The sequence below is a fragment of the Pseudomonas syringae group sp. J309-1 genome (genome assembly GCF_032582135.1).
Classification (GTDB): domain Bacteria; phylum Pseudomonadota; class Gammaproteobacteria; order Pseudomonadales; family Pseudomonadaceae; genus Aquipseudomonas; species Aquipseudomonas quasicaspiana.
The window spans coordinates 1-115,343 of the sequence record NZ_JAWHNU010000004.1; the positions used below are offsets into that span (position 1 = coordinate 1).

A 115,343-nucleotide genomic window follows, 5' to 3' on the forward strand; every position below is an offset into this window, starting at 1 on the left:
GTTGGCTCCTACAGGGTCATCCGTTTGCTTAGCGACAGCGAGGTGTCAGGGATACCGGGACCACTCCCACAGGGATTTCGCGCTATTTCAGAATAAAAAATGGCGCCGGTGAGGGCGCCATTTTTTGTGCTGCGTTCTGCCTGTTACTTGCGTTTCATCGACAGGAAGAACTCGTCGTTGGTCTTGGTCTGCTTCAGCTTGTCGATCAGGAACTCGATAGCAGCGACTTCGTCCATCGGGTGCAGCAGTTTGCGCAGGATCCACATACGTTGCAGCTCGTCATCGGCGGTCAGCAACTCTTCGCGGCGGGTGCCGGAGCGGTTGATGTTGATGGCCGGGAACACACGCTTCTCAGCGATCTTGCGATCCAGAGGCAGCTCCATGTTGCCGGTGCCTTTGAATTCTTCGTAGATCACTTCGTCCATCTTCGAGCCGGTTTCAACCAGCGCGGTGGCGATGATGGTCAGCGAGCCGCCTTCTTCGATGTTCCGTGCTGCGCCGAAGAAACGTTTCGGTTTCTCCAGAGCGTGGGCATCGACACCACCGGTCAGTACCTTGCCGGAGCTAGGAATCACGGTGTTGTAAGCACGAGCCAGACGGGTGATGGAGTCGAGCAGGATCACCACGTCTTTTTTGTGTTCGACAAGGCGCTTGGCCTTCTCGATCACCATTTCAGCAACCTGTACGTGACGGGTTGGTGGTTCGTCGAACGTCGAGGCAACCACTTCGCCGCGCACGGTGCGCTGCATTTCGGTTACTTCTTCCGGACGTTCATCGATCAGCAAAACGATCAGATGCACTTCCGGGTTGTTACGCGTGATGTTCGACGCGATGTTCTGCAGCATGATGGTCTTGCCCGCTTTTGGCGGAGCAACGATCAGGCCGCGCTGGCCTTTACCGATCGGTGCGCACAAATCGATCACACGGCCAGTGAGGTCTTCAGTGGAACCGTTACCGGCTTCCATCTTCATGCGCACGTTCGGGAACAACGGCGTCAGGTTTTCGAAGAGGATTTTGTTCTTCGCGTTTTCCGGACGGTCGTAGTTGATCGTGTCGACCTTGAGCAGTGCGAAGTAACGTTCGCCTTCTTTCGGTGGACGGATCTTGCCAACGATGGTGTCGCCAGTACGCAGGTTGAAGCGGCGGATCTGGCTCGGCGAGACATAGATATCGTCCGGGCCGGCGAGATAGGAAGCGTCTGCAGAGCGCAGGAAACCGAAGCCGTCCTGGAGGATCTCCAGCACGCCATCACCGGAAATTTCCTCGCCGCTTTTGGCGTGCTTTTTCAGCAGGGAGAAAATCACATCCTGCTTGCGCGAACGGGCCATATTTTCTATGCCCATCTGTTCGGCCATTTCGAGCAGATCGGTAATCGGCTTTTGCTTGAGTTCAGTCAGATTCATAGGGGAATGACGTAATCATGTAGGGAGGGGAAAAATTAAGCTTTTTGGGCTTAATGAGGCCGCGCCGCAGAGAAGGCGACAGGATCGCGTACTAAATCGAAAGGAGAGCGTCGGCGACGGCTAGCAGGGGGCAACGGAGAAGCCGTTGCGGGGCCGAATGTACCACTTGATTTTCGAGACGTCTAGTATGACGCCAGAAAAAAAGCCCCGCAATTTGCAGGGCTTTGATACATCAGATGTTAGCGTCGAGGAACGCTGCCAACTGAGACTTCGACAGCGCACCCACTTTGGTGGCTTCGACGTTGCCATTCTTGAACAGCATCAGCGTCGGGATACCACGCACGCCATGCTTGGCCGGGGTTTCCTGATTTTCGTCAATGTTCAGCTTGGCGATAGTCAGCTTGCCTTTGTAGGTTTCGGCGATTTCGTCCAGAACCGGGGCAATCATTTTGCACGGGCCACACCACTCAGCCCAGTAATCAACTAGTACAGCACCGTCAGCCTTGAGGACGTCGGCTTCAAAGCTGGCGTCGCTGACATGCTTGATAAGGTCGCTACTCATGGAGTTCTCCGAGTTAGTAGGCTAAAAATCGTGGCCCATCATAGCGGGCCTTGCCCCGTTCAGGAAGTCGGCTTTGATTGAGTCTGGCTATAGACGTCCATGAATCTGGTTATAGGGGGAGGTTTTTAGTGAGGCCGATCTTCAACCAACGTGAAACTTCAGCCTCAATGCAATTTTTAGGAGCTGCCGAAGGCTGCAATGGCGATGTATCAGAATGAACGCTTCGCAGCCTTCGGCAGCTCCTACAGATACGTGTGTTGGCGGCGGATTAACGCCCTAGCTCGCTGGCGAAACAAACACGATCCCGGTTCGTAGCGCCGCATTACGAATGTGCTCGTGCATGGCCTTTTGCGCGGGGCCTGAGGAGTGGCGGACGAGGGCGCGGAGGATCTTGCGGTGCTCCTGCCAGGTCTCCATGGCTCTTGAGGGGCGGATGAAAGGCATCTTCTGGCTCTCAAGGAAGATATCGGCTCCCGCGGTGATAATGCCGAGCATGGCCTGGTTGCCGCTGGCGATCAGGATGTGTCGATGAAACTCGAAATCCAGTCGCGAGGCGGCTTCGAAATCCCCGGCGCGCAGTTCCAGACGCATCGCTTCGACGTTGTCTTCTAGGACGTCACGCTCATCGGCGGTCAAGGTCACCGCAGCCAGCCCGGCAGCAAAGCCTTCCAGCGCATAACGCAACTGAAACGTATCGGCCGGTGAAACGTGTTTATCGAAAGGCCAGGAAAAACCACCTGTGCGCTTTTCTGGTTCAGAAATAGCCTGAACAAAGACGCCTTTGCCTGGCTGCACGCTGATCACGCCAAGTGCGCTGAGCGACGACAACGCTTCGCGCAAGGATGCACGACTGACGCCCAGCAACGCGGCGAGATCACGCTGCGAGGGCAGGCTGTCACCCGGCATATAGCCTTGCTCGACGATCAATTTGCGGATCGCTCTCAGGGCTGATTCGGGTACGGCAAGTGGGCTATGGGGCATCACTGTTCAGGCCAGTCAGTCCGCGAAAAGTCCCTTTTATAACCATCCGTGCATTCCGGCAAGCGACGCCCAAGCCTAGGGCGGTCGGGCTTATCGGCGCTCCAAAGCGGGGCGTGACAAGGTCTTACTGGTCGGACCAGTCAGGCCGAAAAAAGCCGCGACGCCTTGGTTTATGGCTCCGAATCAACGGATGGCATGGGCTGTGCACTGAGGATCGGACAAACACCTTTCGTCCTTCACGGAGTCTTCCTATGACCAAGCGTTACAGCGCTCTGCTTACTGCCCTGTTTGCCAGCCTCATGCTCAGCCAGGCACCAGCCCACGCCGATGGTCTGGACGACGTCGTGAAACGCGGCACGTTGAAAGTTGCGGTTCCACAGGACTTCCCGCCGTTCGGCTCGGTGGGCCCGGACATGAAGCCTCGTGGCCTCGACATCGACACCGCGAAGCTGATCGCTGACCAGCTCAAGGTCAAATTGGAACTGACGCCGGTCAACAGCACCAACCGTATCCCGTACCTGACCACCGGCAAGGTGGATCTGGTGATCTCCAGTCTCGGCAAGAACCCTGACCGCGAAAAAGTCATCGACTTCTCCAAGGCCTACGCGCCTTTCTACCTGGCGGTATTCGGTCCACCTGAAGCGTCGATCAAAGGTCTGGACGATCTGAAAGGCAAAACCATCAGCGTGACCCGTGGTGCCATCGAAGACATCGAGCTGACTGCTGTTGCACCGAAAGAAGCGACCATTAAGCGCTTCGAAGACAACAACTCCACGATTGCGGCCTATCTGGCTGGTCAGACTGACCTCATCGCCAGCGGCAACGTGGTGATGGTTGCGATCAGCGAGAAGAACCCGAAGCGCATCCCTGAGCTGAAAGTGAAACTCAAGGATTCGCCGGTCTACGTCGGCGTGAACAAAGGTGAGGCGACGTTGCTGGCGAAGGTCAACGAAATCATTGATGCCGCCAAAAAAGACGGCGCACTGGAGAAGAACTCCCAGACCTGGCTCAAGCAGCCTCTGCCCGCTGACCTCTGATAGCTGCTCACTGATTTCGGAGGCTGCCAATGGCTTACAACTTTGACTTTGTACCGGTCATGCAGAACGCCGATCTGCTACTGCGCGGGGCGCTGTTTACCCTGGAGTTGACCGCCATTGGCACTGTGCTCGGGGTTGGTCTGGGTATTGTCGGTGCCATCGTGCGGGCCTGGAAGATTCAGCCGTTCTCGGCGATTTTCGGGGTCTACGTTGAGCTGATACGCAACACGCCGTTCCTGGTTCAATTGTTCTTTATCTTCTTCGGGCTGCCGTCTCTGGGCCTGCAGATTTCCGAATGGCAGGCCGCTATTCTGGCCATGGTGATCAATCTGGGTGCTTACTCGACGGAGATTATCCGCGCAGGCATCCAGGCGATTCCCAAAGGTCAGCTTGAAGCCGCCGCCGCATTAGCGATGACTCGCTTCGAGGCGTTCCGCTACGTCGTATTGATTCCAGCGCTGGGGAAGGTCTGGCCGGCACTGAGCAGCCAGATCATTATCGTGATGCTCGGTTCGGCAGTCTGTTCGCAGATTGCCACCGAGGAGTTGAGCTTCTTCGCCAACTTCATTCAGTCACGTAATTTCCGCGCCTTCGAGACGTACATCGTCACGACGCTGATTTACCTCTTTATGGCGCTGATGGTTCGCCAGCTTCTGGCCTGGATCGGTCGTCGCTACATTTCGAGGAAAGGCTGATGGATTTCACCCTTTGGGATGTTGTGCGCAACCTGCTCACCGGTTTGCAGTGGACGCTGGCCCTTTCGCTGGTGGCATTCATTGGTGGCGGTGCGATTGGGCTGCTGGTCATGTGCATGCGCATTGCCAAACTCAATGCGCCAAGAGTTATTGCCAAGGTCTACATCGAACTGTTCCAAGGCACGCCTCTGCTGATGCAGCTATTCCTGGTTTTTTTCGGTGTGGCTTTAATGGGCTTGGATATTTCGCCTTGGGCCGCTGCTGCGCTGGCTTTGACACTGTTTACCAGCGCGTACCTGGCTGAGATCTGGCGCGGTTGCGTCGAGTCGATCGCCAATGGCCAATGGGAGGCGTCTGCCAGTCTCGCGATGACCCCGCTGGAGCAACTGCGTTACGTGATTCTCCCTCAGGCGCTGCGTATTGCCGTCGCGCCTACGGTCGGGTTCTCGGTGCAAGTCGTCAAAGGCACTGCGGTGACTTCAATCATTGGTTTTACCGAATTGACCAAAACCGGCGGCATGCTCGCCAACGCTACGTTCCAGCCCTTCATGGTGTATGGCTTCGTCGCTCTGGGCTACTTCATGCTCTGCTATCCCCTGTCCCTCAGTGCCCGTTACCTGGAAAGGAGACTGCATGCCTCTGCTTAGAATTTCCGCGCTGCATAAATACTACGGCGACCACCACGTCCTCAAAGGCATCGATCTGACGGTTGAAGAAGGTCAGGTCGTGGCGATCATCGGCCGTAGTGGCTCGGGTAAAAGTACGCTGCTGCGTACGTTGAACGGGTTGGAGTCGATCAACGACGGCGTTATCGAAGTCGATGGCGAGTACCTGGACGCCGCCCGTGCGGACCTGCGCTCGCTGCGGCAGAAAGTCGGCATGGTATTCCAGCAGTTCAACCTGTTTCCGCATTTGAGTGTTGGCGAGAACGTGATGCTGGCACCGCAGGTGGTGAAGAAGGTTTCGAAAGCTGAAGCCAGAAAGATTGCCAAAGAGATGCTGGAACGTGTCGGGCTGGGTGAGAAGTTCGACGCTTTCCCTGATCGTCTGTCAGGTGGCCAGCAGCAGCGCGTTGCGATTGCTCGTGCGCTGGCGATGTCGCCGAAGGTCTTGCTCTGCGATGAAATCACCTCGGCGCTGGACCCGGAATTGGTCAACGAAGTGCTGAGCGTGGTGCGCCAACTGGCGAAGGACGGCATGACGCTGATCATGGTGACCCACGAAATGCGTTTCGCCCGGGAAGTGGGCGACAAGCTGGTGTTCATGCACCAGGGCAAAGTGCATGAAGTGGGCGATCCGAAGATTTTGTTCGCTAACCCGAGAACGCCAGAGCTGGCGAATTTTATCGGGTCGGTGGAGCAGGGGGCTTAAGACGACTGCGCCACATTCCCTGTGGGAGCGAATTTATTCGCGAAGACGGTTGGGCAGGCGATAGATATGTATTGGATGTATGGGCCTCTTCGCGAATGAATTCGCTCCCACAGAGACCGCGCTTCCCCGTAGGACCGGCTAAAGCCAGTCCTAAGGGGCGCTTGCTTAAAGACGCAACAACGTCTTCCACGCACGGCTCTGGAACACGACGATGGTCTGCTGCACACGAGCATCCAGCACTTCATCGCTGATCGGCTGTTCAGCGAGGTGCACCAGCTTGTTCAGCTCACCATACAACCGATCCAGCTCCGGCAGATCCAGTGCGCCACGGGCGTGGTGCAGCCAGGCCTGAATGCGTTCGATACGCGGCAGTTGTTCGGCGAGATCTTCCGGTTGCTGCTGATAGCGACCCAGTTGCAATGCCGTGGCTTCATCGGCCAGAAAGCGCGGCAACCAACTGTCCAGTTGTGCAGCGCCCTGGCGATTGCCACGGTTATTGCGTTCAACCGTCCAGCTACGTGCCAGCAACCAACGCGACGTGGTCAGCGAGAACAGGCCCCAGCGCGGGTCTTGCAGCTCTTCAAGGAACTGCTCGTGAGCTGCGCCACGTACATCCTCATCTTCCTGGCCCGCTTGAACCAGCGGACGCCAGTCTTCCAGCAAGGCATCCAGCGAGGAACGCAGTTCGCTGCTGGTGCTGCGTGGTGCTGCCTGGCCGAGGCTGCCCGTCAGCGCGCGCAACTCCGTGAGCAAGGCAACCCAGTCCTGAAGCAAGCGCCAGTGGCCGTTGAAACGGTACTGCTCGGCCAGACGCTGGCTGCTGCCCAACAGGTGCAAGGCCAGTGCGGCGTAAGCGTCATCCAGCGGCATTTCAGCGTGGAACTGCGGAGCAGGCAGCGTCAGCGAGTAGCTGTTGGCGTCCAGCAGACGATAGCCGCGCTCGGCTTTGCTGATGTCGCACGGCATCAGTGGCAGGGTCACGGCCAGCTCAGCGGCAAGCTCCAGCAGTGCAGACGGATCGCCTTCGCGCAATTCCAGCTCCAGCTCGCAGATTTCTTCCTTCTGCTTGCCTGCCACTACGTGACCAAGATCGAGTGCTGCTTCGATCACCACCTTGGTTTTACCGCGGCCCCAGGCGATTTCTGCACGCTCACGGACGAAATCGGTAGTGAATAGCGGCTTGATGGTTTTCTTGTCCAGATCGGCCAACTGCTCAGGCCAGCATTCACCGTCGAGCTTTTTCAGATCCAGCTTGGCCTTGGGCAGGTCCCAGTTGAATTCGTTACGCTCGGAAAAACCGGCAACGCTTTGGCCGCGAGTCTTCATGGTCTGAATGATCTGATCGCCATCACGACGTACACGCAGCGCAACCTTGGCGTTGGCCAGATCGCGCTCTGGTGTATCGAAATACTGATTGGACAGCTCCACGCTCTCCCAGCCGCTCTTGTTACGCTTCTTCAGCAACGGGTGATCGCGCAGTGCAGCGAGGGTTTCGCGGCTGACGCGGAGTTTGATTTCTGTTTCTTTCTGCATGGCCGGGAATCCAGACGCTTGTACTGATAAACGGGGTGCAGCCGGTTGTTGCGTGGCTACTTAGGGTGAGCAGTGTACAGGACATGGCCTTTAAGCTGCCCGCTAAGCTCTCTTGTCGCGTCCATATTGCTTCGGCGGGCGCATTTAAGTAGAGTTGGGTCTTCGAAGCGACTGACCGGATGAGATTGAGCGCTTCCCAGCGGCGAAAGCCGTACTCGCGCAAGGCGGGTCGAGAGTGGTGTCCGGATCTGCTTTACCGCATACGAAAAGGCGCCCTTAACTGGCGCCTTTTTTCGTTTTACCGCCGTGTTGAAGTCGGCTGGTGCAGATATGTCTTGCCGCACAGCAGGACAAAGGCGATTGGCCCTTTTAGCTTTGGTCCCTCGTTTCGCTTATCACCGTGGTAAGCGCTTTCTACTATCAGGTTCAAATCCTGCCACTGACGTCGTTCACGGCTAGCTCGGCGGATTTCAAAAAATACGTAGTAAGGGCCGGATGGGGAGTCGACCGTAATCGAATAGCACCAATTGCGCTCTGCTGCAGTTTCCCAAACCTTGGCTTTTGGATGCCCAAGACTTTCAATCAATGGACGTAAATGGCGGGATAATTCGTATCTGATGGGGCAAAAGGATCTCGGTCGCTGTGTCTGCGAATCGATGATGGGTTCACCGTTGGCGTGCAACGCGGGATCATAAGCCTTGCTGAAGCAGTGAGTAGAAAACGTTACGTGAACCCGCAGGTCGCGCTTCGCCAGTTTGCTATCGACCACAAAAGTAAAGGGCTCAAGGTGCGAGAGTTCGTAGCGTTCAGCGCCTGTCGGCGTAGATGAAAAATAAGACATTACGCTCGCCAACCTTCAGAGCGCAGATTTTATCCCATGGGGGTGAAACGGCTTTGAGTGAAAACGCGACGTGTCGTTGTTGAATTGCCCTTCATCATTGTGAGGATTCGTCTTTTACCCCTTTCAAACCGCCCTTAACGGTTTATTCCCACCGCCCGATAGCCCTATGATGGTCGGCACGCTCTCCCGTTAAAGGAATCGCACATGCCCTTGCCGTCCATGAAAGATCAATTCGCCGCGTTGATTGCCGCACCTTCGGTGAGCTGCACCCAGCCGTCACTGGATCAGTCCAACCGTGCGGTGATTGATTTGCTGGCCGGTTGGCTGGGCGATCTGGGTTTTGCGTGCGACATCCAGCAGGTTTCGCCGGGCAAGTTCAACTTGCTGGCCAGTTTTGGCAGTGGCCCTGGCGGGTTAGTGCTGGCCGGGCACAGCGATACGGTGCCATTCGATGAGGCCCTGTGGAGAACTGATCCGCTGAAGCTGACCGAAGTTGATAATCGCTGGGTCGGGCTGGGCAGTTGTGACATGAAAGGTTTCTTCGCGCTGATCATCGAAGCCGTGCAGCCATTGCTGGATAAACCGTTCAAGCAGCCGCTGTTGATCCTCGCTACCTGTGATGAAGAAAGCTCCATGGCAGGCGCTCGTGCGTTGGCTGAAGCGGGGCGGCCGCTGGGTCGTGCGGCCGTGATCGGCGAGCCAACGGGCCTCAAGCCGATCCGTCTGCATAAAGGCGTGATGATGGAGCGCATTGATATTCTCGGGCGCAGTGGCCATTCTTCTGACCCAAGCCTGGGGCACAGCGCGCTGGAAGCAATGCATGATGCGATCAGCGAGCTCAAAGGTCTGCGCAAGCAATGGCAGCTTGAGTATCGCAATCCGCAGTTCAGCGTGCCGACGCCCACCCTGAATTTCGGCTGCATCCACGGCGGGGACAACCCGAACCGGATTTGCGGTCAGTGTTCACTGGAGTTCGACCTGCGCCCGCTGCCAGGCATGGACCCCAGCGTGCTGCGCGCCGCGATCCGCCAGAAGCTGGAGCCACTGGCCGAATTGCATCAGGTCAAAATCGACTACGCGCCTTTGTTTCCCGAGGCACCGCCATTCGAGCAGGCCGCCGATGCGGAACTGGTGCGGGTTGCCGAACGTCTTACGGGGCATCGCGCCGAAGCAGTAGCATTCGGTACCGAAGCCGCTTATTTTCAGCGTCTGGGATGCGAAACGCTGGTGTTGGGCCCTGGGGATATTGCCTGTGCGCATCAACCGGGCGAGTATCTTGAAATGTCACGTTTGCAGCCTACAGTGCATCTGTTAAGCCAGTTGATTGAACATTATTGCCTGAACCCGCAATGAGTCGGGTCATGCCAGAGAGAGAATTAAGGAGAGTGCGCGTGCAGCCATGCTTGTTCCGACGATAACCACCACACGGTTGTGAGTGTTTCTGTCTTTCGTCCTTTTATCAGCAGGCTCTTCAGGTTATGCACGAATACGTCAATTGGCTTCGCCACGCTTCTCCTTATATCAATGCCCACCGTGAACGCACCTTCGTCGTGATGTTGCCCGGTGACGGCGTTGAGCACCCGAACTTCGGCAACATCGTCCACGACCTGGTGCTGCTGCACAGTCTCGGCGTGCGTCTGGTGCTGGTTCACGGCTCACGTCCGCAAATCGAAAGCCGCCTGGCCGCTCGGGGGCTTACGCCGCAATATCATCGCAACCTGCGCGTGACGGATGCCGCAACGCTGGACTGTGTCATCGATGCGGTTGGCCACTTGCGCCTCGACATCGAAGCGCGTCTGTCCATGGACATGGCCGCCTCGCCGATGCAGGGCTCGCGCTTGCGCGTGACCAGCGGCAATCTGGTCACCGCACGGCCCATTGGCGTCTGGGAAGGCGTGGATTACCAGCACACCGGCGAAGTGCGTCGGATCGACCGCAAAGGTATCAACCGCCTGCTGGACGAGCGCCATATCGTGCTGCTGTCGCCAATCGGTTATTCGCCAACCGGCGAGATTTTTAACATCGCCTGCGAAGACGTTGCTACCCGCGCCGCTATCGATCTGGGCGCCGACAAGTTGTTGCTGTTCGGTGAAGAGCGCGGCTTGATGGACGAGCAGGGACGGTTGGTGCGTGAGCTGCGTCCGCAGCAAGTACCGGCGCATATCCTGCGTCTTGGCAGCAACTACAACTATCAGGCTGAATTGCTGGATGCTGCTGCTGAAGCCTGTCGCGGTGGCGTAGGTCGTAGCCATATCGTCAGCTATGTCGAGGATGGAGCGCTGCTCACCGAGCTGTTCACCCGCGACGGTGGCGGTACGTTGGTTGCGCAGGAGCAATTCGAACTGGTCCGCGAAGCGGCGATTGAAGATGTCGGCGGATTGATGGATCTGATTACGCCCCTGGAAGAGCAGGGCATTCTGGTGCGTCGTTCCCGTGAAGTGCTGGAGCGCGAGATTGAGCAGTTCAGCGTGGTCGAGCGCGAAGGCTTGATCATCGCCTGTGCGGCGTTGTATCCGATTGCTGACTCCCAAGCAGGTGAGCTGGCCTGCTTGGCGGTTAACCCTGAATACCGCCATGGCGGCCGCGGTGATGAGTTGCTGGAGCGCATCGAAACCCGAGCTCGTGAACAGGGCTTGAAGACACTGTTCGTACTCACCACGCGCACGGCGCACTGGTTCCGCGAGCGCGGTTTCGAGCCAAGCAGCGTAGATCGCCTCCCTGCTGCCCGTGCGTCACTCTATAACTTCCAGCGTAATTCGAAGATTTTCGAGAAGGCGTTGTAAGTCTAATTGAGTGCAGATCAACCCTGTGGGAGCGAATTCATTCGCGAAGGGGTCAGTAAGGCGGGTACAAATCTCTCGCCTGAAAGACCGCCTTCGCGGATGAATCCGCTCCCACCGGGATTGGATTTCAACTCACATCAATCAGTTACTAATCCGCAAAATACTCGCCTGATACGCGCCGACGAAGGTGTCGAAATCCACCGGTTCTTCGGTTTGCTCCAGCTCTGCCTGTTCGGCAATCGAGGTGCTGGCGAGCGCTTCGAAGTGCGCCTGCTCTTCAGCGCTCAGCGGCTTGCTGCGGAAGTATTCGGCGTGCGCACGGCTCTGACGCAGCGAGAACGCCGTAAAGCCTTCATTGTGCTGCTTCATGCTCGCCAGCACTTTCGCCGATGGGGTCAGTGACGCGTCATCGACCTTGGCTTGTTGCGCCGCGATGGATTCAACGTGTTCGTCAGTGCCTTGGGCCTGATCCAGCAATTGCGCGATGGGTTTGATCTTCTCCAACAGCTCGGAGGCCCATGCCTTCAGGTCGATGGTGTCGTCGTTGCGATTGAGTTCCAGGCCTGGGCGGCGTCCTTCCTTGACCACTGTCAGGAAATTCGATGCAGCGTTACGGCATTCGTTATTGGCCAGTTGCGGGCTTTCCTGCAGGGCGCAGTACAGCACGAACGCGTCGACGAAACGGGCTTGCTGCAGATCGATGCCGGTTGGCAGGAACGGGTTGATGTCCAGGCAGCGAACTTCAACATATTGCACGCCGCGGGCGACCAGCGCCTGAATCGGGCGCTCACCCGAATAAGTCACGCGCTTAGGGCGAATGTTGGAGTAGTACTCGTTTTCGATCTGCAACACGTTGGTGTTCAGCTGAACCCATTCGCCTTCAGCGTTATGCGTGCCCACTTCGACATACGGCGCGTACGGCGTAGCGACCGCTTTACGCAGGCTGTCGGTGTAACTGATCAGGTCGTTGTAGCAAGGCGTCAGGTCGGCCTGTGCATTGCTTTGATAGCCAAGGTCGCTCATGCGCAGGCTGGTTGCGTAAGGCAGATACAGCGTGTCGGCGTCGAACTGTTCAAGCTTGTGGGCGCGGCCACGCAGAAAGCCTGCATCCAGCGCCGGAGAGGCCCCAAACAGGTACATCAGCAGCCAGCTGTAGCGACGGAAGTTACGGATCAGGCCGATGTAAGCATGAGATTGATAGTCGCGGGCATCGCCCTCGAAATCCTCGGTTTGCTTGAGCAGAGGCCAGACGCTTTCCGGCAGCGAGAAGTTGTAGTGGATGCCGGCAATGCATTGCATGGTCTTGCCGTAACGCAGGGCCAGGCCTTTGCGATAGACGTACTTGAGCTTGCCGATATTCGAGGTGCCGTAATAGGCAATCGGAATGTCTTTTTCATCCGGCAGCGGACACGGCATCGACGGGCTCCAGAGGAGCTCGTTACCCAGCTTGTTGTAAGCAAAGCGGTGGATCTGATCCAGGCTGGCCAGGGTTTCAACCGGGTTGGCCAGTGCCGGAGTAATGAATTCCAACAGCGATTCGGAATAGTCCGTGGTGATCTGACCGTGAGTCAGCGCTGCGCCCAGGGCTTGCGGGTGCGGTGTCTGCGCGAGCTGTGCATCGCCGGTTACGCGCAGGCATTCGCGCTCAATACCGTGCAGGCACTGCTCCAGCAGGGAGAGGTTAGTGCGCTCGCTAAGCAAAGCCAGGCGGCGGTTGAGAAGTTCGCTCAAGTTGGATTCCTTCACGCGTCAGTCGCCCCAATATGGGGGTGGATGTGACGGTGTACAAGGGTGAGGATTAACTGGCGATGTCGCCTGGTTTGGTTCTGCGACGCCATTACCGATAGCTCATTCTGGCCACAGCGCGCATGGAAAATTCCGACACTTATTCAATAGCGCCGAAATTACCTTAATTTGGCCTGTCTGTACTAGACGACAGCGAACGTGCCTTGTGCTTTGGCGACAAGTTTCTCGCCTTGCAGCACTTCAGCTTCAACCACCAGCGTGCGACGGCCCGCGTGCAGCACCTTGGCGACGCACAGCACTTCGCCCTCCGATACCCCACGCATGTAGTTGATTTTGCATTCGATGGTCACGCTGCGCTGATCGAACCCGTGGGAGCTGGAACAGGCCAGCCCCATGGCGATGTCGACGAGGCTGAAAATCGCCCCGCCGTGCATCACATTGCCTCGATTACGCAGATGATCGTCCAGCGGCAAGGCCACTTCGGCGACGCCCACGTCCAGGCGGCGCAGCTGACAGCCTATCGCCCGGAAGTAAGGGCTTTCGGTGTAGCCCGCCGGAATGTCCATTAGCGCTTCTTCAGCTGTTTGGCGTTGGCGAACAAAGAAGCCATGGCGTTGTTGGCCGGTGCCGCTGTCGCAGTTTCCTTGCGCGGTGCGCTGCTCTGCTGCTGGCGCGGTGCCGAGCCAGGGCGCGAGCCACGAGCGCCATCGACTTTCTCGCCCGGTGTGTCGCTCATGCGCATCGACAGGCCCACGCGTTTGCGCGGGATGTCGACTTCCATGACCTTGACCTTGACGACATCGCCGGCCTTGACCGCTTCACGCGGGTCTTTGATGAATTTCTCGGACAGCGCCGAGATATGCACCAGACCGTCCTGATGCACGCCGATGTCGACGAAAGCACCGAAGTTGGTGACGTTGGTCACAACACCTTCGAGGATCATGCCTGGCTGCAGGTCTTTCAGATCCTCCACGCCGTCCTGGAATTCGGCGGTCTTGAACTCGGGACGCGGGTCGCGGCCAGGCTTCTCAAGCTCTTGCAGAATGTCGGTGACAGTTGGCAAACCGAAGGTTTCGTCGGTGTACTTTTTCGGGTCCAGACGCTTGAGGAAGCTGGCGTCGCCGATCAGCGAACGGATGTCCCGGTCTGTTTCGGACGCGATGCGCTTCACCAGCGGATAGGCTTCCGGGTGAACGGCCGATGAGTCCAGCGGGTTATCGCCATTCATGACGCGAAGGAAGCCAGCAGCCTGTTCGAAGGTTTTTTCGCCCAGACGCGGGACTTTTTTCAGCGCCGCGCGGGATTTGAATGCGCCGTTTTCATCGCGGTGCGCCACGATGTTCTGCGCCAGTGTCGTGTTGAGGCCGGAAATCCGTGCCAACAGGGCTACCGAAGCGGTGTTCACGTCCACGCCGACGGCGTTTACGCAGTCCTCGACGACAGCGTCCAGGCCACGCGCGAGCTTGAGCTGTGACACGTCGTGCTGGTACTGACCGACACCGATGGATTTCGGATCAATTTTCACCAGTTCGGCCAGCGGATCTTGCAGGCGGCGGGCGATAGACACCGCGCCACGGATCGATACGTCCAGATCCGGGAACTCCTTCGCAGCCAGCTCGGACGCGGAATAAACCGATGCGCCTGCTTCGGAGACCATGACCTTGGTCATTTTCAGGCCTGGATACTTTTTGATCAGTTCGGCGGCCAGCTTGTCGGTTTCGCGGCTGGCGGTGCCGTTGCCGATGGCGATCAGGTCTACCGCGTGCTTGGCGCAGAGTGCAGCCAGCACAGCGATGGTCTGGTCCCACTGGTTTTTCGGAACGTGCGGGTAAACCGTGGCGTAATCCAGCAGCTTGCCGGTGGAGTCGACCACTGCGACCTTGCAACCGGTGCGCAGGCCCGGGTCCAGCCCCAGTGTGGCGCGTGGGCCAGCTGGTGCGGCGAGCAGCAGGTCGTGCAGGTTATGGGCGAAAACATTGATCGCTTCGGTTTCCGCGCCATCGCGCAGCTCACCCAGCAAGTCGGTTTCCAGATGACTGTAGAGCTTGACCTTCCAGGTCCAGCGCACCACTTCGGCCAACCACTTGTCAGCCGGACGGTTCTGGTTTTGCAGGCCAAAACGCTCGCCGATCATCAGCTCGCACGGGTGCATGGTGCCGGGCAGTTCTTCACCGACTTTCAGCGCCGAACTGAGGAAGCCTTCGTTGCGGCCACGGAAAATAGCCAGTGCGCGGTGCGACGGCATGCTTTTCAGCGGTTCGTCGTGTTCGAAGTAATCACGGAACTTGGCGCCTTCTTCTTCCTTGCCGGGCACTACACGAGCACTGATCACGGCTTCCTGCTTGAGGAAGCTGCGCAGTTTGTCCAGCAGGCTGGCGTCTTCGGCGAAACGCTCCATGAGGATGTACTTCGCGCCTTCCAGCGCCGCTTTCACGTCGGCAACGCCTTTTTCTGCGTCCACAAAGCGTGCGGCTTCGGCTTCCGGGCTCAACGTCGGGTCGTTGAACAGGCCGTCGGCCAATTCGCCAAGGCCTGCTTCCAGTGCGATCTGGCCCTTGGTGCGGCGCTTTTGCTTGTAAGGCAGATACAAGTCTTCGAGGCGGGTCTTGGTATCGGCGAGTTTGATATCGCGGGCCAGCTCCGGGGTCAGCTTGCCTTGCTCTTCGATGCTGGCAAGGATGCTGATGCGGCGCTCGTCGAGTTCGCGCAGGTAGCGCAGGCGCTCTTCAAGATGACGCAGTTGCGTGTCATCGAGGCTGCCGGTCACTTCTTTGCGGTAACGGGAAATGAAAGGCACGGTAGAGCCTTCATCCAGTAGGGCGACGGCCGCTGCGACCTGTTGTGGGCGTACGCCAAGTTCTTCGGCGATGCGGCTGTTGATGCTGTCCATGAGACCACCTGGAGTTGTGAGCAAAATACCTGATTACAAAGTGGCCGCGAGCTGCGCTGGCCGACTTTCGCAAGAATACTGTCGAGCTGCCATGTTCAGGCGCTGCCTGACTTTGAGGGCGGCGCATTATACCCAGCGGAGTCCGTTTAGGGGATGAGCCGACAAAAGCACTGTTTTTGCTCGGGGAAAGCAAGGCGTGAGTGGCAGCCCCGGTAAAATCTGCTAACAATGCACACGGTGCGTATCACAGCAGCTACGCCATAATGCGGGCCGAGATCAAAGGAGCATCTGAATGAGCAGCACTGCACAAACTGCCGAAGGCGAAAAAATCCTTATTGTTGATGACGATCCGGGTTTGAGCAGCCTGTTAGAGCGTTTTTTCACCAGCAAGGGTTATCGTGCCCGTGCTGTGGCCAACGTTGAGCAAATGGATCGCTTGCTGGCCCGCGAAGTTTTCAATCTTGTCGTGCTTGACCTGATGCTGCCGGGCGAAGACGGGCTGTCAGCCTGCCGTCGTCTGCGTGCCGCAAACAATCAAGTACCGATCATTATGCTGACCGCCAAGGGCGATGAGCTGAGCCGTATCAAAGGCCTCGAACTGGGCGCTGACGATTATCTGGCCAAGCCTTTCAACCCTGACGAACTGATGGCGCGTGTCAAAGCTGTATTGCGTCGTCAGGCCGCCCCTGTACCGGGCGCACCGGGCAGCGAAGACGAGTCTGTCACCTTTGGTGATTACGAGTTGTCCCTGGCGACTCGCGAACTCAAGCGTGGCGATGAGGTACACATGCTCACCACTGGCGAGTTTGCGGTGCTCAAGGCGCTGGTGATGCATGCTCGCGAACCGCTGACCCGCGACAAGCTGATGAATCTGGCCCGTGGCCGTGAATGGGATGCGCTGGAGCGCTCGATCGACGTACAGATTTCCCGTCTGCGTCGTCTGATCGAGCCAGATCCTTCCAAACCGCGCTACATTCAAACGGTCTGGGGTGTTGGTTATGTATTCGTTCCGGACGGTGCGGGTACACGATAATCGAGCGCTTTTAGGAGCACAGCCCCCTGTGGTGATTGCCAGTCACGTCGATAGTCCCGAACAGGGCTATCGACGTTTTGGTTTTCGTTGATCTGGCGTCGGGTTGTCGTTCGCGTTTCGCAAACCTGCGAGCCTGGCTCGCTCCTGCAAAGTGTATAGCTGCAACTATGAAAACCCCGCTCTGGTTCCCGCAAAGCTTCTTCTCCCGCACCCTTTGGCTGGTGCTCATCGTCGTGCTGTTTTCAAAGGCGCTGACCCTGGTTTATCTGTTGATGAACGAGGACGTGCTGGTCGACCGGCAATACAGCCACGGTGTCGCGCTGACCCTGCGTGCCTATTGGGCGGCCAATGAGAATGACCGGGAAGCGATTGCCGATGCGGCAGGCCTGATCCGCGTAGTGGGCGGCGGCGTGCCGGAAGGTGAGCAGCATTGGCCTTACAGCGAAATCTATCAGCGGCAGATGCAAGCAGAGCTGGGCGCCGACACCGAAGTGCGTCTGCGTGTGCATGCGCCGCCTGCGTTGTGGGTCCGGGCACCAAGCCTGGGCGATGGCTGGTTGAAAGTACCGCTGTATCCGCACCCATTACGTGGCCAGAAAATCTGGAGTGTGCTGGGTTGGTTCCTTGCGATTGGTTTGTTATCCACAGCCTCGGCGTGGATCTTCGTCCGGCAACTCAACCAGCCTCTTAAACGCTTGGTGTTTGCCGCGAGGCAGTTAGGGCAGGGGCGCAGCGTGCGGCTGCCGGTCAGCGACACGCCTAGTGAAATGACCGAGGTTTACCGCGCCTTTAACCAGATGGCCGAAGATGTCGAACAGGCCGGGCAGGAACGGGAGTTAATGCTCGCGGGCGTTTCCCATGACCTGCGAACCCCATTGACCCGTTTGCGTCTGTCGCTGGAGTTGATGAAGTACGAAAACGAACTGACTGAAGGGATGGTCCGCGACATTGAAGATATGGATGCCATCCTTGATCAGTTCATGGCGTTCATTCGCGACGGGCGTGATGAAGAGATTGAAGAGGTCGACCTCAGCGAGCTGGTGCGTGACGTCGTGGCGCCGTTCAACAATCCCGAGAACCCTGAAGAGCAGATTCGTCTGTGCCTTGAGCCGATTCCGCCGTTCCCATTGCGACGCGTTTCAATGAAGCGATTGCTCACCAACCTGATTGGCAACGCCATGCACCACGCAGGCAATGGCATTGAGGTTGCGGCTTATGTGTCCGGCGACACCAGTGCGCCTTATGTGGTGCTGAGCGTTCTGGACCGTGGGACCGGGATTGACCCGTCGGAGCTTGAGGTGATTTTCAACCCGTTCATTCGCGGTGATCGTGCCCGAAGTGGCAAAGGGACCGGGCTGGGATTAGCCATCGTCAAACGCATCGCGGCAATGCACGGCGGCAACGTCGAATTGCGTAATCGTTCGGGCGGTGGGCTGGAAGCGCGAGTGCGCTTGCCGTTGGGGCTGATGTTGCCGAGAGGGGCGGTTTAAGCGCAGCTTCAAGCTTCAAGCTTCAAGCTGTAAGTTAAAAGCCTAAAGCTGCAGCAGGCCTGCGAGGCTTGCTTGCAGCTTGCAGCTTGCCGCTGCAGTCAACCCTTCCCTTTGGTCCGCGTCATATGCGGGCCGCTGTTCTTCTCCAGGTACTCGATGATCATCCCGGCCACGTCCTTGCTGGTGGTCACTTCAATACCTTCCAGCCCCGGCGACGAGTTGACCTCCATCACCAGCGGCCCGTGATTGGAGCGCAGGATGTCGACACCGGCGACGCTCAAACCCATGACCTTGGCGGCGCGGATGGCGGTCATGCGTTCTTCTGGCGTGATCTTGATCAGGCTGGCGCTGCCACCACGGTGCAGGTTGGAGCGGAATTCGCCGGGTTTGGCCTGGCGCTTCATCGAAGCAATGACCTTGTCACCGACCACGAAGCAGCGGATATCCGCGCCACCCGCCTCCTTGATGTACTCCTGAACCATGATGTCTTGCTTGAGACCCATGAACGCCTCAATTACCGACTCGGCGGCCGTTGCTGTTTCGCACAGCACCACGCCAATACCCTGGGTGCCTTCCAGCACCTTGATGACCAGCGGTGCGCCGTTGACCATCTGGATCAGGTCAGGGATATCGTCCGGAGAGTGAGCAAAGCCTGTCACCGGCAAACCGATCCCGCGACGCGAGAGCAGTTGCAGAGAACGCAGTTTGTCCCGCGAACGGGCGATGGCTACCGATTCGTTGAGCGGGAAAACGCCCATCATTTCAAACTGACGCAACACAGCGCAGCCATAAAAAGTCACTGAAGCACCGATCCGCGGGATCACCGCATCGAAGCCTTCCAGCGGTTTGCCGCGATAGTGAATCTGCGGCTTGTGGCTGGCGATATTCATGTAGGCACGCAGGGTGTCGATCACCACCATCTCATGGCCACGTTCAATACCAGCTTCGACCAGACGACGGGTTGAATACAGACGCGGGTTACGCGAAAGCACAGCGATCTTCATGCAGCACCTGTGGCAGAGGTAGTCGAGACCGGAAAAACCGGTTTGTCCTGAACGTAGGTAATGCCTGGATTGACGACCAGTTGGCCATCGATCAAGGCGTTGGAGCCGAGTAGCAAGCGATAACGCATTGCTTTGCGGCAGGCCAGCGTGAATTCCACAGGCCAGACGCGATCACCCAAAGCCAGGGTGGTGCGAATGACATAGCGGACTTGTGCATGACCGTTAGAGCTTTTTATGGTTTTCATGGCGACCAGCAGCGCTTCGCAACGGCGATGGCGCAACTGGACCACAGTGCCCAGATGAGCGTTGAAGCGAACCCACTTCTGGCCGTCGCGTTCAAAAGGCTCGATCTCGGTGGCGTGCAGGCTTGACGTACTCGCCCCGGTATCGATTTTCGCCCGCAGGCCTGCCACCCCAAGATCGGGCAACGCCACCCACTCGCGCAGGCCGATGACTGTCAGATGATCAAATGTTTTCAATGAATTTCCGTACTTCTTATGCTTTCTGCCAGACCCCTGAATCGATCTGGGCCAATGCTTTGAACGCAGGTCTGGCGAACCAGTAACCTTGCATCAGGTAAATCCCGCAGTCTGCGAGAAAATCCCGCTCTTCGGCACATTCGATGCCTTCGGCAATGACTGTAACCCCTAACTCCGCACACATTGTGACAACCCCGCGAACGATAGCCTGACGCGCGCGGTCGCGGTGAATATCTCTGCTTAATTGCATGTCGAGTTTTATCAAGTCCGGCTGAAAGTCGGCGAGCAGGGTCAGCCCCGAGTATCCGGCGCCGAAATCGTCGATGGCCGTCATGAAACCGAACTGGCGGTATTCACGCAGAATGTTGGTCAAATGGCGATTGTTATCGACGTGCTCACTTTCGATCGTCTCGAAGATCAGCCGATCCAGCGGGAAATTGTGCTGGCGTGCTGCTTCAAGCGTGCTGCGGATACACAACTCGGGTCGATAAACCGCATTGGGCAGAAAGTTGATCGAGAGCCGCTCTTCCATTCCCAACGCTGCTGCGCCTGCAATGGCGTGCGTGCGGCACAGCTGATCAAACCGATAGCGGTTTTTGTCCGTAACCTGACTCAATATCGAAAATGCGCCTTCGCCGTTGATGCCTCTGACGAGTGCTTCGTGAGCAAAGACTGACTGGCTGCGCAAATCCACAATCGGCTGGTAGGCGAATGCAAATGAAAAATCCAGATCGGGGCTGTTCCGGCAGCCGTCGCATCCGACAGGGCTTGAAGTCAATGACGTTGGAAATTCAGTCATATCGCATTCCATTGATAAAAGTTGCTGGGGGACGACAAGGCAGGTTAATCGTCGCAATCGCTCCCTGCACAGTGCTCCTGACGTAGTAAAGTCAGACTACTACCTGATTGAGGAATTCATATGGCTCAAAAGTCAGACGAAGAAGATAACGTCCGTCTGGACAAGTGGCTCTGGGCTGCGCGCTTTTACAAAACGCGTGCTTTGGCAAAGGCGGCAATTGAAAGCGGTAAGGTGCACTGCAGGGGCGAGCGTTGCAAGCCCGGCAAGGAACCGCGTATCGGTGATCAGTTTCAGATCCGTACTGGCTTTGATGAGCGCACGGTAGTGGTTGAGGCGTTGTCCGTAGTGCGCCGCGGTGCTCCCGAGGCGCAAACCCTGTACAGCGAAACGCCAGACAGTATCACCAAGCGCGAAAATCAAGCCGCGCTACGCAAAGCCGGCAATCTTGGAGTTACCACAGACGGCAAACCGACCAAGAAGCAGCGTCGACAGTTGTTCGATTTTCGTGGAGCGGTGCGCGATTGAGGTGAAGCCAGGCCAAACCCTGTGGGAGCGAATTCATTCGCGAAGGGGCCAACATATGCTGCGCCTGACATGCCGCCTTCCCGAATAAATTCAGTCCCACTGGATCAGGTGTTGTTTCAATACCCGCGCACCACACTCATACGGCTCACCACCGGCAACTTCTCAAACAGCGTGAAAATCGGCGCTGTGACCTTCAGCCAGAGATTGCTCATCACCGCCGCAAACGGCGTGTAATAACCCCAGCCCAACGCGAGCAGAGCGATCAGTACACCGCCAATATAGTCGTCCTGTCCCCAGTGAGCCCCGGCCACCAGGCGAGGCATCATGAACAGCAGCGCCAGCGCCCAGATCACAACACGCTGAACCAGTGTGCGGCTGAACACCGTCATGAACATCGCCCAGATCAACAGCACCGATGCATGATCGCCCGGGAAGCTTTGGCTGGAACGGTCTTTGAGTTCCCAGGCCTTCTCCAGATGAGGGTACATTTCGCTCAAGCGAATGGCGCCCTCCAGCACCATTGAAGGGCTGTCGTGTTGCAGGCTCGAATGATCCAGCCATTTGGAAAAGAGTGTGCGAATGACCAACAGCAAGAGCAGGATCGAAACGAATCCAAACAGCGCTGCACGCACCTGAACGGTTTTGAAGACCCAGTCACCTTTGATCAGCAGGCACAGCAGGATCAAGCCGACCACGGCATCGAAAGGACGCATACTGGCAACTGTCCATATGGACCGCCACACTACGTTCTGCTCAAGAGGCTGATTGAGTAAGTGAAACAGCCCTTCATCAAACTGGTTGAACAGGGCATGGCCGGTTGGCCATATCCAGATCCCCAGTAGCCCTAGGGCGATCAAATTGCACAGCACGAATCGGCTGATGTTCCACTTCGCTTGGAAGAGTGTGGGATAGCCCATAAAATGGCCCTTATTCTCATGGCAAGGCGCGTTACAGACGCACGAAACGGCGCTTTATAGACGCTTGTCATCAATTTGTCATCAATTCAGATACCTTCCCCCATGACTGATATCGAGTACTCCCAGCGCTTCATTTTTGACGAAAGCGATGTTCGCGGTGAACTGGTCGCGCTTGAGCGCAGCTATGCCGAGGTCCTGGCCAAACATCCCTATCCGGAGCCCGTCGCGCAACTGCTTGGTGAGCTTCTGGCCGCTGCCGCGTTGTTGGTGGGCACCTTGAAATTCGAAGGTTTGCTGATTCTTCAGGCACGCTCCAGCGGTGCGGTTCCCCTGCTAATGGTTGAGTGCTCCAGCGAGCGCGAGCTGCGCGGCATTGCTCGGTATGACGAGGCACTGGTGACACCCGGCGCCGGTCTGCAGGACCTGATGCCGGACGGCTCTCTGGCCATGACCATCGACCCGAAAAAGGGCAAGCGCTACCAGGGCATCGTCGCTCTGGATGGCGTTGACCTTTCTGAGAGTCTGTCGAGCTACTTCGTGATGTCCGAGCAGTTGGGCACGCGTTTCTGGCTCAAGGCTGACGGGCACCGCGCACGAGGCTTGCTGCTGCAGCAATTGCCCGTGGCGCATCAGACCGATCCGGAAGAACGCGACGCCACCTGGGAGCATGTCACCACGCTCGCCAGCACCCTGACAGCCGAGGAATTGCTGAGCCTGGACAATGAAACGGTACTGCACAGGCTGTTCCACCAGGATCCGGTAAGGATGTTTGAAGTGCAGCCGCTCTGCTTCCGTTGCAGTTGCTCCCGGGAACGTTCGGCCAATGCGCTGGTCAGTCTTGGACTGGAAGATGCGCAGCAACTGGTTATCGAGCATGGTGGCAGTGTCGAAATCGACTGCCAGTTCTGCAATCAGCGCTATCTTTTCGATGCCACTGATATCGCTCAGCTCTTCGCTGGGGGTGGGGTCGACTCGCCATCTGATACGCGCCACTAATCAAGCACGGATTACGCCTTACTACATGCTGTGGGCAGCGGTGAGGCGGTTCTGACGGGAGGCCTACCATTCTTGGGCTTTTCTGGCATAATCCGGCCCACTTTTCCGCTGTAGTAGTGGTTGTTTTTTTACTACAAAACCGTTTGGAGCACTCGGCCACTGGCCGACGGGGACCCTCATGACTCAAACCAACAACGCTGTGTACACCGATCTGAGCATCGACGACCTGGTCAAGCAAGCGCTTGCCCGCGGCGAAGGCGAACTTTCCGACACTGGCGCTCTGGTTGTGAGAACAGGCCATCGCACTGGCCGTTCGCCGGTCGATCGTTTCATCGTTGAAGAGCCAAGCACTCAGGATGCAATCGCTTGGGGCCCGATCAACCGCAAGTTCCCGGCTGACAAATTCGACGCTTTGTGGGAGCGCGTTCAAGCGTTCAACAATGCACAAGAGCATTTCGTTTCTCACGTGCATGTAGGCGCTGCTGAAGACCACTACCTTGCTGTGAAAATGACCACTCAGACTGCCTGGCAGAACATGTTCGGTCGCTGCCTCTTCATCAACCCGGCTCAGTACAACCCGGCGGGTCGTCAAGAGTGGCAAGTCCTGAACGTTGCCAACTTCGAATGTGTTCCAGAGCGTGACGGCACCAACTCAGACGGTTGCGTGATCATCAACTTCGCGCAGAAGAAAGTATTGATCGCTGGCATGCGTTACGCCGGTGAGATGAAAAAAGCCATGTTCTCGGTGCAGAACTTCCTGCTGCCGGCCTCTGACGTGCTGCCAATGCACTGCGCGGCCAACATCGGCGAAGAGGGTGACGTCACGCTGTTCTTCGGCCTGTCCGGTACCGGCAAAACCACACTGTCTGCTGACGAAAGCCGCTACCTGATCGGTGACGACGAGCACGGCTGGGGTGAAGGCGTGGTGTTCAATATCGAAGGCGGTTGCTATGCCAAGTGCATCGACCTCTCCGAGAAGAACGAGCCTGTTATCTGGAAAGCCATCAAGCATGGCGCAGTGCTGGAAAACGTTGTACTGGACGATACCAAGAAGGCTGATTACGCCGACGGTAGCCTGACCCAGAACAGCCGCGCGGCTTACCCGCTTGAGCACGTTGAAAAGCGCTCCGAGAAAAACCTCGGTGGCGAACCAAACGCTGTGATCTTCCTGACCTGCGACCTGACCGGTGTACTGCCGCCAGTGTCGATCCTCAGCGAAGAACAAGCGGCCTATCACTTCCTGTCGGGTTACACCGCACTGGTGGGTTCCACTGAAATGGGTTCGGGCAGCGGCATCAAGTCGACGTTCTCCACCTGCTTCGGCGCTCCGTTCTTCCCGCGTCCGGCTGGCGAGTACGCGGAGCTGCTGATCAAGCGTATCCGCGGTTTCGGTTCCAAGGTCTACCTGGTTAATACCGGCTGGACTGGCGGTGGCTACGGCGTTGGCAAGCGCTTCAACATTCCGACCACCCGTGGCGTGATTGCAGCGATCCAGAGCGGCGCGTTGATCGGTGCTGCCACCGAGCACCTCGACACCATCAACCTCGACGTGCCACTGGCCGTACCGGGCGTTGAAACCGGCCTGCTCAACCCACGTAATACCTGGGCTGACAAAGCTGCCTACGACGAAGCCGCCAAAGCCTTGGCTGGCCTGTTCGTTGAGAACTTCAAGAAGTTCGAAGTGAGCGACGCGATCAAGGCAGCGGGTCCACAGTTGTAATACGGACTGGCTGAACAAGAACCGCCCTTCGGGGCGGTTTTTTGTGGGTTTGTAAGTGGGCAAGTTCACTTTCATTAACCTGCTCAATGGCGTGGACTGAAACGGGACCTCCCGGTAGGAGCGAATTCATTCGCGAAGGGGGTTAGTCCTGAAAAATACTCGTGTCTGACACACCGCTTTCGCGAATGAATTCGCTCCCACCGGGATTCGGTGTGGTTGGTGACATGGTGGCGTCTGGGATGCCGTTGGGTCTTTGCTTTAGGCGGTCCGACACAACAAATGTGACGATTGCGAAGGATCGCTCTCTATCTCTTGAGTGAAGTTTCCGAGAGAATCCAACCCGCTTGCGCCTGCCAAATCATGGGTCTAGCCTGCCTCCCGTCGCTGCAAAATCAGCGGTCGGGTGTGGAAACCCGCATTGACCAGGCACAAGTATCATCAAGTAACTCGACAAACGAAGAGTGCTCTATGGTAGCTGTGTGCGGGCAGACTTCGGTCTGACCCGGGTGTGCTTGGTGACCGGTTTTCCACCCCGTACATAGCTGCCACCTCTTGCCGTGTGGAAATGGCGAGTGATGGCTCCAGTTGCTCAGATTTGGACCTTCACCATGCTTAAAAACACTTCTGATTTATCCATCAACCTCGAAGAAAACCTTTCACGTGCCAGCGACCTTCTGCGTTGCGCAGCCGCCACGGCTTATGAATCCAGCGATCAACTTTCCGGGCGAAAACGTGATCTGGCATTCTCGGTCATGCATCTGGTCGAGATGGCTCAGGCGTTAGTGGAGCGCTCTTTGGAAGGGGTAGAGGCGAGGTAGAGGCTGGATGAACCAAGCGGTCAAAGCCCTGCGGGCTTGAAAGCGGAGCGGGTTTGCTTTGATCAGCCAACTCACAATGGTCCGGACTGCAACGGGATATCCCGGTGGGAGCGAATTCATTCGCGAAGGGGGTTCGTCCTGAAAAATACTTGTGTCTGACACACCGCTTTCGCGAATGAATTCGCTCCCACGGGGATCTGGTGTTGTCTGCTCAAGTGTGGGCTCATGGACGCAGTCGTAACTGCTGCCTGGAGTAAGCGTTTACTTGAATGTCGAGGCTCACTGACAGTACTAATAAACGGTAAGGTGAGTTCAAAAAAACCGCCCCAAAGGGCGGTTTCAAAATCAAGCCAGCTAACTAAGCTTATTAGTGAATATCTTTATAAGCCTCATTGCCTTTAACCAGCGATGCTGCCAAGCCCGGTTGTGGCGTGAATGCTGTGCCCGTTAATGACGAAAAATGTGCGCCCTTATCGCCATGGCTGACACTACGTTCATCTTTGGTTTGCTCGGTCAGACCGGTGTAGGTGAACTTGCGCATCGCGATAAAGGTCGCTTCGTGCATGACAATACTTTGATGCAGAGCACTGACCTTTGCAGGCGACAGTCCCAGTTTTTTGTTCAGCGGAGCACCCCAGCGTGTCAGGCAGACCTCTGCGAAATGCCTGACCAGCTGGCCCGCTTCTGTTAGCGAACCGGGACCATCGGATCCTTTGAGGGATGCATTACCCACCAGCGTCGCGTGACGCCCAGCCATTGGGAAAATGCTTACCTTGGTCGAGGGATCGGTCTTGGGAATAACGCACGAGAAGCCTTTGGATCGTTCGTCCCGAGCGAAAAAGCCAACGTACTCTTTAACGTTTTTCCCGAGAGCAACTTTCTCAAGCTGGAAGTTCAAAGGGCCCGGAACCGGGTCAACCGCGAAAATATTGACCGGAATATGACGTAGAGCCGGATCACCCGCCATGGCATTCGCCAGCATGTGGCAGCTCACACCGCCTCGGCTCCAGCCGACCAGGTTGACTTGAGTGGGTATCAGCCCGCCTTTGCGAAAGATCTTGATGATCTTTTCCTGCAGATCTTGCGGTGTAACCTTGCGGTCGCCGTATTCATAGTGACGCCACAGCCAGGACGTTGGCTCTTGCCAATCCTGGATCGGCAGCCCGGCGGCTTTCAGCCGGTTGTATTCGACCTCGGTCAGTTTGGTGCGCTTCCAGTCGGCCTTACCTTTGATGAGGTTGATCGCATGCTGCACATTTTCGTACCAGCCCTTACCAAACGCGGTTCCGGTCCAGCCGTAACCTTTGGGCTCAGTGAACAATTCATCTGCTTGTAAATTGCCACTGCCAGGACCATCAATCACGACCCAGTCGGCGAACTCCCTATTGTTCATATTACTGGCCAACGTTGCGATTAACTCACCATTCCAGTAGTTGTTGTTCAACGTGTCATATTTGGTAGAACCTGTGCCGCAAAAGAAAATCGTAAATACACTCATGAGAAACCTCCGTGTTTTGATGAGTCAGGAGGAGACTAGATGAGTATTTTAATTCGAGCCGAGGGTGTTGTTACTCGATGTTGTTGGCTGCCCGGTTTAACTGGATAACGGTTGCTAACACGGCGGGTCTAATCAAAAAGTTTTATTTGAAATGATATTTTTCAGGAGATCACTTGTGCCCTGACACACCGCTATCGCAGCCTTCGGCAGCTCCTACAGGGATCGCTTTCCAGTTTCGCTCTACCCCGCCTCAAACGTCCTGTTGGCTTCGCAATAGCGTTCCTGAGTCTGCTTGCTTTGTTCATCCCGGTCTCTGGCAGCGCGTTTGGTCCATTCCTGACAGGACTCCTTGAAGAACACCACAGCGGCGCGACGGCACTCGCGATTTTCGACGCTGCCTTTGCTGAAGTTCATGCACACACTGCTGTTTTCGATGTGGTTGTTGAACACCCGAAAATCGGCGTGATAGCGGCTGCGACTGTCCACAGCCCTGAAGCTGACGCTGGCAATGCTGAAAGGTTTGGTCGGGCGTTCGGTGTTGGAGCGGGCGATGTCGGATTTGTAGTCCGCCATGTACCTGGATGACACCATGCCTTTGGCCGGTTCTCGCTCAGCCGCCTTTGGAACCTGGCCAAAACGGCAGTTGAGGACCGTTTCGTCGATCACGTTGCCGTTCTTCATGCACTCGTCCAGAGGCTGGACGCCTGGCGCTGGCAATTCCCGTCGGACCACATTGGGTCCGATGTAAGGTTCCGGAGCCTGGGCTGCAAAAGGCTGTGGCGCAGACGGTATCAAGGCCTGCGGCGGTTGTTCTGCGGTGGGTAGAGGTTTTTCAATCAAAGGCTGAGCTTGAGGTTTCGTACGGGGAAACAGCAGGTATCCGGCAAACACCGCAAGCGCCAGCACTATCAGCCATTTTGAATAGCCTGTGCCTTTGGGCCGACGTTCATGCCTGCGTTTGCGCGGATGAGCGCCCAATACAACGTCAACCTTGCCAGGTGTCAGGCGCTGGATGTGGGTAGATCCATCGTCGTTTGGCTGTTTGCTGGATTCCATTCCCTGTTTCCTTCGCCTTTGGCAAAGCTGCGTGTGATGGCGAAGGTTAAACCTTGTAAATAGCCTTTTGCTAGTAGTGCTTGTCTGTATCCTTATTCATTTTTGTAATGCTTTGGTTGTTTTCTGACCAGGCTGACCGCGCTAAGGTCTCGCACCTTGGTCGAGGTCAATGGAGTGGCAGCTTATGTACAAGCGTCTTGAACAGGTTTTCGGGTATTCAGAGTTTCGTCCGGGGCAGGAAGCCGCTATCAGTGCCGTGTTAGCGGGGCGCTCTGCGGCGGCTATTTTCCCGACAGGGTCGGGCAAGTCGTTGTGTTATCAACTGCCTGCGCTGATGCTTCCGCATCTGACACTGGTGGTTTCGCCGTTGCTGGCGCTGATACAGGATCAATTGGCATTTCTGCAGCGCCACGGTATTTCGGCAGCCAGCATTGATTCAGCACAGAGTCGTGATGACGTTTCACAGGTCATGGCCCGGGCGCGCTCAGGTGAGCTGAAGATCCTGATGATTTCCGTTGAGCGATTGAAGAATGAGCGCTTTCGCCACTTTATCTCGCAGGTGCCGATCTCGTTATTAGTGGTCGACGAGGCTCACTGTATCTCTGAATGGGGCCATAACTTTCGGCCCGACTATCTCAAGCTGCCGGACTACCAGCGCGAATTCAATATCCCTCAGGCGCTGCTCCTCACTGCTACCGCCACGCCGCAGGTCATTGACGACATGCAGGCCAAGTTCGCCATCGAGCCGCAGGATGTGGTCATCACAGGGTTCTATCGCTCCAACCTGAATCTGTGGGTCGAACCCGTGACCGGGTGGGACAAACGGCGCCGACTGGTGGAGTGGCTGGGCGCCAAGCCCGATCAGCCGACTATCGTCTACGTCACGCTGCAGAAAACCGCCGAGTACACCGCTGCGCACCTGGCGCAGAACGGCATTGCGGCCAGTGCTTATCACGCAGGGTTGCCCCACGATCAGCGCGAGTCTATCCAGCGGCAGTTCATGGACGGCCAGCTCAATTGCATCGTGGCAACCATTGCGTTCGGCATGGGCATCGACAAGAGCGATATCCGCAACGTGGTGCATTTCGATCTGCCCAAATCCATTGAGAACTACAGCCAGGAAATCGGCCGCGCCGGGCGTGACGGCGCCCCGTCTGATTGCCTTGTGTTAGCCAATCGCGACAGCCTCAATGTGCTGGAAAACTTCGTTTACGGCGATACGCCGGAGTTGTTCGGCATTCGTTATGTCCTTGAAGATTTACTGGATGCCGGTCCGCAAGGGCAGTGGGAATTTCTGCTTGGACCATTGGCGGAGCAGGCCAATATTCGCCAACTGCCGCTGAAAACCTTGTTGGTGCAACTGGAGTTGCGCGGCATTATCGCGCCGCGCTATGCCTATTTCGCGGAATACCGCTTCAAGTTCCTGATCGAGCCGGAGGCGCTGGTGCAGCGTTTCGAAGGGGAGCGTCGGCAGTTTGTCGAGGCTTTGGTTGCGACGTCCACACGGGCGCGAACCTGGGCGACGGTGGATTTCGATGCGATGTATCAGCAGTATCAGGCCGAGCGTGGACGGGTGGTAACAGCGCTGGACTATTTTCAGGAGAAAGGCTGGATCGAGCTGGAAAGCAAGCAGATGACTGAGGTCTACAGCCTGCTGGTTACCGATTTTGATGCTGAGGCGCTTAGTGTCGAGCTGCATGAGTACTTCAGCGAGCATGAAACCTCGGAAGTCAAGCGGATCCACGCGATGCTTGAACTGTTCGCCAGTGAGCAATGCTTAAGCAGTCGGCTGGCGGATTACTTCGGTGATCACAAGGCGCCACGCCGCTGCGGGCACTGCTCAGTCTGTACCGGGCATGTCACGCGGTTGCCGGAGCCTCCTGCGTTGGCACCGCTGGAAGCGCAGAGCTTCGAACAGCTGTGCGGGGCGTTCATCCTCAAGCATCAGGAGTACAGAGACCATCTTCCCAGTGCCGATTGCGTGACTCGATTCCTGTGTGGCATCAGCGTGCCGTTGTTCACCAAACTCAAGGCGCGAGGGATACCAGGCTTTGGTCAGCTGGAGGATTATCCGTATGCGGCGGTGAGGGATTGGGTGCGGGTTAATCTTAAAGAGCGCACGACTGATTGAATTGGAATGCAATTCCTTTGTGGGAGCGAGGCTTGCCCGCGATAAGGTCAACCTAATTTAGAGACATGGACCGAGTTATCGTTTATCGCGGGCTGAGCTCCTATCAAACATCACTCCAATAATGGATTTGAAACGCGGACCTTGTAGGAGCTAACTTGTTGGCGAAGCGGAATTTCTGACGATGCGGGTCCGACGTCTCGCCAACAAGTTGGCTCCTACAGGGTTATCCGTTTGCTTAGCGACAGCGAGGTGTCAGGGATACCGGGACCACTCCCACAAAAAACTCGACCCTTTCGGAAAATGCCTATGACCAACACAACCCCGCAACGCGCCGACTACCGTCACTTCCAGCCCATCACCACGCGTTGGCACGACAACGATATCTACGGCCATGTGAACAACGTGACCTACTACAGCTTTTTCGACAGTGCTGTGAACACCTACCTGATCGAGCGCGGTGGGCTGGATATTCATGACGGTTCGGTGGTGGGCTTTGTGGTCAGTTCGTCGTGCGATTACTTTGCTTCGATTGCCTATCCCGAGCTGATTGAGGTCGGCTTGCGGGTTGCGAAGCTGGGCAATAGCTCCGTGCAGTACGAGTTGGCGGTGTTCAAGGCTGGGGAAGATGAGGCTTGTGCGGCGGGGCGCTTTGTTCACGTGTTTGTAGATCGGGGGTCCAATCTGCCGGTATCCATACCTGAGACGCTGCGCGAGGCGTTGCAGGCTTTAGTGGTCTGAAAACAACACTGGCCGCTTCATGGGCGGCCAGTGTGTTTGTCAGGTCAAACACGTCACTTAACGATGACGGTAGTGGTGTTTGTTTTTACGGTGGCCATGAGCGTGTCCACGTGGACCACGGTCACCACGATAGCGACGGTTATCACGATCATCGGCGCGGCTTTCGTTGCCCATGTAGTTACCCAATGCACCACCAGCACCGCCACCTGCGGCTGCGCCGACCAGGCTGCCAGTGCTGCCGCCCACGCTACGACCGATCACGTTACCGCCCGCAGCGCCCAGACCGCCGCCAATGGCTGCTTCTGTACGGCTGCGACGGTCGGCACCCACGGCCGCGCCACCTGCGCCACCCAGGCCTGCGCCAATCGCTGCACCTGTGTTGCCGCCCAGTTGTTGGCCGACAACGGAACCGAGTACCCCACCCAATGCACCGCCCACACCCGACTCAACCGTACCGCCTGCTGAGGCGAGACCACTGGCCAGAGTGAGTGACAACAACAGAATCGAGGAATACTTCATGCAATGAACCTCAAAGGGATGACGGCGCCGATGCTGAGGTTCTGCCGAGATTGTGGCAACGCAAATCCGACGAGTAACACGACTGCCACACAAATACCTAAGTTACTGTTTTTGCTCAGGAACTTAAGTGGTTTTTGGCAGTCTGAGCTTACTTGATCAAGGCCCGTTTCTCGCGAAACGGGCCTTTTTTGTGCGTATGAAAAGGCTTCTGTAGGAGCTGCCGCAGGCTGCGATTGCATCATCACTGACACAACGGGATTCGCAGCCTGCGGCAGCTCCTACAGAGGTAGTGTGTTTCTCTGGGATCAGGCTAAACCCTGATCAAACGATCCGTGCCGACTCAGCCGCACGCTCCAGCTTGATCGCCACGAACTTCGAGGTTGGCGTGCTGCTGCCATCCCCAACGCTTTCCAGTGGTACCAACGGGTTGACCTCTGGGTAGTACGCGGCAGCTTGACCTGCGGGAATGTCGAAAGCCAGCAAGGTGAAGTTCTTCACACGGCGCTCGCGACCATCACCCCAGATCGAAATCAGATCAACCTTCTGCCCTGGCTGGTAGCCAAGGCGAATGATGTCGGCTTCGTTGACGAACACAACATCACGCTGACCCTTCACGCCGCGATAACGGTCGTCCAGGCCATAAATAGTGGTGTTGTACTGATCGTGGGAGCGCATGGACTGCATGATCAGGTCAGGCTCCTGACCTGTGGAGCGCACGCTGGCGTGTACCAGATCAAGCGGAAGCATGTTGGGCTTGAAGTTGGCGCGCTCGGTTGCGGTGTTCCAGCGACGAGCACCTGCGGCGTTGCCCAGGTAGAAGCCACCTGGATGCTCCAGGCGCTGATTGAAGTCTTTGAAGCCTGGAATAGTGTCGGCAATCAGCTCGCGGATGCGGTTGTAATCTTCCACCAGCCACAGCCAGTCCACCGGCTGCTTGCCCAGTGTCGCGTTGGCAATGCCCGCAAGGATTGCAGGTTCCGAACGCATTTGACGGGACGACGGTTGCAGCTGGCCGTTGGAGGCGTGAACCATGCTGAACGAGTCTTCAACGGTAACGGCTTGCGGACCGTTGGCCTGTATGTCGATGTCGGTACGGCCAAAGCACGGCAGGATCAACGCTTCTTTACCGTGGCTCAAGTGGCTGCGGTTGAGTTTGGTACTGATCTGTACGGTCAGGTCGCAGTTGCTGAGAGCAGCAACGGTGCGGGCGCTGTCCGGCGTCGCCTGGGCGAAGTTGCCGCCCAGTGCGATGAAGACTTTGGCGCGGCCTTCGGCCATGGCGTGGATCGCTTCAACCACGTTGTGGCCGTTTTCACGCGGGACTTTGAACTGGAAACGACGCTCCAGCGCATCAAGGAAAAACGCCGGTGGACGCTCGTTGATGCCCATGGTGCGGTCGCCCTGCACGTTACTGTGACCGCGCACCGGGCACAGACCAGCGCCTGGGCGGCCAATGTTGCCGCGCAGCAGCATCAGGTTGGCGATTTCCTGAATGGTCGCCACCGAGTGGCGGTGCTGGGTGATGCCCATCGCCCAGCACATGATGACGTTCTTGCCCTTGAGGTACATGCGCGCGGACTTTTCGATATCCGCCAGCGTCAGGCCAGACTGCTCGACGATCTTGTCCCATGGGGTGTCGTCGATAGTCGCCAGGTAGTCGAGCACGCCATGGGTGTGTTCGTTGAGGAAGGCGTGGTCGAACACTGACGGCTCATTGGCCGCCTGCGCATCGCGTTCCCATTGCAGCAGGAACTTGGCCATGCCGCGCAACAGCGCCATGTCACCACCCAGTGCCGGACGGAAATAGGCGGTGTTGGTTGGACGATCACCGTTGGTGAGCATTTCGATCGGGTGTTGCGGATGCTGGAAGCGCTCCAGGCCACGCTCTTTGAGCGGGTTGACGCACACCACCTGAGCACCGCGTTGAACGGCTTCACGCAGAGGTTCAAGCATGCGTGGGTGGTTGGTGCCAGGGTTCTGGCCCCAGACGAAAATCGCATCGGCATGTTCAAAGTCGTCGAAGGTCACCGTGCCTTTGCCGACGCCAACGCTTTGCGACAATGCAACGCCGCTGGCTTCGTGGCACATGTTCGAGCAGTCAGGGAAGTTGTTGGTACCGTAGGCACGAACGAACAGCTGATACAGGTAAGCGGCTTCGTTGCTGGCCCGGCCCGAGGTGTAGAACTCGGCCATGTTTGGGTTCGGCAAGGCTTTGAGGTGCTTGGCGATCAGGGCAAAAGAGTCGTCCCAGCTGATCGGCTTGTAGCGATCGGTTTCGGCGTCATAAACCATAGGCTCGGTCAGGCGGCCCTGATATTCGAGCCAGTAGTCGCTTTGCTCGCGCAAGGCGCTGACGCTGTAGCGGGCAAAGAAGGACGGGTCGACACGACGTTTGGTCGCTTCCCAGTTCACCGCTTTAGCGCCGTTTTCGCAGAACTTGACCATGCCGCTTTCTGGCGAATCACCCCACGCGCAACCTGGGCAGTCAAAGCCGCCGTTCTGGTTGGTCTTGAGCATCATGCGCAGGTTTTTCAGTGCGTTGTCGCTGGTCAGCCATGCATGAGTCACACTGATCAGTGCGCCCCAGCCACCGGCGGCACCTTTGTAGGGCTTGTAGCGCGGGACTGGTTTTTGGTCGGCTTCTTTATGCAGGCTCATGCTTGATTCTCCATCACGGGACTATAAACCCGCGGCGCACTGTGTTGCGGCAGGTGAATTAGGTTCAGGTTATGACGACGTGCCCACTGCAAGGCCAGGCCGGTAGGCGAGGACAAGCTGACCAGCGTCTGGATACCGGCGCGCAGCACTTTCTGGATCAACTCCAGGCTGCAACGGCTGGTGACGATGGCGAGGCCGCCGATTATTGGAATTTGCTGGCGCACCAAAGCGCCAATCAACTTATCGAGGGCGTTGTGTCGACCGATATCTTCCCGGCCCAGCAGCAATTGCCCTTGGTTATTCATGAAAACGGCGGCGTGTACCGCACCGCAATGGCGACCCAGCGGCTGGAACTCACCAATACGCTGACGCAAGCCTTCAAGCCATTCGATAGGCGGTAGAGGCGCACCCGGCAACACATTCAGTTCTGGCAGCGCCTGTTCAACAGCTTCCACTCCGCACAGGCCACAGCCGCTGGTCCCCGCCATTTGCCGACGCTGCTGTTTGAGGTCCCAAAAGGCACGGCTGGCGATTTCTACTTCGGCCTGCTGCGCAGAACCGCAGCCGCTGAGCTTGATGTCGTAGATTTCATCGGGCGAAGCGATGATGCCGCTGCCCAGGCTGAAGCCCACCACAAAGTCTTCAAGGTCGGTCGGGGTGACCAGCATGACTGCCTGGCTGATGCCGTTGAAGGCGATGGCGAGTGCTACTTCTTCAGCGAGATCGGCAGGCGCCGACACATCGCGGTCGAGGTTCGAGTAGCTGTATGACTGGCTTGCGGCGGGCGCGGGCGATAGTTCTGCGGGCGCCGTACTGACCGTTCGCTTGGCGTGCATGGGAACGTACCGGCAGAGTGATATCGCACAAGACTAGGCGTCTTGTCGGGTATCGTCTAATCGCTAGTTCCAATGCACTGATAGATGACGTCGATCAATGTTTTTCCATGAGTTTCTGGTAGAGCGCAAAACACGCTTCAGCCAGTACCGAGCGAGGTGCGCTGCGCCGCATGATCATGCCCAGACGGGCCATGGTGCGGGCGTCGTCGATGGGTTGTAGACGCAAGTCTTCAGTCAGGTTAACCAGCTCACCTTCCAGCGGCATGATCGCGCAGCAGAAACCGCCATGCACGGCCTGAAGCAACTGATGAACGGCATCAGTCTGCAGCATCGGAATGAACTGCAGGCCACGACTGTGAAAGTTGTGATCGATGGATTGGCGGAAGTGCATGCCGCTGGTCAACAAGCCCAGTGGCAGCTCAATCAGATCCGCCCAGGTCAACGGCTGCTCGCCAAAACTGAAGTGGCGATGATCGTAAAGCAGGCCCATGCGGGTTTCGGCAAGGGTCAGGGAGTCGAAACGTTCGCCGTCCAGGTGTTCCATGTAGGAAACGCCCAGATCAATGCGATTGCTCGCTAATTGTTCCAGGATCTGTTCGGAGCTGAGTGCTGACAGTTCGAAGCGCAGATTGGGATGGCTTTCATGCAGCAACCGTAATAACGGCAGGGGGTCGAAGCTCGACAATGGCACCACGCCCATCCGCAGCGTGCCGACCAGGTGGCCGCGACACGCAGCCGCTTCGGCCTGCAAGCCGTCATAAGCCGCCAATACTGTACGTGCCCACGCCAGCACGCGTTCGCCCGGGGCGGTAAAACCCTCGAAGCGCTGCCCGCGAACCACCAGTGGCAGCTCAAGCTCTTCTTCCAGATTGCGCAGGCGCATCGACAGGGTCGGCTGGGTAATATTGCAACGTGCGGCAGCCTGGCCAAAGTGCCTCGTCTCATCGAGGGCGATCAGGAATTTGAGTTGTTTGATGTCCATATTCGCTCCATTGGTACTGCAAGCGAGTGATTCTAGCCTGTTGATGTGTCGGATGGGCGGTCGGCTGCCGGTCGGACGGCCGTTCCTGAGTGTCTGTTACGACTAACCTTGTCTGTTGGGCACGACAATAACAATCAAGGAGAACGGCACATGAGCTTGTTCAGTTTTCTAAAAGAGGCCGGGGAAAAGATCCTCGACGCAATTACGCCTGGTGATGCGAATGCCTCGGGTGAGGCGCTGAAGAAACACATTTCAGCAGTCGGGTTAGGCAACCCTAATGTTCAGGCCACCGTGGATGGCGGCAAGGTGACGGTCACCGGTGAGGTTGCCAGTCAGGAAGAGAAGGAAAAAATCCTGCTGACGCTGGGCAATATCGAAGGTGTGGAAACGGTAGACGACCAGATGACTATTGCAGCCGGTGCGGCGCCTGTGACTGCCGCGAAGTTCGTGACTGTGGAGAGGGGCGATACATTAAGTGCCATTTCCCTGCGGGTTTACAAAGACCCGAACAAATACCAGAAAATCTTCGAGGCCAACAAACCGATGCTCAAGGATGTGGACAAGATTTATCCGGGGCAGGTGTTGAGGATTCCCGAGTAGTGCGCCTCGATCCCTGTAGGAGCCAACTTGTTGGCGAGGCGGCCGAACCGACGACATATATGCATCGGTCATTACAGCGTTTCGCCAACAAGTTTGCTCCTACAGGGGTCGCGTTTGGATGGGTTCTACAACCCCTCAATCAACTCCCGATAATCCTTCACCGCCGCAAACTCTTCGGTGTCTTTCGGCCCTTTCTGGCTGTTCGGTTCGCTGACCGCCAGCAAATGACCGATGCCGAAACTACGGGCGCTTCGCAGGATCGGCAGGGTATCGTCGATAAACAGGCTGCGCGCCGGATCGAAGGCAATGTCAGCTTGAAGCGCGTCCCAGAAGTGCGGACTTTCCTTGGGGAAACCGTAGTCGTGGGAACTGATCAGGCGTTCAAAGTACGGCGCCAGCTCAATCCGCTCCATTTTCAATGACAGCGAATCCCGGTGCGCATTGGTGATCATGATCACGCGCTTGCCGGCCTGCTTGATAGCGGCGAGAAATGTTTCGGCGTCTGGACGCAAGGCAATCAGGTCGGCGGTTTCCACCTTGAGGTCGCGTACTGACAACTTTAGCTCGGCGCTCCAGTAGTCCAGGCAATACCAGTTGAGCGTGCCCGCATTCTTTTCGAACAGCGGCTTCATCTCCAGCAACGCCATCGCCAGACTGACTCCGTGCAGTTCGGCATAGCGCTGCGGCAAATGTTGCAACCAGAAGTGCTCGTCGTAATAAAGATCGAGCAGGGTGCCGTCCATATCGAGCAGAACGGTATCGATGTCGCGCCAGGGCATTAAAGGCATTCGGGTCTCGCAAGGTATTGATGGGTGAAGTCAGCATATCCGAGACAGACAATCGGAAAAGCCACGGTATAGTAACCCGTCCACGCAAAGGAGCCTGACATGCGCCAGAAACCCACCGTACTTGCCCGCGAAATCGTCGCCAGTAGCCGTTTGTTCCGTGTTGAGGAGCTGCAATTGCGCTTCGCCAACGGCGTTGAGCGCACCTATGAGCGATTGGTCGGGCGCGGTAATGGTTACGGCGCCGTCATGATTGTGGCAATGCTGGACGCTGATCATGCGGTGCTGATTGAAGAATATTGCGGTGGCACCGATGAATATGAGCTGTCCCTGCCCAAGGGGCTGATTGAGCCAGGCGAAGACGTGCTGGCCGCCGCTAACCGTGAACTCAAGGAAGAAGCAGGCTATGGCGCACGACAACTGGAACACCTGACCGAGCTTTCTCTGTCACCTGGCTACATGAGCCAGAAAATTCAGATAGTGCTGGCTTCCGATCTCTATGAGGAGCGTCTGGAGGGCGACGAGCCTGAGCCAATGCGCGTGGATAAAGTGAATTTGCGCGAGCTGTCGAGTTTGATCGAACATCCCCAGTTCAGTGAGGGCCGAGCGTTGGCCGCGCTGTATCTGGCGCGTGATTTATTGACCCAGCGTGGACTGTTTTTGCCATGACCGATGTTTTCAACGACTTGCCACACCCGCTTCTGGAACCTGTTATCAAGCTTGTCCGCCTCGCCGGGGAAGTAATCCTGCCGCACTGGCGCGCCAATGTGACCGTGACCTCCAAGGCTGATGACTCACCTGTCACGGCGGCGGATCTTGCCGCCCATCAGCTACTCGCCGAAGGCTTGCTGGCGCTGGCGCCGGATATTCATGTGCTGTCCGAAGAAGATGCCGATATCCCGCTGAGCGAACGCGCGAAGTGGGAGCGTTGGTGGCTGGTCGATCCGCTGGACGGCACCAAGGAGTTTATCTCCGGCAGTGAAGAGTTCACCGTAAACGTCGCCCTCATAGAGAATGGTCGTGTCGTGTTTGGTGTGGTTTCGATGCCAACCAATAATCGCTGCTACTTTGGAGGGGCCGGATTAGGCGCGTGGCGCAGCGATGACGATGACCACGTGACGCCGATCACCGTGCGTCAGGAACCGGGCGCCGGCCATGACTTCACCGTAGTTGCCAGTCGCCGTCATACCAGCCCTGAGCAAGAGCGTCTGCTGGCCGGTTTGTCTGCTGCGGTCGGACATTTGCACCTGACTAACATAGGCAGTTCGCTGAAGTTCTGTTTGTTGGCTGAAGGGGCTGCCGATTGCTATCCCCGGCTGGCACCGACGTCGCAGTGGGACACCGCTGCCGCGCAAGGTGTGCTGGAAGGTGCGGGCGGAGAAGTACTCGAACTGTCTGGCGAGCCTTTCAGCTACCCGCCCCGTGAATCCCTGTTGAACCCATTCTTTTTGGCGCTGCCTGCCGGGGCGCATTGGCGAGAGAGTTTGCTGGAGTTGGCTCGCAGCTAAGGCTCGTGCTTATGCGCTTAGCTACGGTTGGAGTGCGGCGTCCTGTGGGAGATTCTATGTTTGCCCACAAGCACTACGGCCAATCACCACACCGTAGTACCGGCTAAATCCAGTCCTACGGGATTGCGTAGATCCTGTGGGAGTCGCCCCGGTGTCCCTGACACCACGCTGTCGCGCAGCAAACACGGACCCTGTAGGAGTGAGCTTGCTCGCGATTCGGTCTGTCAGTCGATGAATATATTGCCTGTGCTGACGCGATCGCGGGCAAGCGCGCTCCTACAGATGAAAAAAGTACTCCAAATCAAATAGTTGTAGTTTGTTTGATAGGAGCGAGGCTTGCCCGCGATAGGGACACCGCAGATATCAGCACATCGAGTGCAGCCTCATCGCGGGCAAGCCTCGCTCCCACAGACCGCGTTGCATCTCACTCACCGATGCAACACAAACTGCCCGATAAAACGTACCGCCTCCTGATCACTTCCCTGCGCACAAATCCGCGTTGGTAACGTCAACCGCGCCCGGCCGCGGCGTTGATAAGTGGTGACAAACTTTTCCCAGACGGCTTCATCCGGCGCGTCGCAAATCGCCACGGCGTCTTCGCGAACCGGCGAGGGATAGCTGATCTGGCCGTCCTGAATCACGATGTGACCACCTTCGATACCGGCCTCTTTAAGGCGCAGGTGCAACCATCCCCAGCCCGCCAGCACGGCCCCGCAGTAAAGACTTCCGCCAAATAAAGTGCTTTTGTGATTGATGTTGGGGGCGAGCGGTAAATGCAGCCGCAGTTGGTGATCCTGCCAACTCAAGACTTTTACGCCCATCGCCAGGGTGAGCGGGATGTCGTGATGCAACACCTGCTCCAGTGCAGCGGCCTCTTGTGACATCTCGTTACCCTCGGGCTTCATTCCTGCTCATCCGCGCCGCCGCCGAAGCTCAGTCCGTGTTTGCGCAGTTTGTCGTGCAGGGTTTTACGCGGCAGGCCGAGTGCCTCCGCGAGGCTGCGCACGGAGCTGTGCGGCCGGGTCAGCTCGGCCGCGATCAAGGCACGTTCGAAGCTTTCGACCTGCTCGCTGAGGCCCCCCGTGATCGTCGGCACCACCGGCACTTCGTTACCTTCCAGAGCAAGCTCCAGGCCCAGAGCAAAACGCTCCGCGGCGTTTTGCAGCTCACGGACATTGCCCGGCCAGGTGTGGCGCAGCAAGAGGGCGCGTTGCGCGGGCTGCAGTTCATGTTTGGGGAGTCCGTGGCGCATGCTTGCCGCATCTGCATAGTGCTGGAACAGCATCAGCGCATCTTCGCCGCGCTCACGTAACGGCGGTATGCGCAGCGGTGCAACATTGAGTCGGTAATACAAGTCGGCACGGAAGCGACCTTGATCCGCCGCCTGACGCAAATCCTCTTTGGTGGCCGCTATTACCCGAATATCCAGCGGGATTTGCTGATTGCCGCCCAGTCGCTCGACCATTCGCTCTTGCAACAGGCGCAGCAGTTTGACCTGCACGTCCATGCTCATGCTTTCGATTTCATCGAGGAACAGCGTGCCGCCATTGGCGAATTCGAACTTGCCGATGCGGCGTTTCTGCGCGCCGGTAAAGGCACCAGGCTCATGCCCGAACAGCTCGCTTTCGACCACGGATTCTGCAAGCGCCCCCGCGTTGATCGCGACAAATGGCCCGGTGCGGCGATTGGACAGATCATGCAGCGCCCGCGCCACGACCTCCTTGCCCGCGCCGGTTTCCCCTAGGATCAGCACGTCGGCTTTGGTTGCGGCCAAGGCACCGATCTGCTGACGCAGGCGCAGCATGGGCGCCGACTGACCGACCAGCCGTGCGCTTAATTGCTGCCGGTCGCTCAACGCCAGGCGCAGGCTTCGGTTATCCAGCACCAGACGTCGCAGTGCCAATGCCCGGCGCACGCTGTCGAGCAGCGCATCGCTGGCAAACGGTTTTTCCAGAAAGTCGTAAGCACCGGCGCGCATCGCCTGCACGGCCAGTGGTACATCGCCGTGGCCTGTAATCAGCAGGACTGGTAATTCCGGGTCTCTGCCATGCAGATCGCTCAACAATTCGAGGCCATCCATGCCCGGCATGCGAATGTCGCTGACCACTACGCCCGGCCAGTCGCGTTCGATGCGAGCCGCAAGGCCGTTGGCTTCCGGCAGCGTCAGGACTTTCAGTCCGGCCAGATCCAGCGTCTGGCTCAAGGCCTGGCGCAAGTGCGGGTCGTCGTCGATCAGCACTACCTGAATCTTGCTGTCGATGGCGGTCATGCAGATAAGTCCTCTGGCGGTTGAAGGTTGACTCCGGATGCGCCGTCTCTCAGACGCAGCGTCAGCAGTGCGCCTCCGGTCGGGTGATTATCGAACAGCAGTTCACCGCCCAGCGCGCGCATCAGGGTATCGCAGATCGCCAAACCGAGCCCAAGCCCCTGAGTCCGGGTCTTGGTGGTAAAGAATGGCTCTCGGGCGCGAGCCAGGGCTTCCTGCGTAAAACCGGGGCCGTTGTCCCGAATGAACAGATTGACGCCATCCGGCGTCTGTTCAGCACTGATCCATATTTTGCGCGGCGGCCCTTTTTCAGTCAGCGCGTCCAACGCATTGGCCAGCAGGTTGCCGAGTACCTGACGCAGCCTCGTTTCGCCGGCCTGGACCCACAGCGTGGCGTCGGGCAGGTCGCGAATCAGTTCGACTTCCATGGCGCGACGCCGCTTCGCCAGCAGCGATAGCGTATCGTCCAGCGCAGGTTGCAAGGCGACGCTTTCCGGCGCGTGGCGGTCGCGACGGGCGAAGGCGCGCAAGTGCGCGATGATCGACGCCATGCGGCCCGTCAGTTCACCGATCTGCTTGAGATTGCCCCGCGCGTCATCAGTACGTGAATGATCCAGCAGAACCTCTGCGTTCTCCGCGTAACTGCGGATCGCTGCCAAAGGCTGGTTGAGTTCGTGGCTGATGCTGGCGGACATGGTGCCCAATGCAGACAGTTTTCCGGCCTGTACTAATTCATCCTGGGCGCGAACCAGCTCCTGTTGCGCCTGCTCGCGCTCAAGGACTTCCTGTCTGAGACGGCTGTTCAAGCCTTCCAGGTCGCTGGTGCGCTCTACCACCCTGACTTCCAGCTCGCGCCGGGCCTTGGCTTCGAAAGCAATACGATCCAGATAATGCCGACGCCGCTGGATCAGGATGCCAAGCAGCAGCATGACCACCAACAACGCTGCGCCGCCGACGGCAACGACCGTGCGTACCGGGCGATCGATCAACGCACGAGGGGCCAAAATGTTCACGCTCCAGCCGGTCTCTTCGATCTCCTGGCTTTGAGTCAGCCAGGCGTTGTCATCGAGCAGCAGCGGACGTGGATCGCGGGTCGGGTAGGGCTGGATCGCCACGATGGCTTGTTTTTCTTCTTCGCTCAGGGCACGGGTCGAGCGGAAGCGCCATTCAGGCCTTGAGGTCAGAACGACGACCCCGTTGTGGTCGGTGAGCAGCAGTTGCTCAGGGGTTTTACCCCACAGGTTTTCGGTGTGGTCCAGATCAATCTTGACCACCAGTACACCAATCACTTTGCCGCTTTCGCGCACCGCGGAGGCGAAGAAGTAACCACGTTTTGCCGAGGTGGTGCCCAGACCGAAGAAGCGCCCCAGATTACCCGCCATAGCGTCGCTGAAATACGGGCGAAAAGCGAAGTTGCGGCCGACAAAACTGTCGCGCTTGTCCCAGTTGGACGCGGCAATTGTCGTACCGTCTGCATTCATCAGGTACATGACTTCAGCGCCAGTCTGGCGAACGATGGTTTGCAGCAAATGGTTGGCAGCCTCCTGCGGGGCGCTACCTTGCGGAGCTTTCAGTGCGGCGGGCAGGTCCGGCAACTGACTGAGAATCTGCGGCAGGGTTTCGTAACGGTGCAGCGTACCCAGCAGGTTGGCAACGTAGAGGTCCAGCGTCTGCCGGTTCTGGCTGACCAGTTCGTTACGGTAATAACGCTCCGCCAGATGCTCCAGCGGCCATAGCAGCGGCGCGAGGCAGAGAGCCAACAGCGCGAGGCTTCGCCAGCGTGGGCGGGGTGGGAGTGTGGAGTTTTTGGTCATTGTTGAACTGCGCTAAGGGTCGGCTTTCTGTAGAAGATGTCGCGGTATCACGAAGCAAACATTGACCCTGTAGGAGCGCACGAGCACCGCGAGGCCGCGATGGCGGTGTATCAGACAAACCGCCATCGCGGCCTCGCGGTGCTCGTGCGCTCCTACAGTTCCGGTAAGGCCCCGAATAATGCAGAACTACTACTGCTCAGCCAGGCACTCCAGTAACGCGCTGTGCCAGTCCGGCTGTTGCACGCCCCATTCGCGTTCGAGAAGGCTGCAGTCGAGCCGTGAGTTGAGCGGGCGAGCGGCGGGTGTCGGGTAGGCGCTGGACGGAATCGCTTCCAGTGCTGCGCACTTTTTGCCTTGCACGCTTAACTGCTCGGCAATGGCCTGAGTAAAACCAAACCATGACGTTTCGCCGCTGGCGGTCAGGTGATACGTGCCCCAGGCGCCTGGTTTCCCGTCACGCCAGTGTTCGATCAGCTGGCGCGTACTCTGCGCGATGGTTCCGGCCCACGTGGGCGCACCTACTTGATCGGCCACGACGTTCAGCGAATCACGCTCCTGTAGCAGACGCTGCATGGTCAGCAGGAAATTACGGCCCGTGTTGGAATAAACCCAACTGGTGCGCAATATCAGATACTGCCCGCCGACGTATTCGATAGCCTGTTCGCCTGCCCACTTGCTGGCGCCATAAACACCCAAAGGTGCGGGCTTGTCCTGCTCGATCCACGGCGTGGTTTTGCTACCGTCGAACACGTAGTCCGTCGAGTAGTGAATCAGCGGGATGCCCAGTTCTTTTGCCTGATCGGCAAGCATGCCAACGGCAATCGCGTTAACGGCAAGCGCTGTTTTCTGGTCAGTTTCAGCCTGATCCACTGCGGTATAGGCTGCGGCGTTGATGATCAGGTCTGGCTTTAAATCCTGGATCTGGTCGAAGTCAGCCATCTGATCGCTCAGGTCCAGTTTGTCGCGGCCGAGGACGATCAGTTCGCCCAGCCCCGCCAGGGTCTTCTGCAGCGCTTGGGACACCTGGCCGCTCTGGCCGATAATGACGATTCTCAGTGGCTTGCTCATGGAAACAGGTCAGCCTCTTTTAATGCTCTGCCGTTTTGATCTTTGGCCGACAGTTGCGGCCTGCCGTCCAACTGCCAGTCGATAGCCAGATCGGGGTCATCCCAGCGGATGCAGCGCTCTGCGGCCGGCGTGTAGTAGTCAGTCGTTTTGTAGAGGAATTCTGCGTAATCGCTGAGCACTACAAAACCATGGGCAAAGCCTGCCGGGATCCATAGTTGGCGAGCGTTTTCGGCAGATAGTCTGACGCCGACCCAGCGGCCGAATGTAGGCGAGCTTTTGCGAATGTCCACGGCAATGTCCAGAACCTCACCGGCCGTCACGCGTACCAGTTTGCCCTGAGCATTTTCGATCTGGTAATGCAGGCCGCGGAGTACGCCTTTGGCCGAGCGGGAGTGATTGTCCTGCACGAAGCTCAGGTCACGCAGCCCGGTGGCGTCAGCGAATGCTTTGGCATTGAAGCTTTCGTAGAAAAAGCCTCGTTCGTCACCAAATACGCGTGGCTCAAGAATGAGTACTTCGGGGATCTCACTGGCAATTACATTCAACGGCTTTCCCCTGCAAGTTTGAACAGATACTGACCGTAGCCGGTTTTGCCAAAATACTGAGCGCGTTCCAGCAGATGTTCACGATCGATCCATCCGTTCTGATAGGCGATCTCTTCAAGGCAAGCGACTTTCAGGCCCTGGCGGTGCTCAATGGTCTGCACGTATTGCGAGGCTTCCAGCAGGCTGTCATGCGTACCGGTATCCAGCCACGCGAAACCACGGCCGAAACGCTCAACGTGCAGGTCGCCGCGCTGCAAGTAGGCATTGTTGATGTCGGTGATTTCCAGCTCTCCACGGGGCGAAGGCTTGACGTCCTTGGCAATGCGGATGACTTCGTTGTCGTAAAAATACAAACCTGTCACTGCATAGCTGGACTTGGGTGCCTTCGGCTTCTCTTCGATGGACAGCGCCCGGCCGTTCTCATCGAAATCGATAACCCCGAAGCGTTCCGGATCCTTGACCCAATAGCCAAAGACAGTGGCACCGTTTTTCTGATCCCTGGCAGTCTTGAGCTGTTCGCCGAAGTGCTGCCCGTGGAAGATGTTATCGCCCAGAATCAGGCACACCGAATCATCGCCAATGAACTCCTCGCCGATCAGGAACGCCTGCGCCAGACCATCCGGGCTGGGTTGTTCGGCGTACTGTATGCGTACGCCAAACTGGCTGCCGTCACCGAGCAGGCTGCGGTACTGAGGCAAGTCCAGAGGTGTCGAGATGATCAGGATGTCCTGAATGCCGGCCAGCATCAGTACCGAGATCGGGTAGTAGATCATCGGTTTGTCGTAAATGGGCAGCAGTTGCTTGGAAACACCGAGAGTAATGGGGTGCAAGCGCGTGCCCGAGCCTCCTGCCAGGACGATTCCTTTGGTCATGCGATCAGATCCTTTGAATCGGTAAAGCCCAGTCGCTGGCCTTGATAGCTGCCGTCCTGTACGCGGCGGCACCAGTCCAGGTTGTTCAGGTACCACTGCACGGTTTTGCGCAAACCGGATTCAAATGTTTCCTCTGGGGTCCAGCCCAGCTCGCGTTCAATCTTGCTGGCATCGATGGCGTAGCGCTGGTCGTGACCCGGACGATCCGCCACGTAGGTGATCAGGTCCGCATAGTGGGCGATGCCCTCAGGGCGCGAAGGTGCCAGCTCTTCCAGCAGCGCACAGATGCCTTTGACCACGTCGATATTCGTCTGCTCGTTATGGCCGCCGATGTTGTATGTCTCGCCAACAACACCCTCAGTGACCACTTTGTACAAAGCGCGGGCATGGTCTTCGACAAACAACCAGTCACGCACTTGCAGGCCGTTGCCATACACCGGCAATGGCTTGCCCGCCAGGGCGTTGAGAATAACCAGCGGGATCAGTTTCTCCGGGAAGTGAAACGGTCCGTAGTTGTTGGAGCAATTGGTCACGACTACCGGCAGTCCGTAAGTCCGCTGCCAGGCGCGAACCAGGTGATCGGATGCAGCCTTGCTGGCCGAATACGGCGAGCTTGGCGCATACGGCGTGGTTTCAGTGAACAGATCATCGACGCCATGCAGGTCGCCATACACTTCATCGGTGGAAATATGGTGAAAGCGGAACGCCTCGCGCTCGGCTTCCGGCAGCTTCAGCCAGTAACCGCGTACGGCTTCCAGCAGGCTGTAAGTGCCGACGATGTTGGTTTGAATAAACTCGGACGGACCGTCGATGGAACGGTCGACGTGGGACTCGGCCGCCAGATGCATGATGGCGTGCGGCTCGAATCGGGCGAGCACTTCGCTGACTTTGGCCTGATCGCAGATATCAGCCTGTACAAACTCATAGCGGGTATCAGTCGCAACGCTAGCCAGCGACTCGAGATTGCCCGCGTAGGTCAGTTTGTCGAAATTGAGTACTTCGTGATCGGTATTTTTTATCAGGTGGCGGATCAGCGCCGAGCCAATGAAGCCCGCGCCGCCAGTTACAAGTATTCGCATAAGTTTGCCTTGTGCCTTTCAGGTCTTTAACACGTATGGAGCATAGCTTGTGGGTGCGAAGCGATGCGTGCAAGCACCATCAATCAATAATCGCCCACGATTTAATGAAAACAACTGATCATATGTGCATTTAACGTCATTAAACCGTCGCCCGGTCTGACTGTCTTTAATGATTTTGTAGTCAGACTCCGTCACACCTATAGTTGCCGTGTTGTGAAATTCATTCGCTACCTATAACAAGACCGAGGTTCCTGAATGCCGCTCGCCACGTTGATTCGTCGTTCCAGTCTGCCTTGTCCTGAGGTCAGCGCCGAGCAGGCACTGCTTTTGCTGGAACACCATTACGGACTAAGCGGCACGCTGAAAGAACTCGGCAGCCAACAGGATCGCAACTTTCTGCTGGATACCGGTGAGCAGCGGTTTGTGCTGAAGATATGCCACGGGGATTATTCCGCGCTGGAGCTGGCCGCACAACATGCAGCATTGAGTCACCTGGCTGATAACGCTCGGGTCAGAGTTCCTGGAGTAAGACTGACTGATTCGGGCGAGCAACTGCTGTCGCTGGAGGTTGGCAGTCATGCTGTGCACGTCCGGCTGCTGGAGTTCATCGACGGTCAGGCCTTAAGCCATCTGAAGCATCTATCGCTTGATGTCGTGACGGGCCTTGGCGAGCTGTGCGCACACGTCGATCGCTCCCTTGCCAGCCTTGAACATCCGGGGCTGGAGCGAGTACTGCAGTGGGATCCGCGTCACGCTCAGGCCGTGATCAAGCATCTGTTGCCAGTCATTGATAACGAAGACGAGCGTGCCTGTCTTGCACAAGCAGCTGAACAGGTGCAGCGACGTTTGATCCCGTTGATCCCGAAGTTGCCTGTGCAGCCGGTGCACCTGGATATCACCGAATACAACGTGGTCTGGACGCGAAATGCTCACGCGCATTGGCAATTGCAGGGCCTGATCGATTTCGGCGATCTGGTCAGTACCTGGCGGGTGGCAGATTTATCGGTGACGTGTGCGGCGTTGCTGCATCACTCCGGCGGCGATCCGTTGTACATCTTGCCGGCCATTCGGGCCTATCACGCGATCAATCCGCTGCAACATGAAGAGCTTCAGGCGTTATGGCCGTTGATTGTCGCCCGCTCGGCAGTATTGGTGCTCAGCAGCGCGCAGCAGGCCGAAGTCGAGCCTGACAATGCTTACATCCAGGCGAATATCGACAGCGAATGGGCCATTTTTGATGTGGCGACGTCAGTGCCGCTGGCCTTGATGGAGGCTGCGATTCTTGCGGCCGTCAATGTTCGCGATCCATTGATTCCTACTGTGGATTATCGACCGCTGTTGCCGAGCCTGAGCGGGCGAGAGTTTCGGTTGGTGGACCTGGGTGTGCTCAGCGAACACTTTGCCGCAGGTAACTGGACGCAGAACGGCATCGACGAACTGTTACTCAAACAAGCGGCGCAGGCCACAGGGCAGTCGGCAAGCCGGTTTGGAGAATATCGGTTGTCGCGCACGGTGATTGACAGCGCCAAAGAGCCAGAAACGTTCGCCTTGCATGTCGAGCTGCACCTGACGACAGCCGCGGCGCTTCATGCGCCATTCAACGGTACGCTCAGGCTGACCGCCGACGCGGCTTTGTTATTGGTGGGCGATCAAATAAGCCTGAAAATCTGGGGCGCAGCGCTGGAATTGACGCCGGGGGCCAGCGTTCTGGCCGGTGAGGTGATCGGCCACGGTAACGGCTCACTGCTGCTGCAGCTGTGTTCTGCCCCGGACCTTGGTCCGCCACTGTTCACCACGCCTTCCTGGGCTGATGCATGGAAGGTGTTGTGTCCTTCACCGGCTGCGCTGTTGGGGTTTGATTGCGACGCACCTTCACTGCCGGATTCCGCAGAATTGCTGGCGCGTCGCGACGCCAGTTTTGCCCGCTCGCAAAAGCATTATTACCAGGCACCGCCGCAGATCGAACGAGGTTGGCGCAACCACCTGATCGACATGCAGGGTCGCTCCTACCTGGACATGCTCAACAACGTTGCCGTGCTGGGGCACGGTCATCCGCGCATGGCCATTGAGGCAGGGCGGCAGTGGTCGCTGCTCAACACCAACTCGCGGTTTCATTACGCGGCGATTGCCGAATTTTCCGAGCGTTTACTCAAGCTGGCGCCGGAAGGCATGGATCGTGTGTTTCTGGTCAACAGCGGCACCGAGGCCAACGATCTGGCAATCCGTCTTGCCTGGGCTTACAGCGGCGGGCGCGACATGCTCAGCGTGCTGGAGGCTTATCACGGCTGGTCAGTAGCGACCGATGCAATTTCGACGTCGATTGCCGACAACCCTCAGGCCCTCAGCACCCGTCCGGACTGGGTGCATCCCGTGACGGCGCCGAACACTTATCGGGGCGAGTTTCGGGGTGCAGACAGCGCGCCGCAGTACGTACGGAGTGTCGAGCATGTCCTGCAGCAACTGGCGGCGCAACAACGCCAGGTCGCGGGCTTTATCTGTGAGCCGGTGTATGGCAATGCGGGCGGGATTTCTCTACCGCCGGGTTACTTGCAGCAGGTTTATCAGAAGGTCAGGGAACAGGGCGGTGTGTGCATCGCTGACGAAGTGCAAGTTGGCTACGGCCGTCTGGGTCATTATTTCTGGGGCTTCGAAGAGCAGGGCGTGGTACCGGACATCATTACGATGGCCAAAGGCATGGGTAACGGTCATCCCTTGGGGGCCGTGATTACCCGTCGCGAAATTGCCGAAGCGCTGGAGGCTGAGGGGTATTTCTTCTCCTCGGCGGGCGGCAGTCCGGTCAGTTGCCGGATCGGTATGGCGGTGCTGGACGTCATGGAGGAAGAAAAGCTCTGGGATAACGCTGAGACAGTGGGCGGGCATTTCAAGGCCCGGCTGCAAGCCTTGATCGATATCCATCCACTGGTCGGTGCCGTTCATGGCATGGGCTTTTATCTGGGCGTTGAATTGGTGCGTGATCGCCAGAGCCTGGAGCCAGCGACCGAAGAAACAACTTACCTGTGCGACCGGCTGCGGGATCTGGGCATTTTCATGCAGCCAACCGGCGACTATCTGAACATCCTGAAAATCAAACCACCGATGTGCACAACCCGGCAGAGCGTGGATTTTTTTGTGGATAGTGTGTCGAAGGTGTTGGCTGAGCTGGAGTGATCGCTGACGCCCTCGCGGCGGAAGGCTCTCTTATAAGCAACATGCAAATTACTGGATTGAAATACATTTTCTGTAGGAGCTGCCGAAGGCTGCGAAGCATTTCTTCTGAGACACTGCGATCGCAGCCTTCGGCAGCTCCTACATATATAAATTGCAGATTTGTATCGATTTTTAAGACTGAAATATATTTTTATTTCCTGTTTTTAGCTTTTAAACCCGATTTTTATCGTCTATAAAGTCGCCAACTATCGATTTTCGATTCGACGCCTCACTGGAGTCCTGATCACCCATGACCACTCTCAACAGCACGCCACGCGCCGACGGTTTCCATATGCCCGCAGAATGGGCTCCTCAGACCCAGACCTGGATGGTCTGGCCTGAGCGTCCGGATAACTGGCGTCTGGGTGGCAAGCCGGTTCAGACTGCCCACGTTGCTGTTGCCAAGGCCATTGCGCGCTTCGAGCCAGTAACCGTTGCGGTTTCGGCTGCCCAGTACGACAACGCGCGTGCACGCCTGGATGTGCCGAATATCCGTGTCGTGGAAATCAGTAACGACGACGCCTGGGTGCGTGATACCGGCCCGACCTTCGTGATCAACAATCAGGGCGAAGTACGTGGCGTGGACTGGGACTTCAATGCCTGGGGCGGTTTCGACGGTGGTCTGTACGCTCCGTGGAATCTGGACTCGCAGCTGGCGAGCAAGGTGCTGGAAATCGAGAGATGCCCACGCTATGCGACCCCAGGCTTCGTTCTGGAGGGCGGTTCGGTTCATGTCGATGGCGAAGGCACGCTGATCACCACCGAAGAATGCCTGCTCAATCGCAATCGTAACCCGCACCTCTCTCGCGAAGAGATCGAAGCGATCCTCAGCGCCAATCTTGCCGTGGATAAGGTGATCTGGCTTCCCGACGGGCTGTTCAACGACGAAACCGACGGGCATGTCGATAACTTCTGCTGTTACGTACGACCGGGCGAAGTATTGCTGGCCTGGACCGATGATCCCAAAGACCCCAACTACCCACGTTGTCACGCGGCGTTGAGTATTTTGGAAAACACCCGGGATGCCAAGGGCAGGGCATTCATCGTTCACAAGATGCCAATCCCGGGGCCTTTGTTCGCCACCGAAGAAGAATGCGCAGGCGTCGATCAGGTGCATGGCAGCCAGGAACGCAACCCATCGGTGCGCCTGGCGGGTTCTTATGTGAACTTCTTGATTGTAAACGGCGGGATCATCGCCCCCAGCTTTGACGACCCGATGGACGGAAAAGCCCTGGAAATACTGCAACAGCTGTTTCCGGAGCACGAAGTGGTCATGGTTCCGGGGCGCGAATTACTGTTGGGTGGCGGCAATATTCACTGCCTGACCCAGCAACAGCCAGCGCCTCATCGGGGCTGATTTGTGAGGCGCGGTTACATTCGCGTTACATAGTTGGCTTCGTTCTTGCTGTGATCAAGCCCATCCAGGTGATGGGCTTTTTTGTGGGGTTACGTTTCTGACGTCTTGCCTTCTGGATGGGGCGACGGCCGGTTTTGAAACGTTCTCCACTTAGCCTTTCTGTCACAAAGGGTCAGTACATTGAGCCCCTCACGACTTAAGAGGTTGTCCTATGAACGCAGGTCTAGAGCATCGCGCTCGTAATTTGTCTGCTAGTAGCGAAGCGCGCCAGATGATGGCTGACTGGTTAAGGACGACCAGTATGCGCAAACCTCAACGCCCGGATGTGAGGCAGATGCTTCTGCAGCGCTACCCCGCGGGGCTCTTCAATGAAGCCGAACTTGAAGCGCTTTTGAGCGTACTCAAGGATGAAAGCCCCTCCAAAAGCGGTCCTACGAGACAGTTATAAGCATAGAAAGTTTCGCAAATTGACAGTTTTATGACCGGCGGATACGATTTGCGTCCTCCGCCTGTGGCCATTGCGCCATGTACGTGCATCAGTAGTCCACTGCGATGATTTCGTGCGGGCTTCACGAATATGACATTCGGAAGCCGCAGACACCCCTTGGGTTGTCGCCACAGTGCGCGATCAAATCAGCAGAAAAAGGACAACTGGAAATGCTTAACAAACGGATTAGTTTGCTTGCACTGGGTCTGATCAGTGCTGGCCAGGTCATGGCTGACAGCCAGGCAGACTCCAAAGGCTTCGTTGAAGACAGCCACCTGAATCTTGCACTGCGCAACGCTTACATCAATCGCGATTACAAAAAGCGTGAGCCAAACTCTGATCGTGCCGAGTGGGGCCAGGCTTTCACCGGCGCATTCGCCTCCGGTTTCACCCAAGGCACCGTTGGCGTGGGCGTTGATGCATTCGCGCTCTACGGCATTCGTCTGGACGGCGGCAAAGGCCGCAGTGGCGCTCCCGGTATCGACTTCTTCAAGCAAGGCGACAGCGGCGTGGCTGCTGATGACCTCGCTCGTGCGGGTGCCGCAGTCAAGGCGCGTATCTCCAACACTGTCATCAAGTACGGCGATCAAATGCCAGCACTGCCAGTGCTGAGCTATGACAACGGTCGTCTGTTGCCAGAAAGCTTCACGGGCACGTTGATCACTTCCAAAGAGATTGATGGTCTGGAGGTCAACGTGGGTCGCTTCACTCAGGAAGCCCGCAAGTCTGCCGAAGGGCGTGACAGCGGTGGCCTGAAAAGCATCAACGTTTACGGCGCCAGCTACAAGTTCACCGACGAGTTCACTGCCGCGTTCTACGCCTCCGACAACGAGGACGTATTCAAGAAGCAGTACGTGAACCTGAACTACGTGTTTGCGTTGGCACCTGACCAGTCGTTGACGTTCGACTTCAACGGCTACAAAACCAGGATGGACAAGGACTTCTCGACGTCCACCCAGGCTGGTGAGCGTGACAACAAGATCTGGAGCCTCGCGGCGACCTGGGCTGTGGGCATTCACTCCTTCACCCTGGCTCACCAGCGCAGCACCGGCGAAACCGGCTACAACTACAGCGGCTACCAAAACGACGGCGGCTACGGTGATGGCGGTAACACCATCTATCTGGCCAACTCGTACTGGTCTGACTTCAACGGTAAGGACGAGCGCTCGTGGCAAGCAGCCTACGGCATTGACCTGTCCGGTCTGGTTGCTCCAGGTCTGAGCTACAAAGCGGCCTATGTGCGCGGCAGCAACATCGATGACGGCACTGACCGTGGCAATGGCACTGAGCGCGAAATCTTCAGCCAGCTGACTTACGTGGTACAGAGCGGCCCGGCCAAGGACTTGTCCCTGCGTCTGCGCAACTCGTTCCTGCGGGTGTCTGATAACGCAAGCGGTTACAACGTTAACGGCAACGAAACGCGTATCTTCGTTGACTACCCGATCAACGTTTTCTGATACCGCGCAATCTGGTTGTAAACGCACGACCGGTGGGAGCGAATTCATTCGCGAAGAGGCCAGTACATTCAGCGCAAATTGCGTCTGCAGTGATACAGCTTTCGCGAATGAATTCGCTCCCACAATTGATTGGGCTTCAGGTCCGGCTACTATGTGCTCCACCTCAGCCTGACTCGGTCACTTTCATGGCCCTCGCTGCACCTCCCGACCTTTCTGATGCTGCCGTGCCCGTGCAACCTCTGGCGCGTACCTATCCGCGTGGGCGTTTTATCGAGCCTCATGAGCATGTATGGGGTCAGGTGCTGTACGCCACCTCCGGGGTGATGTGGGTGGAAACGCCACTGGAAGCTTTAGTCGTGCCGCCACAACGTGCAGTGTGGCTGCCGCCGGGCGTGATACATGGCATTCGCGTCGTCACTGATCTGGAGATGCGCAACATCTACCTGCGCCCGGCCATCGCCGATACGCTGGAAAAAACCGTGCAGGTCTTTGAAGTGGGCCGTCTGTTGCGCGAGCTGATTCTGGGGTTGGTCGCTCAGGCCGATGATCAAGAGTCGGACTATTACGACGCGCTGGTAAGCCTGGCGCTTCTGGAGTTGCAACGCGCAAAGCGTTCGATTCTGAAAATCCCGATGCCGGACAACTCGGACCGGCGCTTGCTGAGTATCTGCCAGGCGGTCATGAGCGAGCCGTCACTGGACATACCGTTCGAGCGACATGCTGAGACTGCCGGGGCCAGTGTAAGAACCCTGGCGCGCCTGTTTCAGGGCTCATTAGGGATGGGCTTCGCTGAGTGGCGTCGTCAGGTGCAACTGGCGACCGCGGTGGCCGAAATCATTCAGGGCGTACCGGTCAGCACCATCGCGCGATCCTTGGGTTATTCGCCCAGCAGCTTCAGCGACATGTTCAAGCGCGAGTTGGGTGTGGCGCCTTCTCAGTATTCTGCGGGTGACCGATAGCCACGCAGCACCGATCAAACAACATATGAATAACTGAATAAATGCGGTTTTTTTGTGGGAGTGGTCCCGGTATCCCTGACACCGCGCTGTCGCGCAGCAAACGGGTGACCTGTAGGAGCCAACTTGTTGGCGAGACGTCGGACCCGCATCGTCAGAAATTCCGCTTCGCCAACAAGTTAGCTCCTACAAGGTCCGCGTTTCAAATCCATTATTGGAGTGATGTTTGATAGGAGCTGGGCTTGCCCGCGATAAGGCTAGACGCGATCCAGGGTGAACCGCGTCCAGCCTAATCGCGGGCAAGCACCGCACATGGAACTGTGTTTGCATCCACCCTGACCGATATTCAGAAGTCCTTGGCCGATAGCTTTTTTCTCCCGTCCCTAAACTGCGTGCATGAGCAATTTATGCACGGGGTTCACCATGAGTTACCTCATCTCCATCTTCATTGGCATCGCCGTAGGCCTGCTTTACGGCGCGCTTGATTTCCGCTCGCCCGCACCGCCCGCTGTCGCACTCGTTGGCCTGACCGGCATGTTGCTGGGCGAAAAGCTGTGGCCAATGGGCAGGCAACTGGTTGCCACCTGGCTTTCCTGATCATTCATTTCCTACTCAATGGAGGCTTCCATGAAAGCCCTGCAGTTCTCCCGAACCGGCGATCTCGCCGCTCTGCAATATGTCGACTTACCCACACCTGTGCCCGCACAGAATGAAGTGCTGATTGAGATCAAAGCCGCAGGCCTGAACCCCAGTGATGTGAAGAACGTACTTGGGCGTTTTCCCTACACCACCTTGCCGCGGGTGCCGGGGCGGGACTTTTCGGGCGTTGTCATTGAAGGCCCTGACGACCTGTTGGGACGGGAAGTGTGGGGTACCGGTAAAGAACCAGGCTTCTTCCGCGACGGCTCTCACGCTCAGTTTTTGACCTTGCCCGCCAAGGGCGTTGCGCTCAAACCCAAGGCGCTGAACTTCAGTCAGGCCGCCAGCCTTGGCGTGCCTTACACCACTGCATGGGATGCCTTGCAGCGCAGTCTGGTCAATGCCGATACTCGCTTGCTGGTCATCGGGGCTAACGGTGCTGTGGGCAGTGCGGCTTTGGCGCTGGGCAGGATTCTCGGCGCTCGTGTACTCGGCGCAGTTCGTCGTCCGGAACACATTGCCACGCTGCAAGAGCAAGGCTTCGACGGCATTGTGCTGGGCAAGCCTGAAGAGCTGGCGGCGCAGGTCAATGGAATTTTCCAGAGCGGTGCCGATGTGATTTTCGACACCACCGGCTTCTGGCTTCCAGCTGCGGTGCCTGCGCTGGCAACCTTCGGCCGTATCGCCATCATCGCGGCACCCTTGGACGGCCATGTGCAACTGCCTTCATTGGCGCTGTACCGTAAAGGCGGCTCGGTGGTGGGGATCAACTCGCTGCTTTACGACTGCCAGGCCTGCGCGAAGATGCTCGACCAGTTCGGTCGATTCTTCGACGAAGGCAGCTTGCCGCTGCCGACAGGTTTGGTCGAGTCACCATTGGGCGAAGGGCCGGCGCGGTACGAAGAGGTTAATGAGGGCGCGGGGGAGAAAGTAATTTTGTTGCCGTAAGGCGACTTTGATCAGCAAGCGCAAGACCGTTCATGGCGCTGCACTGTCTTGCGACAAACATTGGATCTGTAGGAGTGAGCTTGCTCGCGATTCGAGTTTTTGGTCGTCGAAATTATCGACTGAACAGATGCTATCGCGAGCAATCCGGATCGTCACCCCGCTAAAACCGATTCAACGCCATGAATTGCGAGTTGCGCGAAATCCCCCACCTTTTTAGTGACCCCCATCACAAAATTTTCCCCTTGTAGGAACTTTCTTCGAATGAGGGGTCTGTTTCAGCATTGATACACCTTGTTAAATTTGCCAACGATTGCTGGCACTTTGCTGCTATCAGCTGGCATCTAGCCGGTATCTAAGCTTCCACTTCGCGGTTGCTGTTTCTTCTTCCTGCTCGGGCACTTCCCATGCCTGAGACATATCGATGGAATGTTTATGTTTGCCTCCCCACGGACGTGGCTGCATTCGTGCGCCTTATTGTTTGCTATCGGCTCGCCTGTTTTTGGCGCGACTGTGCCGACCCCGGGCGATCAGGACCTGATTCGTGATCGACAGAACCGGCTGATTGAAGAACAGCAACGCCGACTCAAGGAGCTCAAGGAGCTGCCCGGCTCCAGCGCTGAGCAGGCTAAACCGGCTTCGCCCGAGGATGCGCGCTGCTTCCCGATCAAAACCATTGAGCTTCAGGGGGCCGAGCGCCTGGGTGGTGTTGATCGCGATCGGCTGCTCAAGCCCTATATGGATCGCTGCCTGGCCGTGGCTGATTTGAACGAGCTGCTCAAGGCCATTACCAATTACTACCTCGATCAAGGGCTGGTCACCAGTCGTGCGTATTTGCCACAACAGGACCTGTCCAAAGGGCACCTGACGGTACTGGTGGTGGAAGGCAAGCTTGAAAGCCTGAAAGGCGCGCCAGGCAGCACGGTATCTGAGCGCGAACTGGCGATGGCGTTTCCGGGCGCGACAGGCGAGGTCCTGAATCTTCGCGAAATCGAGCAACTGGTGGACCAGCTCAATCGATTGCCGTCCAGACAGGCTCAGATGGAGCTGGCGCCAGGTAACGAGGTGGGTGGCAGTGACGTACTGGTGCGCAACGAGCCACAGAAGCCTTGGCGTGCAAGCCTGTCGCGCAACAACGATGGGCAGAAAAGTACCGGCGAACAGCAGGTCAATGCCGGGCTTGAGTGGGACAGTCCGCTGGGCATCGCCGACCAGCTGATTGTGCGTGGCGGACACGATGTTGTCAGTGATCATCAGTCCACCTCTAAAAACGGCATGCTCTATTACAACGTTCCGTATGGCTGGTGGAACTTCAGTTACACCTACAGCCAGAGCGACTATCGCTCGCAGGCCCAAGGTGATGGTTTCAGCTTCAAACAGAGCGGCGACAGCCAGAATCACCAATTTCTCGCCGAGCGTCTGATCCACCGCGACGCCGTCAGCAAAACCTCGGTCAGTGCCGGGCTGGCTCATTTGCGCACCAACAACTACATCGACGACGCCCGACTTGAGGGCAGCAGCAACCGGATTACGGAAGCGCAGTTCGGTATCAACCACGGTCGGCGGATCGGCAACTCTTTCGTCAACCTTGACCTTGGCATGCAGCAGGGCATCGGCGCACTGGATGCGCAACAGGATGATCAACGGCGCGACGAATTGGGCAACCTGACTCCCACGCCGCGCTATCGCAAATACACCGCCACCGCGAGTTATCTGCTGCCGTTCAACTGGCTGGGCGAGTCCTTCAGTTTCAGCAGCCTTGCGACGGGGCAGCGCAGTGAAGACGTGTTGTTCAGCTCGCAACGTATCAGCGTCGGTGGCAGCTCTTCCGTGCGCGGCTACAAAGATCAATTCCTGTCCGGCTCCAGTGGCGGCTACTGGCGTAACGAGCTGCGCTGGACGCGGCCTGTGACGCTGGACTGGCTGCGCCCCGCCTTTAGCCAGTACGGCACCAGCGTCGGTTACGACCAGGGTGTGGTCAGTAATGACCGCTACAGCGGTGGTTTCAACGGCCGCGTATCAAGTAACTCTTTGCAGTTGTTTGCCAGAGGCGAGCACGTCAGCGCCAGCGTGACGTTCGCCCATTCGCTGGAGCGCCCAAGCGTGCTCACCGAGCGCGAAGCCCCGATCTACTTCCAGGTCGACCTGTTTCTCTAATTAATCAAATTTGTTGCCGCGAGACTTCGAAAATGGACGTTCATCAATTTGCACTTCTGGCCCGCCAACCTTCTGCTGAGTTGAAGCCACGCAAGCGCTTTTTAGGCGTGTCCAAGCGTGCGTTGGCGTTGCTGATGGTCAACGTCATGTTCTGGCAGCCGATCTGGGCGCAGGCGGCGGGCGGAGTTGCAGTCAGCGGCGGCACCAACACCAGCGTGGGGCAGGCCGCGAATGGCGTCCCGGTGATCAATATTGCGGCCCCCAATGCGGCGGGGCTGTCTCATAACCAGTTCAAGGATTACAACGTCGGCAAGGAAGGCGTGATTCTCAACAACTCCACCAGTGCTGCACAGAAGACTCAGTTGGCGGGTTATATCAACGGCAACAGCCAGTTGGGCGGCAAAGCAGCAGGCGTCATCCTTAACGAAGTCAACGGCGGCAGCGCCAGCCAGCTCAATGGCTACACCGAAGTCGCAGGCAAGTCGGCGCGGGTCATTATTGCCAACCCTTACGGTGTGACCTGTAACGGCTGCGGCTTCATCAACACGCCTCGTGTGACCCTCAGCACCGGTAAGCCAGTGCTGGATGGGAATGGCAAGCTTGATCGTTTCGAGGTCGATGGCGGCAGTGTCAACATCGAAGGCGATGGCCTCAACGCCGACAATGTCGATCAGTTCGACATCATCACCCGTTCGGCAAAAATCAACGCCAACATTTACGCGAAACAGCTGAACGTCGTCGCGGGCGCCAATGACGTTAATGCTGACACCCTGGCCACCACTGCACGTGCGGGCAACGACGCCGAAAAACCAGCGTTGGCGATTGACTCGTCGGCACTGGGCGGCATGTACGCCAACACCATCAAACTGGTCGGCACCGAGAAAGGTGTCGGGGTAAAACTGGCTGGCGATATGGCTGCCAGCGGCGGCGACATGCAAATCGACGCCAACGGCCATTTGACCATGGCCAAGGCAGCCGCCAGCGGCGCCGTCAACGTCAATGCTGCCAGTCTTGATGCACAGGACTCGATCTACGCCGGTACTTCGGCAAACGTGCAAACCCGTGGCAGCCTCAAGAACCAGAAGGTACTGGCCGCCCGTGACCGCATCACACTGAGCAGTGGCGGTCAGTTGACCAACAGCGGCACTGTCCAGGCGGGCATCAACCCTGACAACACCCGCAATGCCACCGGTGACGTCAGCCTGAATGGCAAAACGATCAACAACACCGGCAACGTTGTCGCCACCCGCAACCTCAGCGCCACCGCGGAACAATCGCTGACAAACAGTGGCGCGATCCAGGCCACCACCGCTGCCAACAGCGCCGCCGATACCGGCAATGTCGGCCTCGCCGGAGCATCAATCACCAATACGGGCAATGTGGTTGCCAGCCGCAACCTCACGGCCAACGCCTCGCAGGTCGTGGACAACAGCGGCACCTTGCAGGCGGGCGTCAACGCGGATAACTCCCGCAATGCTAACGGCGACATCAGCCTCAATGGCCAAACCGTCACCAACACCGGCAGTGTGATCGCCAGCCGCAACCTGTCTGCAACGGCTGGTCAATCGCTGGCCAACAATGGCGGCATCTTCGCGGCCGGTCAGACGTTGATCGCCACGACCTCGTTACTCGATAACCAGAACAACGGCCAACTGCTCAGCGATGGAGGCATGACGCTGACGGCCGACAGTCTGCTCAACGGTTCGGACGGTTACATCAGCAGCGGCGGAGGGATGACCATCCGCGCAGGTGCAATCAACAACCGCGCAGGCCTCATCGAAAGTGGCTCAACCCTGGATATCAGCGCGTCCACCCTGGACAACACCAACGGGCAGATTCGTTCCCTTGGGCTTACAGGTAACAGTCGCTTCGCCATTGCTGGCTTGCTGGATAACACCGGTGGCGCACTTGAGTCCGCCAACACTGACCTGAGCCTCGCCGCTGGCAGCTTCCAGAACCTCAACGGCAGCATTCTGCATGTTGGCACCGGCGCACTGGATGTCTCCGGGCTGGCCCTCGACAACGCGGGTGGCAGCCTGGTCACGCGGGGTGGTTTGACGTTCAACAAAGCCGCCTGGACCAACAGCAGCGTGATTCAGGCTGCCAACCTGACGCTCGATGTCGGCAACTTCCAGCAAACCGCAACGGGTCAACTTCTGGGGACCAACAGCTTCGTCGGCAGAGGCGCTAACTGGTCAACCAACGGCGTCATTGCCAGCGATGGCCGCGTGGATCTGTCCCTCACTGATCAGTTGACCAACAGCGGTCGCATCACCTCGGCAACCAGCGTGGGCGTCAACGCCCCCCGTGTCAGCAACCTCGGCACCCTGGCTGCAGGCCAAGTGTTGACGGTCAGCACTGGCAGCCTGCTCAACGACCATGCGCTGATTTTCAGCGGCGGCAATATCAGCCTGCAGGTTGATGAACTGAATAACGTTGCATCAGACATCTACGCGATGGGCAACTTGCTTGTCGATCGTGACGGTCTGGGCGGGCTAGCCACCAGCATCACTAATAGCTCCTCGAACATCCAGGCCGACGGCACTCTGAGCCTGGCTGCGAGCACCATCAAGAACATCCGGACCATTCTGACGGTCGAGTCGGGAATCTACAGCGCCTCGATTACGCCTACCGCGTGTATCGAAGGGCAAACGGCTGGCGACTGTGAGGGGGGCAAACAGAACCGGCCTTTCCTGATCAGCCAGCGTGATCATCTGGCCGTTACCGAAGCCAGCGCCGCGTCAAGCATCACCTCCGGCGGCAGCATGCTGCTCACTGGCGGGAGTCTGCTCAACAGCAGCAGTAGCATCGCTGCCGGAGGCAACCTCACGGCCATCTTTGATGATCTCACCAACACCGCGATTGAAACCCACGACACCCAGACCGACCGTGTTTTTGTAACAGAGCGAACCCGTAGCCCTGGTTTCATGCGCCGACTGGCCAGTGCCTTTACCCAGAAATACTCAATCGACAGCCCCGGTTACAACAAAAATGATTTGGGCGGTCTTGAAGCCGCGCTTGCCACCTTCATCGGTCGCACTGAAGGCGAAAAGCCCGACTTCGCGAAAACTACCCAACTGGCAGCACCTGACCAAAGCTACTCGGCCATCATTCAGGCGGGCGGCGCAGTCAACGTTCAGGCCAAAAACGGCATCGACAACTCCGTCGTGCGCGGTGGCTACACCTACGTGGGCAGCGGCGCAAAAACCGACACCAGCGAGCCGGGTTACTCCACCGTCGGCGCGCTTAATCCTCAACTGGCACCGGACCTGGGTCAGCAAGCGGTCAACCCGATAAACCTGCCCGGCTTCCAGCTGCCCACCAGCCAGTTCGCCTCCAACCCGCAAAAATATTTGATCGAAAGCGATCCGGCGTTTACCAATCTGGGCCGCTTCCTGAGCTCGGATTACATGCTCGACAAGCTGGGCTACAACCCGGACGAAGCCCAGAAACGTCTGGGTGATGGTTACTACGAGCAGAAGCTGATCCAGCAAGCCGTCATCGCCCGCACCGGCCAGCGTTTCATTGACGGCCAGACCAGCGATGCAGGCCTGTTCAAATACCTGATGGACAACGCCATCGCCAGCAAGGACGCCCTCAATCTGTCGGTGGGCGTAAGCCTGACCGGCGAGCAAGTCGCAGCGCTGACCCACGACATCGTGTGGATGGAACAGCACGAAGTCTCGGGTCAAAAAGTACTCGTGCCTGTCCTGTACATGGCCCAGGCCAATAACCGTCTGGCCCCCAACGGCGCATTGATCACCGGCAACGACGTCTCCCTGATCAGCGGCCAGAACCTCAACAACAGCGGCACCCTGCGCGCCACCAACAACCTCGGTGTCAGCGCTGGCGGCAACCTCACCAACTCAGGCCTGGTCGAAGCGGGCAACCTGCTGCAAATGCGCGCCAACAACAACCTGACCAACACCGCAGGCGGTGTGATCGCCGGGCGCAACGTCGAACTCGTCGCCGTCAATGGCGACCTGCTCAACGAGCGCAGCGTCACCACGCACCAAAGCGACAGCGGTTACCGCTCCGAGCGCACCCAGTTCGTCAACAGCGCAGCTCGCATCGAAGCTGCCGACACCCTGACGATGCAAGCCAAACGCGACGTCAACAACGTCGGCAGCGTGATCAAAAGTGGCGGCGACACCACCATTCAGGCCGGTCGCGACGTCAACATCGTCTCCGTCCAACAAGAAAACAGCGGCGCCGTCGGCACGCGTTCGACCCGCCAGAACATCACCCAATACGGTTCTGTCGTAGAAGCCGGTCGCGACTTCCAGGTCGTCGCCGCCCGCAACATCAGCGCCGTCGCCAGCCAGATCAGCGCCAAGCGTAACCTGACCCTGGACGCTGCCGAAAACCTCACCATCGCCTCCGCGGCCGAGGAGCAGCATTCGTACAGCAAGAGCAAAAAGGTTAAGGCTCAGGAAGATCATGTGAGCCAGGTGTCGAGTGTGCTTAAGGCGGGTCAGAACGTCGCTCTTGGCGCAGGCACTGACCTCGGCATCATTGGCAGTCGTGTCAACGGTGGCGGTAATGTAAGTCTTGATGCCGGGCAGGACGTCGTAATTGCATCGGCTCAAGACGAAGCCTATTCGTACTTCAAGAAAAAGAAGACCGGCTCATTTGGCCGCAGCAGCACCCGTGAAACCGAAAGCTACAACTCGACGAATGTTGACTCCGTCATTGAGGCTGGTAACGACCTGACGGTCAACGCCAGCCAGGACGCCAAAGGTGCAGTGAGTATCAATGGTGGTCGCGATGTAGCTATCGTGGGCAGTCAGCTCAAAGCGGGTAACGATCTGCTGCTCGGCGCCACTAACGACGTATCGATCACATCGGGTGTCGAGGAAGCTGGCTCGTACAGCAAGAAAACCAAGTCTGGTTTCCTGGGCCTTTCCAAGAGCGGCAAAACCCAGCTGCAAACCACTGCGACTCAAGCAGGTAGTGAGCTTGAGGCGGGCAATGATTTGATCATCGCGACAGGTAATGACCTGAGTCTGCGGGCCAGTAGCGCCGCGGCAGGTAACGATGCCGAGTTGCGAGCCGGGTTAGTGAAAGATACGGGTGATGTCCGCTTGGATTCTGCCCAGAACACTGCTTACAGCATGACCGAGCAGTACAAGAAAAAGTTTGGTTTGTCGGGGGGCGACGCATTTGGACTGATGGTTGGCACACCGTCGTGGGGCGGCGATATCACCCTCAGCTCTTCTAAAAAGGCAGGTCGCGAAGTCACCAGTTCGACCAGTGCCGGCAGTTATGTTGGCGCTCAACGAGACGTCAACATTGATGCCGCTCGCGACATAAATGTAGTGGGTAGCGATGTGGGGGCTGGCCGTACGGTCAACCTGAACGCTGGCCGTGACACGAACGTGCTGGCCAGCAACAGTCAGCAGCAGACCTCGAGCTGGGAAACCAAGAAAAGCTTCGGTCTCAAGCAAGATGCTGACCGAAACGGCTATACCACGTTCGTGGGCCAGGAAACGCTCAAGAACAAAAACCGAGAATCGCAGCAATTCGCAGCCGCCAGCCACATTGATGCGGGTCAGGATATCGTCGTCAATTCCGGGCGCGATATCACTCAGCGAGGATCAGACCTCTACGCTAAAAATGACATCGCTCTGCAGGCCGGTCGCGACATAACGATCGATGCAGCCGGTGAGCGCAGCGAAAGTGCCAGCAGCCAAAGTGCCAAGCGCAGCGGTACGACCACTACTGTCAGCTACAACTACGGCAACATGGTTGACGCCGTTAACGGCGCAGGTAAAGGCGAGGACAACACCAGCAAAGCCTCTAGCACCTTGAAGGCCGTAGACGGTGTGAACCAGTTCTTCTCCGGCCCGACCGCTGACGGCAGCATTGGCAACTCCAGCCAGAGTCAGTCGGTAAGCCAGGTTATTAACAGTAACCGCGGCTCAACAATGGTCGCGGGCAACGACATCAGCGTGCTTGCTGGCAATGACGTCACTGTCCGTGGCAGTAATTTCCAGGCAGGCCGTGACATCAACGTCCAGGGTCGGGACGTCACCTTCGACGTCGCCAAAGGCAGCCAGGACAGCGAGGGTGAACAGACCCAAAGCAAAGGTGGGCTCAAAGGCGGCACCACTGGCGGCTTCAAGATCGGCATCGGCGGCAGCACCGGTATTGCAACGCAGGAAGGCATGCAGGGCACGTCCCAGGCTTCGCAACTCAAGGCTGGCCGTGACATCAATCTTGAAGCCCGTCGCGACCTCGCACTGATCGGAACTCAGGCCGCAGCAGTCAGAAACTTTTACCTCAAGGCCGCCAACGACCTCACTATTCGTGCCGCCCAGAATGAGTCCTCCAGCCAGGATGACCGCCACAGCGGCGGCGCTGAGGGTGGTATCGCTGTCGGCCCTAGCGGGATCGGCTTCTATGCCAGCGTAAACATCGGTCGAGGCGAACTGGATCGTGAGGGCAAACAGCAACAGGGGGCTTATCTTCTCGCGGGCAATCAGCTCGGGTTTGAAAGTGGCCGAGACACGACAATCGCTGGCGCTCAGCTAAGCGGTAAAGACGTGACTGGCAACGTGGGTCGCAACCTCAGCGTCTCGTCAGTTCCCGACACCGGGAAGGCAAGCGGCAAGCAGTTCGATGTCAGCGCGACCGTTGTTGTTGGCTTCGGCGCATCGGTTAGTGGCTCCGTGGGCTACGGCAAAACCGACGGCAAAACCAACTGGGTCGGCAATCAGACCTCTATCACCGCGCAAGACAAACTCGACATCAAAACAGGTGAGCATACCCAGCTCGACGGCGCACTCATCGCGTCCAACACCGGCAACCTGAAACTGGATACCGGCACATTGGGCTTCAGTGACATCGCCGGTCAGGACAAAGAGCGCTCCTACTACCTCAATGTGGGCGGCAGCTACGGCCTCGAAGGAGGCCAGGCACAACAAGACTCCAGCCAGGTGGGTAAAGGTAATTCAGGCGCGAATGGCTGGAGCGTCGAAGGCTACAACTACGAAAAAGACCGACAGCAAATGGTCCGAGGCACGATTGGCGCCGGTGACATCATCGTCCGTCAGGACGCCGTTACTGGCAAGGACTCGACTGCTGGCCTGAATCGGGATGTGAGCAAGGCGTCAGAGATTACGCGGGACGAAGAGCATCGGACTGATTTGTATGTGACCAAGTCTTCTACCGACGCAGTGCTGAGTCCGGTGGTGACGGTCAAGGAGTGGACGAACCAGCTTCGGAACTATGACGAAACGGCTCAACAGAATTTTAAGGAAGCGGCTCGAGGTCTCACTCGAGTAGTCAATAAGGCTGAAAGCACCTTCGGCAGAAAAATGGACGCCGGTGCTGCCAATCTGATGGGCGAAAAGTTCGCAGAAAACACCATGGACTTGTTGCTTCAGGGGGGAATGAGCCGCAGTCAGGCCATGAAAACTTTGGCTGACCCTGCGTTTCAAGAATCTGTCGTGGCTGAAGTCGCAAGTATGGCCGAGATCGACTTGAAACCAGTCGAGGACCTCGACACCACTCTGCAAGCTATAAACCAGACCAAAAACCCAAACCTCGTAGTCTTAAAATCCACGCATATTACCGAAGAAGATGAAGAGACACTAAACCTCGCGCAGAACACCTTGCGCTCAATGTCATCGATAAAACAGTACATCAAGGATCATCCCGAGCAGCAAGAAGCGGTGACAGTGATGGTGGCGCTCACGCAAGGCCCCAAAGGGTTGCTGCAACTGGCTATTTCCAAAGCTGTCGGTGAAACCCCGCAGGGCAAAAAGCTTGAAGAAACGATTGCAGCTTATACCGATGCGGTCGGCAAGCGTGTCGCAGACGCCATGGAGGGCAAGGAACTTTCCGATACTGATGAGTTTGAACAGTACCTGATTGGCGGTGGGCAGTTCACAGCGTCAATCTTGACAGGAGTGATTCAAAAACGTAAATCTGCAGGTGAGCGTACGGTTGTTTCGGTTGATGCTCCGAAAAAAGGGCCTGAGGTTATCGGGCGTGGGGGTCCAAAAGGCACTGCAACAGCTCCGAAAGTCACCATAAAAGATCACTATGACCATCACTTGAACATGGTGGAAGACATAAAGGATCAACTTTCTTCTCAAGGGTTCAGAGTCAGCGAAAAGGAAATATCATTCGGCAGCTCCTGCGGAACTGGTCGTTGTAGGCCAGATATCGTGGCCGAAGCACCTGATGGAACCCTGAGAATTATTGAGGTTAAGACAGGGAACGCGGACTTAAGTATTCGTCAGTCAGAAATTTTCCCTCAAATAAAAGATGGGACTTCAATTCCAAGAGGGCAGGTTGCCGAAAGTTTCGGCCTGATACCAGGCGTACCTCTAAAGGACCAAGGTTATCCTAACGGTATCCCTATTGAGATAATGAATTTCCCAGGTGCTAAGTGATGGAAGAAAAAGATGTGGTTTCAACCTTGATAGAGCAGGGTTGGGTTTGCAGCAAGGATGAAGTCGGGGATTATTTTTGCGTGATAGATGTTGATGGGATTAAAGTTCAAATAATCCCATCTGTGAGGAAACGCTCGGACCATTTTCGGGCGTCACTTATGCCATCGGTTTCGACCAGAGAATTCTCGGAGACTGTTGCTTTTGTGCGGGGAGAGGGGAGTGGGTATTCGCCAATAATAGTAAGTAATGAGCCTCCGGAGAAGTTGCCTAAATTTTCCAGTGATGATGTTCTCAGGATGTCTGAGAGCGCCATATCTTGGGCACGCTCTCAAAACATTGAGTCCGGCCTGATGTTCTATAGAAATCTGCCCACTGACAGTAAAGGCGCGATGCCCCTTCGGCACTTGGCTGCATTGGCAATAGCTGGTGACGTTGAACGATTGGACGGTTACAAGAAAAGCTTTGAGGTGGGAGATAGGCTAGGTTTTGTACCTTACATTACTGATGCCATGATTGATCGAGCAGTCTTGAAAGCCAAAATTGCAAAATAGATTTTTCTTGAGCGCTACACACCTTTGACACCGGCCTTGGGCCGGTGTTGTATTCCGCTTTACTTAAAAAAGTCTCATCCTTAGTTCTTGGGGGCGATTTGTTGTTGGATGGTAGTATTGGATCTCTAGCATCGGCTCTTTAATAATTTGGCATTTGTTTTTTTCGAGAAATAATACGATTTTTTAAGTTTCCGAAGTCTTGCGTTCTAAATAGAACCCGCACTCGTAATCTGCACCTATTTATGATAAGTCAATTGGAGCAATATCTCCCTCATCCATTAGGTTTAAAACAGAATGAGAAATGTAGGTGTTCTTGCCGCGATGACAATCTCTGTCTTAGGTCCAGGCTCTGACGTTGACTGTTTTTTAAGTCAGTTGTGTATTTTTTGGAAGGTGGGAAGAGAGCAAGTAAGTACACCTTGGTTACAGAGAAGCTTTATTGTCGCTATTTAAGCAAAAGCGAACTTGCTGAGTTAACGGTGAATCTAGAGAGTGCAAGAGCTGAGTTTAATTGCATTCTTGCGGATAGCTTTCATTTAAGCGCTTTCGGTGTGGACGAGGAAAATACTCGTTTGCTTTTGAGTGGTCATACTCTGGCTGACGTCTTTGCTCGTTTCTTCGAAATTATCTTTGATGCTATCGAGTGTTCAGATGTGTTTTACAAGGAGTTTGGGGAGTACGTCCCCTTAAGAATCGGCTTTACCGACGCGCCTGACTATATTTTTGATGTGAATCGTTCCGAGGACTTGTATAACTCTCTTGCTTCTGACGAGCTACCGTTCTGGCGACGCTAATTTGTACGGAAAAAACGGGGTCAGACCACGATTGTTTTCGTAATCGCCACACCCTTGGTTCAGTGCATTTAAATATTTTTTGTATTTGATGGAGAGGCAGCAGTGAAAAAAGTGACACTCTTAATGTTGGCTGTGGCGTTGGCAGGATGCCAATCCAATGTCAGAAGCTCCGCACCAACACTGCTCAAGGACGGTGTTCAACTGCAGCAAAAGCAAGTGGTCGCGGATGCTGAGCACGCCAAGATCATCATGAGGTCCACCGGCTTCACTTATCCGGTTTTATTCTCGGTGCGCCGTTCTGCTGACCCTGATCAGCGCCCAGAGGTTCTGGGGCGTGTGGTCGATTCCGGTCGCGGCAAGGTTTTTGGCTGGATTGCCAAGATGAGCGAGGTAGCCAACAGCGCAGCAGTCAAGCGCTTCCCTCAACTCGAAGTACAGGCAGATCCCGGTCAATCCATAGAAGTGATTGGTGAGTCCAGGGTCATTAAGGACGGCGGGATTTTTCCTGACAGTGTTACGTACGACTGCGGCCCCATGCGCTCGACGTTCAAACCTGAAAATCAGAAAACCTATCTGGTTGAATTTGTGATCATTGGAAAGGGCTGCGAACAGCATGTTTATGACGTAACTCAGCCCAATACGCGTGTGCCCGTCAGCACTGAGAATGGCGCGGGCCCGGTCTAGCCATCATGAAGCCCCGGCATTTTAGCCATGGCGTAACCACCTGCAAAATGGGGTCAGACCACGATTTTTCTGAAGGGAGATTTGTTGTTTGGTGGTGTTAGATTTCTAGACTCGGCTCTTTAATAATTTGGCGTTTATTTTTTAAAAGATACGATTTTTTAAGTTTCTGAGGTTTTGCGATCTAAATAAAACGTTTAATCGTAATTTCCCCCTTTTTTACGCAGCCTGTCAGTGGGCGTAAGCCTGACAGGCGAGCAAGTCGCAGCGCTGACCCATGACATCGTGTGGATGGAACAGCACGAAGTCTCGGGTCAAAAAGTACTCGTGCCTGTCCTGTACATGGCCCAGGCCAATAACCGTCTGGCCCCCAACGGCGCATTGATCACCGGCAACGACGTCTCCCTGATCAGCGGCCAGAACCTCAACAACAGCGGCACCCTGCGCGCCACCAACAACCTTGGCGTCAGCGCTGGCGGCAACCTGACCAACTCAGGCCTGGTCGAAGCGGGCAACCTGCTGCAAATGCGCGCCAACAACAACCTGACCAACACCGCAGGCGGAGTGATCGCCGGGCGCAACGTCGAACTCGTCGCCGTCAATGGCGACCTGCTCAACGAGCGCAGCGTCACCACGCACCAAAGCGACAGCGGTTACCGCTCCGAGCGCACCCAGTTCGTCAACAGCGCAGCACGCATCGAAGCCGCCGACACCCTGACGATGCAAGCCAAACGCGACGTCAACAACGTCGGCAGCGTGATCAAAAGTGGCGGCGACACCACCATTCAGGCCGGGCGCGACGTCAACATCGTCTCCGCCCAACAAGAAAACAGCGGCGCCGTCGGCACGCGTTCGACCCGCCAGAACATCACCCAATACGGCTCCGTTGTAGAAGCCGGTCGCGACTTCCAGGTCGTCGCCGCGCGCAACATCAGCGCCGTCGCCAGCCAGATCAGCGCCAAGCGCAACCTGACGCTCGACGCCGGCGAAAACCTCAACATCGCCTCCGCGGCCGATGAGCAGCATTCGTATAGCAAGAGCAAAAAGGTTAAGGCTCAGGAAGATCATGTGAGCCAGGTGTCGAGTGTGCTTAAGGCGGGTGGCGATGCGACGCTTCGCGCCGGGCAGGACATGGCGCTGGTGTCCAGCAAGATCACGGCGGGTAACCAGGCATACGTTTATGCGGGTAACACCCTGAGCCTGCAGGCCGCTCAAGACAGCGACTATTCGCTGTACGACATGAAAAAGAAAGGCAGCTTCGGCTCCAAGAAAACCCAGCGTGACGAGGTCACCAAGGTCAACTACGTCGGCACCGAAATAACCACAGGCGGCAACCTTGTCCTGGCCAGTGGCGGCGATCAGCTTTACCAGGTTGCCAAGCTCAACAGCGGCAAGGACCTGACGCTGGAGAGCGGTGGTGCGATCACCTTTGAAGGTGTGAAAGATCTGCATCAGGAGAGCCACGAGAAGAGCAGCAGCAGCCTCGTCTGGAACTCCATGAAGGGCAAAGGCCATACCGATGAGACGCTACGTCAGAGCCAACTGATTGCCCAAGGTGCCTTGGCTATCAAAGCCGTTGATGGCTTGAAGATCGATGTAAAGCAAGTTGATCGGCAAACGGTAACCCAGACCATTGATGCAATGGTCAAAGCCGACCCGCAACTGGCGTGGCTCAAAGACGCCGAAAAACGCGGTGATGTGGACTGGAGGCAAATCAAGGAGGTCCACGACTCCTTCAAGTACAGCCATTCCAGTTTGGGCCAAGGCGCGATGTTAGCGATCGTTATCGTCATGACGATAGTGACTGCTGGTGCTGCTAGCGGCGCGGCCGGCGCTGTCGCTGGTGCGTCTGCGGGCAGTGGTTCAGCGATGGCGGCTGCTGGGACAACCGCTATGGTTCAGGCCGGGACCGCAGTAGGCACCGCAGCCGCTGGCTGGGGTAACGTAATGGCGACTGCCGCGTTGACCTCCATGGCCAGCACCGGCGCAGTGAGCGTGATCAATAACAAGGGCAACATTGGTGCTGCTCTGAACGAGACGTTCAGCAGCGATAGCTTGAAGAATGCTGCAGTTTCCGGCTTGGCCGCCGGATTCACCACCGGTGTAATCGATCCTAACTTTGGCGGTACGACCAAGCCCTACAACAGCCTCACCAAGGGGTTTAATTTATCCTCAATTGAAGAAGTGGGAGGTTTCGCCCTCCACGCAGGCGTACAAGGCGTCGCTTCCGGAACCATCAAGACAGCCATTAACGGCGGTAGCTTGGGAGACAACGTTCTTGATGACCTTGTCTATCAGGCGGGCAATGTCGCCGGGGCAATCGGTTTTAACTATGTCGGCACCTACGCGCAGAATGAATACCTGGCCGCCGCGAAAGCCAATGACGCTGTAGGTAAAGCGCTCTGGGAAGAAGGTGGTGCAGCGCGCACGGCGATGCATGCCTTTATGGGCGGCGCCATGTCCTCGGCCACTGGCGGTGACTTCACTACAGGTGCGGTTGCTGCGGGTGCAAGTCAGGCGATGGCCAAGGTCTTGAATGAGACTTTTCAGTCACATCCTGAATTTCGAGAAGGCGCGTCACAAATTGTCGGCTTGACCGCTGCGGGCCTAGCCGGTGGTGATGTTAATACCGCCTCGAGAGTTGCGCAGATCGCGGACCAGTACAACCGCCAACTGCACAACAACGAAAGTGCTGTGCTCACGAAGCTCCGTGAGGAAAACCCTGCAAACGCTGATCGCCTGGACGCCGCAGCCTGTGCGTTGGTGAAATGCAGTGCCTCTGTTCCGGTGGGTGATAAGAATTACGACCACCTCCTGGAAATGGAAACCAATGGCGCTGGCTATACAGCTGAACTGAATCAGCTGAAAGCCACAGGAGTGTTCGGCGAATACTCGACGTGGGATAAGTCTAACGACGCACTGCTGAAGAATGACGAGTCTATCAGGCGTAGTGGCAATGCCGGTGCTGCCATCGCTGGTGCGGCTGCAGCTGTGGGTGGTTATGCAGGCGCCGTAATGACAGCTCCTGCGTGTCTTACTATCATCGGTTGCACAGTTCCGGCACTTTCCCTGGCGGGTGGTACTTATTCAGCCATGGAAAGCCTGGAGGCAACCCGGCAAATCTTCGAGCCTTATAATGGCGCACAGGGTGCAACTGTCCTGGCGTCGATGGATATCAACACCTATCCCGGCGACGTCAGTCCGATGATTGACTACGGGACTACGGCTGCTAAGGTCGCAGCGGGGGTCGCGCTCGGGAGGTTGGGTGGCAAGCTCGCGTCGGGCGAGTACAGCCTGCTGAAGGTCGAGGGGAAAGGTGCTGGCAGTGCGGTAGATGATGTTGCGGGTGGTGCGAAAGTGTCGGGTGAAAAAACATCCGGCAGGGAAAGCGCAGGTGGCGCTGGGAAAACTGGCGAGGGGAGTTCTTCAAAAAATCCAGAGTCCCCTCACCCATCGCCAGACGCAGAAGCAGGGTTTAGCAACCTTCCCAAAATTTGGGATGTGCCCGACACAACTATTAGTAAGTTTCCGCAGAGTTGGGCGGCCTCACCGAATAAAAAAGGCGTCGGTTTCAGATGGCAAGATCCAAACAATAAAGGAAACGGCGTTCGTATCGATAAAGGTGAGCCTAGTATCAGTCAGCCCACCCAACAGGTAGATCATGTTATCGTTAGATCTAATGGGCAGGTTATTGGCAGAGATGGAAAGCCAGTGACCGGATCGATCAAAGAAAATGCGGAACAAGTTCATATTCCATTAAGTGAGTATAAAAAATGGAAAAGTTGGAGCTCTCCGAATTAAAATTTCCCGCGATGAGAGATGAGTTGATCTCTTACTTGATGGGGTTGTCGAGCGCTGAGTATCAAAACAACGCTTGGGTTGCTAGAGAAGACCCAGATTTAGCTTATGATGAGTTTAATTATGTTGTGCATTTTTTGTATGATGACACTGATCTAGCGACTGATGCCGACTCGTGGGTCGGATTGATATTTAGGGCGGAAAGTGAAGCGCTCGCTATTTCTGAGGTTGTGCGTAGCTTGGACGTAATATTTGAAAAATATGGTACCGCTCTTTCCGATGCTGAGTATTTGACGAAGCCCGAATGGGCTTACGTCATTGAGTCATCTAAAAATGCACTGCTGGAGCTTTCCTGAGCACGGAGAGGCTCCATTTAAGAGAGTAAGTCGGGGTCAGACCACGATAAACAGCATTGAAGTCGCATTGCGCCGGGATCAGATTGCGATGAGACAACAAGCTCTTTAATAATTCGGCATTTATTTTTGTGATTATCCGATGTTCTCCCGCAACGTCAAGTGCCATGTTCCTAACAGGTGCGGATACTAAGCAGGTGGCTTCAGCCTTTTTTAATAGTTATCGCTAGCTCTGAATACGCGCCTATGCCAACAACCGCCTAGCCCCCAATGGCGTCCTGATCACTGGTCGTGATGTATTTAATGGTGGTCTGACCCCGATTCTCCCCAGTTAGAGTCACGGCTGATGATGTTGGTGATGTCGGGGCTGACCTTGGTAGAGGGTTTAAGAGGATTTGGTCAAGCGGTAATACAGCTAAAAATTTAGAAGTTTTAGGCGCTCCTGCTAAAGTAAGCAACTTACGCAGCGTAGAAGGTGTTTATCAATTTAATCCTGGCAAAAATGTTTGGGAGACTATCACTATTTTTCCAGCGCCGTTGCCAAAATAGAGGAGATATTATAATGTATGAAAATATTCGCTATATGCTAAAGACTATATTTTCTGCAGACTTTGGTTTTCAGGAGGAAGCTGCTAAAAATATATACCTAAGAGGCTTGATATCAAGTGGAAAGCTGGATGAGGTGAAAGCTGAGCTGGCTGCAGCGCTCGAAGATAAGAGTGTGCGTTGGAGAGAAATGCTTTTGAATGATGATTATGAAGTCCAAGACTTCGATACTGAAGAGGAATCAATAGCGTATGTAAAGAGAGTGCTTTGGGATCCGTTGAACTCTTAGAGCTTTCTTGGCGGGGAAAACGGGGTCAGACCACGATTTAGACTTTCATTTGCTCAATAATGGTCTGAACCCAATTATCCCGGGGCTGCCAACGTAACGGCTGGCGGTAAGGCTTTTGAGAACTCGGCTGACTATAGTGCTGGTGCAAAAGAGGTAGCAGATACAGCTGCGACGAGAGTCGTTCCTAACAATGCGCCATTTAGCCTGGTTCCTGAGAGCTACATGAAGCCGAGTGCGGTTATAGACATGAGAAGCGCGCCTCCAGGTTCAGCCTTGAACGCTGCAGGGTATCCCCGAAATGGTCCTTGGTTCTGGAAGCAGATGCAGACACAGCAGCCGGAAGCATTTGATACCGCAAACTTGGCCCAAATTCGGGCTGGACGATCTCCTGTCGTCAATGATGCATGGATTATTCATTACCCAGAGCATCAGGCTTTTGCGGGGCAGCGATTGGTGCACCATCACATTGATCAAGGCCCAATAGCTACGCCTCTGCCGGAAATCATCCATCAGAAATGGTCCAAAGCTTTGCATCCAAACCAGTGAGGCGACTGTATGAACATTAGTGAATTCAAGAAAGGACTGGAGGGCTGCGTACCCGATATTGCTGATTTGGCCAAACTAGGGCTTTTAGCAGATGACGTTGACCAGTTTCGGCGATCCTTCTTCATCCTTGAGCGCGAGGAACGTTTGAACGATCTGGGGCTACCGGGTCAGCTTGGCGAGCTTTTCGAAAGGTTTGATCCATCTAATGTTGAAATCGGAATGCTGAGATTCGGGTTAGAGCCGCAGAAGAAAAACTCCAATTGGGTAATAGGCAAAGTCGAAGCCGATTTGCTGGTAGTTGATATGGTTTCTGGCGAGGTTTGCGTCGAGGACTTCACCGCTGTGCCGAAGCATATGCTTTGGAGGTGTGCGAAGAACGGAGAAAGCTTATTGGCGGCTTTGCTTCCTGCTGCGTGCTTTTTGGGGCGGTGTCTGCATGATGAAGAATTGGCGGGTGACGAACACAGGAGGAAGTCCTGTGTAGATGCCTGTGTAATCGAGGCTGGTGGTGAACTATATAGACCGTTCTATCAGATGCTAGTTGGCTTCTGATAGAGCGGTGCTAACGGTGCAAAAAAAAATGCAGCAGCTGGGAAAACGGGGGCTTGCGCTCTAAATAGAACCCGTAATAGTAATCTTGGAAAACGGGGTCAGACCACGATTTAGACTTTCATTTGCTCAATAATGGTCTGACCCCAATTATCCCGGGGCTGCCAACGTAACGGCTGGCGGTAAGGCTTTTGAGAACTCGGCTGACTATAGTGCTGGTGCAAAAGAGGTAGCAGATACAGCTGCGACGAGAGTTGTTCCTAACAATGCGCCATTTAGCCTGTTTCCTGAGAGCTACATGAAGCCGAGTGCGGTTATAGACATGAGAAGCGCGCCTCCAGGTTCAGCTTTGAACGCTGCAAAGTATCCCCGAAATGGTCCTTGGTTCTGGCAGTAAATCGGAGTAAATCGGGGTCAGACCACGATAAAAAGCATTGAAGTCGCATTGAACCGGGAACAGATTACGGTTAGATAACAAGCTCTTTAATAATTCGGCATTTATTTTCGTGATTATCCGATGTTCTCCCGCAGCGTCGAGTCCCATGTGCGTAACAGGTGCGGATACAAATCAGGTGGCTTCAGCTTTTTTACTAGTTATCATTAGCTTTAAATACGTCCCTATGCCAACAACCGCCTGGCCCTCAATGGCGTCCTGATCACCGGTCGTGATGTATTTAATGGTGGTCTGACCCCGATTCTCCCCCAATATGTCAACTCAGACAGTGGAAAAACGGGGTCAGACCACGATTTTTCTCAAATAAGGAAGCATACAGTTTTCATCTGCTTAAAAATGGTCTGACTCCTATTCTCTTGCTCAAAAACAAGTTCCTATTTTTTCAAGGCGGGGAGTATTTAAGGTGTTTAACCCTGGTAAGCCAGAATGAAAAAAATCCTTTATGAACTGTGAGCAATGTGGAAGTGAGTTGAAAAATTTCAAAGAGGGTAGCGCTCAAGGATTAAGGTGCGCTAATTGTGGTTGGTCTATAGTGACAACGAACCTCTCGGGTATTAAGCTTGATGAGGCAAAGTATGAAGTCAGTTGCAGTGCTAACTATCACGATGAGGCCCATGTAAGGGCTGTGTCTGAAGTGACAGGCTATAATTTTCTAATGTCTAGAAAAGCTCTTCAGAAAGGTCGTTTTACAGTATTTAATGGACAGGCGGTGGAGGTTTTGCGCATACGAAACATTCTTATTTCTGCTGGGCTTGAATGTGTCATTGATCCGGATTTCAAATGGAACTGATGGGCCTGGAAAAATGTTGATTTAAAAACCAGAGGTCATGCGAAAACTGATGCAGTTAGGAGCAGCCGACTTATTCAGCTTTTTATTGAGCGTTGAGTGGTTTTGGTTTTCTATTGACGGAGTATTTGGCTCTAATCTGCGTATGTGCTTAGTCAAGTATCCGACGGCCTGAAATCTTGGGAGAGCTGATCGCACGGTATCTGAGCTGCAGATACTAGATAAGCGCCAAGATGCCTTATTTACAGCTTGTGATCTTAGAAGGGACTAACCATGTTTTTCTGGAAAAAAATCAGTGTGTGGATATTTGGTTTATCGACATTGCTCGCTTTGGTCGGCTGCCAATCCAGTGGCCGAAGCTCTGCATCCAGCCTGTTCGAGGACGGTATTCTCCTCAAGCAAAAAAGCGTAGTAGTTGATGCCAATCACGCAAAAATTATCATGAGACCCACTGGGTACAATCATCCCGTGAATTTTTCGGTGCGTCGGGATGGTGACCCTGACCAACGCCCTGAGTTTCTTGGGACGGCTGTCTATACCGGGCGCGGCAAGCTATTCGGCTGGATCGCGAATATGAACGAAGTCGCTAACAGTGCAACTCTGCGACGGTTTCCTCAGTTAGAGCTGCAGGCTGATCCGAATCAGGCTATTGAAATAAGCGGCGAATACTCTGTTATGGAGTACAACATTTTGAGAATGTGTGGTCCTCGCAAGTCGGTCTTTACACCAGAAAAACAGAAGGTTTATCTGGTTGAGTTCGTGGTGAGTGTTGATGGTTGTGAGCAACATGTATATGACATTACTCAACCCGAGCAACGATTGCCCGTCGTGACGAACCAACAAAAGATTGGTTCAGATTGAAGGTGTACTGTTGTTATACCGACTTTGTTTAAAATGTGCTCCGATAGAATTTTTTAGGCTTGTTGTTCTAGGTAGCGCTCACCAGCACTAGATTGATGACCAAGATGCATGAGTCTGCTCTTTAACAGTAAGGTTTTTTATCTTGTCCTGGATAGAGTCAATCAACTCACTCTATCCATTTTTTTAAATCGGCAGCCTGGCTGTGCTCATCAACTGGCGGACTGAAACTTCCAACACGGTCGGTGTTGTGATTGCGGGGCGTTACGTCACCGCCGACGTGGCCAAAGGCAGCCAGGACAGCGAGGGCGAACAGACCCAAAGCAAAGGCGGGCTCAAAGGCGGCACCACTGGCGGCTTCAAGATCGGCATCGGCGGCAGCACCGGTAAGGCCAGCGGCAAGCAGTTCGATGTCAGCGCCACTGTCGTTGTCGGCTACGGCGCGTCTGCCAGCGGCTCTGTCGGCTACGGCAAAACCGACGGCAAAACCAACTGGGTTGGTAATCAAACCTCGATCACTGCGCAAGACAAACTCGACATCAAAACAGGTGAGCATACCCAGCTCGACGGCGCACTGATTTCGTCCAACACCGGCAACCTGAAACTGGACACCGGCACATTGGGCTTTAGTGACATCGCCGGTCAGGACAAAGAGCGTTCCTACTACCTCAACATGGGCGGCAGCTATGGCCTGGAAGGAGGCCAGACACAACAAGACTCCAGCCAGGTGGGCAAAGGTAATTCAGGCGCGAATGGCTGGAGCGTAGAAGGCTACAACTACGAAAAAGACCGTCAGCAAATGGTCCGTGGCACGATTGGCGCAGGTGACATCGTTGTCCGTCAGGACGCCGCCACTGGCAAAGACTCGACTGCTGGCCTGAATCGGGATGTGAGCAAGGCGTCCGAAATTACGCGTGACGAAGAGCATCGGACTGATTTGTATGTGACGAAGTCTTCTACCGATGCAGTGCTGAGTCCGGTCGACACTGTAAATGGCTGGATCGGCGACGCCAAACAATACGGAACGCGTCAGGAGCGGGTTCTCGCCGATGGCGTGAACGGAATTCGTGCCTCTACGCTGACGAGCGAAGACAATCCTGCCGAAGCTAAAGGGCTCTTAGGTGTAGAGCAATCCCTCGCATTCGGTAAGAAACTCGTGGCTGGCGGCATGGCTTCTGGAGCCCTTAACGGCGTATTCACTGCGCTGGACAAGATGGCCAAGTCGGCGGCTGAGCTTGAGAACTGCGGAGAGAAATGCATACAGCGGGTTGAAAACAATAACGCTACATCTTCGACCATCTCCGGCCCAGGCCGCACGCAGGAGCTGCCAGCCAGCCCGGTCAATCCTGAGGAATTTAATATCCTCATGGAGGATGCTGCCGAGTTTTCGCAAACGATACCGGTCACGCAGATTGAAACAGCGATAGCGATGGCGCAGGTCGTGATGGGACCGATGAAATTCATCATCAGCACCGCAGCCAGCTATGCGGCCAAGCAAGTCGTCGGGGACCAAGTTGATGAGTTAAAAGATCAAGCCGCCATCAAGCTGGTTTCTTTCTTCACCCCTCTGACTGAGGCTGACGTCGTACGTATCGACGCGCTGGCTAAAGAGGACTACGCGAACAAGGTAAAGGGCGCGGTGTTCGATGGCAGCACTGAGCTCATTGGCGCGAAGTTTGTGGTCGACACTGCAGTGCAAACTGCTATTGGCGGCATCGGCAAGGCGGGTGGTAGGATTATTGGGGTTGTTGGTAGCAGAGAAGGCGTCGACGCGACAACTGGTAAGGGGGGCGCAGATGACATTCCGCTTATCAATGGAAGGAAACCAATGAATAACCAATATGCAGGGAGTACTCACCCGTCTGGAGTGAAGTTTAATAAGCAAGGCTTCCCTGATTTTTCCCCTTATGCAAAGGTTCAGGTTGAAATTAAAGGTTTGACGGGAAATTATACAAAAGATGCTGCAATGGCCAACAAAGCCGCTGGCTTAAAAGGCACTCCAGATGGATATGTTTGGCATCACGTTGAAGATGCGAAGACGATGCAGCTAATAACTAAAGAGATACATAATGCTGCCCGCCATACTGGTGGTGCTGCGGTACTGCGAAATCAATGATTTAGGAGGGGTTGTAATGCGCGTAAATTTCTCTAAAAGTAAAGCCGTCAACCAAAAAGATATAAGCGATTTTTCGCGGGCTTTTGGTTGTTCACTACCTGATCAGGTAGTGGATTTTTTTCTAGAATTCAACGGTTCAAAGCCCGAAACGAATACTTTTTCTGTCGGTGATGATAATGAATCGGGTGTTAATAAACTGATTTGTATATCTGAGGTTTTAGATGAGCGTAAGTTTTTAGATTTTATCGGAATCAAAGTTTTTCCGGTTGCTATCGCTGAAGGCGGTAATTATGTTGTGATTGATCTCAATCAAGGGCAGAGTGTTTTCTTTTGGGATCACGAAAAACCAGCAGAAATGACTTTTTTGGCAAGCGATATTCAAGAGTTTTTAAACGGGCTGGTACCGTTTGACCCAGATAGTATAGAGCTTAAAGAAGGGCAAGTTGAGTCTGTGTGGATTGATCCCGACTTTCTTAAAAGTTTGAAGTGAATAGTGAGTGATGAGATTGGTTTGACTCGGAAGAGAAGGAGAGACGGGGTCAGACCACGATAAAAAGAATTGAAGTCGCATTGCGCCGGTCAGATTACGGTTAGATAACAAGCTCTTTAATAATTCGGCATTTATTTCTGTGATTATCCGATGTTCTCCCGTAGCGTCGAGTGCCATGTTCGTAACAAGTGCGGATACTAAGCAGGTGGCTTCAGCTTTTTTACTAGTTATCGTTAGCTTTAAATACGTCCCTATGCCAACAACCGCCTGGCCCTCAATGGCGTCCTGATCACCGGTCGTGATGTATTTAATGGTGGTCTGACCCCGATTCTCCCCCAATATGTCAACTCAGACAGGAAGTTGGATGCAAACAAATGCGCGCTTCAAAGTTGAGGGCGGACAGATGACAACGCCGCTTGGGCAAGGCAAGGCTATCGATATCCTCAATCAGAACATTGTGGACTTTGCGTTGGCCCCTAAAGGAGGTCATTGATGTTGTTGTGCTTAGAAAAGGCGAGCGGGTCGATGAAGTTGGTATATAAGCACTCCGAAAAGCTAAAGGCTGACCCGGAGCGGGTCGCAGCGGCACAAGCGCTTACAGTCAATCAATCTAAACCCGCACTAGGACTTAAAGGCACATATGGGCTTTATGGATCGCCAGAGTGGTGGGTAAATATCCAGCAGCGAAAAATGCCGTTATTGTTCGTTTCTGGTATCGTTCACCGTGCGTATGTCGCAAGCCAGGACGGCGGCAACGAAAACAATGGTATCGATTTACTGTTGGATGATGGCTCAGTTCGTGCTGAAGGTATTTATGTCAACGATAAGACAGATATCTCACTCTTCCGAGTTGGATGCCGAGTACAGATTGTATTTGCGCTAGATGAATTAAAAAAACAGCCTGCACCGGACGGCGGCATAAACTATTTGGAAGTTCCGTTAGAAATAGCGGTTTCATTGGAACCTGTCACCACATCTGTCTAGAGTAAAAGGCAAAGGGAACTGGGGTCAGACCACGATTGTTTTCATAATCGCCACACCCTTGGTTTAGTACATTTGAATGTTTTTGGTGTTTGATGGCGGAAATCGGGGTCAGACCACAATAAAAAGCATTGAAGTCGCATTGCGCCGGGAACAGATAAGGCGAGATAACAAGCTCTTTAATAATTCGGCATTTATTTCTGTGGTTATCCGATGTTCTCCCGCAGCGTCGAGTCCCATGTGCGTAACAGGTGCGGATACTAATCAGGTGGCTTCAGCTTCTTTAATAGTTATCACTAGTTCTGAATACGCCCCTATGCCAACAACCGTCTAGCCCCCAGTGGTGCCCTGGTCACCGGTCGTGATGTATTTAATGGTGGTCTGACCCCGATTCTTTGGAAGGAGTAATTCATGAACTACTATCGCTTGAAAGACGACGTTCAGTACCCGGGAAGATGGCTACTTGGCGACGTTCTGGATGTTGATAATTGGGTGCTTGTTAGTCAAGGAGGGGGCGCAGGCCCCGTGCAAATCGAGCTATATCGTGATGGCGTAGAGCTAGACTTTACTTTTTCTGAGGTGTACGGAGTTCCTGTAGTAAGCGCTAAGGTGAAAAATATTCTAATCGGTTTGCCTGGACTGGAATTCATCCCTGCATCCGTAGTGCCTCCAATAAGCAGCCGTGACTTTTACATTGTCGTGGTTTCAAAGCAGGTGGATTGCGTAGACGAAGATAAGTCCGGAGAAAAACGGGGTCAGACCACGATTTTTCGTGTGAGAGTCATCCTTGGTGAGCCCCAATAAGCAGGCATAAAGTTTTCATCGGCTTAATAATTGTCTAACCCGCAAAAAATCAAAGCGGGTTAAGTAATAATGTTTCCAAACAAGCCATCCAGCGAGCTAAAAATTTACCGAAGGGAATGCAGCAGCAAGTCGTTATTGATGTGCGTGGCCAGATGATAACTGTAGACCAAGAAAGAAATATAATTAAAGTTATTGTTTAGTAGTCGAATGGAGCAATCAAGCCAGAAGCCATTGAATTTAAGAGGAACTGATGAAGAGTGTAGGTTTTCAAGGTGGTAGCTCAATTTTTGAGCTTGGCATGGCTTCGGATATGGTTTGCTTTTTTTCTGTGATTAGAGAAAAAACTGAGCTATCAGGAAGTGATCTTATTATATTAGATCGACTGTTTCGTCGCTATTTGCGCCTTGAGGATTTAAAGGGGGCGACGATTTTTATGTTGAAGTCCAAAGAGTGCTTGTCTGGCATTTCTAACTGCATTATTGAGTTGGAGAGTTTGGGGTGGGTTTCAAGTAATAGTTGCTTAGATACGACATGCTTAAATTATGCGGAAGTATTCAGTAAGTATTTCGACGGCTTTGAATATTGCGTTGATTCAGCTAAGGGGTTCTATGAGGACTGGGGAGTATACAAGCCTGTCAGAACGATTGTTTGTGATATGCCTGATTACATGATCGAAAAACTTCGGCCATTACATGAGTATGACAATCTTGGTCCTAATGATTCGCCATTCTGGCTGCGTTAGTTTTTATTTGACCATTTCTATGTGACTGAGGGAACTGGGGGCAGACCACGATTGTTTTCATAATCGCCACACCCTTGGTTCAGTACATTTTAATGTTTTTGATGTTTGATGGAGTAAATCGGGGTCAGACCACAATAAAATGCATTGAAGTCGCATTGCGCCGGGAATAGATACGGCGAGATAACAAGCTCTTTAATAATTCGGAATTTATTTTTGTGATTATCCGATGTTATCCCGCAGCGTCGAGTGCTATGTTCCTAACAGGTGCGGATACTAAGCAGGTGGCGTCAGCTTTTTTTAATAGTTATCGCGAGCTCTAAATACGCCACTATGCCGACAACCGTCTGGCGCGCATGGCGCCCTGATCACCGGTCGTGATGTGTTTAATGGTAGTCTGACCCCGATTCTCCACAATGCGTATCTCACTGATATTCAGAATTTGACAGGTCGGCAGTTTACGCCTCAACAGTTGGACCTCTTGAAGGCCGACCTACGTCAAAATACGTATACGCGTCTATCCAAAGAAGAGGTGGAGTTGAACCGGATTGATTTTGACAGGAAATTGCCAAGTATCCGAAAAGAATGGGAAGCAAATACTGGACAAAGTTGGCCCAAGGAAACCTACACTGATGGGTCAGGCGTTGAGAGAGTCAGAAATTATGATGCTCACCATGTGATTGAAAATAAATTTGGAGGGAAGGCTGAATGGTGGAACATTACACCCGCTTTGCGAGGTGTCGAACACCAGGGCGGCATTCATAGAGCGCAAGGTCCAGCAGAAAAAATATTTGGTAGATAATGATGAAAAACTTAGAAGAAGCACGGCAGCTTATAGACGCCATCACATCCGCTGAGCTGTATGAAGGAGACTTCGGTCATCCCATTTCTGACCGTGCAGCCATACTCATGGGTGTTGACGAGGCAGAGCAAAATAATGTGCCTAGTGACTATCTGGAGTTTCTTGCAGAGCTGGGAACCGGTGATCTCGACGCCGCCTTCTATGTAGACCCAGCGCCAGCTAAGTATTCCTCTATAGTTGGCAAAGAGGTGGAAGAATATAAGGGGATGTATGTATTTGCAGGGAATCAAAGCGGTGTGTTGTATGCCTTTGACTGCGAAAACGATTGGTCTGTCGTAGAGATCAGCTCTGAAAATGATGGGTTTGCATGCGTATCGGTGAGCTTCTCTGAGTTTATATTAGCGAAGCTTAAATATATTAAAGAGCTTGTCGATTGGCGTGCTGCTCACTGAATCTTTTAATGAGCCTTGGACCTATCGGCTGGCGGGGCCAGACCGTGAAAAAAAACGGGGTCAGACTGCGATTGTTTTCGTAATCGCCACACCCTTGGTTCAGTACATTTAAATATTTTTTGTATTTGACGGAGAGGCAGCAGTGAAAAAAGTGACACTCCTAATGTTGGTTGCGGCCTTGGCAGGATGCCAATCCAATGTCAGAAGCTCCGCACCAACGCTGCTCAAAGACGGCGTTCAACTGCAGCAAAAACAGGTGGTCGCGGATGCTGAGCACGCCAAGATCATCATGAGGTCCACCGGCTTCACTTATCCGGTTCTATTCTCGGTGCGCCGTGCAGCTGACCCTGATCAGCGTCCAGAGGTTCTGGGGCATGTGGTCGATTCCGGTCGTGGCAAGGTTTTTGGCTGGATTGCCAAGATGAGCGAGGTAGCCAACAGCGCAGCTGTCAAGCGCTTCCCTCAACTTGAAGTACAGGCAGATCCCGGTCAATCCATAGAGGTGATTGGTGAGTCCAGAGTCATCCAGGAGAACGGGCTTTTCCCAGACTCTGTTGTGTACGACTGCGGCCCCATGCGTTCGATGTTCAAACCTGAAAAGCAGAAAACCTATCTGGTTGAATTTGTGATTGTCGGAAAGGGCTGCGAACAGCATGTTTATGACGTAACTCAGCCCAATACGCGTGTACCTGTCAGCACTGAGAATGGCGCGGGCCCGGTATAGCCATCATGAAGCCTCGGCAGTTTAGTCATGGAGTAAATCGGGGTCAGACCACGATAAAAAGCATTGAAGTCGCATTGCGTCGGGAACAGATTACGGTTAGATAACAAGCTCTTTAATAATTTGGCATTTATTTCTGCGATGATCCGCTGTTGTCCCGCAGCATCGAGTGCCATGTTCCTAACAGGTGCGGATACTAATCAGGTGGCTTCAGTTTTTTTAATAGTTATTACTAGCTCTGAATACGCCCCTATGCCAACAATCGCCGGGCCCCCAATGGCGTCCTGATCACCGGTCGTGATGTATATAATGGTGGTCTGACCCCGATTCCCCCCCCGCGGCTCGGGCAGGCGGTGCATGACTGCACCGGCCAGAGCGCCAAGGAAATGGTTCGCGTAGCCCTGGTGCAGTCGAGCGCAACAATGCTGGCATGGTCCGCTCTTTATCGCTCCAGCATGATCCCCACTGAATCACGGAAAATCAACGGCGTGCGAACAACGCAGACTATCGGATCCTACGCCGAATACGGGATGATCTTGGTGGACATGCTTCGGCGCGAGCACAAGCTCGGGGAGCCCAAGAAATGACGAGACGATCCGTAGCCCTCTCGCTGATTGGCGGCATGCTCCTTCTTCTGTGGCTGTTCACGGGGGTTGAGCGTGCAGCGCGTGAGCATGGCGAGATCGACTATGAATTGTTCGCCAAGCATGCCCCTAGCTTCAAGGTTCTATTCGAGAACACCGCCCAGTGCGGCGAATGCGATCTGCGGCCTTGGGCTATGATGAGTCAGGATGACAAGGGGCGTTTCGCAGACTACTGCGCCGCGCGCTTCGGGCTCAATGAGGTGCGGCCTTGCTACGCGATCTTCGAGGAAAAGTTGCTGCCGCATCCTCCCCCCCAGAACTGATTGAGCATTTTGCTGCGCTAACTGCGGGAAAAGCGGTTCCCTCTGATCAGGCGCAGAGTTGAGGGAGAGAAAAAACGGGGTCAAACCACGATTTTGAGTAAGTCGGGAGTCAATCGGGGGCAGATCACGATAAAAAGCATTGAAGTCGCATTGCGCTGGTAACAGATTACGGTGAGATAACAAGTTCTTTAATAATTCGGCATTTATTTCTGTGATTATCCGATGTTCTCCCGCAGCGTCGAGTGCCATGTTCGTAACAGGTGCGGATACTAAGCAGGTGGCTTCAGCTTTTTTTAATAGTTATCACTAGCTCTGAAGCGCCCCTATGCCAACAACTGCCTGGCCCCCAATGGCGCGCTGATCGCCCGTCGTAATGTATTTAATGGTGGTCAGACCCCGACTCTCTACGATTGGTCGACGCCCCTGGCGCCAAAACGGTAAAGGTATGAATCTCAAGAAGACATTTCAGGTACTAGGATTGCCGGCAGTGCTGGGTGCATGTGCGGATGGAAGCATCCGTCCGCCCATCTGCACGCTTGACGCTCCGGCGCAGTGGTATGGGTTTCCACCAGCGTTGATCCCGCTGTGGAGCGATGGATCGCGGCCGACTTATATAGGCTATTGGAAACACTGGTTTGTCGACCGCGAACCCTGCTTCGTCAAGATGTATGTAGCCTCCGAGCATATGACGATCGAGATTGCCCGCACTCCCGCCCAGTTGATGGGTGTTATGGCAATGATGTCCATCAGTGACGAAGACGGTGCCACCCCAGAGCTTGAGCAATTTGCCCAAGCGGTTGGACTTGATTGTCTGGAAGCGCTGAAGGCGCAGTCACTGAATACCGGTGACGATCCCCAAGGCTTCGCCAACGTCGAATTGTTCAGCAAGCAGACACCGCTGGAGAGCATTGCTGAAGGCTCTGGCCCCTACAGCGGAGACTTTCCCAACCCGTCCGAACTCCGGCCATGGTGGGAAAGCAGTTGCTCCTTCGAAATCATCGACAGGGATATGCCCGCGCCGAAAGGTGTCCAGTTGCCGCTGTGGTTTGATCCTGATCGAGACAAAAAGCTGTTGTTTGAGAGCTTTTTGCAAGCCGGACGCTTGGACTATGCGTGGCTGACCCTGAACTCCACAGGTTGGTCGATAACCGATGCGCGGCAGGCGCTTGTGGCGTTGCAGACACGGAGCAACGACAGAGGCTTCGATGCAGTTGTGGAGTATTGGTTGTCGGTTGCGGATGTCAGCGCAGGGGGATACTGAACCCCATGTCCAACCGGAAAAAAAGGGGGCCAGACCCACGATTTTTCTGAAGAGGAATTTGTTGTTGTTTGGTGACGTTAGATTTCTATACTCGGCCCTCTAATAATCTGGTATTTGTTTTTTTTGAAAATAATACAATCTTAAGTTTCCGATTTACGTGCGCTCTAAATAGAACGTGGAGTCTTAATCTACCTCTGCTTGCGCCGCAGTATCCTTGCGTTTAATAAAAACCTGTAAATGGTATGGGTGTGAGTATGAAGCTTGAAAACCAATGGATGCGAAATATTGAATATGTCCTTTCTGAAGCTAAGGAAAAGTATTCAATTATTGAATACTCCAAAGTTGAAGGGGATCAGTTTCTAAAGTTTCCTGAGTTAGGCTTTTATTTTCAAGCCGCTGAGGATGGCCTTATAACGGCGTTCCGTATTTTTTTCACTGATCTAGATGGGTACTTTCCAGCGTCGATGGAGACGAGAGGTGATTATGCGGATCTGAAATCGGTGAGAGATATTACAAAGGCAATGGGCGAGCCCTTGAAAGAGATACCGTCCATTCGTATTCCCAGCCTAGCCCCTACATGCCCTGGCCTGCAATACCTAAGAGGAGGCAGGTTCGTAAGTTTTTATTATGATGAAAGAAGTGGGGTCATTAGGTTTGTGCATGTTAAACACGAATGCGCATTCGTTATAAATGAAGTTTTCTGCAAGTGCGAAAATAGGGTTGGTCGACGATTTTTTTCTGGACTTATTTTGCTAGTTATTGGTCAGAATCCCAGTTCTACCAAAGATTTCTAATGCAAGTGGTATCTGCAAAGTGTAGCTCAGGCTTAATTGTTAATCGTTCGCTAAATCGGGTGGCTAAACACATCATTGAGCTCTATTCTACCCTTCTACTAAGAGTTGCAACTGAGTTGGCGGCGGCAATGCCAAATCGTATAACAGTCCTGGCCAAAGGTGGGAGAGTAGGTAATGGACAATAATGAACCTCTCAGGGTTATTGGGAGTATGAAGTGGATAAAAAAAGCCTCAATTTTTCTTTTGTTGCTTGATTATGCTCTACGTAATCTTGAGTCGGCGAGCGGTACGCAAGAAAAATGTCAAGAGGCAGTTGATAGATGTTGGCTATGGCTGTCCGAACGAGGGCTCAGCGCTTATGAATTGTCATATTACCTAGATTCCGATGAAATGCAGAATGGGCCGTTGGCAGAAGAGAATTTTGCATCTGAAAGCGTAGAGCAAAATAGTTTAATTTTGATTTTGTTAGTAGTTGGTTTTTTTGCTAATAAGGCCTATAAGGTTGCAGGGATGCAAGAGCAAATGTCTGAGCCGGTATGTGAGGCGGACGAGAACTCTGCCGTAAATATTGTTGATTATATCGAGCGGATAGGTTTGTCTGATTTGTTAAGTGTTTGTCTATCTGCTAAAGCTGAGCTTTGATATAAGTTTATTTTTTAAGGAGCAGATCATTAGGATAAATTTCAAGTGAAAACGGGTTCAGACACACGTTTTTTGTGTAGGAGAGTCATTCTTGGTGAGCCCAAATAAGCAGGCATGGAGTTTTCTATCGGTTTAATAATGGTCTGACCTCTATTCTCCCTCAATCCAATGCAGCGTTGGCTCGAGTCTTGAGATCCGCACTGCAAAACGGTGGAATCAAAGTCCAAGGCGTTTGCCGTTAAAATTGGTTTGCCAGCACCCAGTAAAACAGTTCAAGCAGAAATCAAGGTGGAACCATGGCCCAAAAAATAAATCAATGTGAACGCGTGGGTGTAAACCCAAGGTGGCCCTCCTACAAGAGCGTATGTGCTCGCGTCGCTAGAGGGCCGCATGTTGAGGACGCGTTTTATGTCAACGCGATACGCGAATACATCACCAGGGAGGATGCAAGGCCTACTGGTCCGATGATGGTTCCAAATAAAAACAATGCGACAGATACCACCCCGGAAAGAATGGTGCGGGGTAGACTTCATAGGGTACTTGCCACTGCCCCAGACAACCCGCAATGGTTTCAAGAATTGGCACACTGGATGCGTTACTACCAAGTAGGCATTTGGCAGTTGTTTTTTTGGGCGGGGCAGTTTGACGTTTTGGCTAAAGCCGTAGGTAATGACAGACGCCAAAAAAACTACAGCATCCAGACCGCTGCCAACATGTTGGCCGCCATGGCGATTCTGGGCTGGAAGGAAGCTGTCATCCACCAAGGCTATTTGACCCATGCGGCGCTCAACCGTGGTCATCAACTGGTCATCGAGTATGAAGAGGAGCACCGCCGCGCCCAGGCCTTTATGCTTCGCGTGTTTGCCGATTGGGTGGGGGATGTATCGCACCTGTGGCCGGCCTATGCGTATGACGAACCCATCTACGAAGCTCTACTGGCCAACTGGCGCACCGCCAACCCCGACGACTTGTTGCCCTGCCTGCTGGCCGCATGTGACCGCCACACCTGGCAAACTGGCAGAGACAGCCAGAAGAATTCGTACGATTTCGATCAGGATTGCCACACGGAGCGCGTGCCGTTGGAAATCCTCTACATACTGCGTCTACGCCAATGGGAAGGCTTGCCCAATCCTCAGCAGATTGATCATCCGCTGATGGCCGCGCCCTTTGACCAATTGCCGCCCCAGCAGCCAGTGCATGAGTTCGACGAGTTAATGCAAGGTGTGCTCAAACGCGCAAGGGAAGACTGGCCACAGTACGATGAAGTGCTGTCTTTGCCAGCATTGAAGGGTTGAGCAGGTGCAAAAGCGACGCTCGCTTGGGATAACGCAAATTTTGTAGTTGGCGGGACTTCGGGTGTCTGCCCCTGTACCGCAAATTATGTTGGGGGTCAAAACGGGGTCAGGTCCGGTGAATGGCGTGAGTAAGGCCGGTACGCCGCATGGGGACCCGAGGATGCGGTTGGAGGGGGGCTGGTAATAAATAATTGCCGACTCTGATCCTGCTTTACGCGATGCTTTGCAAGGGGCATTGGATGCAGGAAAACCAAGGTTCAAGGTGTAACAGTCAAAGTCGGTGTTCCCGCCCCCAGTAAAACAGGTGTAGCAGAAGTTAAGGTGGAACCATGGACCAGGAAGTAATTCAGTGCGAGCGCTCGGGCGTAAACCCGAAATGGCCCTCCTACAAAAGTGTGCTGGGGCGCATAACCAAGGGGCCACATGTCTCGGATGAATATGAGATAGCCGGTATTCGCGATTACGTTACTCGCGAGGATGCTTTGCCGAAGCCTTCAATGATGGTTCCAAACAGAAACAATGCAACAGATGCTCGTGCGGAATGGATGTCGGTGACAAGGGCTCACAAAGTACTTGCCACTGCAACGGGAAACCCGCGATGGCTTTCCGAATTGGCACACTGGATGCGTTACTACCAAGTAGGCATTTGGCAGTTGTTTTTTTGGGCGGGGCAGTTTGACGTTTTGGCTAAAGCCGTAGGTAATGACAGACGCCAACAAAACTACAGCATCCAAACCGCCACCAATATGATGGCCGCCATGGCGATCCTGGGCTGGAAGGATGCCGTCATCCATCAGGGCTATCTCACCCATGCGGCGCTCAACCGTGGTCATCAACTGGTCATCGAGTATGAAGAGGAGCACCGCCGCGCCCAAGCCTTTATGCTGCGTGTGTTTGCCGATTGGGTGGGCGATGTCTCGCATCAATGGCCGGCTTATGCTTACGACGAACCCGTCTACGAAGCCTTGTTGGCCAAGTGGCGCACTCCCAGCCCCGACGACCTGATGCCCTGTCTGTTGGCCGCGTGTGACCGCCACACTTGGCAAACCGGCAAAGAGAGCCAGAAGAATTCTTACGACTTCAATCAGGACTGGCACTTGGAGCGCGTGCCGGTGGAAATTCTCTATATCCTGCGCCTGCGCCAGTGGGAAGGTTTAGCCAATCCGCAGAAGATCGATCATCCGCTGCTGGCCGCGCCCTTTGATCAATTGCCGCCCGAGCAGCCCGTGCCTGAGTTGGACGAGTTGATGCAAGGTGTGCTCAAACGCGCAAGGGAAGACTGGTCACAGTACGATGAAGTGCTGTCTTTGCCAGCATTGAAGGGTTGAACATTGTGATTTATGACTTCTCGGCCGCAGCTAATAGAAGAGTACCACGCGTTGTGCTGCCAAAATGAAGGCTTATGCTCTACCAAAAAACGGGATCAGATTACGATTGTTTTCGAGTGGCTAGCTAATGGCCGCCAAAGACGCAGGCCTATAATTTTTGATTTGCTCAATAATGGTCTGCCCCCAACTCTCTACACGCTAAAGCCGGTGTGCCTGTGGGAGCAGATTTGCACTCGCTAGTGAATTTTTTCCATCAAGTCGGGGGGTAGATTATGAGCTATGAGCACAAAGCATTTATTTTTGATATTGATGGTTTCAGTCGTGAACTTAAGCCGTTGTTGGAGAGCTGTTTGTGCTTGGGAAATATCGATCAGGTGCGGAATTTCATTGTTTCTAATAGGCAGTCTTTAGTTGACCCGTATGAGGGTTTCGCTTTAGAGGAAGACTGGGAAAATATGATTGAAACCAAGGATGTTCATCAGTATGGGGATTTCGCGCTTACAAAATATTATTCACCCACTGAGGACCGAGGGCTTGGCTTATTGTGGCATATGGTTCAAGAGCTTTTGAATGATAAGCATAAATTAACTTCCTCACCTTTTTTAGGCGTGCCGTTAGGTTCAGGTGAAGTTTTCTTTGATCCTGGAAAAATGGGTTCTTACTTTCAGTCTCAAAATAAGGTGGCTGAAAGCCTAAGGAAGATTTTAGAGGTCGAAGGAAAAGTTCCAGATGATGCGCTTGAGGCTGTTAGAGTTTTTAAAAAAATGCTTGAGCAGGCGATGTATGAAAAAAAGGAGTGTATATAACATTTTAAAAAAGTACAGCTTGGGCGGTCTACGAAAGGGAAAATTGATAAGTATGGTTAAGGGGAATATTCATTTTTCAAGAGCTTCTAAACTTAGTCGCTTAGAAGTTTGGGTCACACATCCAAACTCCGACCCTCGAATCTCTTCTCCTCACAATGTGGGCGTAAGAGAAATAGCTGCTTGGTTGTCTGATGACGTGAATAGCCATTTGTCAGCGGTTGGATGGATTGAGCGCTTGGAGTCTTTAGGCAGTGCAGGGGCAAAAGGATCTTTAGGAACAGGTAACGCACATTATGTGGGTGCCGTTAACGAGTACATATTTCTAGAGTGTGGATTCGTAGATGACTTTAAAGTTTTGATACGAAGGGGCCATGTTATTTCAGTACTAAAGTTTTACATCAGCGCTCTTGAAGGATGTGCGACAAATACATGTCTTGAAGTAGAGTGCGAGGTGGAAGGTGAGCAAGCTTTAAATCGCTACCTTGAGCTGGGTGGGCGGTTAGGTCTCACCGATATGGAAATAGCTGAAAACACCCGAAAAATTAAATCGTTAAAAAAAAACCATAAACCTCAACGGGGGTAGGCGCAAAAGCAATAGGGGAAATACCAGCCACCATATCGCTGGCTTCACCTTTGCTGAATAAGGCAAGAACAGGAAAAAACGGGCAGACGACGATTTTTCTAATGCTTTCCAAATGTTGGAGTAGTTGCCGACGTTTACGATAAACTTGAACAGGCGTTAAAATTTATGATTCTATGATACCGTCTGCAGCAAGTGACTTTCTACGAAGCCTCACCGGTAAACAGGTCACTAAACTGGTTAGGTACAGCTGGTGAGATTCATTTGAAGTTGCCGCTGAATGTGATATTGAGGAAAAACTAGCATTTTCATTGACGGCAGGACCGTTAACCGTTTAGCTAGAAGGCGGTGTAATTATCGGGCTTTCCAGTGACCTGTCTCTTAATAGCGTCATTGTTTGGGATGAAGCTAAAAGGGATGTAAGTAAAGTTAACAACTCCCTGAAGAGAGGTGACGAGCTATTCGCTATTACTGAATCTGAAAAATTTTTACTGATTTTTGGAAGCAAATTGTCGGCTGCCGCGTAATTGGGATGACAATGCTCAAGTGCAGGCGCATGAATGCGAAGGAACTCCAATGCTCTAGCGAAGTAGGCTTGCGTTTTAGTTTTTCAGGAGGCAAAAGTTTTGTTATATCCTACGGACTTCATGATAATTCTGATGGTTTTTCAGTTCTGGAATAGTCACAACTGGTTGTCGTTGAGTTGGAGGAGTTTCCGATAAAAATAACGGTGAATCAGTTGTAGCTCGAGAATACAATTAGCTATCTTGGAGTAGCGACCAGCGCCAAGTGGTATAAAGCGAGTAGGATATCGAAATTTTCTAGAATAACCAATAAGTAGATGCCATAAAAAATTTTGAATTGTTTTTACAGCAAAAGAAAAACGAGCATTTTCTTGATGGTCTTTGTGCCATGGGAACGCAAAGTTTAAAAGCCTTTCTTGAACTTAATCATGACGTACCAAGGGACTATAGACACTTTACGAAAGATTATGGTGTCGGCGAAATAAAAGCTGTAGGTTTCATGCGTTACGAGGGTTTTCTCGATCCCTGCGATATTTTTGACGCGGAGACAGCTGAACTATTTAAAAATATCGTTTTTTTCGGAGACGACATGCAGGGACACACCGTCGGCTTTGATAGGTGTAATGGTTGGGTCGTCGTGGAGGTTGATTCTTCTGATATGAGCCTTCGCAAGGTTTGTGATAATTTTTCTTCGTTTCTATATCGACTTTTAAGCTAATGCTTTGCTTTGGCAGTCCATTTTGGCGCGGACTAGTTTGCTTTTTGTATTAGGAGATGAATATCAAAGCAAAAACGGATCAGGCCACAATCTTTTTTTGAGTTTTATTTTCTAATAACAGTTTGATTCCAATCCTTTAACATGTTGAGGATAAATGATGCTCTTTGACCCCATCAAAACCCGATTTAATGGTTTCAGTGAGGGAATGCTTAAGTGGCAATTAGAGGCGCAGTATGATCCACGGCGGCCAATGGGGAATGTTGCCAGTTCTGATTTGTCCGATGTGATTTCAGCATGGCTTGTAGGGCTCCACGGCGAGATTGCCCCCGTACTTCCCCGCTCTCTGCAATGGATAGACAAGGCCATAGGAATCGACGAGGAGTTTGGGCCGGACATCAATGCTCACAGGGCAACGTTACATTGGGCTAAAGCTTTGGGTGAGTGGATGGACACGAGCCGGGATTCTGAAGGCGAGTGGGACCTGGCACGTGTGTATGAGGAAGCGCGCTGGCGTTATGAGCCTCGGCCATGGTCCGCGCACGAGATCGTCAAAAGTGGTTTGGACGACTATATGGCTTTTGCCTACCAAGGCGGGGAGCATGACGATGGCTTTGAGGCGGGCATCGAGATGTATCAGCGTTGGACGGGTAAGACAGAGGTCTCGCTATCAAAAGCGTTGAAACCCAGGGACTTCGGCTATGCGTTATGTCTTCACCGGACAGCCACTCAGCAGTTTGATGAAGATGATTTACTGAAGGCAGGCAAGAAAATGCTTCAAGCGAACCTACAAGAAACATGGTTAGGAGGCGGGCAATATATTCGTGCCGCTACGTGGTTGAAAATCGTTCACTGGCACTACGATCAAACACTGACCCCCTTGCAAACTGTCTTAAAGGCTTACGACGATATGCCAAAGGTGTCACGCCCGGATTTTTTGCTGTAAAAGTCGGTTCTTCAACATATAGGTTTTTTGGGGGGGGGGGAATTAGGTAATAACTCAATCCGTTTTTAATGCATCGACCTTGACAAGGAGCATAAATGTCGAGTTTTGAATGCTATTTCCTGGACTGCGAAGTCGATACTGCTCCGGATTTGCGTAGTTACGCTGACTTCTTTCTAAATTATCAGCCTTCATTATGGCGTAGGGGCGGTGGCGACGGCGTGTTCACCTACACGAGTGATTCCGGTGACACTGCGGATTTAACGGTGCTTGAAAATGAGTCCTTCGGAATTTCCGTCAGATACAACATCAGGACTGGCGGAGTAAGGAAAGGTCATGAGTACTACTCCGTTGCCAATCGTGAAGCGGTTAATCAGGTTGAGGATGTTGGGGATGATCAGTTCGCGCCATTGGGTTCGTTTTTGAAGCCTGAGACAGCGTGGCAAGCGGTGGAGGATTTCTTTGCTAATCCACTTGAGAAGTCTGAGCGGATTGAGTGGATCAACTCCGATGAGGTGGCTTGGCCGACTAGCTCGTAACGCGTTATCTGCTACCAAAAATATAAATTACTGAATTGAAATACATCTTTTGTAGGAGCTCGCCCCTGTGTCCCTGACACCGCGCTGTCGCTAAGCAAACGGATGCCCCTGTAGGAGCCAACTTGTTGGCGAGACGTCGGACCCGCATCGTCAGAAATTCCGCTTCGCCAACAAGTTAGCTCCTACAAGCTCTGCGTTTCAAATCCATTATTGGAGTGATGTTTGATAGGAGCTCACGAGCACCGCGAGGCAGCGATGGCGGTCCAATTGCTCCGCGACAGCGCGGTATCAGGAACACAGGGCGGTCTCTCATAAAAAAGAGGGTCAGGTATTTAAGATGTCGGAAGGGAACAAAAATGAACACGATCTCAGATCCCGATTTCGGCGAGCTTTGTCTAGGCAGTGACGAAATCTGGACAGGCCAGTGCGAGGTTTTATTCTTTGCCGCGGCATTCAACGTAGAACTGGTTGTTCAGACGTTCGATGATGATCCGATTTCACCGGTCCAGAGGGCTGCTTTCAGGGAGTTTGAGTCAAATAAAGAGCTCATCTGCCAGAGGGTGGAGCAGGCGCTGTTTGCGTTCTACACCGAAAATATCGAGCGCTATCGCGAGTGTTTCAGTCCCGACGAGGTGAACGTCAAAGCTCCAAAAATCGAGACACTCAGTGGTCTGCGGGATTTGCTTGTGCTGAGGTGCGTCAAGGTGATGTTCAATTTTGAAGGCGACGAGCGCGACATCGGTTTTGTATTTGACGCTACGTTCGACCCCGAATTGGGTATCGGTGTTTTGGTGACTAATAGCTTAGTGAGCGCTGTGGACGTCCAGGATTTTTTGCTCGGTTAAAGCTCGTCGACAAATATTTTTTACTCAAGGATATATCCCGTGTTTCTGGACTCTATTTTGCCCGCACGGATTGTTATGTATTTCCCATGGAGGAGAGTATTCATGTTTCCTGAGTCTGGTATTAATACGGGAAAGCCGCACGCGAAAAGTATCGTGAGTCAGGCCGGGCGGATACGGAAGGTCAGGTCACTTGCGGCCAATCATGATCAAGGCAAGAGGTGATGCAGAAACCCCGCCAATTCACCCATGGCGCAACGACGTATGTCTTAGCCAGCCCTTGGCGTCGACTTGTCGCGCAGATTATCGACGTACTCGCCGCGAGCCTGATCGTTGCTGTATGCGCCTTACCGCTCTTGCTTATCTCGCATGCTTTGGGCGTTATCCTGGCGCCGCTGGCCTATGCATATCTTCTTTTTGCCGATGCCATATGGAACGGCCAAAGTGTCGGAAAAAAGGTGATGAAAATCGTCGTAATGGACGAACAGAACCTCGTCCCGTGTAGCTATCTTCAATCTTTCGTGCGCAACCTGATGAAGCTGTTTTTACTGTTCATCGATTGGGTGTTCATATTCTTTGATTCGCAAAAGCGGATCGGCGACATGGCCGCGTCCACCATCGTCGTAAACCAGATACCGGTTGGTAATAATGCGCCAGCCAAGGCAACGCCCCCAACCAGGCGCATAGACCCGAGCAACGAGGTATATCAGACCTTGCATGGTGTGCCAGCCAGTGCTGATTACGCCGTGGATGCCACGGATCTTGACCTGGAGGACATCCCGAAAGAACGCATTGAAAAGGTCAATGCGCTATTGAACAGCGCGGATGAGAGCGTCCGATACGAGGCTGCGAAACTGCTCGTCAATTGGGGTTTTCAACATGCCCTGCCGCATCTCGCGGTTTTTATCGACGAGCTGAAGGGTGGCTTCATTGATCACCACCTTCATGGGTTTGATAACACGCAAAAACATAACCTCGCTGCATTAACCCGGTATTGGGCGATTCAGTCTGACGAGGGGAATGGGGAGCAAGCCAGGAAGGATATCTATCCTCTGATTTCAAAAATCATCGCGCTGTCCAACACTCAGCCTTTTCAAATTGCCGGTATGTTCTGGCTGGTCAAAGAGCATGGGATGACTGAGTATCTGCCTGCATTGAGGGCTCATCTGGCGAGCATCATTGATCATCCGGATGACTATTACTGGAAGATTTGTGATGTGGTTACGCTTCTGCATGCGGTGGACGCGGAATTTTTGAATGAGTTTTTAGGGCAGAAGAATATCGCTCTCGATCAATATCTGATCAGCGAAAAGGGTGACAAATCAGGCCCCGATATCTGATGAAAATACTCAGCGCATTCAGAATCCTGGCCGTGCCTCTTGGCGGGGCGCTGAGTTTTGGGCTCTTCATGCCCTTTATCAGTGGGCTGCATCTTGTCATCGTCGGCATGCTGCTGGGGTTCATCGGCTCAATGCTTGTGGGCATTCCATTCCTGTTGATAGGGGATCGGTGTTTCCCCGGCTTCAAAGCTCGCCATGTGCTTAGTAGCGTGTTGCAGATCTTATTCATCTACGTTCTTTACAGCGGATTCAAACCACGATTATGGATAGCTGCCATAGTGATTGGCGTGGTACTCGGCCTGCTCTATACCGCCTTTGATAGATATCTGGTGAGATACGCGGCGCGCAGTCCGGTGCCGCAGATGAGCAAGGCTTACGTGTTTGGCATTCCATTATGCGGAGGCAGCTCGTTGGCCGTGGTTGCCACGTGGGCGTTTGCCTCTCCCTCTGAAATAGTGCCCTCTTTGATCTTCAGCTTTCTGGTGGGTGCTGGCATTGCCATGCTCGTTGGCTGGCCCGTTCTGTGGCTGACCGATCGCCTTCTTACCCATCGCTTGCGTTATATCGTGGGTGGGACTGTCAGTGGGTTTTTGATCTGGCTGCTCTTCGGTGCACCCGGCTTGCTGCCCCTTCCGACCGGACAGTACATGAATTATCTGGTGGATCAGCTCGGTCCGAGAATGCTGACGTTTGTTTGGTTTGGATGCGCATCCGGTCTGCTATTCACGGGTTATGACGCACTCTATTCAAGGTTCATATTGCGGCGAGGGGCAACAGGCCGTCAGGAGGCTGTGGAGGCAGAGCGTCCCGCTGATTGAGCACTGCGAACCGTCGCACGCTCATGGTTTGGCGGTGTGAAACTTGTTCCCAATTCCCCAGTCAGATCAGCGCCGATTTCGATCATCAGAGCAGCCCGTCCCATGCGCCTGATTTCTCGCTTCACCTCGCTCTGCTTCATCGCCTTGCTCCCACTGCTCGCCAGCCACGTGCATGCAGGCGAGACGCAGCAACTGGTCTCGATTATCAACGACTATCGCGCACAGCCTTCGCGCTGTGAGGGGCGGGCGGTGCGTGGGTTATCGCCGCTGGAGTTGAGGCAGGATCTGGCGCTGCCCATTGGTTTTGCGGGCGACATGCGCAATACCTTGAAGGCCTCCGGTTATCGGGCCGTGGCCGTGCGCAGCATTCGGTTGGTCGGCGCTCAGGATGCCAAAGGCGCGTTTGCCATGCTGCAGAGTCGTTACTGTGGCGCTTTGCTGGACAGCCAATACGCCGACATCGGCATCACTCAGTCAGGTCGGGAGTGGCGACTGGTATTGGCCAAGCCGTTGCTCGATGGTCATCTGGGTGATCAGCAATCGGCGGGCAAAACCCTGTTGGCTCAGGTCAACGCAGCACGTGCCAAGCCGCGCATGTGCGGTCGCCAACCCTACGCTGCTGCGCGGCCTCTGACATGGAATGCCACGTTGGAAAATGCCGCGCTAAGGCACAGCCAGTCGATGGCCAGCGGCGGTTACTTCTCCCATCAAGACCCCAATGGCGATGTCGCCAAAGACCGCGCCCGCGCGGCGGGCTACAACGGGCGTCAGGTGGGTGAAAACATCGCCAGCGGTCAAGGGGCGGCGGATAAAGCCATGCAAGGCTGGCTCGCCAGCCCCGGCCACTGCGCCAACCTGATGAACCCGATGTTCACCGAGGTGGGCGCGGCGTATGCCACTAACCCGAACAGCCAGGCCGGGGTGTACTGGACCATGATGTTTGGGGCGCCTTGATACTTGGGTCTCAGGCCTTCATTGGCGCGAGTTTCTTGCAGTTTTCCTTGCGGGCAGGGTACTGCTGGCACTTGAGCCGCACGCTCTGTACCTGAGTGTCGTTTTTCAATCGTTGGTTCGCCACCAGCTTCTCGGTGATGAACAGTTCTTCCGAACCCAGGTTGCGTTCGGCCTTGTCGATCATCGCCAGCGCTGCCTGTGGGTCATCATGCTTTAGGTGTTCGTTGATCATCAGTTCGTATACCGATGGCCCGGCCAGCGACCAGTCCTTGATGGACTCAAGGTCTTTCAGCGCTTCGCGATTTTTGCCTTGTGCGGTATTGACGTTGAAAGACGCGCGGCGGATCCCGGGCTGATCTTTGACCGGTGAGGCCAACGCCAGTTTAGTGAAGGCTGCTGCTTCATTGGGCTGTTTCTTCTGCAGTGCGTCTTGTGCCGCGTAAGCATCCTTGTATCCCTTTAGCGCGGCGGCCACCGGTGTCGCATCGCGGACCTTCGGCCAGCTGCGGCTATCCACCCGCGCACGTCTTTCCTGCTTGTATTCACGTTGCAGGTACTGGCGCAGCTCATCGTCACGATCCAGTGGCGACATGTGCGAGCGATTGAAGTAATCGCTCGCAGCGGCGATGCTGGTTTCCAGCCCTTGCTTCATGAATATATCCAGCTCTTTAGTGAGCGCATTGATATTCATCTGCTTGATCGACTGTTGGACGGCGGCTTTGCGCTCATCCATAAAGCTTTCAAGCATCGGTTTCTGCTTGCCCTGAAAGTCGCTCAACCGCTGCAGGGTCTGGCTAGCGGCTCTGGGCGCATAGCCTGCGCGGATCATCAAGTCGGTGCCGAGCAAGTCTGCCTGATCTTCCTGAGCCCGGCCCCAGGCAGTGCTCCAGATATTGTCGGAAAAGCTGTTGATCAACGCGGTGTAGAGCACGGTCTTGCCGACGGTCTTCTGAGTGCCAACGGAGTCTTTACTGATGAATTTCATCTTGCCTGAGCTACGATCAACACCCGTATCGGCGACCATCGCACCCAGTACCACTGTGCTTGCCACGTTGATCACCATGCCTTTCTGTTCCTGAAACGCAGCCGTGCGATCGTGGTGGTGCAGCAGCACGTGGCTCATTTCATGGCCCAGCATCGCAGCGATTTCGTCTTCGCTCTTGACGTTTTCCAGCATGCCTAATGGGACGAACAGATTGCCGTAAGGATCAGCGGTCGGGCCAAAGCTATAGCTGTCGACAAGGCGAACCTGCAGCGGCGGCAACTCGCCAGGCCAGCCTTTGGACAAGCGCGTCACAATGCCCTGGAGGTAGGTTTGCAGCAGCGGAATATCGACCAGATTTTGTTGCCGGGTTTCTGAGGCGGGGATGGTCCGTCCGTCGTAGCTCAAACGTTGTTTGCTCTGACGTTGGGCATCAAGCTTGTAGTAAGCACGCACATCGGGATGCTCGACATAGCGGCCCGCGACTCTGGATTGAGTCGATGGCCCGACCAGATTCATGAACGCGGTATCAGCCCCTTTCAGGGTATTGCAACCGGCCAGCAATTGACTCGCCAACACGATACCCAGCAACGAAAATCCCTTCATGCGTGCTCTCCTTACGGCTTGTTGCAGCCGGCACCGTAGCCCATGGTTGAGTTGTTCTGGCTATCTGTCGACTTGCCCGGCTGCAGTTTCTGGCAGGGTAGGTCGACCCCGTTGAGAGGTGGGTTCACGCGCAAGTCCTGGTTATCCAGCCAGACCTTCTGCCCTGCCAGTTCGACCTGTACCAAGTCCAACGCCTCGTTGTATTGCAGAACCGGGATTGGTTTGTTGGGAGCGTCTTTTTTCGGAAGATCACGAAGGTAATTGCGCTGTTCGTCAAACACCTCTAGCGGATCGGAGAGGAACCCTTCCACGTTACTGCCAGCTGAAAGCGCAAACTGGCTGAAGAGGGCGGTCAGTAAAAAAGCGGCAACTCTGGTCATCCTTGATTCCTTGTCTCAAAGCGATAAAAGAGGTATCAGCCCTTGCGGGCCTCGGCCTGTTCACTGAACAGCGCCAATGAAATCAGCAGTACGGCGAGTACGTTTACCGGCGTGATATGCATGTGATGCAGCGCCCAACTGGTCAGCCCGAGTGCGAGCAACACCAACAGCCAGGACGGCCATGCCCGACCGAAAAACCAGCCTCTAAAACCCTGCCAGCGGTTAACCCCACGCTGCGCTTCCCGGCAGCGCTCATGCAAGGCCTTGAGCAACACAATCATCCCCAGCAGGAAGAGTTCGATCAGGTCGAGCTTGTTGATGTCGACGTTGGGGAAGCTGTCGGGGTCTCGGTCGTAATTCATCCCCAGAGTTATCAGGTTATCCAGCGCCATGGCGTGCACGTAAACGCCGGGAATCTTGCCGTGCACGGGCGACTGAACCAGGTCGGCGGTAGACGTGATATTGGCCCCGACCAGCACCAGACGATCCTTGAGTAACCCAGTGATCAACGCTCGATCTTCAGTCGAAGTGACTTCCAGATCGCTGGCCGTGAGCGTGAGGGTATAGGGGCATAAAGTGGGAGCCGCACTGCCCAACTTCCAGAAAACCGCCCGCAGCAGTTGTTTGGCTACGTCGATGAACACACCGCTTGAAGTCGCGCAGTCTGAGATGTCGGCGATTTTGCTCTGCTCGGGCGAGAGCTTGAAGCCCCATTGCACGGCCATCGGCGGCGCCTGTGATGCGGCTTGGGCGTCGGCTGGCAATTCGGCACAAGTACGGCCTTGGCAGTATTCGCGGTACAGCGCGAGCGCCGGGGATTCCATGACGCCCTGCGGGGTTTTGAGAGCCAGGGGATACTTGTCGCCCAGCCCGTTCCACGACACCAGCGCTGGTGTGCTGACCTGTGCGAGGGGCGTCAGGGTGTTGGTCTGCCCGTTCTGGCCACGTACTTCCCCAGTGTTGGCCAGTGATAGCCCGATCCCCTGGCGCTGATACCGCTCGAAAACTCGGGTCAGCAACTGACTGCCCTGAGCGGGATCGCCCAGGGAATGGTCATGGCTATAAAGAAGATCGACGAAAACGGCTTTGGGCTCGAAGCTCAGCAAGCGCTTGAACAGCTTGCTTTGCGCGCTGTAAGGCATCGGCCAATAAGTGTTATTGCGCAGCAAATAAGCATCGTCGATGATCACGACCGCAATCTGCTGTTGCCCGATACTGCTGTAACTGCTGGCGAAAACGCGATTGAGCCAACGCGCTGAAGCGTCGTCGCTGGACCTCGACAATCCGAACGGATCAAGCACCGCCATCAGTACAACAAGAGCCGCGAGTAAGTACTGTCGGCCTGAAAACAACGAAGAATTAGCCGACATCCCTATCTCGACAGCTTCAAATAAAGGAGCGTTTTAGAGGAGTAAGGGTGTCGCTGTCAAGGCTAAGTGCCATCATGACGCCGTTGCGATTAAAAAAGTGCCGATGCTGCTTCCCATTACATGCAGATAGTTGATCTTGTTGGAGCGGCATGCCGGTCTTGCATTTACTTCAGCAAATCCTGAACTAAATATTTGCACCCACCGATTTAACTCCGCCTCGCCTTTGAACACTCTTTGCTCGTCCTGCCCTTGGTTCGTCCGGGCAGAGCACGGCCACGCCTGTATCCCAATAAGAAGGCTGGCAATGTTCCAGTAGATTTTGCACTGCCCACACATCCTGCGATCCCGGCAGGAAAAACAAATGAAGCGGCCCGAGCAGGCGTTTCGATAAAAACCGTGACAGGCATTGAGAGGCGGCAACATGAGCGAATCCCACCCAACCCGGATCGAGAGTTTCGGCGTCGAACAGATTCCTGACAGCGAACGCACGGCGACGCCTTTTGACCTCTTCCGCATGATCTTCGGCGGCAGCAATACGTTCTCTACGGCGGTACTGGGTAGCTTTCCGGTGCTGTTTGGTTTGTCCTTTGAAGCCAGTGTCTATGCCATCGTGCTCGGCGTGTTGCTGGGTGCGATGATCCTTGCGCCCATGGGCTTGTTCGGGCCGCTCAATGGCACCAACAACGCTGTTTCTTCCGGGGCGCATTTCGGCGTACACGGTCGCATCGTCGGCTCATTCCTTTCCTTGCTGACCGCCATCGCTTTCTTCTCGCTGTCAGTGTGGAGCTCAGGCGACGCACTGATCGGTGGTGTCAAGCGCCTGTTCGACCTGCCCGAAAACAACCTCAGCCTCGGCATCGCTTACGGCTTGTTCGCGTTGCTGGTTCTGATCGTCTGCATCTACGGCATTCGCCAACTGTTAGCGGTAAACAAAGTCGCAGTGACCGCTTCCAGTCTGTTGTTCCTGCTGGGTATCTTCGCTTTCGCCGGACCGTTCGACTCCAGTTACGCAGGTAGCGTCAGCCATGGCCAACCGGGCTTTTGGGCAGCTTTCATTGGCGCAGCGCTGGTCGCCATGAGCAACCCGGTGTCGTTCGGTGCCTTCCTCGGCGACTGGGCGCGCTACATCCCCCGTGAAACACCCAAGCTGCGCATCATGGCCGCCGTGATGTTTGCGCAGATCGCCACCTTCATTCCGTTCTTCTTCGGCCTCGTCACCGCCACCATCGTCGCCGTGCAAGCCCCGGACTACATCGCCCAGAACAACTACGTCGGCGGCCTGCTGGCAATTTCGCCGGGCTGGTTCTTCCTGCCGGTTTGCCTGATCGCCATCATCGGCGGGCTGTCCACCGGCGGTACTTCGCTGTACGGCACCGGCCTCGACATGTCGAGCCTCGCACCACGCCTGCTCAGCCGCGCACAAGCCACTGTGCTGATTGGTGTGCTGTCGATCATCTTCATCTTTGTTGGCCGCTTCAGCTTCAACCTGGTGCAGAGCATGTCCACCTTCGCCGTGCTGATCATCACGTGCACCAGCCCGTGGATCATCATCATGATCATCGGCCTTATAAAGCGCCGTGGCTGGTACGACCCGGCGGACCTGCAAGTCTTCACCCGTGGCGAGAGCGGTGGCCGCTACTGGTTTCATCACGGCTGGAACTGGCGTGGCCTCGGCGCATGGATTCCTAGCGCACTGATCGGCCTCGCCTTCGTTAATCTGCCAGGACAGTTCGTTGGTACTTTTGGTGAGCTGGCGGGCGGTATCGATATCAGCCTGCCCATCACCCTCGGCCTCGCCGCCGTGCTCTACCTCGGCCTGCTACAGTTGTTCCCTGAGCCCGCTGCCGTCTACGGGCCGCACCGCACTATTTCGCCAAGCGCCGAGAGCGCAATACCGGGCAACCTGAGCGTAGAACCGTGAAAATCGTCACTCGTGACCAGTGGTTTGAAGTACAGCAACGCGCCGATGGCATCAGCCTGATCCACGAGCCGTGGGTGCGACCGTATTACCGCTGCAACCTCTGGCATATACAGGGCCGTGACCGCGATGTGCTGGTCGACACCGGCTCTGGCGTGGTCAGCCTGCGCGAGCAACTGCCCTGGCTCACCGACCGGCCACTGCTCGCCGTTGCCAGCCACACCCACTTCGACCACATCGCCGGGCACCACGAATTTGCCGAGCGCCTGGTGCACCCAGCCGAAGCCGACATCCTCGCCAACCCCACGCGAGCATCGACCCTGGCCGATGCCTACGTCGGCGACGACATGTTCGAAGCCCACCCCGACTGCCCACTGTGCTACGCCGAATACCAGGTCAAAGCCGCACCCGCTACACGCCTCATCGACGAAGGCGACGTACTTGACCTGGGCGACCGCGTACTCGAAGTCCTCCACACCCCCGGCCACTCGCCCGGCGGCATCAGCCTGTGGGAAGCCAAAACCCAAACCCTGTTCAGCGGCGACATCATCTACGACGGGCCCCTGATCGAAGATGCCTACCATTCGGACTTGAGTGACTACGCGGCTAGCCTGGAGCGGTTGCGCGAACTGCCCGTGCGGACGGTGCATGGTGGGCACTTTGCGAGTTTTTCAGGGGAGGTGTTGCGGGGGATGATTGATGAGTGGTTTGTGGGGCATGGGCTAGGCAAACGCTGAAGCCCAACGGCGAACACCCGGTAGGAGCGAACTTGTTCGCGAAGCGATGGAACTGACAGCGTGCGTCGTCAAATTCGTACGTCTGCTCCGCGGACGTTGCGCGAATATGTCCCTCTAGAGCCGTAGTTTTCGATCCAATCATTTTCCTACTCGTGAAGTCCGAAGCATTGAAATCAAATCATTCACCTTTCAATAGTCAGCAAGTCTCTGCCGTCCTCGACGCTTCTTACAATTCAGTCGAGCTAACGGGGCCAGAGAGGGGCGCGTTTTGTGGGGGCAGCGAGCGTTGTCGGGAAGCCGCGCTATGCACTGATCCTGAGCCCGAGGTTATGGAAGAGCTAATGCGCCAAGCTCAAGAACTGAAGATGGGGTATGAGGAAGTTTCTTCCTTGCTGACGCTTTGGTCTGTAGGTGCAGTTGCAGCGAATCGAATAGCCGTCGCAAAGGATTATCTTAATTAACAGTTACTTAGGTGCTGCAGGAATATGTTTTTTAGAAGGCAGTTACACGCAAACTGTTTTTACTGGTGCCAACAGCATAGGCAAGCTATAACTTAGTGGTGATGTCGTTGTGCTAGTGATGCTTGGGAAGCAAGGTATTTGCGAATTTACTCTTGGAGAGTGACATGGAGTTCGAAGAAAAGCTTGCCGGGTTGGCTGCAAAAATAAGGCAACAGGCGTCTGCAATTCAGACCGAAGAAGCCACAAAAAACGCTTTCATCATGCCGTTCATTCAGTCGGTGCTTGGTTACGATGTATTCAACCCGCTCGAAGTGGTGCCAGAGTTTACTACTGACATTGGTACCAAGAAAGGTGAGAAGGTTGACTACGCTATTCTCAAAGATGGTCAGATTCAAATCCTGATCGAAGCGAAAAAGATCGGAGAGCCGCTGAATATCAACCATGCAGGGCAGCTTTTTCGTTATTTCCACGTCACGACAGCCCGTATTTCCATTCTTACCAACGGCCAAGTCTATAAGTTCTTCACCGACCTAGACGCACCTAATAAGATGGACGATAAGCCATTTCTTGAATTCGATTTGCTGGACATCGATGATCACGCTGTACCTGAGTTACAGAAGCTAACCAAGAGTGCGTTTGATGTAGAGTCCATTATTAGCGCTGCAGGCGAGCTGAAGTATGTAGGCCAAATCAAGCGTGAGTTAGCCAACCAGTTCTCGAGTCCGGATGAAGATTTTGTAAAGTTTTTCGCAGGTCGAGTTTATGAGGGCGCGGTAACCCAGAAAGTACGTGAGCAATTTATGGTACTTACTCGTAAGGCTACAGCACAGTTTCTCAGCGATCAGGTTAACGATAGGCTCAAGTCTGCAATAAGCGGCTCTAGCCAGCCTGTGATCATTAGCCAAGTCAAAGTTGAAACGCCTGCCTCTGGGAAGGCAGATTCAATCCTGGACGATAAAGACAAGGTCGTTACCACCCAGGAAGAGATCGAAGGCTTTAATATTATTAAAGCTATCGTACGTTCCGAGGTGGAAGCCAGACGTATCGTGCCTCGAGATACGCAGAGCTACTTCGGAGTGCTTCTGGACGATAACAATAGGAAACCTATTGCCCGGTTACACTTCAATCGAGCTCAAAAGTATTTAGGAATATTCGACAGCGATAAGAAGGAAACTCGTCATGCGATTGAATCCATCGATGATATTTTCCTCCATGCTGAGAGCTTGCGCGCGACGGCAAAACTCTTCGCTGACGTTTAGCCGCTGATAATGACATTGGCCAGAGTACCTTCCTGGCCAATGTCACATCATATCGCCTAGAGTTAGCCTGGGTAGTGATGTTACTGCCCGTTCTAATTCTAACTCTTGCTCTTCGAACTCTCTAACCCCGCCACCGAAGCCTCAACCAGCGCTCTGGCCGCTTCGATCTGATGCACGACCGATCTCGCTAACGGACGAAATTCCAGCGTGCTGTTATCTGCCGTTTCATAAGCCGTAGCGGCGGCGCAGCTCAGGTATTCCGATGCGAGAACCAGTGCGTCTTCTATTTTGATGTCGGGCTTTACAGTGAACAGGCTGAGGTTGCCCAGGTTGGTATTGCTGACAAGGTTTTGCTTGATGGGCGTAGCAGGGGGATGTGGCGTGGATCTGATCATGGTGACTCCTTGACGTAGGTTGACCACCACCATCCGCGACTAAACGAAGGGTGGTAGCTGTGCAGCGGGTTAGTCGACCGGGACGTCAAGCAACCGGCGCACCCGAAGGTGCCCCGTGCACAGCCACCATAAAACTCCAAGCCGTCGTCCAGGACTTCGGCAAGGGTTATGACAGATGCTTCGCTTGTTCATCGGGCGACTAAACCCAATCGTTGAAATCAACGACAGGCAGGAAGGTAGTCGCCACGTCAGGCATCTACAAGCGGATGCAGAGCATATCCTGAATTTTCAGAAGGGTCCTACAGAGCTCGGGTTTTGGGGCTGAAGGTTGTTTCTGATTGTTGATGCTGAATCATTTCCAGGCTTGCTCAAATAAGGTTTTGCTTCAATGTAATGGTCAGGTCACTACAGCGAGAGTCATATCCATGGCGTCCATCAATGTCTGCGTCGACGACGACTTGAAAGTGCGTGCCTATCGCGAGCTTGAAAAGCTCGGCGTCACTCCTTCTGAGCCGATGCGCCAAGCCCTGCAATGCTTGGCTGAGCGAGGTCAACTTCCCTTCAAACCGGTGCTGATGACTGAGGGCGATGAAGCCTTGCTCGCGACGGTGCGCAAACGGCTTGCCGCTCCACAGCGGGTAAAGGTTTCGCTGGATGACCTATAGCTTCAAGTTCGATGCATGTGCTTTAAAGGAATGGCCCAAATTGGCAGCTATCTACGTGAGCAACTCAAGAAGAAGCTCGCTACGATTCTGGTCAACCCGCGCATTGAAGCGAATCGACTGCATGCCCTACCTGACTGCTACAAGATCAAGCTGCGCAGCAGCGGCTACCGATTGGGTTTATCAGGTCATTGACCAAGAGGTTGTGGCGTTTGTCGTGGCCGTCGACAAACGTGAGTGGCAACAGGTTTATGTGAAGGCGGCTGAGCGTTTGCGCAGTTGAGCCGCAGGTACATAGCCTATCCTGAACTCTCAGAAGGGTCCTACAGAGCTCGATTATTTGGGCTGAAGGTTGTTTTGATTGTTGGCCAGTTTCAGGGATTTCACAGGCCGTGGGCGACGATTCGATGAGTGCGCTGAGCTGACAACGACAACATATCCCGAACTACCATCCTTTAGCTTCAGTCTTCCAATGCTCTGGAAAACCCATACGCTGAAAATGCGCGGCGCCGTACCTTTGCTCCATTGAGACGAGCCTTTCTTTGAAGGATCCGTTGAATCCAATTGTACTCAGCAGGACATGAATCACTGTCAACGAGGCATAGACCGTCTTGTTGTCCGTAAATTTGATGCCTTTGAGCTTCAGGTTGGTAGGAGAAACGCCAATTTTTACATCGATGAAACGATCATGGTGGGCTGCCATGTTTCGTAGCACCGTGAGGGCATGCAGCCAGCTTTCAAAGACTTCTACCTGAGTGATGCCGAACTTGGACGAGATAACTTTTCGGTCAATTGGATCTCTCAGCATTGCGAATATTTTCGACCAAGTGCCCAGTGTCACGCACTCGCTCATGGCCCAACTAGGCGGGAGGTAAGGGTCGTCATAGCTGTCATAGTAGGCCTTTATGTAAAGCCGAGAAGAAGCTCGCTCGACCTCCCCCTCAATTTTCGACAACATTTGCCCGATACCCACACGTCCTTTTGGGGCAAAGATCTCCATTTTTAGATACCAGTGCGGTGAGTGCTTGAGGCTTAGCAAGTTGCAAATCACGGAGCGGACAGCAACCTCGAGCCTTTCCGCTGACTCCATGATGATTGCCCGAATTTCTCGATCACATTCATAGCGCTCGCGGATGTGCTCGAACGTGGTGTTAGGCAGAAAATTCTTGGTGGCGGAGTCCTGAAGTTGGTACCAGTACCCCTTGAGGCGGAAATGGCCAACGTACGCAATGTATTTGAGAGCGATGCTGTCATCGTCGACGATGAGCCCCTGCGTTTTCAGCTTGGCAAGCAGGGCTTGAGGAGTTAATGCGGCTTTTGCGAAAGGGGGCTTTGTAACGAGAGCCTTCTTGGCCACGGTAAAACTCCAGGCGAAAAAAACTCGCCTTTTGCACGCCTGCCTTGAGGCAGGACCCTACCCGTTGGGTAGGACGTGTGGCGAGTGTGTTGCGAGCAGGTTAAGCGTAATTAACGGTCTGGTCAATCACGTGGGCGGATTCTGGGCACCACTTTGGGCCAGGCTGAGTCCCCAATGCCTATGGAAATGAGCTTCCCTAGGGTCAACGTATAGCGGAGAACGGCCCGATGAAAGGAGGCGCATTTATCACCTCCTTTCGTAAGATCGCTCAGTAGCGAAGAGCAATCGTATTGCACAGATCATCATACCGGGGCTCGCATTCAAGGCTCTTTTATGGATGCATATCTGTTTTTATCTTGCACTTAAAAATCCAAAGCAGCGTTAATAACGTCGGCCAAAATAATGTGTTGAGGATGTCATGGGTGCTTGCCTCCCAGCGCCAGTAGCCAAGGCTCGCAATGTCGTCTCGCCGGTCTACCCACTCGCCCGCACAAGCAATGATTAAAACCGCCGCCCAGCCAATGTATGGCCTGAATCGCCGGGTTATCGCCGCTAAGGTTAGATAGACAGCCATGCCCACATAAATGTGCAGCGCGTCTTTTGACAGTCCGGTTGCCGAAACGATGGCGAGCTTTATGCTTTGGGCAGTTGAGGTGTCCATGGTCGATACGTCTCTTAGCGCTGTCGCGGGGTTATGGATTTACTGCTGACGTTAGCTCGCAATCTGCGGGATAGCTCAGGATCGACGTTTGCTGCGCAAAAGCGCAAGGCCAGTGACGTAGTAGTGAGCGCGCTGGGTTTGTTAGAGCGAGGCTTGCCCGCGAAGAGTGGTGATGCGGTTTGTGCAGTCACTTGAGCTGTTGGTTTGCGAGTAGGTGTAAGTATGGTGCTGGGACCATGTGCGAGTACCAGCCAATAAAAAAGGCGCTCCAGAGAGCGCCTTTAAAATATATGAGGAGTAGTCGCAGCGATTCTTTAGCTCCGGGCCATCACTGGCCGTGGGTTCAGGATCCGGCAGGGCTAGCCTGTCGTCACTACTTCAGAGAGTGCCAGTATCTCTGCTGCCAAAATTCTGGGGGGCGTTACTGGAGCCCATGCCCAGAGATGCGCAATTGCAGTCCTCGGTCGGCATTTTCGATTGAAGTCGGCCGGAGTGTCAATGACGCAAACATTTCAATGTCTGCGCTGACGCCCTCGCAGCCTTCGGCAGCTCCTACAAAAACCACGAGCGCACAAAAGGCCTGCCTTCCGGTGAGCCTCTTTCGATGTAGCGTATGGTGCTGGCATCAGGAGTCGAACCCGAGACCTACTGATTACAAGGAAGATGCTTTCAACTTTTAGATCAATGAGTCACAGGTATCCTGGTTACGTGCCGACGTCGTAGAAGCCCTGCCCAGCGTAAAGGCTCCGGCTGTTATTACGTGGGCCAGAGAAGGGGGAGGCGAAATGATTGACCCCCAACCTAAGGACGCTACGGCCTGAAGAAGCCAGCGGTCAAGTTCAACCCAGCACGTTGAGCCCCTCGCTAATCGGGCATTCGCTGTCATCCCCGCCCAGGTTTTCGGGCAGGAATGAGGTGAGGTCATAAGGCAACAGTACCGTGTCGAGCACTAGTGAGAACGGCACGTCGACCAGTAGCGGCCAGGTCGACGGGCCGGAGTGCGTGCCCCAAGCCCACCCTTGCCGCGTTCCCCCATAAACGCAACGTTCACCGTCGATGTGGTACATCAGGCTCCAGCAACCAGATAGCGAAACGGTCGCTACCAACAGCAGAAATCGTTTGATCATGCAGTCCTTGCCATCACGTATGGTTTGCGATGCTGACATCCTACCCGCTGGGGCGAACGTTTAACCAGCGTCCAGGCCGGCCCCGCAGGGCATTACGAAAAATGGGGTCTGACCCCTATTCCTTGACCCCTATTCCTGTGGATCGCATAGGTAGGATTATCGGCTTTTTATCTTATAGCCATCAATCGGAATATCTTCTGTACGCTCATATAGTGGAACATCGCTGAATTTGGCTTGTTCAAATGCTTGTGCATCCCAGCGTCCCGCTTTTAAAGCTAAATACAACATCCCCACTCTCAGCGGTATGTTTCCGCGTCTGTCTTTGGCGCGCCGGAAGGAAAAAAAGTTGCAGCCTTCTTCCAAAAAGTACCGATAAGGATCGTAATTGTTAAGGTCGATAGAGAACCTTTCGAAGAACTCGACCATCAGATCACTTGCATCGTCGCCATCTACGCCCAGATCCCTCGCGACATCGGTCGCCAAGCTGAAGCTTTCAAATGCCTTTCTCCCAAAGCCTGCGGTATCGTGGATGCAGACGACAATGCTATCCATTATTTTGTAATCGAGGGATTCGTTCATGGCTAGGAAACCTGATCTCCGATGCTCATAATGGAGTTATAAGTTACACAACTGTTTTGCGGAAAAATGGGGTCAGACCACGGTTTTCGGTACTTAATTGAAAATGTAGTCTGACCCCTATTCCTTTTGATCGAGGAGCGGCAAGCCTGCACGCTCGCCAGAGTTACTGGCACACCTGAAAGTTAGAGGAGACGTATGCCTTTGAATGGGTTCCAGCCTTGCTCGCCTTTCACTTCCTTGAGGTAGTACGCGTAGTTTACGGTCAGGCCATACATCAGGGCGTAGGGCGCGGCCAGACCTCCCCCGAACGCATAAGGCACATCGGTTTCCAAAAGCGTACACACCAGAAGAGTCAACGCGTTGGTCGCGAGCATGATTCCAAGGAGTGCAAGGCCCTTTTTCCACAGTCCCAGCACGAAGAAATAAATCGGACCAAAGAAGCACGCAATTATATTGATGTTGATCCGCATTTTCTTTCTGATGCCAGGAAGTGATTTGAGACCGGCATTGAACCGTGGATCGTTCGGTGCACCGTATGTCTCAAAGAAATTGAAGCGTTCCTGCCACTTGGCGCTGTACTTGGAGGTGCTTTGGGGGTGATCTGCTGTGCTCAAGGTGCTACTCCTTATGTTCCGTGGAATGACGTATTCCTTCCGGAAAATCCTGTGGTTCTGGCGCTTTGAAGAGATGACGGGGGATTGTATGGAGTTTCCAGGTGGCGTACCACTCAACCGCATCGGTGTGCCAATCGTTGCAATTCCTGGCAGGAATTGGCTCACCCGTTGAGTGAGATCCCCCGTTATCAGGACAACCCCTGCACTCACTTTTGCTGCCAATTCGTCCGTCGGGCTCACGTGATTGGGCGGGCGACTTGGGGTAGCTATCGCGAGCAAGCTCGGCTCCTACAGGGTGAGGGTAGCGGGGCATTTGTCGTTGTATTGGATGACGCCTTCGCAGCCTTCGGCAGCTCCTACAGAAAACATACGCGCACAAAAAAGGCCCACCTTTCGGTGAGCCTCTTTCGATGTAGCGTATGGTGCGGCACCAGGAGTAGAACTTTTCATAAGTTATTGAATTAGCTCATTAATACTTAAAGGCCTGTGCGCTTCTACCTCAAGGTTCTCGTTCGGCTGAGGATTTTGCTTGACTAACCGCGAAGGGGTGGATTAGACCCCGCAACGTCCGATCATTCGTCTATGAAAGAGGGCCGTTGATGTGTCAACTGTCAACCACGTTAGAGTTAGAGTAGGTCCATGGTGGCCATGGAATCAGCCATGCGGTAGCCCATCGCTTTGTAACCCGCCTGGCGCTTATCCCACATCCTCATCAGCGCGACATTACCCTCGTCTACGAAGTCGATCACTCGCACGTCGGCCTTATCGGCATGTGATCTATGCAACCGCCCCGCATATTGCTGAAGGATTCCCTTCCATGAGATAGGCATTGCCAGCACTAGTGTGTCCAACGGGGGATGATCGAAGCCTTCACCTACTAGTTTTCCTGTTGCCAACAGCACTCGTGGAGCGTCAGGGGGAAGGGACTCAAGCTCATGCATACGGTAAATTCGCTGTTTCTTAGGCACTCGCCCATGGAGCGTGAAAAGGTTATGCACGCGCTGCTTCAATTCTAATTCAAGGGCATCCACATGTTCCGTCCGCTCCGTTAGCACTAGAATTTTTCGGCCCTCGTTGTAAGCCAGCTCAATCTCCGAGGCGATTTTGGCTGTTCGCTCAGAGTCGTCGGCTAGACGCCGAAAAACGTCCTGAATCCCAAAGCCCTCGGGGACTACTATTGGTTTGGGCATCAATCGAGGCACGACACATAGGTCATGGGGCGCACTCGCTGGTCGAGCAGCAGAATGTCGGATCGGTCCGCACTGCATGAAAATAATGGGCTGCTGCCCATCTCTGCGCACTGGGGTTGCTGTGAGTCCCAGTACGTACCGCGCAGGCGCGCTCCTCAGTAGCGCCTCGAATGATACTGCTGATAGGTGATGACATTCATCAACGATGATCTGGCCGTAGTTTTTTACCTTATCGCTGATCTCGCCTTTTCGCGATAAAGACTGCATGACGGCGATGTCGATGATGCCGGTAAGCTTCGCTTTTCCGCCCCCAAGAGTGCCAATGACATCATTCCCGACTTCCAGGAACGCCTGCAAGCGTTCTTGCCACTGCCTTAACAGCTCCGTCCGATGCACAAGCACCAACGTGTTAATGCCACGTGCGGCAATCAACGCAGCAGCACTGACAGTTTTACCGAAAGCAGTCGGTGCGCAGAGGATCCCGGTGTCATGACTTAGCATTGCGCTGACAGCGGCCTCTTGGTCAGAACGCAGGGTTCCGAGAAAGCTCACGTCGATGGGGTCGCCCGCGAAGCGTTCGTCCTTAAGAATAGGTGTAACCCCGTTTTCCTCTAAAAGCTCCAGAGCAGCATCCAAACAGCCACGTGGTAACGCAATATGTTTGGGGAAGTTCTGGGCACACCCGATAATTCTTGGCTTATTCCACACTGACATGCGCATGGCCTGAGCTTTGTAGAACTCAGGATTTTGAAAGGCCGCGAGCCGGACAAGCTGGTTTGCCAATGGCTGTGGCAATTCCGACTTTTCAAAGTAAATTAAGTTAGCCTGCGTGATGTTGACCGCAGCAGGCAACGGGTATGTCAATTTACGTGATCTCGATTCACGATTTTTCCAAGGCTCTGCATCACCTTCGTCATCAACATAGGCGACCCCTAGAGGGTCCCGATTACCCATCGCCTGGATAATAACGGGCTGGATATCTTCTGGACTCATGCGCTGAATTGATGCCAAGAAGGCCCATTGATCAGGATGAGGCTCAAGCGAGTCGTCTACAAAAACGCTATTGTTTTGGGCCCTGGCCCGCTTTTGTAAAGGGAGCGCGATGAGATTTCCAAAGCCGCCTTTGGGCATATAGTCCTGGTTTGGAAACAGTCGATCATAGGAGCTGAGCGCCAACTGGCGGGTGCGCTCACAGGCATGACTGATTATTGCGGCACCGAGGCGGCGTGCATCGCAGGCAGGAACATTACGCTCAAAGAAAATCCAGCAATGAGCCCCTTGGCCTGAGCGCGATATTTCCAGCGCCGCCGGGACGTTCAGCTCATGGCATGACTGTACAAACGCTTTGGAATCATCACGCCATTCGGCCTCATCGAAGTCGACTCCCAAAAAATAACAAGTGTCGTCAGAAAGTAGGGGGTAGATACCAATGACCACTTCCCCTGCCAGATGGCGATAGACCACCTCATCGGTCAGCGGAAGCAGTTGGCGGTTTCCGCAGTCGCCACATTTAATTCGGGGCCTCTCACAGACACCAAGCTTCCATTCGTTTGCGCAAGCGGGTGCGTATCCTGATTTGCCTGCCTTGCTTTCCCAGCGGATGGGATAAACGTCCGTCCTGCCACGAAACAAGCTTCGGAATAGGGCAAGCTTTCCATCAGTATCGAGTCGCTGTGATTGTTCTGCTTGGACAACCGCTATCTTGACTGGCTCAGCTGGCGGGCGCCATTCGATGCCATGAGCATCCAGCAAGGCAGCCAATCTTGCATTCTCAGCCCTTAGCTTCGCCACCAGACTAGTGTCTATCACCGCCTTCAGCCTCTACGTCTCAGGTGAAGCCTGTAGCCTTGAGCTACAACCCTCAGTCAATCAGGAAAACGTAGAGGTTATCAAACAACGGAGGTTATTTTCTGGGGCTCAAGAGGTCCGCCCTAATCCCAATCAAATCCTTGGTCGGCTCAATCTGCCAGTCAGGGATACAGCGCGCGCATCTGCTGGCATTCGGCTAGCGTTGAAACTTCAAGGATTTTCCTAGGCGCAGAGTGATCAGGCTTGTGCTCAGCAGGTAGTAGCGGGTCGATTTCGAGTTTGAGTTCATGTAGTGGTTCAGACACCAAACGAGATGCATCCTTGCCATATTCATGGATTACCTCAGTTCCAGCGTACAAAAAAATGGCTGCCTGCTTAGTCTTGGCCTGGTGGATGTGACGTTCTCGTGTGGCATGTGCTCAGTCAACGCCCCAGCCAAGAAGGTCTCCATATCGAATGGTTTATTCATAGCCGACCACCCGATGCACATCGATACTTTTTCGGTCCTGCCATGTCCCCAGCTCATAGCTAATTTGGAAGCATGCCTCTCTACTAAGGCATCGCATGTCTGGCGCGCAAAAAGCTTGTCAGTCAAACACCCATCAAACAACCCTGAGTGCGTTCTGGGCAGCAAATATGGGCCTTTAGAGGGCCTCAATAGGCCCTTTTGGTCTGGAAAGACGTTAGCCAATCAAACAGCCGTCAAACAGAAGAGCCTAAGCCCAAAATGGATGGTATTGCATCAGTTTGCGGGACTTGTTGTCAGGGTTCGCAGGCTTAACTAATCCTGCTTCGACTGTTTCTGCGATTATTCTTGACGCTTGGGCTGAGTTACCTTCTGAAATTTCAAAGCGGGTGCGAAGGCTCGGATTTGTCAGGACATCGTTGGACACGTACCTGAGGCACGCGTGTTGGTAGCAAGCGCGTGTTCTGTCATCTTTGCTCATATCCTTAAGCGCGCGGTGCGCATAAAGGACTACTACCATGGCTTGCTCTTTGAGGTTGAAGCTTGGAGCCGGTAGTTGATAGGCCTCTACTTCAGAAACCACCTTATCAATCCCGCTACCACGTTCCTCGCATATATTCATACGTCTCATCAGCGCGGCCAGTGACTCGTTCCTTGAACGTGGTGGCTCATCCATCATGCGAAGAGTGTCGACCAGTGGTCGTCCAGGGTTAGTGATCTCGATACGGTCATCAAATACTTCAACCATTGGGCCTGTTCCGGTCAGCGTGAAGTCCTGATGAATAAGCGCATTCGCAACGAGTTCGCGTATGGCCAGCTCTGGATATGTGCGGACACCACGGCGCAGTGCCTGTCCAATTTGCTCGCTTTCAGGAAGTAGGGCGTTGATGTAGCCAATAGCCCCCTCGAAGCCGACCGCGTAACCTTTATTTCCAGGTGCCTCGCGTAGGGTGCTGATGCGGTTGCGGCCTGAATACTGAATGACA

At 54.7% G+C, this 115,343-nt stretch carries 101 protein-coding genes and 1 pseudogene (1 of these 102 running past the window's edge); 64 read left to right on the forward strand and 38 right to left on the reverse strand.

From position 1 onward, the window contains the following. Nucleotides 1-143: 143 nt before the first annotated feature. The 3 genes from rho to RX972_RS03115 all read right to left on the reverse strand — a co-directional run bounded on the left by rho (nucleotide 144) and on the right by RX972_RS03115 (nucleotide 2,946). The gene (rho, locus tag RX972_RS03105) at nucleotides 144-1,403 is read right to left on the reverse strand and encodes a transcription termination factor Rho (RefSeq protein WP_024689162.1); all 1,260 of its coding nucleotides are present in this window, start codon (nucleotides 1,401-1,403) and stop codon (nucleotides 144-146) included. A 232-nt stretch (nucleotides 1,404-1,635) separates the two neighbouring features. Further along, entirely contained in the window at nucleotides 1,636-1,965 is a 330-nt protein-coding gene (gene trxA / locus RX972_RS03110; RefSeq protein ID WP_005792406.1) for a thioredoxin TrxA, read from the reverse strand. A 276-nt stretch (nucleotides 1,966-2,241) separates the two neighbouring features. Then, nucleotides 2,242-2,946, reverse strand: coding sequence for a FadR/GntR family transcriptional regulator (locus RX972_RS03115; protein ID WP_027902692.1), 705 nt, complete (start codon nucleotides 2,944-2,946; stop codon nucleotides 2,242-2,244). A 251-nt stretch (nucleotides 2,947-3,197) separates the two neighbouring features. Here RX972_RS03115 and RX972_RS03120 point away from each other — a divergent pair, with 251 nt between their 5' ends. The 4 genes from RX972_RS03120 to RX972_RS03135 are packed head-to-tail and all read left to right on the forward strand — an operon-like array spanning nucleotide 3,198 to nucleotide 6,049. Next, entirely contained in the window at nucleotides 3,198-3,983 is a 786-nt protein-coding gene (locus RX972_RS03120) for a transporter substrate-binding domain-containing protein (RefSeq protein ID WP_099268378.1), read from the forward strand. Nucleotides 3,984-4,012: 29 nt separating this feature from the next. Further along, the gene (locus RX972_RS03125) at nucleotides 4,013-4,678 is read left to right on the forward strand and encodes an amino acid ABC transporter permease (protein ID WP_027902694.1); all 666 of its coding nucleotides are present in this window, start codon (nucleotides 4,013-4,015) and stop codon (nucleotides 4,676-4,678) included. Next, complete coding sequence (locus RX972_RS03130; RefSeq protein ID WP_176560593.1) at nucleotides 4,675-5,325, forward strand: amino acid ABC transporter permease; 651 nt, start codon at nucleotides 4,675-4,677, stop codon at nucleotides 5,323-5,325. The genes RX972_RS03125 and RX972_RS03130 overlap by 4 nt, the downstream gene beginning before the upstream one ends. Further along, on the forward strand, nucleotides 5,312-6,049 hold the full coding sequence (locus RX972_RS03135; protein ID WP_027902696.1) for an amino acid ABC transporter ATP-binding protein: 738 nt from the start codon (nucleotides 5,312-5,314) through the stop codon (nucleotides 6,047-6,049). Before RX972_RS03130 ends, RX972_RS03135 begins: the two co-directional genes overlap by 14 nt. A 165-nt stretch (nucleotides 6,050-6,214) precedes the next feature. Here the strand turns inward: RX972_RS03135 and RX972_RS03140 are convergent, their stop codons facing one another. Both RX972_RS03140 and RX972_RS03145 read right to left on the reverse strand, forming a co-directional pair. Continuing rightward, on the reverse strand, nucleotides 6,215-7,582 hold the full coding sequence (locus RX972_RS03140; RefSeq protein WP_122706531.1) for an inorganic triphosphatase: 1,368 nt from the start codon (nucleotides 7,580-7,582) through the stop codon (nucleotides 6,215-6,217). 298 nt (nucleotides 7,583-7,880) lie between these two features. After that, on the reverse strand, nucleotides 7,881-8,423 hold the full coding sequence (locus RX972_RS03145) for a hypothetical protein (RefSeq protein ID WP_099268380.1): 543 nt from the start codon (nucleotides 8,421-8,423) through the stop codon (nucleotides 7,881-7,883). 204 nt (nucleotides 8,424-8,627) lie between these two features. Between RX972_RS03145 and argE the strand changes: the two genes are divergently transcribed. Further along, a complete protein-coding gene (argE, locus tag RX972_RS03150; RefSeq protein ID WP_316872531.1) occupies nucleotides 8,628-9,776 on the forward strand; it encodes an acetylornithine deacetylase in 1,149 nt (382 codons plus the stop codon). Nucleotides 9,777-9,901: 125 nt separating this feature from the next. Further along, nucleotides 9,902-11,206, forward strand: coding sequence for an amino-acid N-acetyltransferase (gene argA / locus RX972_RS03155; RefSeq protein ID WP_231675381.1), 1,305 nt, complete (start codon nucleotides 9,902-9,904; stop codon nucleotides 11,204-11,206). 141 nt (nucleotides 11,207-11,347) lie between these two features. On the opposite strand, the gene gshA is transcribed toward argA, so the two are convergent. From gshA to RX972_RS03170, 3 genes are all read right to left on the reverse strand, one after another. Beyond that, entirely contained in the window at nucleotides 11,348-12,937 is a 1,590-nt protein-coding gene (gene gshA / locus RX972_RS03160) for a glutamate--cysteine ligase (RefSeq protein ID WP_263269204.1), read from the reverse strand. Nucleotides 12,938-13,134: 197 nt separating this feature from the next. Continuing rightward, nucleotides 13,135-13,518: a PaaI family thioesterase gene (locus RX972_RS03165; RefSeq protein ID WP_049827192.1), complete on the reverse strand. Its 384-nt coding sequence runs from the start codon at nucleotides 13,516-13,518 to the stop codon at nucleotides 13,135-13,137. Continuing rightward, entirely contained in the window at nucleotides 13,518-15,842 is a 2,325-nt protein-coding gene (locus RX972_RS03170) for a Tex family protein (RefSeq protein ID WP_099268385.1), read from the reverse strand. Before RX972_RS03170 ends, RX972_RS03165 begins: the two co-directional genes overlap by 1 nt. 292 nt (nucleotides 15,843-16,134) lie before the next feature. Here RX972_RS03170 and ompR point away from each other — a divergent pair, with 292 nt between their 5' ends. Together ompR and RX972_RS03180 are read left to right on the forward strand one after the other, a co-directional pair. Next, complete coding sequence (ompR, locus tag RX972_RS03175; RefSeq protein WP_027902703.1) at nucleotides 16,135-16,875, forward strand: two-component system response regulator OmpR; 741 nt, start codon at nucleotides 16,135-16,137, stop codon at nucleotides 16,873-16,875. 167 nt (nucleotides 16,876-17,042) lie between these two features. Further along, a complete protein-coding gene (locus RX972_RS03180) occupies nucleotides 17,043-18,365 on the forward strand; it encodes an ATP-binding protein (protein ID WP_316872532.1) in 1,323 nt (440 codons plus the stop codon). Between the two features lie 98 nt (nucleotides 18,366-18,463). Here RX972_RS03180 and rimK read toward each other — a convergent pair whose 3' ends face one another. From rimK to RX972_RS03195, 3 genes are read right to left on the reverse strand one after another with little or no spacing between them, the layout of a single operon-like run. Next, complete coding sequence (rimK, locus tag RX972_RS03185) at nucleotides 18,464-19,369, reverse strand: 30S ribosomal protein S6--L-glutamate ligase (RefSeq protein WP_020293260.1); 906 nt, start codon at nucleotides 19,367-19,369, stop codon at nucleotides 18,464-18,466. Then, nucleotides 19,366-19,815: an ATP-dependent zinc protease gene (locus RX972_RS03190; protein ID WP_176470003.1), complete on the reverse strand. Its 450-nt coding sequence runs from the start codon at nucleotides 19,813-19,815 to the stop codon at nucleotides 19,366-19,368. The genes rimK and RX972_RS03190 overlap by 4 nt, the downstream gene beginning before the upstream one ends. A 49-nt stretch (nucleotides 19,816-19,864) precedes the next feature. Beyond that, a complete protein-coding gene (locus RX972_RS03195; RefSeq protein WP_316872533.1) occupies nucleotides 19,865-20,647 on the reverse strand; it encodes an EAL domain-containing protein in 783 nt (260 codons plus the stop codon). A 120-nt stretch (nucleotides 20,648-20,767) separates the two neighbouring features. Between RX972_RS03195 and RX972_RS03200 the strand changes: the two genes are divergently transcribed. Then, nucleotides 20,768-21,172 carry an RNA-binding S4 domain-containing protein gene (locus RX972_RS03200; RefSeq protein ID WP_316872534.1) on the forward strand — a complete coding sequence of 135 codons (405 nt, stop codon included), beginning with the start codon at nucleotides 20,768-20,770 and terminating at the stop codon, nucleotides 21,170-21,172. Nucleotides 21,173-21,288: 116 nt separating this feature from the next. On the opposite strand, the gene RX972_RS03205 is transcribed toward RX972_RS03200, so the two are convergent. Next, a complete protein-coding gene (locus RX972_RS03205) occupies nucleotides 21,289-22,089 on the reverse strand; it encodes a phosphatase PAP2 family protein (protein ID WP_231675375.1) in 801 nt (266 codons plus the stop codon). Nucleotides 22,090-22,191: 102 nt separating this feature from the next. Between RX972_RS03205 and hslO the strand changes: the two genes are divergently transcribed. From hslO to RX972_RS03220, 3 genes are all read left to right on the forward strand, one after another. Further along, a complete protein-coding gene (gene hslO, locus RX972_RS03210) occupies nucleotides 22,192-23,085 on the forward strand; it encodes an Hsp33 family molecular chaperone HslO (RefSeq protein ID WP_027899921.1) in 894 nt (297 codons plus the stop codon). Between the two features lie 178 nt (nucleotides 23,086-23,263). Next, a complete protein-coding gene (locus tag RX972_RS03215; protein WP_099268390.1) occupies nucleotides 23,264-24,805 on the forward strand; it encodes a phosphoenolpyruvate carboxykinase in 1,542 nt (513 codons plus the stop codon). Between the two features lie 608 nt (nucleotides 24,806-25,413). Continuing rightward, on the forward strand, nucleotides 25,414-25,623 hold the full coding sequence (locus RX972_RS03220; RefSeq protein ID WP_099268441.1) for a DUF6124 family protein: 210 nt from the start codon (nucleotides 25,414-25,416) through the stop codon (nucleotides 25,621-25,623). 367 nt (nucleotides 25,624-25,990) lie between these two features. Here the strand turns inward: RX972_RS03220 and RX972_RS03225 are convergent, their stop codons facing one another. Continuing rightward, on the reverse strand, nucleotides 25,991-27,121 hold the full coding sequence (locus tag RX972_RS03225) for a hypothetical protein (protein ID WP_316872535.1): 1,131 nt from the start codon (nucleotides 27,119-27,121) through the stop codon (nucleotides 25,991-25,993). A 240-nt stretch (nucleotides 27,122-27,361) separates the two neighbouring features. After that, complete coding sequence (locus tag RX972_RS03230) at nucleotides 27,362-28,177, reverse strand: hypothetical protein (protein ID WP_316872536.1); 816 nt, start codon at nucleotides 28,175-28,177, stop codon at nucleotides 27,362-27,364. A 184-nt stretch (nucleotides 28,178-28,361) separates the two neighbouring features. Here RX972_RS03230 and RX972_RS03235 point away from each other — a divergent pair, with 184 nt between their 5' ends. Beyond that, nucleotides 28,362-30,308 carry an ATP-dependent DNA helicase RecQ gene (locus tag RX972_RS03235; RefSeq protein ID WP_316872537.1) on the forward strand — a complete coding sequence of 649 codons (1,947 nt, stop codon included), beginning with the start codon at nucleotides 28,362-28,364 and terminating at the stop codon, nucleotides 30,306-30,308. Nucleotides 30,309-30,614: 306 nt separating this feature from the next. Further along, nucleotides 30,615-31,046: a thioesterase family protein gene (locus tag RX972_RS03240; RefSeq protein WP_316872538.1), complete on the forward strand. Its 432-nt coding sequence runs from the start codon at nucleotides 30,615-30,617 to the stop codon at nucleotides 31,044-31,046. A 57-nt stretch (nucleotides 31,047-31,103) separates the two neighbouring features. On the opposite strand, the gene RX972_RS03245 is transcribed toward RX972_RS03240, so the two are convergent. From RX972_RS03245 to RX972_RS03260, 4 genes are all read right to left on the reverse strand, one after another. Further along, complete coding sequence (locus RX972_RS03245) at nucleotides 31,104-31,565, reverse strand: YMGG-like glycine zipper-containing protein (protein WP_027899927.1); 462 nt, start codon at nucleotides 31,563-31,565, stop codon at nucleotides 31,104-31,106. 321 nt (nucleotides 31,566-31,886) lie between these two features. Beyond that, the gene (locus RX972_RS03250) at nucleotides 31,887-34,223 is read right to left on the reverse strand and encodes an FdhF/YdeP family oxidoreductase (protein WP_027899928.1); all 2,337 of its coding nucleotides are present in this window, start codon (nucleotides 34,221-34,223) and stop codon (nucleotides 31,887-31,889) included. Further along, nucleotides 34,220-35,059, reverse strand: a complete 840-nt coding sequence (gene fdhD, locus RX972_RS03255; RefSeq protein WP_231675370.1) for a formate dehydrogenase accessory sulfurtransferase FdhD — start codon at nucleotides 35,057-35,059, stop codon at nucleotides 34,220-34,222. Before fdhD ends, RX972_RS03250 begins: the two co-directional genes overlap by 4 nt. Before the next feature lie 94 nt (nucleotides 35,060-35,153). After that, nucleotides 35,154-36,041, reverse strand: coding sequence for a LysR family transcriptional regulator (locus RX972_RS03260; protein WP_027899930.1), 888 nt, complete (start codon nucleotides 36,039-36,041; stop codon nucleotides 35,154-35,156). A gap of 150 nt (nucleotides 36,042-36,191) precedes the next feature. On the opposite strand from RX972_RS03260, the gene lysM reads away from it, so the two are divergent. Then, on the forward strand, nucleotides 36,192-36,641 hold the full coding sequence (gene lysM / locus RX972_RS03265) for a peptidoglycan-binding protein LysM (protein ID WP_316872539.1): 450 nt from the start codon (nucleotides 36,192-36,194) through the stop codon (nucleotides 36,639-36,641). A 125-nt stretch (nucleotides 36,642-36,766) separates the two neighbouring features. On the opposite strand, the gene yrfG is transcribed toward lysM, so the two are convergent. Then, nucleotides 36,767-37,429, reverse strand: a complete 663-nt coding sequence (gene yrfG, locus RX972_RS03270; RefSeq protein ID WP_255882093.1) for a GMP/IMP nucleotidase — start codon at nucleotides 37,427-37,429, stop codon at nucleotides 36,767-36,769. A 99-nt stretch (nucleotides 37,430-37,528) separates the two neighbouring features. Between yrfG and nudE the strand changes: the two genes are divergently transcribed. Beyond that, a complete protein-coding gene (gene nudE / locus RX972_RS03275; RefSeq protein ID WP_027899933.1) occupies nucleotides 37,529-38,095 on the forward strand; it encodes an ADP compounds hydrolase NudE in 567 nt (188 codons plus the stop codon). Continuing rightward, entirely contained in the window at nucleotides 38,092-38,934 is an 843-nt protein-coding gene (cysQ, locus tag RX972_RS03280) for a 3'(2'),5'-bisphosphate nucleotidase CysQ (protein WP_316872540.1), read from the forward strand. The genes nudE and cysQ overlap by 4 nt, the downstream gene beginning before the upstream one ends. 428 nt (nucleotides 38,935-39,362) lie before the next feature. Here the strand turns inward: cysQ and RX972_RS03285 are convergent, their stop codons facing one another. From RX972_RS03285 to rfbB, 7 genes are all read right to left on the reverse strand, one after another. Continuing rightward, the gene (locus RX972_RS03285) at nucleotides 39,363-39,839 is read right to left on the reverse strand and encodes a thioesterase domain-containing protein (RefSeq protein ID WP_410478190.1); all 477 of its coding nucleotides are present in this window, start codon (nucleotides 39,837-39,839) and stop codon (nucleotides 39,363-39,365) included. After that, nucleotides 39,836-41,203, reverse strand: coding sequence for a sigma-54-dependent transcriptional regulator (locus RX972_RS03290; protein ID WP_099268401.1), 1,368 nt, complete (start codon nucleotides 41,201-41,203; stop codon nucleotides 39,836-39,838). Before RX972_RS03290 ends, RX972_RS03285 begins: the two co-directional genes overlap by 4 nt. Further along, nucleotides 41,200-43,014: an ATP-binding protein gene (locus RX972_RS03295; protein WP_027898129.1), complete on the reverse strand. Its 1,815-nt coding sequence runs from the start codon at nucleotides 43,012-43,014 to the stop codon at nucleotides 41,200-41,202. The genes RX972_RS03290 and RX972_RS03295 overlap by 4 nt, the downstream gene beginning before the upstream one ends. A 189-nt stretch (nucleotides 43,015-43,203) precedes the next feature. Beyond that, complete coding sequence (gene rfbD, locus RX972_RS03300) at nucleotides 43,204-44,082, reverse strand: dTDP-4-dehydrorhamnose reductase (RefSeq protein ID WP_316872541.1); 879 nt, start codon at nucleotides 44,080-44,082, stop codon at nucleotides 43,204-43,206. Continuing rightward, a complete protein-coding gene (gene rfbC / locus RX972_RS03305) occupies nucleotides 44,079-44,627 on the reverse strand; it encodes a dTDP-4-dehydrorhamnose 3,5-epimerase (RefSeq protein WP_316872542.1) in 549 nt (182 codons plus the stop codon). The genes rfbD and rfbC overlap by 4 nt, the downstream gene beginning before the upstream one ends. Beyond that, the gene (gene rfbA, locus RX972_RS03310; protein WP_099268405.1) at nucleotides 44,624-45,499 is read right to left on the reverse strand and encodes a glucose-1-phosphate thymidylyltransferase RfbA; all 876 of its coding nucleotides are present in this window, start codon (nucleotides 45,497-45,499) and stop codon (nucleotides 44,624-44,626) included. Before rfbA ends, rfbC begins: the two co-directional genes overlap by 4 nt. Then, nucleotides 45,496-46,578, reverse strand: coding sequence for a dTDP-glucose 4,6-dehydratase (gene rfbB, locus RX972_RS03315; protein ID WP_099268406.1), 1,083 nt, complete (start codon nucleotides 46,576-46,578; stop codon nucleotides 45,496-45,498). Before rfbB ends, rfbA begins: the two co-directional genes overlap by 4 nt. A gap of 255 nt (nucleotides 46,579-46,833) precedes the next feature. Here rfbB and RX972_RS03320 point away from each other — a divergent pair, with 255 nt between their 5' ends. From RX972_RS03320 to RX972_RS03525, 42 genes are all read left to right on the forward strand, one after another. Beyond that, the gene (locus tag RX972_RS03320; protein WP_316872543.1) at nucleotides 46,834-49,746 is read left to right on the forward strand and encodes an aminotransferase; all 2,913 of its coding nucleotides are present in this window, start codon (nucleotides 46,834-46,836) and stop codon (nucleotides 49,744-49,746) included. Nucleotides 49,747-50,035: 289 nt separating this feature from the next. Then, nucleotides 50,036-51,142 carry an agmatine deiminase gene (gene aguA / locus RX972_RS03325; RefSeq protein WP_316872544.1) on the forward strand — a complete coding sequence of 369 codons (1,107 nt, stop codon included), beginning with the start codon at nucleotides 50,036-50,038 and terminating at the stop codon, nucleotides 51,140-51,142. Between the two features lie 657 nt (nucleotides 51,143-51,799). Then, a complete protein-coding gene (locus RX972_RS03335; protein WP_316872546.1) occupies nucleotides 51,800-53,086 on the forward strand; it encodes an OprD family porin in 1,287 nt (428 codons plus the stop codon). 185 nt (nucleotides 53,087-53,271) lie between these two features. Beyond that, nucleotides 53,272-54,045, forward strand: a complete 774-nt coding sequence (locus tag RX972_RS03340) for a helix-turn-helix transcriptional regulator (protein ID WP_316872547.1) — start codon at nucleotides 53,272-53,274, stop codon at nucleotides 54,043-54,045. Between the two features lie 420 nt (nucleotides 54,046-54,465). Then, nucleotides 54,466-54,639: a DUF1427 family protein gene (locus RX972_RS03345; RefSeq protein ID WP_255881215.1), complete on the forward strand. Its 174-nt coding sequence runs from the start codon at nucleotides 54,466-54,468 to the stop codon at nucleotides 54,637-54,639. Nucleotides 54,640-54,669: 30 nt separating this feature from the next. Further along, nucleotides 54,670-55,629: a zinc-binding alcohol dehydrogenase family protein gene (locus RX972_RS03350; protein WP_027902223.1), complete on the forward strand. Its 960-nt coding sequence runs from the start codon at nucleotides 54,670-54,672 to the stop codon at nucleotides 55,627-55,629. Nucleotides 55,630-56,061: 432 nt separating this feature from the next. Then, nucleotides 56,062-57,783 (forward strand): ShlB/FhaC/HecB family hemolysin secretion/activation protein, encoded by a 1,722-nt coding sequence (locus RX972_RS03355; protein WP_099268414.1) that lies wholly within the window; start codon nucleotides 56,062-56,064, stop codon nucleotides 57,781-57,783. Nucleotides 57,784-57,815: 32 nt separating this feature from the next. Beyond that, nucleotides 57,816-66,185, forward strand: a complete 8,370-nt coding sequence (locus RX972_RS03360; RefSeq protein ID WP_316872548.1) for a hemagglutinin repeat-containing protein — start codon at nucleotides 57,816-57,818, stop codon at nucleotides 66,183-66,185. Further along, a complete protein-coding gene (locus RX972_RS03365) occupies nucleotides 66,185-66,736 on the forward strand; it encodes a DUF6990 domain-containing protein (protein WP_316872549.1) in 552 nt (183 codons plus the stop codon). The genes RX972_RS03360 and RX972_RS03365 overlap by 1 nt, the downstream gene beginning before the upstream one ends. Before the next feature lie 419 nt (nucleotides 66,737-67,155). Beyond that, a complete protein-coding gene (locus tag RX972_RS03370; protein ID WP_316872550.1) occupies nucleotides 67,156-67,530 on the forward strand; it encodes a hypothetical protein in 375 nt (124 codons plus the stop codon). A 102-nt stretch (nucleotides 67,531-67,632) separates the two neighbouring features. Further along, entirely contained in the window at nucleotides 67,633-68,214 is a 582-nt protein-coding gene (locus RX972_RS03375) for a hypothetical protein (protein WP_316872551.1), read from the forward strand. 288 nt (nucleotides 68,215-68,502) lie between these two features. Next, complete coding sequence (locus tag RX972_RS03380; RefSeq protein ID WP_316872552.1) at nucleotides 68,503-72,012, forward strand: DUF637 domain-containing protein; 3,510 nt, start codon at nucleotides 68,503-68,505, stop codon at nucleotides 72,010-72,012. Beyond that, nucleotides 71,985-72,365 (forward strand): SCO4402 family protein, encoded by a 381-nt coding sequence (locus tag RX972_RS03385; RefSeq protein ID WP_316872553.1) that lies wholly within the window; start codon nucleotides 71,985-71,987, stop codon nucleotides 72,363-72,365. The genes RX972_RS03380 and RX972_RS03385 overlap by 28 nt, the downstream gene beginning before the upstream one ends. Before the next feature lie 559 nt (nucleotides 72,366-72,924). Further along, nucleotides 72,925-73,197 carry a hypothetical protein gene (locus RX972_RS03390; RefSeq protein ID WP_316872554.1) on the forward strand — a complete coding sequence of 91 codons (273 nt, stop codon included), beginning with the start codon at nucleotides 72,925-72,927 and terminating at the stop codon, nucleotides 73,195-73,197. A 246-nt stretch (nucleotides 73,198-73,443) separates the two neighbouring features. Further along, entirely contained in the window at nucleotides 73,444-73,743 is a 300-nt protein-coding gene (locus RX972_RS29395; protein WP_410478192.1) for a hypothetical protein, read from the forward strand. Nucleotides 73,744-73,752: 9 nt separating this feature from the next. Then, nucleotides 73,753-74,295 carry a hypothetical protein gene (locus tag RX972_RS03395; protein WP_316872555.1) on the forward strand — a complete coding sequence of 181 codons (543 nt, stop codon included), beginning with the start codon at nucleotides 73,753-73,755 and terminating at the stop codon, nucleotides 74,293-74,295. A 920-nt stretch (nucleotides 74,296-75,215) separates the two neighbouring features. Continuing rightward, nucleotides 75,216-75,536 (forward strand): hypothetical protein, encoded by a 321-nt coding sequence (locus tag RX972_RS03400; RefSeq protein WP_147471389.1) that lies wholly within the window; start codon nucleotides 75,216-75,218, stop codon nucleotides 75,534-75,536. A 270-nt stretch (nucleotides 75,537-75,806) separates the two neighbouring features. Further along, nucleotides 75,807-76,394 (forward strand): hypothetical protein, encoded by a 588-nt coding sequence (locus RX972_RS03405; RefSeq protein WP_122397408.1) that lies wholly within the window; start codon nucleotides 75,807-75,809, stop codon nucleotides 76,392-76,394. 202 nt (nucleotides 76,395-76,596) lie between these two features. Beyond that, nucleotides 76,597-78,507 (forward strand): HNH endonuclease, encoded by a 1,911-nt coding sequence (locus tag RX972_RS03410; RefSeq protein WP_410478191.1) that lies wholly within the window; start codon nucleotides 76,597-76,599, stop codon nucleotides 78,505-78,507. A 16-nt stretch (nucleotides 78,508-78,523) separates the two neighbouring features. Further along, on the forward strand, nucleotides 78,524-78,997 hold the full coding sequence (locus RX972_RS03415) for an SMI1/KNR4 family protein (protein WP_316872556.1): 474 nt from the start codon (nucleotides 78,524-78,526) through the stop codon (nucleotides 78,995-78,997). 364 nt (nucleotides 78,998-79,361) lie between these two features. Then, on the forward strand, nucleotides 79,362-79,490 hold the full coding sequence (locus RX972_RS03420) for a hypothetical protein (RefSeq protein WP_316872557.1): 129 nt from the start codon (nucleotides 79,362-79,364) through the stop codon (nucleotides 79,488-79,490). Then, nucleotides 79,490-79,981: a hypothetical protein gene (locus RX972_RS03425; protein WP_316872558.1), complete on the forward strand. Its 492-nt coding sequence runs from the start codon at nucleotides 79,490-79,492 to the stop codon at nucleotides 79,979-79,981. Before RX972_RS03420 ends, RX972_RS03425 begins: the two co-directional genes overlap by 1 nt. Nucleotides 79,982-80,389: 408 nt before the next feature. Next, nucleotides 80,390-80,782 carry a hypothetical protein gene (locus tag RX972_RS03430; protein ID WP_316872559.1) on the forward strand — a complete coding sequence of 131 codons (393 nt, stop codon included), beginning with the start codon at nucleotides 80,390-80,392 and terminating at the stop codon, nucleotides 80,780-80,782. 250 nt (nucleotides 80,783-81,032) lie between these two features. Beyond that, a complete protein-coding gene (locus tag RX972_RS03435) occupies nucleotides 81,033-81,524 on the forward strand; it encodes a hypothetical protein (protein ID WP_255877406.1) in 492 nt (163 codons plus the stop codon). A gap of 535 nt (nucleotides 81,525-82,059) precedes the next feature. Further along, entirely contained in the window at nucleotides 82,060-82,323 is a 264-nt protein-coding gene (locus tag RX972_RS03440) for a hypothetical protein (RefSeq protein WP_255877404.1), read from the forward strand. A 2-nt stretch (nucleotides 82,324-82,325) separates the two neighbouring features. Further along, the gene (locus RX972_RS03445; RefSeq protein ID WP_255877403.1) at nucleotides 82,326-82,775 is read left to right on the forward strand and encodes an SMI1/KNR4 family protein; all 450 of its coding nucleotides are present in this window, start codon (nucleotides 82,326-82,328) and stop codon (nucleotides 82,773-82,775) included. Nucleotides 82,776-82,917: 142 nt separating this feature from the next. Continuing rightward, nucleotides 82,918-83,499 (forward strand): hypothetical protein, encoded by a 582-nt coding sequence (locus RX972_RS03450; protein WP_316872560.1) that lies wholly within the window; start codon nucleotides 82,918-82,920, stop codon nucleotides 83,497-83,499. A 580-nt stretch (nucleotides 83,500-84,079) separates the two neighbouring features. Then, nucleotides 84,080-84,403 carry a hypothetical protein gene (locus RX972_RS03455; protein ID WP_316872561.1) on the forward strand — a complete coding sequence of 108 codons (324 nt, stop codon included), beginning with the start codon at nucleotides 84,080-84,082 and terminating at the stop codon, nucleotides 84,401-84,403. A gap of 445 nt (nucleotides 84,404-84,848) precedes the next feature. After that, a complete protein-coding gene (locus tag RX972_RS03460; RefSeq protein ID WP_255881228.1) occupies nucleotides 84,849-85,664 on the forward strand; it encodes a hypothetical protein in 816 nt (271 codons plus the stop codon). A 254-nt stretch (nucleotides 85,665-85,918) separates the two neighbouring features. Beyond that, nucleotides 85,919-86,458 (forward strand): hypothetical protein, encoded by a 540-nt coding sequence (locus RX972_RS03465; RefSeq protein ID WP_316872562.1) that lies wholly within the window; start codon nucleotides 85,919-85,921, stop codon nucleotides 86,456-86,458. A gap of 174 nt (nucleotides 86,459-86,632) precedes the next feature. Then, on the forward strand, nucleotides 86,633-87,100 hold the full coding sequence (locus RX972_RS03470; RefSeq protein WP_316872563.1) for an Imm6 family immunity protein: 468 nt from the start codon (nucleotides 86,633-86,635) through the stop codon (nucleotides 87,098-87,100). A gap of 620 nt (nucleotides 87,101-87,720) precedes the next feature. Continuing rightward, a complete protein-coding gene (locus RX972_RS03475; protein WP_410478193.1) occupies nucleotides 87,721-88,395 on the forward strand; it encodes a hypothetical protein in 675 nt (224 codons plus the stop codon). A gap of 653 nt (nucleotides 88,396-89,048) precedes the next feature. Further along, nucleotides 89,049-89,723 (forward strand): hypothetical protein, encoded by a 675-nt coding sequence (locus RX972_RS03480; RefSeq protein WP_316872611.1) that lies wholly within the window; start codon nucleotides 89,049-89,051, stop codon nucleotides 89,721-89,723. Between the two features lie 272 nt (nucleotides 89,724-89,995). Continuing rightward, a complete protein-coding gene (locus RX972_RS03485) occupies nucleotides 89,996-90,529 on the forward strand; it encodes a hypothetical protein (protein WP_316872564.1) in 534 nt (177 codons plus the stop codon). Continuing rightward, entirely contained in the window at nucleotides 90,507-91,112 is a 606-nt protein-coding gene (locus RX972_RS03490) for a hypothetical protein (RefSeq protein WP_316872565.1), read from the forward strand. Before RX972_RS03485 ends, RX972_RS03490 begins: the two co-directional genes overlap by 23 nt. An 858-nt stretch (nucleotides 91,113-91,970) precedes the next feature. Further along, nucleotides 91,971-92,351: an SMI1/KNR4 family protein gene (locus RX972_RS03495; protein WP_255886015.1), complete on the forward strand. Its 381-nt coding sequence runs from the start codon at nucleotides 91,971-91,973 to the stop codon at nucleotides 92,349-92,351. Between the two features lie 154 nt (nucleotides 92,352-92,505). Then, nucleotides 92,506-93,294: a hypothetical protein gene (locus RX972_RS03500; protein WP_316872566.1), complete on the forward strand. Its 789-nt coding sequence runs from the start codon at nucleotides 92,506-92,508 to the stop codon at nucleotides 93,292-93,294. 95 nt (nucleotides 93,295-93,389) lie between these two features. Further along, nucleotides 93,390-93,830: a hypothetical protein gene (locus RX972_RS03505; RefSeq protein WP_316872567.1), complete on the forward strand. Its 441-nt coding sequence runs from the start codon at nucleotides 93,390-93,392 to the stop codon at nucleotides 93,828-93,830. A gap of 356 nt (nucleotides 93,831-94,186) precedes the next feature. Beyond that, nucleotides 94,187-94,675, forward strand: coding sequence for a DUF6985 domain-containing protein (locus RX972_RS03510; RefSeq protein WP_316872568.1), 489 nt, complete (start codon nucleotides 94,187-94,189; stop codon nucleotides 94,673-94,675). A 221-nt stretch (nucleotides 94,676-94,896) separates the two neighbouring features. Then, complete coding sequence (locus RX972_RS03515; protein WP_316872569.1) at nucleotides 94,897-96,012, forward strand: RDD family protein; 1,116 nt, start codon at nucleotides 94,897-94,899, stop codon at nucleotides 96,010-96,012. Next, nucleotides 96,012-96,830 carry a hypothetical protein gene (locus tag RX972_RS03520; protein ID WP_316872570.1) on the forward strand — a complete coding sequence of 273 codons (819 nt, stop codon included), beginning with the start codon at nucleotides 96,012-96,014 and terminating at the stop codon, nucleotides 96,828-96,830. The genes RX972_RS03515 and RX972_RS03520 overlap by 1 nt, the downstream gene beginning before the upstream one ends. Nucleotides 96,831-96,932: 102 nt before the next feature. Continuing rightward, a complete protein-coding gene (locus tag RX972_RS03525; protein ID WP_316872571.1) occupies nucleotides 96,933-97,784 on the forward strand; it encodes a CAP domain-containing protein in 852 nt (283 codons plus the stop codon). A gap of 10 nt (nucleotides 97,785-97,794) precedes the next feature. On the opposite strand, the gene RX972_RS03530 is transcribed toward RX972_RS03525, so the two are convergent. From RX972_RS03530 to RX972_RS03545, 4 genes are all read right to left on the reverse strand, one after another. Beyond that, nucleotides 97,795-99,372 (reverse strand): M48 family metallopeptidase, encoded by a 1,578-nt coding sequence (locus RX972_RS03530; RefSeq protein ID WP_255877377.1) that lies wholly within the window; start codon nucleotides 99,370-99,372, stop codon nucleotides 97,795-97,797. A gap of 11 nt (nucleotides 99,373-99,383) precedes the next feature. Further along, entirely contained in the window at nucleotides 99,384-99,752 is a 369-nt protein-coding gene (locus tag RX972_RS03535) for a hypothetical protein (RefSeq protein WP_316872572.1), read from the reverse strand. A 35-nt stretch (nucleotides 99,753-99,787) separates the two neighbouring features. Beyond that, nucleotides 99,788-101,122, reverse strand: coding sequence for a CHASE2 domain-containing protein (locus tag RX972_RS03540; RefSeq protein ID WP_316872573.1), 1,335 nt, complete (start codon nucleotides 101,120-101,122; stop codon nucleotides 99,788-99,790). A gap of 72 nt (nucleotides 101,123-101,194) precedes the next feature. Continuing rightward, nucleotides 101,195-101,545, reverse strand: coding sequence for a hypothetical protein (locus tag RX972_RS03545; protein WP_316872574.1), 351 nt, complete (start codon nucleotides 101,543-101,545; stop codon nucleotides 101,195-101,197). Between RX972_RS03545 and RX972_RS03550 the strand changes: the two genes are divergently transcribed. From RX972_RS03550 to RX972_RS03560, 3 genes are all read left to right on the forward strand, one after another. Then, nucleotides 101,544-103,043 (forward strand): purine-cytosine permease family protein, encoded by a 1,500-nt coding sequence (locus tag RX972_RS03550; RefSeq protein WP_316872575.1) that lies wholly within the window; start codon nucleotides 101,544-101,546, stop codon nucleotides 103,041-103,043. The genes RX972_RS03545 and RX972_RS03550 overlap by 2 nt on opposite strands. Beyond that, nucleotides 103,040-103,777, forward strand: a complete 738-nt coding sequence (locus tag RX972_RS03555) for an MBL fold metallo-hydrolase (RefSeq protein ID WP_316872576.1) — start codon at nucleotides 103,040-103,042, stop codon at nucleotides 103,775-103,777. The genes RX972_RS03550 and RX972_RS03555 overlap by 4 nt, the downstream gene beginning before the upstream one ends. A gap of 625 nt (nucleotides 103,778-104,402) precedes the next feature. Continuing rightward, complete coding sequence (locus RX972_RS03560; RefSeq protein ID WP_255886008.1) at nucleotides 104,403-105,497, forward strand: type I restriction endonuclease; 1,095 nt, start codon at nucleotides 104,403-104,405, stop codon at nucleotides 105,495-105,497. Between the two features lie 98 nt (nucleotides 105,498-105,595). Here the strand turns inward: RX972_RS03560 and RX972_RS03565 are convergent, their stop codons facing one another. Continuing rightward, nucleotides 105,596-105,892 carry a DUF6124 family protein gene (locus RX972_RS03565; protein WP_316872577.1) on the reverse strand — a complete coding sequence of 99 codons (297 nt, stop codon included), beginning with the start codon at nucleotides 105,890-105,892 and terminating at the stop codon, nucleotides 105,596-105,598. A gap of 425 nt (nucleotides 105,893-106,317) precedes the next feature. On the opposite strand from RX972_RS03565, the gene RX972_RS03570 reads away from it, so the two are divergent. Beyond that, a complete protein-coding gene (locus tag RX972_RS03570; RefSeq protein ID WP_316872578.1) occupies nucleotides 106,318-106,557 on the forward strand; it encodes a type II toxin-antitoxin system RelB/DinJ family antitoxin in 240 nt (79 codons plus the stop codon). After that, nucleotides 106,547-106,837: pseudogene (locus RX972_RS03575) on the forward strand (type II toxin-antitoxin system RelE family toxin). The gene RX972_RS03570 and the pseudogene RX972_RS03575 overlap by 11 nt, the downstream one beginning before the upstream one ends. A gap of 162 nt (nucleotides 106,838-106,999) precedes the next feature. On the opposite strand, the gene RX972_RS03580 reads toward RX972_RS03575, so the two are convergent. From RX972_RS03580 to RX972_RS03610, 7 genes are all read right to left on the reverse strand, one after another. Next, nucleotides 107,000-107,911 (reverse strand): Abi family protein, encoded by a 912-nt coding sequence (locus RX972_RS03580; protein ID WP_316872579.1) that lies wholly within the window; start codon nucleotides 107,909-107,911, stop codon nucleotides 107,000-107,002. A gap of 331 nt (nucleotides 107,912-108,242) precedes the next feature. Then, a complete protein-coding gene (locus RX972_RS03585) occupies nucleotides 108,243-108,572 on the reverse strand; it encodes a hypothetical protein (protein WP_316872580.1) in 330 nt (109 codons plus the stop codon). Between the two features lie 839 nt (nucleotides 108,573-109,411). Beyond that, entirely contained in the window at nucleotides 109,412-109,699 is a 288-nt protein-coding gene (locus RX972_RS03590) for a YceK/YidQ family lipoprotein (protein WP_027901789.1), read from the reverse strand. Nucleotides 109,700-109,855: 156 nt separating this feature from the next. After that, entirely contained in the window at nucleotides 109,856-110,278 is a 423-nt protein-coding gene (locus RX972_RS03595; protein WP_027901790.1) for a DUF1493 family protein, read from the reverse strand. Between the two features lie 182 nt (nucleotides 110,279-110,460). Continuing rightward, nucleotides 110,461-110,892, reverse strand: a complete 432-nt coding sequence (locus RX972_RS03600; RefSeq protein ID WP_316872581.1) for a DUF2628 domain-containing protein — start codon at nucleotides 110,890-110,892, stop codon at nucleotides 110,461-110,463. A gap of 626 nt (nucleotides 110,893-111,518) precedes the next feature. Beyond that, a complete protein-coding gene (locus tag RX972_RS03605) occupies nucleotides 111,519-113,891 on the reverse strand; it encodes a TOTE conflict system archaeo-eukaryotic primase domain-containing protein (protein ID WP_316872582.1) in 2,373 nt (790 codons plus the stop codon). A 716-nt stretch (nucleotides 113,892-114,607) separates the two neighbouring features. Continuing rightward, nucleotides 114,608-115,343: the 3' portion of an ATP-binding protein gene (locus RX972_RS03610; protein WP_316872583.1), read on the reverse strand. The gene runs 719 nt beyond the window's last position; only the last 736 of its 1,455 coding nucleotides appear in the window; its start codon lies beyond the right edge, outside the window — the gene reads right to left on this strand; it ends in the stop codon at nucleotides 114,608-114,610.

Excerpts from the sequence above, each read along its gene's own strand:
- rho (WP_024689162.1), bottom strand. The coding sequence starts at position 1,403 with ATGAATCTGACTGAACTCAAGCAAAAGCCGATTACCGATCTGCTCGAA.
- trxA (WP_005792406.1), bottom strand. The coding sequence starts at position 1,965 with ATGAGTAGCGACCTTATCAAGCATGTCAGCGACGCCAGCTTTGAAGCC.
- RX972_RS03115 (WP_027902692.1), bottom strand. The coding sequence starts at position 2,946 with ATGCCCCATAGCCCACTTGCCGTACCCGAATCAGCCCTGAGAGCGATC.
- RX972_RS03120 (WP_099268378.1), top strand. The coding sequence starts at position 3,198 with ATGACCAAGCGTTACAGCGCTCTGCTTACTGCCCTGTTTGCCAGCCTC.
- RX972_RS03125 (WP_027902694.1), top strand. The coding sequence starts at position 4,013 with ATGGCTTACAACTTTGACTTTGTACCGGTCATGCAGAACGCCGATCTG.
- RX972_RS03135 (WP_027902696.1), top strand. The coding sequence starts at position 5,312 with ATGCCTCTGCTTAGAATTTCCGCGCTGCATAAATACTACGGCGACCAC.
- RX972_RS03140 (WP_122706531.1), bottom strand. The coding sequence starts at position 7,582 with ATGCAGAAAGAAACAGAAATCAAACTCCGCGTCAGCCGCGAAACCCTC.
- RX972_RS03145 (WP_099268380.1), bottom strand. The coding sequence starts at position 8,423 with ATGTCTTATTTTTCATCTACGCCGACAGGCGCTGAACGCTACGAACTC.
- argE (WP_316872531.1), top strand. The coding sequence starts at position 8,628 with ATGCCCTTGCCGTCCATGAAAGATCAATTCGCCGCGTTGATTGCCGCA.
- argA (WP_231675381.1), top strand. The coding sequence starts at position 9,902 with ATGCACGAATACGTCAATTGGCTTCGCCACGCTTCTCCTTATATCAAT.
- RX972_RS03165 (WP_049827192.1), bottom strand. The coding sequence starts at position 13,518 with ATGGACATTCCGGCGGGCTACACCGAAAGCCCTTACTTCCGGGCGATA.
- RX972_RS03170 (WP_099268385.1), bottom strand. The coding sequence starts at position 15,842 with ATGGACAGCATCAACAGCCGCATCGCCGAAGAACTTGGCGTACGCCCA.
- ompR (WP_027902703.1), top strand. The coding sequence starts at position 16,135 with ATGAGCAGCACTGCACAAACTGCCGAAGGCGAAAAAATCCTTATTGTT.
- RX972_RS03180 (WP_316872532.1), top strand. The coding sequence starts at position 17,043 with ATGAAAACCCCGCTCTGGTTCCCGCAAAGCTTCTTCTCCCGCACCCTT.
- rimK (WP_020293260.1), bottom strand. The coding sequence starts at position 19,369 with ATGAAGATCGCTGTGCTTTCGCGTAACCCGCGTCTGTATTCAACCCGT.
- RX972_RS03195 (WP_316872533.1), bottom strand. The coding sequence starts at position 20,647 with ATGACTGAATTTCCAACGTCATTGACTTCAAGCCCTGTCGGATGCGAC.
- RX972_RS03200 (WP_316872534.1), top strand. The coding sequence starts at position 20,768 with ATGGCTCAAAAGTCAGACGAAGAAGATAACGTCCGTCTGGACAAGTGG.
- RX972_RS03205 (WP_231675375.1), bottom strand. The coding sequence starts at position 22,089 with ATGGGCTATCCCACACTCTTCCAAGCGAAGTGGAACATCAGCCGATTC.
- hslO (WP_027899921.1), top strand. The coding sequence starts at position 22,192 with ATGACTGATATCGAGTACTCCCAGCGCTTCATTTTTGACGAAAGCGAT.
- RX972_RS03215 (WP_099268390.1), top strand. The coding sequence starts at position 23,264 with ATGACTCAAACCAACAACGCTGTGTACACCGATCTGAGCATCGACGAC.
- RX972_RS03220 (WP_099268441.1), top strand. The coding sequence starts at position 25,414 with ATGCTTAAAAACACTTCTGATTTATCCATCAACCTCGAAGAAAACCTT.
- RX972_RS03225 (WP_316872535.1), bottom strand. The coding sequence starts at position 27,121 with ATGAGTGTATTTACGATTTTCTTTTGCGGCACAGGTTCTACCAAATAT.
- RX972_RS03230 (WP_316872536.1), bottom strand. The coding sequence starts at position 28,177 with ATGGAATCCAGCAAACAGCCAAACGACGATGGATCTACCCACATCCAG.
- RX972_RS03235 (WP_316872537.1), top strand. The coding sequence starts at position 28,362 with ATGTACAAGCGTCTTGAACAGGTTTTCGGGTATTCAGAGTTTCGTCCG.
- RX972_RS03240 (WP_316872538.1), top strand. The coding sequence starts at position 30,615 with ATGACCAACACAACCCCGCAACGCGCCGACTACCGTCACTTCCAGCCC.
- RX972_RS03245 (WP_027899927.1), bottom strand. The coding sequence starts at position 31,565 with ATGAAGTATTCCTCGATTCTGTTGTTGTCACTCACTCTGGCCAGTGGT.
- RX972_RS03250 (WP_027899928.1), bottom strand. The coding sequence starts at position 34,223 with ATGAGCCTGCATAAAGAAGCCGACCAAAAACCAGTCCCGCGCTACAAG.
- fdhD (WP_231675370.1), bottom strand. The coding sequence starts at position 35,059 with ATGCACGCCAAGCGAACGGTCAGTACGGCGCCCGCAGAACTATCGCCC.
- RX972_RS03260 (WP_027899930.1), bottom strand. The coding sequence starts at position 36,041 with ATGGACATCAAACAACTCAAATTCCTGATCGCCCTCGATGAGACGAGG.
- lysM (WP_316872539.1), top strand. The coding sequence starts at position 36,192 with ATGAGCTTGTTCAGTTTTCTAAAAGAGGCCGGGGAAAAGATCCTCGAC.
- yrfG (WP_255882093.1), bottom strand. The coding sequence starts at position 37,429 with ATGCCTTTAATGCCCTGGCGCGACATCGATACCGTTCTGCTCGATATG.
- nudE (WP_027899933.1), top strand. The coding sequence starts at position 37,529 with ATGCGCCAGAAACCCACCGTACTTGCCCGCGAAATCGTCGCCAGTAGC.
- cysQ (WP_316872540.1), top strand. The coding sequence starts at position 38,092 with ATGACCGATGTTTTCAACGACTTGCCACACCCGCTTCTGGAACCTGTT.
- RX972_RS03285 (WP_410478190.1), bottom strand. The coding sequence starts at position 39,839 with ATGAAGCCCGAGGGTAACGAGATGTCACAAGAGGCCGCTGCACTGGAG.
- RX972_RS03290 (WP_099268401.1), bottom strand. The coding sequence starts at position 41,203 with ATGACCGCCATCGACAGCAAGATTCAGGTAGTGCTGATCGACGACGAC.
- RX972_RS03295 (WP_027898129.1), bottom strand. The coding sequence starts at position 43,014 with ATGACCAAAAACTCCACACTCCCACCCCGCCCACGCTGGCGAAGCCTC.
- rfbD (WP_316872541.1), bottom strand. The coding sequence starts at position 44,082 with ATGAGCAAGCCACTGAGAATCGTCATTATCGGCCAGAGCGGCCAGGTG.
- rfbA (WP_099268405.1), bottom strand. The coding sequence starts at position 45,499 with ATGACCAAAGGAATCGTCCTGGCAGGAGGCTCGGGCACGCGCTTGCAC.
- rfbB (WP_099268406.1), bottom strand. The coding sequence starts at position 46,578 with ATGCGAATACTTGTAACTGGCGGCGCGGGCTTCATTGGCTCGGCGCTG.
- RX972_RS03320 (WP_316872543.1), top strand. The coding sequence starts at position 46,834 with ATGCCGCTCGCCACGTTGATTCGTCGTTCCAGTCTGCCTTGTCCTGAG.
- aguA (WP_316872544.1), top strand. The coding sequence starts at position 50,036 with ATGACCACTCTCAACAGCACGCCACGCGCCGACGGTTTCCATATGCCC.
- RX972_RS03335 (WP_316872546.1), top strand. The coding sequence starts at position 51,800 with ATGCTTAACAAACGGATTAGTTTGCTTGCACTGGGTCTGATCAGTGCT.
- RX972_RS03340 (WP_316872547.1), top strand. The coding sequence starts at position 53,272 with ATGGCCCTCGCTGCACCTCCCGACCTTTCTGATGCTGCCGTGCCCGTG.
- RX972_RS03345 (WP_255881215.1), top strand. The coding sequence starts at position 54,466 with ATGAGTTACCTCATCTCCATCTTCATTGGCATCGCCGTAGGCCTGCTT.
- RX972_RS03350 (WP_027902223.1), top strand. The coding sequence starts at position 54,670 with ATGAAAGCCCTGCAGTTCTCCCGAACCGGCGATCTCGCCGCTCTGCAA.
- RX972_RS03355 (WP_099268414.1), top strand. The coding sequence starts at position 56,062 with ATGTTTGCCTCCCCACGGACGTGGCTGCATTCGTGCGCCTTATTGTTT.
- RX972_RS03360 (WP_316872548.1), top strand. The coding sequence starts at position 57,816 with ATGGACGTTCATCAATTTGCACTTCTGGCCCGCCAACCTTCTGCTGAG.
- RX972_RS03365 (WP_316872549.1), top strand. The coding sequence starts at position 66,185 with ATGGAAGAAAAAGATGTGGTTTCAACCTTGATAGAGCAGGGTTGGGTT.
- RX972_RS03380 (WP_316872552.1), top strand. The coding sequence starts at position 68,503 with ATGGAACAGCACGAAGTCTCGGGTCAAAAAGTACTCGTGCCTGTCCTG.
- RX972_RS03385 (WP_316872553.1), top strand. The coding sequence starts at position 71,985 with ATGGAAAAGTTGGAGCTCTCCGAATTAAAATTTCCCGCGATGAGAGAT.
- RX972_RS03390 (WP_316872554.1), top strand. The coding sequence starts at position 72,925 with ATGTATGAAAATATTCGCTATATGCTAAAGACTATATTTTCTGCAGAC.
- RX972_RS29395 (WP_410478192.1), top strand. The coding sequence starts at position 73,444 with ATGAGAAGCGCGCCTCCAGGTTCAGCCTTGAACGCTGCAGGGTATCCC.
- RX972_RS03395 (WP_316872555.1), top strand. The coding sequence starts at position 73,753 with ATGAACATTAGTGAATTCAAGAAAGGACTGGAGGGCTGCGTACCCGAT.
- RX972_RS03405 (WP_122397408.1), top strand. The coding sequence starts at position 75,807 with ATGTTTTTCTGGAAAAAAATCAGTGTGTGGATATTTGGTTTATCGACA.
- RX972_RS03415 (WP_316872556.1), top strand. The coding sequence starts at position 78,524 with ATGCGCGTAAATTTCTCTAAAAGTAAAGCCGTCAACCAAAAAGATATA.
- RX972_RS03420 (WP_316872557.1), top strand. The coding sequence starts at position 79,362 with ATGCAAACAAATGCGCGCTTCAAAGTTGAGGGCGGACAGATGACAACG.
- RX972_RS03425 (WP_316872558.1), top strand. The coding sequence starts at position 79,490 with ATGTTGTTGTGCTTAGAAAAGGCGAGCGGGTCGATGAAGTTGGTATAT.
- RX972_RS03430 (WP_316872559.1), top strand. The coding sequence starts at position 80,390 with ATGAACTACTATCGCTTGAAAGACGACGTTCAGTACCCGGGAAGATGG.
- RX972_RS03435 (WP_255877406.1), top strand. The coding sequence starts at position 81,033 with ATGAAGAGTGTAGGTTTTCAAGGTGGTAGCTCAATTTTTGAGCTTGGC.
- RX972_RS03445 (WP_255877403.1), top strand. The coding sequence starts at position 82,326 with ATGAAAAACTTAGAAGAAGCACGGCAGCTTATAGACGCCATCACATCC.
- RX972_RS03455 (WP_316872561.1), top strand. The coding sequence starts at position 84,080 with ATGACGAGACGATCCGTAGCCCTCTCGCTGATTGGCGGCATGCTCCTT.
- RX972_RS03460 (WP_255881228.1), top strand. The coding sequence starts at position 84,849 with ATGAATCTCAAGAAGACATTTCAGGTACTAGGATTGCCGGCAGTGCTG.
- RX972_RS03465 (WP_316872562.1), top strand. The coding sequence starts at position 85,919 with ATGAAGCTTGAAAACCAATGGATGCGAAATATTGAATATGTCCTTTCT.
- RX972_RS03470 (WP_316872563.1), top strand. The coding sequence starts at position 86,633 with ATGGACAATAATGAACCTCTCAGGGTTATTGGGAGTATGAAGTGGATA.
- RX972_RS03485 (WP_316872564.1), top strand. The coding sequence starts at position 89,996 with ATGAGCTATGAGCACAAAGCATTTATTTTTGATATTGATGGTTTCAGT.
- RX972_RS03490 (WP_316872565.1), top strand. The coding sequence starts at position 90,507 with ATGAAAAAAAGGAGTGTATATAACATTTTAAAAAAGTACAGCTTGGGC.
- RX972_RS03500 (WP_316872566.1), top strand. The coding sequence starts at position 92,506 with ATGATGCTCTTTGACCCCATCAAAACCCGATTTAATGGTTTCAGTGAG.
- RX972_RS03505 (WP_316872567.1), top strand. The coding sequence starts at position 93,390 with ATGTCGAGTTTTGAATGCTATTTCCTGGACTGCGAAGTCGATACTGCT.
- RX972_RS03510 (WP_316872568.1), top strand. The coding sequence starts at position 94,187 with ATGAACACGATCTCAGATCCCGATTTCGGCGAGCTTTGTCTAGGCAGT.
- RX972_RS03515 (WP_316872569.1), top strand. The coding sequence starts at position 94,897 with ATGCAGAAACCCCGCCAATTCACCCATGGCGCAACGACGTATGTCTTA.
- RX972_RS03520 (WP_316872570.1), top strand. The coding sequence starts at position 96,012 with ATGAAAATACTCAGCGCATTCAGAATCCTGGCCGTGCCTCTTGGCGGG.
- RX972_RS03525 (WP_316872571.1), top strand. The coding sequence starts at position 96,933 with ATGCGCCTGATTTCTCGCTTCACCTCGCTCTGCTTCATCGCCTTGCTC.
- RX972_RS03530 (WP_255877377.1), bottom strand. The coding sequence starts at position 99,372 with ATGAAGGGATTTTCGTTGCTGGGTATCGTGTTGGCGAGTCAATTGCTG.
- RX972_RS03535 (WP_316872572.1), bottom strand. The coding sequence starts at position 99,752 with ATGACCAGAGTTGCCGCTTTTTTACTGACCGCCCTCTTCAGCCAGTTT.
- RX972_RS03540 (WP_316872573.1), bottom strand. The coding sequence starts at position 101,122 with ATGTCGGCTAATTCTTCGTTGTTTTCAGGCCGACAGTACTTACTCGCG.
- RX972_RS03550 (WP_316872575.1), top strand. The coding sequence starts at position 101,544 with ATGAGCGAATCCCACCCAACCCGGATCGAGAGTTTCGGCGTCGAACAG.
- RX972_RS03545 (WP_316872574.1), bottom strand. The coding sequence starts at position 101,545 with ATGTTGCCGCCTCTCAATGCCTGTCACGGTTTTTATCGAAACGCCTGC.
- RX972_RS03560 (WP_255886008.1), top strand. The coding sequence starts at position 104,403 with ATGGAGTTCGAAGAAAAGCTTGCCGGGTTGGCTGCAAAAATAAGGCAA.
- RX972_RS03565 (WP_316872577.1), bottom strand. The coding sequence starts at position 105,892 with ATGATCAGATCCACGCCACATCCCCCTGCTACGCCCATCAAGCAAAAC.
- RX972_RS03570 (WP_316872578.1), top strand. The coding sequence starts at position 106,318 with ATGGCGTCCATCAATGTCTGCGTCGACGACGACTTGAAAGTGCGTGCC.
- RX972_RS03585 (WP_316872580.1), bottom strand. The coding sequence starts at position 108,572 with ATGGACACCTCAACTGCCCAAAGCATAAAGCTCGCCATCGTTTCGGCA.
- RX972_RS03590 (WP_027901789.1), bottom strand. The coding sequence starts at position 109,699 with ATGATCAAACGATTTCTGCTGTTGGTAGCGACCGTTTCGCTATCTGGT.
- RX972_RS03595 (WP_027901790.1), bottom strand. The coding sequence starts at position 110,278 with ATGAACGAATCCCTCGATTACAAAATAATGGATAGCATTGTCGTCTGC.